A 91734-nucleotide genomic window follows, 5' to 3' on the forward strand; every position below is an offset into this window, starting at 1 on the left:
GGTCGTGGATGACGTACTGGACGTTGGGCTGGGCGCTGAGACGGTGGAGGGTGGAGGCGTCGTCTTCGGTGGAGGCGGACTGGACGGCGGCGATGCCGAGGTGTTCGTTGCGTCGGGTGAGATGGGCTCCGGCAGAGGCGATGCGGGATTCGGCGTCGCCAGGGATGGCGGCGTTGCGGTAGAGGACGAGGTAGCGGTGCGGGGCGATGGTGTTGGTGTCGAGCTGGGCGTTCGCCAGGGGTGCGGCGGCGAGGAGTAGAGCTGCGGCGAGAGTGCGGGCGTGGCTGGAGGTGAGATGGGTGGGAGCGAGATGGAGGAAGTTGCTACGAACGGACACGGCTGCACCTCATGTTGCACTGAGGTATGCATCGGCATTGCAAGAATTTGCATTAGACACGGGAGATTTCTGTGCTATTACTTTGGGGAACGCGTGGGGATGTGGTTTGAATGTTCTGCCGCTGCGGAGTGCATTGACCCTTCTCGATCGCACATGCTCTAATTGCCGCCTTTGTGAAGCTAGCCGGGAAATTGTCGTCTAAACCGCTGTCCAGTTTTTATCGAGGGAGACTGTTGCATGCATGAGCTGAGCTTTTTGGCTGTTGCCGTACAGGAGCAGGTTGCGGTTGCGCCTGCATATGCTGGGAACGATGATGGCCGGATGTATCTGTGGATCGCGCTGCTGGTGGGGGTGCTGGCGCTGGTGGCGGCGCTTCTGCTGGCGCGAGCGGTGATTGCATCGGATACGGGAACGCCGGAGATGCGGGCGATCTCGGATGCGATTCGAGAGGGTGCCGAGGCGTTTCTGAGCAGGCAGTACAAGACGATCGGCGCGATTGCGGTGGTGCTGGCGCTGGTGGTGTTCTTTGGGTACAGGATGTCGCCGCGGACGGAGCCGTATGCGCTGAAGACGGTGATCAGTTTCCTGGTGGGTGCGGTGTGCTCGGGGCTGGCGGGATTTACGGGGATGTACTGCTCGATCCGGGCGAATATACGGACGGCTTCGGCGGCGCGGACGAGTCTGAATAAAGCGCTGCAGATGGCGCTGCGAGGCGGGGCGGTGACGGGGTTGGTGGTGGTGGCGCTCTCGCTGCTTGGCGTGGGGTCGCTGTTCTTGTTCTTTGGTGGGCTGGAGAATCCGCAGGCGGTACCTTACCAGCTGGTTGGGTTTGGGTTTGGGGCTTCACTGGTGGCGCTGTTCGCGCAGCTTGGCGGAGGGATCTATACGAAGGCTGCGGATGTAGGCGCGGATCTTGTGGGCAAGGTGGAGGCGGGGATTCCAGAGGACGATCCGCGAAATCCTGCTGTGATTGCGGACTTGGTGGGCGATAACGTCGGCGACTGCGCGGGGCGTGGCGCGGACATCTTCGAGTCGACGGCGGCGGAGAACGTGGGCGCGATGATTCTGGGCGCGGCGCTGTATCCGGTGTTTGGCGTGAAGGGGATTTTGTTTCCGCTGATTGTGCTGGCGATCAATTTGATTGCGAGCGTTGTGGGTGTGTTTGTGGTGAGCACGCGCGAGGATCAGGATCCGATGGACGCGCTGAATAAGGGTTTCTACGTTACGTCGGGGCTTGCGCTGATTGGATTTGCGGGCGCGGTGTATACGATGTTGAATGGGCCGAATGTGCGGCCGCTGTGGCTGCTTGGGTGCGGCGTGATCGGGTTGATTACGTCATTCCTGTTTGTGTGGATTACGGAGTACTACACGGAGGCGCGGTATCGGCCGGTGCAGTCGATTGTGACGGCTTCGCTGACGGGACCGGCGACGAATATTATCAGCGGGCTGGCGGTGGGGATGGAGACGCCGGCGATGCCGGTGATTGCGATCTCTGCTGCGCTGCTGCTGAGCTACTACTTCGGCGTGCAGGGACTGGCTGGAGTGGCGGGAGTCAGCGACTACGCGAAGGGGATCTACGGCACGGCAATTGCGACGATGGGGATGCTGAGCTGCGCGGCTTACATTCTGGCGATGGATACGTTTGGGCCGATTACGGATAATGCGGGCGGGATCATCGAGATGTCAAACCAGCCGGATTCTATTCGCGAGCGGACGGACAAGCTGGATTCGGCGGGCAATACGACGAAGGCGTTGACGAAAGGATATGCGGTTGGATCGGCTTCGCTGGCTGCGTTTTTGTTGTTCTCGGCGTATCTCGAAGAGATCAAGGTGATTGTGACGGCGAAGGTGGCGGCGGCTGGCGGGTATATGCCGGTGGGCTGGAGCTTCACGAATATCAACCTGGCGCAGGTGCCGGTGTTTGTGGGCGCGCTGCTGGGCGCTACGCTGACGTTTCTATTTAGTTCGATGGCGATCAAGGCGGTGGGACGGACGGCGCAGATGGTGGTGCAGGATGTGCGCAATCAGTTCAAGGAGAATCCGGGGATCATGCTGGGGACTTCGAAGCCGGACTATGCGCGGTGCGTGAATATTGTGACGGGCGCTGCACTGAAAGAGATGGTGTTGCCGGGAGTGCTGGTGGTTGGCCTGCCGGTGGTGGTGGGTCTGATCTTCCGCCACTTCAGCGCGAGCTACCAGGCGACGACGTTGGTCTATGCTCCGGGTTCGGTGCTGCCTGTTCCGGCGATTAGCGGCGTGCCGGTTAATCTGGCGGGCGCTGAGGCTGTGGCGGGATTGCTGATGGTGGGAACGATTGCAGGCGTGCTGCTGGCGATGTTGATGAACAACGGCGGTGGCGCGTGGGACAACGCGAAGAAGTTTATCGAGACGGGGCAGTACGGCGGGAAGAAGTCGGAGGCGCACAAGGCGGCGGTGGTGGGCGATACGGTGGGCGACCCGTTCAAGGATACAGCGGGGCCGAGTCTGCATGTGCTGATCAAGCTGCTGGCTACGATTACGTTGGTGCTTGCGCCTTTGTTTGTTTGAGTTGTGCGTAGCGATAAAGATGGGTGGCCTTCGGGTTGCCCATTTTCTTGGATTCGGGTAGGACGGATGCGCGGCGAGAGGAGTCAAGTACGGGTGCTTGCCGGTACAATCTTGTCTGCGGTTCGTATAGGACAGCGGTCTGGTTGTTGGTTGATGTAGCAGGTGGATGTATTTGATGTAGAGGATAGGTGCAATGGCAAGACAGTCTGGAACCAGTGTGCAGGAGAGCAGGAAGACAGCGGCGGGCGTGGCGGAGAGTCTGCTGTCGCGTGAGCAGTTGGTGGAGTTCTATCGCTTGATGTACGTGTCGCGGCGGACGGACGATCGAGAGATCGTTTTGAAGCGGCAGCAGAAGATCTTCTTTCAGATCTCCTGTGCGGGACATGAGGCTCTACTGGTGGCGGCCGGAATGGCGCTGAAGCCGGGATACGACTGGTTCTTTCCCTACTATCGCGACCGTGCGTTGTGTCTGGCGCTGGGTAATACGGTAGAGGAGCAGCTGCTGCAGGCGGTGGGTGCGGCGGACGATCCGGCCAGCGGCGGGCGGCAGATGCCTTCGCACTGGTCGAGCAAGAAGTTGAATATCGTTTCGCCGTCTTCTTCGACGGCGACGCAGTGCCTGCATGCGGTTGGGTGCGCGGAGGCGGGAAGATTTTTCACGAAGCATCCTGAGGCGGCGAAGAAGCATGAGGGAGACTATCGTGCGTTCAAGGATGTGACGTTTCATGGCGACGAGGTGGTGTATGTGTCGATCGGTGAGGGTTCGACGAGTCAAGGGGAGTTCTGGGAGTCGTTGAATACGGCTTCGAATGGGAAGCTGCCGGTGCTGTATGTGGTCGAGGACAACGGGTATGCGATCTCGACGCCGGTGGAGGTGAATACGCCGGGGGGAAATATCTCGAAGCTGGTGGCGAACTTTCCGAACTTCCACTTTGCCGAGGTTGATGGAACCGATCCGATTGCGAGTTATAAGGCGATGGTGGAGGCGGTGGCGTACTGCCGTTCGGGCAAGGGACCGGCGCTGGTGCATGGACACGTGATTCGGCCTTACTCGCACTCGCTGAGCGATGATGAGCGGGCTTACCGGTCGGTGGAGGAGTTGGAGGCGGATGCTGCGCGAGACCCGATCTCAAGGATGCAGATGTGGCTGCTGCGCGAAGGGATTCTGGATGCGGATGCGATCAACCGGTTGGAGCGGCAGGTAGACGAAGAGGTGCAGCGGGCGGCGGATCGCGCGGTGATGGCGGCGCTGCCGACGGTGGCTTCGATTACGAAGCATGTGTACTCGGAGGATCTGAGTTCGCAGGATGCACGGTTTGCGACGGAGCCGAAGGCTACTGCGGATGCGACGGAGCGGACGATGGCGGACCTGATCAATAGCTGCCTGAAGGACGAGATGCGGCGGGATGAGCGGGTGGTGGTGTTTGGCGAGGATGTGGCCGATGCGACTCGGGATGGTGCGCTGCGCGCGGGCAAGGTGAAGGGCAAGGGTGGTGTGTTTAAGCTGACGGCCGGGTTGCAGACGGAGTTTGGCAGTGAGCGGTGCTGGAACTCGCCGTTGGCGGAGGCGAATATTACGGGACGCGCGATTGGGATGGCGATGCGCGGGATGAAGCCGGTGGTGGAGATTCAGTTCTTCGACTACATTTGGCCAGCGATGCACCAGATGCGGAACGAGCTGTCGCTGATGCGGTGGCGGTCGAATGGGGAGTTTAACTGCCCGGTGGTGATGCGGGTTCCGATCGGTGGTTATCTGACGGGTGGGTCGATCTATCACTCGCAATCTGGCGAGAGTATTTTTACGCATACGCCGGGAGTGCGGGTGGTGATGCCGTCGAATGCGCTGGATGCGCTGGGGTTGTTGCGGACGGCGATTCGGTGTGACGATCCGGTTTTATTTTTGGAGCATAAGAGGCTGTATCGCGAGACGTTTGGACGGGCGGCTTATCCGGGGCCGGACTACTGCATTCCGTTTGGGAAGGCAAAGATTGTGCGGCCGGGGAAGGATCTGACGGTGCTGACGTATGGTGCGGTAGTGCCGCGGGCGCTGCAGGCGGCGCAGAAGCTGCATCGCGAGACGGGTGTGGATGTGGAGCTGATCGATCTGCGGAGTCTTACGCCGTATGACTGGGAGGCGATTGCGGAGAGCGTGAGGAAGACCAGCCGCGTGATTGTGGCACATGAGGACATGCTGAGCTGGGGGTATGGCGCGGAGATCGCGGCTCGGATCGGCGATGAGCTGTTTCATGATCTGGACGCTCCGGTGCGCAGGGTGGCGGCGATGGATACGTTTGTGGCGTATCAACCGCTGTTGGAGGATGCGATTCTGCCGCAGCCTGAGGATCTCTATCGGGCGATGCAGGAGTTGGCGGCGTTTTAGGGAGCTGCGAAACTCTTTCGCAACTGCTTCGGCGATACGGGGTTTGTGAGTGCAGACGCTTTTGTCTGGCGCTGGCGGCTGTGCGTCGCCGGGTCTGGATTGGCGGAGGGTGTCATGCGATTCATGCGCGGATTCGTTGAGGTTTCGAGGTTTTCTGCACGGGCTTTGATGGCGGGTGTCCTGTGTGTGTTGATGGTGGAGCAGCCGTTGGTGGCGGCTGCTTCGGTGAAGAAGCCGCGGGGGGCGTCGGGGCAGATTCAAGGCGACGAGCGGGTGTTGCATGTGCTGAACCGGTTTACCTTTGGGCCGAGGCCGGGAGATGTGGCGGCGGTGCAGGCGATGGGGGTGCAGCGGTGGTTCGAGGAGCAGTTGAATCCTGCGAGCATCGATGATTCGGCGCTGGATGCGCGGCTGGAGATGTTTCCGGCGATGAAGATGGATCAGGCGAAGCTGATTGAGCGGTATCCGAGCCCGCAGTTGATACGACAGACGGTTGCAAAGAAACTGCCGCTGCCGACGGACCCGGTGGAGCATGCGATCTATGCGGATGAGATTGGATTTTATGAGGCGCAAAAGGCCAAGCAGGTGGCGTTGAAGCTTGCGGCGGCGGATGACGGTAAGGGCGGCGGGGATGCGATGTCGATGGGTGTCAAGGGAGCGAAGAGTGGTGCGGCGCTGCCGGGGGATGGTGTTGATCCGGCGGTGCCGGCGATGGCGACGCATGAGGAGCAGTTCTATACGGGACTGGAGGCGGTGAAGGTGATCAACCTGCCGCCGAACGAGAGATTCAACCGGATACTGGGGATGTCGCCTGCGGAGCTGACGGGATTTCGCAAGGGTTTGAGTGGGAGCGAACAGACTGCGGCGGCGGAGGGCTTGTCTCCGATACAGCGTGAGACGTTGGCTGCGCTGCAGGGTTCGCCGAGGATGGTGGGTGCGGAGCTATTGGAGTCGCGGATGCTGCGGGACATCTATAGCGAACGGCAGCTGGAAGCGGTGATGACGGACTTCTGGCTGAACCACTTTAATGTGTATGTGAAGAAGAATCAGGACGAGCCTTATCTGCTGCCCGCGTATGAGCGGGAGGTGATTCGTCCGAGGGCTTTGGGGAGGTTTGAAGATCTATTGGTGGCTACGGCGCAGAGTCCAGCGATGCTGATGTATCTGGATAACTGGCAAAGCATTGGGCCGGATTCGCTGGCGGCGCAGAACAAGGGGAGAAATCCGAATGCGAAGCCTGCGGCGAAGGATAAAGGGTTGAATGAGAACTACGCTCGCGAGCTGATGGAGCTGCACACGCTGGGGGTGCAGTGCGAGGTGAGTGCGGATCATCCGGTGCGTGCATTGAATAAGGCTTGTGGAAAGGGATATACGCAGCAGGACGTGACCGAGGTGGCGAAGGTGCTGACGGGATGGACGATCGATCAGCCGTATCACACGGGAGCGTACCGGTTTGAAGAGCGCAGGCATGAGCCGGGGGATAAGAGGGTTCTGGGCAAGACGATTCGCGAGGGTGGCGAGGCTGAGGGGCTGGAGGTGTTGCATATGCTGGCGACCAGCCCGGCTACGGCGAGGTTTATTTCGACTGAGCTTGCGGTGCGGTTTGTGAGCGATGCGCCTCCTCCGAAGCTGGTGGACAGGATGACGAAGGCGTTTTTGTCGAGCGGCGGAGATATGAAGACGGTGCTGAGGTCGATGTTCAAGGCGCCGGAGTTCTGGTCGCCGGAGGTGTATCGCGCGAAGGTGAAGACGCCGGAGGAGTTTGTGGTCTCGGCGGTTCGGGCGAGCGGGGCGGAGGTGACGTCGGCGGTTCCACTGTTTCAGGCTCTGGATAAGCTGGGGATGCCGCTGTATGGGATGCAGACGCCGAATGGGTACAGTTGGATGGCGGGGGCGTGGGTGAATACGGGGGATCTGGTGAACCGGATGAACTTTGCGTTGAGTTTGAGCGGCAACCGGATTCCTAAGGTGGAGGCGGATTGGGGCCGGGTGTTGGCGGGGGCTGGCGCATCGGGTGCGGATGGCCCGGATGCGTTGGCGGCGGCGAAGGAGAAGCGGCTGGAGATGGTGTTGGTGGGACAGCCGGTGAGTGAGCAGACGCGGAGTACGGTGCTGGCGGAGTTTGGCAAGGAGGGCGTGCAGCAACAGGCGGAGAAGAACTTCTCTGTTCGCACGCGGGATGTGGAGCCTATGGCGCAGGTGCTGAATGCGGCGGCTCCGCAACGGATGGCGAAGGGTCCGCAGGATCGGGAGGCTGCGGTGATGGCGGGGTTGTTGCTGGGGTCACCGGAGTTTCAGCGTCGGTAGTTTTCTCCGAATAAGGAGCTATTGACAACTTCTCGGGGGCAATCGCGTTAGTACAGGTAGATAGGGAACCGTGAAACGCAACGGGAGTGGTTGCGGGAGGTTGATGTGGCGAACCGGATGAGTATGGCCGATCAGAGTGACTGGGGATGCTATCTTCATGGACGCGACGCACTGCGGCGTGGGGTTACGCGACGTGGGTTCATGAAGGGAGGGGCACTGGCGCTCATCGGGACGTCTGCGATTCCGGCGTTTCTGTCGCGGAGTGTGTTGGCGGAGGTGACGACGGCTGCGGCGAGCAAGAAGAGGCTGGTGGTGCTGTTTCAGCGGGGGGCGGCGGATGGATTGAACGTGGTGGTTCCGTATAGAGAGCCAAGCTACTACGCCATGCGGCCTTCGATTGCGATTCAACAAAAAGATGTTTTGGATCTGGATGGATTTTTCGGATTGCATCCGGCGATGGCTTCGTTCAAGCCGCTGTATGACCAGGGACATCTTGCGATTATTCCGGCGGCGGGTTCGCCTGATACGACGCGTTCGCACTTTGACGCGCAGGACTATATGGAGAGTGGAACGCCTGGGGTGAAGGCGACGACGGATGGGTGGTTGAACAGAGCGTTGCAGGCTGAGTTGGTGGGACGGCCTTCGGCATTTCGTGCGGTGGCGCTGGGGCCGCAGGTTCCGCGAACGCTGCAGGGGAGAGTGCCGGCGATCGCGGTGAATAATCTCGTAGATTTTTCTGTGGGAGGTAAGGGGCCGCAGAGTTCGCCGATCAGCAATGCGTTTCAGGCGATGTATGACGAGAGCTCGGATGCGATGCTGCATGGGACCGGGCAGGAGACGTTTGAAGCGGTGAAGATGTTGAAGGCTACGGATCCGGCGCACTATCAGCCTGCCGCGGGAGTGGTTTATCCGAATGGGCCGTTTGGCAATAGTTTGAAGCAGGTGGCGCAGTTGATGAAGGCGAACCTGGGCGTGGAGGCGGCGTTCTCGGATATCGGTGGGTGGGATACGCACGAGAATCAGGGAGGGGTGAATGGCCAGCTTGCGAATCGGCTGAAGGAGTTCTCGGATTCGATTGCGTCGTTCTGGAGGGACATGGGAGACGAGGCGGAGAGTGTGACGCTGGTGACGATGTCGGAGTTTGGAAGGACGGCACGGCAGAACGGGACCGGGGGAACAGATCATGGTCATGCGAATGTGATGTTCGTGCTGGGCGGCGGAGTGAAGGGTGGGAGGGTGTATGGCAGATGGCCGGGGTTGGCGGAGGAGCAGTTGAACGAGGGGCGGGATCTTGCGGTGACGACGGACTTTCGCAATGTGTTGGGAGAAGCAGCTACGAAGACGCTGGGGCTTAAGAATCTTGCGACTGTTTTTCCTGGTGCGCGACTGAGCCGGAGCGAGTTTTTGAATTTCAGCTAGTAACGACGGCGTGGAGAGGTTTAAATGTCACGGGATTGTCTCAATATTGTTTATGGAATGTAAAAACGATCAATCTACGAAATAGTGGAAAAAAGCGGACAACTTTCTAATCGGATTCGCGTCTTATTGAATGTACCAACCAATAGCTGGACTAGCAGTTCCCACAGTCCCGGCTTCAAATATCCGCACCAAAAGATTTCCCCACCAAAACGTAAGGCCCCCACGGTATCGGGGGCCTTCACTCCTTCTGGCGACATTATTCTGTTTGATTTATGAGAAGCCGATCTTGCGGTCGAGCGAGAGTGAGCCTGCGCCGTAGAAGAGGAGCATGAGAGCGATGGCGGCGAGGGCGAGGATGTAGGTGTAGATGCCGAAGCCCTGGTGAATGCCTACGGTGGCGAAGGCGACGAGCATGTTGATGGCTACGAGGACAGCGGCGAGTCGAGTGAAGAGCCCGAGGATGAGGAAGGCTCCGCCGATGAGTTCGGTGAAGGCGGAGACGTAGCCTAGCCAGTAGGGAAGACCGAGCGAGACGACGTAGTGCGCGTGGTGATGCAGCGCGCCGTTTGGAACTACTTTTTGGTATCCGTGGATGGCCATGGATACGCCGAGCACAAGACGCATGAGGAACGCGCCAAAGGGTTGCAGGCTGTTGAGCCACTTGGTCATAGAGTTTCCTTCAGTGAGGGTATCGCGTGGGATGTGGGGTGCGGGCGATCTTTGGAGGATCTTAGGGTGCGGGTGCCGGAGTAGGTACGAGGGTTTGGAGGAGGTACTGGTCGAGGAAGCGAGAGACGCTCTGGTTGTAGATGGGATCGGATGGAGTGGGGAGCTCGACGGTGAGTTTAGGGTCGGCTGCGGTCTGGAAGCCGGGATCTGGAGATGCGGATCGGGAGAGAAGGAGTTTCGGGGTGTGCAAGGTGGAGAGGGGATCGAGGAGTGGGAAGCGTTCGTGGAAGAGAAGGCGGACGGGGATGAGTTGGGAGCGTGGGTCGCGCTGGGCGGTGGGTAGGAGATCGGCTCGGGGGGTGTCGAGGATGAGAGCGGGGATGGTGGGGTGGGTGGCGGCGAGGCTGGTGGCGAGAGAGGCGCCGATGTCGGTTCCGTAGGGGATGATCTGCTGGGCGGGGATGGCGCGGGAGTTGGTGAGGTACTGCCAGGCGGAGTCGACGTCGTGAGTCATGGCCTGTTGGCTGGGACGGGCTGCGGCGCTTTGGCCGTAGCCGCGATAGTCGAAGGCGAAGACGTTGATGCCGAGGTTGTGGAGGCTGGCGAGGGTGGGGATGGAGTTGACGAGGGAGCCGTCGGAGCGGGGGAGGAAGAGGATGGTGGCGCGAGCGTAGCGGCCTTCCGGTGCGGAGGGAATCCACCAGCCGGTGAGCTGCGGGATGGCGGTCTCGTCGGGGCCGAAGCGGATGAGTTCGTAGGGGATGCCGGCGATGGACGACGGGCTGGACGAGGTACGGGTTGGGTGCAGGACGAGCTGCCACTGGCCTTGGTAGAAGAGCAAGCAGAAGGTGAGGTAGCCGCAGATAAGGGCCGCGAAGATGGTGAGCGCGATGCCTTTGAGAAGCCAGATGGGGCTGACGACCTCTGGTGTGTGGGATTGGGGTGGAGGGCGTCTGGTTGGATTCTTCGTGGGGCGGGGCATGGGGCAGGCTTCTGTATCGACTTTAGCATCCGACGGGCTTAGAAGCTCTAAGATGAGAGACGTGGAGGTTTTCTGTGGCGGAGTGGGTGAGGTTGTGCGGGTTAGCGGAGGTTCCGGCGCCGGGCAGGGTGATGGAGGCCGAGGTGGATGGGGTTCAGGTGTGCGTGGCGAATGTGAATGGAGTGTTATCGGCGCTGGACAATATCTGTCCGCACCGGCAGGGACCGTTGGGGCAGGGATGGGTGGAGGGTGAAGCGGTGATCTGTCCGTGGCACTCGTGGGCGTTCAATGTAAAGACAGGACTGGCGGAGTTTCCCGCGCATGAGCGCGTGGAGGTATTTCCGCTGCGTGTTGAGGGTGAGGACGTATTGGTGGATATCGAGTAACGGGGAGGAATCAAGTCGGGAACATCGTGCAGGCTGAGGAAAAATACCTGGCAAGATGCGGAAGCAGGTGGGTTACGCTGCATCTAACAACACAGATCTACTCGATAGGGTAGCTGGTTTAAGGGGCCATTTATATGAAGCTACGTACGTTGTTTCTTGCTGCTGTTGCATTCGTGGTTCTGGCTGGTTCGGTTGTGCCGGCAAACGCCCAGAATCATCATCACCGTCGTCATCACCATCATCATCACAACTAAACTTTGAAAGAAGGTTGAGAGAGACTCGGCGATTGCGCCGGGTCTTTTTTGTGCGCGACGGGATTTGGTCCGCCGTCAGCGTGCTGTAACGGTAATACTGATAGAATCGATTAAATGTCCCTATCCCATTGAATGCAAGCAACTTACTTGATTTCATTATGCATGATTTTATGCAGAAATGGCAGAAGTTGCCTAAAAAGCAGGTCAGTTCTGCAAATCTTCAGCAAAATTCCAGAGCGCGCTTTGAACGTCGGTCTCCCCAGCAAAGCCTATGTTCCGTGACACAACATACCCACCGCCAGCAATGGCACAGCCACAACCGTAGCCGACACCCGCCGCAATCGCCGCTACGTCGAAAACCCTGAAAGCATCGCGTAGCCTGTTCCTACCATTTGCTGCACGCTCTCCGGCACCTCCTGCATATACTCAGCTGATGCCGTTCCGGTTTCCAGACCTACGGCTTTGCCGATCACGAAGGCGACGGATTAGGCCTCTGTCTCGCGCACAACCCTACATAATCTGCTGCTGCGGCGTCGTTGCTTCGGTAAGCGTCGCGGTGCGCCGCTCGGCCTTGTGCAACATCTCGTTGGCAAGTAATGGAATATCATAGCCTTAGGATCGAAAACTCCTCGGCCCCGGACTGACCGGGGAGGATGGCGAGTCGTCCGCCGTAGCGCATGCCAGGTGCGGGGGCGATATTCTCGGTAGAGACGAGCTGGATGCCGTAGACGGTTAGGTAGAAGACACCACCAATTTCGGCAAAATCGTTAGTGCCGCAGCCCACGCTAAGTTCAGCTAGGCGCAAAGTTCTCTTATTAAATGAGAGTATTCAGATCGAATGCGGTCCCGCTCCGATAGCCCACTCGTATCGGAGACAAATCTGTGATCCACTTCTCAATCGCCTTCGGAGTTGTTCGGAAGAGCGACGGCCTACTACTTAACCATCCTGGTTGAACGTTAGTAATGGCTCCAACATCTCCGAGGTCGATGCCGATCGTCACGGCGACTCGAGATTGCCTGGGTGGAACTTCGGTGATGAGGTGGTACGCTCGTTTCTTCATGGAAGACGGTCTCTTCCTCCGAAAGGCGTTCTTCACTGCAGCTCTGCGTGCGGCAGACGCCATGCTTTTCGGTAAGCGTCTGCCGCAGAGTGGAAAGCAACCACTACCTAAAACAATATTTTGACCGCAATTTGAGTATTGAATGGTTCGCCAGGCCCAATTCCTGGAGAGCCGTTGGCGTCGCCGATAGTATCGCTGACTTTGACGAAGGAGCTTGAGCCAAACGTGCCTCCGGGCTGCGCATAATTGTTGCGGTTGTAGAGGTTGAACATCTCAGCTCGAAGCTGGAGCGTCGCTCTCTCCCAGATCTTCGTGTTCTTGAAAACGGAGAGATCGATGTCCCCATAGCCCGGCCCGAAGACCTGGTTCCGCCGTAGGTTGCCGAAGGTTCCCGGAGCAGGGGTCGCGAATGCTGCAGGATTGATCCACTGGATGCCGCTGGAAACGATGGAGTGAGAGACTCCCGCGTTCGGATTTCCGACGAAATTGGGGCGCTGATACTTCTCTCCTGTGCCGCTGTTATCACTGGAGGTGGCGATGTTGAATGGAAGGCCACCGTGGAAGGATAGTGCTCCATTCACCTGCCAGCCGGAGGAGAGCCAGTCTGGGCCTCGTCCCAGGCGGGGAAGGTTGTAAAAGACCGCGCCGTTAAAATTATTTCGCGTGTCATAGTCGCTGTTGCCGTAGTCGCCCTTCAGGTTTGTGCTGTCCTGCGGGAGACGGCTGCGATAGACCGTCATATCATCCAGGCTATGGCTCCAGGTATAGTTCAATACTGTCGAAAGACCGTGGTAGCCGCTTGTTCGCACCGTAGCTTGCAATGAGTTGTAATTGCCGTTTCCGTTGCTCTCGACCTGGTTGATAACTCCGTAGTTTGGGTATTGGCTGTAATAAGGACGCGTGCTCTGCACTGGGGTTGTTGAGCCAGCATTAAGTGGAGTCTGGTTGATATCCGCCAGGGTGATCTGTTTGCGGCTCTCGTTTCCGATATAACTTACCGACAAGACTGCCCTGGAGCCCAGGCTCTGCTCTACGCCGAACTGGTAGTTGTAGGTGTACGGAGTCCTGAACTTCGGATCGACCGAGAAGATGCCGACCACGTTTGCGGCCCCGGTGTTGAAGATGGGCTGCCCACTGACGATTGTGTAACCGGAAGGGGTGAAGGTCTGCACAGGACTGGTTCCTGCGGGATTGCCTTCAAAGCCATTCGGACCGCCGTTACTGGGGCGATTGTCAAAGAACGGACTGAGGCTGGATGCGTCGTAATAGACTCCAAACGAGCCGCGAACAACGAGACCTCCGTTCTCGCGTGGCTGAAAAGAAAGGCCGAAACGCGGACCGAAATTGTTCCGGTCCTGGGGGTACAGATTGCTAAGCCCATTGCCTTGCACCACAAGGCCCGTCGTTGAACCTGGTATGAACGTCGGCAAATTCTTGTCCCCGTTGTGCAACGGGCCGACGTAGTCATAGCGGAGACCGTAATTGACATTCAGGCGCCTCGTTACCTGCCAAGCGTCCTGGGCAAACAAATCATAGCTATTCACATAAATCATGCGCTCGGCATCGCCGCTGGCAAACGAGGACGTATCGACCTCTCCGGCGAGGAAGTCAGCCAGCGCTCTGACTGTCGAGCCATAAGCATTTGGGTTGACCAAATAACCTTTATGGTTGACGCCCTGCGAACCATCGAAGTTGAACGATCCCAGAGCATTGCGGAAATAGAACTCGTCCAGCTGAGCCTTCCGATACTCTCCACCGAATCGAAACTGGTGTTTGCCTACATCGTAGGAAACAGCATCGGTGATATGTCCGGTCACATCATTGCGCCCTTCCGGAGGTGTTTCGCCCGTCCCATCAAATCCGGAGATATTGATGCTTGGCGCGCCGGTGGCAGTCGCTTCAGTATTCAAACCCAGAGCGATCACATTGAAGCTGGTATTGAAGTCGTGGAAGGCCTGGTTATAAGAGCTGACGCCCAGCAGCACTTGGTTGACCAGCTTCGGACTAAAGATTCGGTTGTATACCACGGAGTAGTTCTGAACGTGGATCGGAGCTACTTCATAGAAGTTTTTCAGATTCGATCCGACAGGCGCCGTCTGGTTGCCCTGTCCGATGGCTCAGCGAGCGGACAGGGTATTGCGATCATTGAAGCTGTGATCCAGCTTCACCACGCCGTTGTTGCTGTATCCGGTCTCCGGATCGGGGCTGATGTAGTTGTTTGCCGCAGCTGGTCCAGTTAATGCGGATGCAGGGTACAACGTCGCAATCAGAGCTGTCGAGACAGGGTTTACTGGGATGTTATTTGCGGCCAGCAGGTTTAATGCCTGAGCCTGATAAGCCGTGGAAGGTTCAGTGGCTAAACCCGACAGCGCGATGGTGAACTGCTGCCGCTCGAACGCGGTGAAGAAAAAGGTTTTGTTCCGAAAGATTGGTCCACCAAGTGAATAGCCGAAATTCTCGTTACGTAGCTCGCGTTTTGGAACAAATACCGGACTCGCTGCCAGCGCCTCATTGCGATTGAAGTAGTAAGCACTCCCGTGTAGCTGGTTCGTTCCCGATTTGATAATCAGGTTCGCAGTTGCACCGGGGTTACGTCCCGTTTCGGCGTTCGATTGCGTCTGCAGCGAAAACTGGTCGATTGCGTCGATCGGCATCATCGTTCCAGCGATGCCACCGATGCCGCTTTGGTTGATGGCAGAGTTGTTAGCCCAGAGGTCGTTGTTGTCCGTCCCATCGATCTGCCAATTAGTCTGATTCGAGCGCGCTCCATTGACTGAGCCGAGTACTCCTGAATAACCGCCAAATCCGGGAATGAAACCTACGATCTTCTTGAAGTCCCGCGAATCGAGAGGAAGGTCCTGGAGTGACTTACCGGCTATGACCGCGTTCTGCACACTGGACGCCGTATCGAGAGAAAGCGCAGACGCGGACACTTCCACCGTCGTATTTACCGATGAGACCGACAGTTTCAGTGGAAGGGCGAGGATCACTCCTGCATTTACCGTCACACCATTAACGACAAGCGTCTGAAAGCCCGTAGCTTCAACCCGTATGGTGTAAGTGCCTAACGGCAGGTCCTGAAACCCGTATTCACCGGCCCCGGACGATACGGTTTGATGAGTCAGGCCCGTATCATCCGCAGTTGCCCTCACTTCAACGTTCGGTACGGCAGCCCCGGCGATGTCTGCGACGGAGCCACTGATGCCTCCGCGAAAGGTCTGCGCCGTCGAGTTGAACGGCCAGAGACTGATGATGCCTAGAAGGATTAGAAAACGTCCAGTGAATCGACGAATGTTCAACATGACAGATGACCTCGAGAAAAATCAAACTGGAAATTTGTCCATTTGTTTAGTTCATGCTCGCGCCGCAACCGACAAGATCAGTCGTTGCATCGACAGCGTTTCGGCCATGGGAGGATCTGAACTGGATAGGCACAGAAAAAGTCCACGACCGTACGGTTCGGGCGGGCTTGTTTCTGCGTATGGAAGTCTAGTGGGGCGAGTCTACCAGACCAATTTAGATCGCAGAAAAAGACAACTCATGCCTGCCAGAGACCTGGGACGGGCGACAACAGCGAGCGCTGTTCGTGAGTATCTTCTGCATATTCGGAATGGTAAAGGCCATGCAGTAGTTCTGCAAGTCAATCCGCTAAGGTGTGTGCTACTGGTCATGTATTTTCAGTAGCCTTCGGCCTTACCAAATCTGGGGCGCTGATCATCAACCCCATCGGCATATGAGTTTTCGGATCTGTCAGACTACTCGATCAGATTCGTTCTGCTTGGCTGAGACGACTCTTCAATCAAATCCGGAATTGTAGTGACTGCAGCATGGTCCTTGAATGGTGGCGAAGGTAGTGGAGCAAGCTTTTCGTACCCACGCCGGGGTGCCAGGACCGAGATGTGGGCATCGCCAGATTCACCTCAAAGACAGGTGTTCAACAGATGCCATTCATCTATTTGACCCTAGACCCGGGGCTGCGAGTCAAACTTAATCGGCCCAGCGGAAGGGAAGCGCGAGGTCGACGATGCGCCCATGACGATACGCCATATTGATGGAATGCTCTTTGTTGAGCCATTGTGATTCGTTAATCTTTTGAGGCAGGAGATCGTTCGAATCCCATTGCGTCGAATAGTGCGCTTAGATTCTGCTAACCTACGCAAGAAGTCATCGATAACGAAACGAAAAGGAGCTAGGCATGGCGTACAGGGATCTTCGCGAGTACCTCAAGAGACTGGAGGTTAAAGGATTGCTCTGTCACGTTCAAGCCGAAGTTGATAAAGACTGGGAACTGAGCGCTGTCTGTCGTCATACGTTTCGTTCGATCCCTCAGGAACGTCGACCCGCTCTAATGTTCGACAAGATTAAAGGCAGCACAATTCCTTTGGTCGTTGGCATTCTGGGGGGATCTCGAGAGATTTATGCGACCGCTCTCGACACAACCATCGATGGGATATGGGATGTATGGGAACGCAGCAAAACTCCGATCGCTCCGCGCATCGTGGAATCGGGTCCTTGCCAGGAGGTCGTGTATATGGGCGAGGATGCTGATCTTGAGATGTTTCCCACCCCGATATGGACGGTGGGACAAGATCCGGGCCCGTACCATACATCCCCTTTTGTCATCACACGCGACCCAGAAACGGGAGTGCCGAATATGGGCACCTACCGGGTGCAAGTGAAGACCGCGAAGCGGGCCGGAATCATGATCGGTCCGAACCGGCACATGAACTTCCATATCGACAAGAACGAGGCAGCCGGCAAGGATACGGAAGTTGCCATCGTCCTGGGGACTGATCCAGTTGTGGGTTTGACCTCCGTGAGTCCGTTTCCGTACGGCGTGGACGAATTGTCCGCAGCCGGTGGCATTCGGGGCGAGGCTGTCGATGTTGTGAAGTGCAAGACCGTAGATCTTCTTGTACCGGCTACGGCGGAGATCGTGATTGAGGGAAAGATTCGATGTGGTGTGCGTGAAGCGGAGGGGCCATTTGGAGAATACGCAGGATACATGGGCACGGGAGGGAACAACCCTTTGTTCGAGGTCACCTGTATTACGCATCGCAAAGATCCGATCTATCAGGCCTTTTTGAGCCAGATGCCGCCGAGCGAATCCTCTTGCATCAAGAGCCTGGGGCGGGAGATGGAGATCCGCAGGCATCTGAGGAATCATCTTGCATTACCGATTAGAGATGTTCATTTAACAGAGAGTAGTGGGGCTGCGGGCCGGTTGATTATTTCTCTCAAGAAGCAGAACCGATTTCAGCCTCTCAAAGCAATTCTGGGCGCTTGGTCTCTTGGATTTGCCATCGGCAAGACCACAATCGTTGTGGATGACGATATCGATATTCGTGATTCGTTCTGGGTGGAATGGGCGTTGGCGTTTCGCATGCAGCCTGCCGAGGATATTCACATTCAGAAAAATACCGATCCGATCACGCTCGATCCCTCGCAACCCTTGCGGGACGGAAAGTCAGTTTCGCCTTATCAGCAGGTCAGCTCTCGCGTTGGTATTGATGCCACTCGCAAGCACCCCTATCCTGCTCTGGCGGTTCCTCCCACGAAGGACCTGAACAAGGTGGCAGAACAATGGGAACACTATGGGATCAAAGGCGTAAAGCTTCCTTGAGATAGTGCCGCATATGACCCGATGTTGCGCGCTGCTTCGGCATCGTTGTAAAAAGGAACAAGAACGTATGCCCTCAAGGAATTCCAATACGCTGGCTTTCCGTTCCGCCAACTGTCCTTGTTGTTGGTGTCGATAGATATTCCTTCCCTTCTTATCAGGTTCCAAGGCCCGTTCCAGGGCGAATTTTCCAACAAGCTCAAATGACACAGGCAAGCATACCCATATGTCGAATAATCGTCGTTCCCCCGCTTCGCTCTTCTCTATGGTCTCCAGAAGAAGCTTTCTTGGACAGGCAGCAGCTCTTTTGGCGATGTCTGCGTTGCCCGCGTCACTTTTTGCCGAAGAAGTCGTGAAGGTTGAGCAACCGAACGCTGGTAGCGCCGGTGCCGTGTGGAAGCCTCTCATTGAAAAGGCAGCGGCTCAGACAAAAGGAATCGTGCGACCGCAGTGGATCGGAGGAGATCCTGGGTTATCCCAGGTGCAGTTACTTGCTGGCGCGATTGATGTAGGATTCTTTGGTCCTATCGGCGCAGTGGAGACGGACCTCCGCGGAAATGACGTCGTCATCTTCGCCCCTGGTCTCATCAATCATGGCTCCTGGATCGTGAAAGGCGACAGTTCCTTTAGAACGCCCGAAGATCTCAAGAACAAGCGGATAGCGACTCAACCGGAGACAAGCGAGACATACCGCCAGGCTCGGTTGGCTGCAAGTCTGAACGGACTCGACCTAAGGCGCGACTTCCAGGTGATCTTCGGCCCGCCTACAGCAAATCTCGCGTTATTCGAGCGAGGTGACGTCGACGCGGTAATTACGATCGAGCCTATCTCTTCCCGTTTGATCGCGAAAGGCGCAAGAGAGATTGCACGAGTTCGTGATCAATGGAAGAAGGGAACTGGCGACGATCGGCCTTTATTCCTTGGAGGGCAGGGGGGACGCCGAGAATGGTTTGATCAGAACCGCTCAACAGCACGAGAGTTGGCCGGTTTATATATCGAAGCCAACAAGCAGATTAAAGCCAATCCGAAATTGATCGCAGATTTGCATCAGGTATTGGGGCTCAGGGATGATGATCGAGCGACGATAGACCTGCTGGTTAAGAGATTGCCCGAGATCTATTCAGGAGAGTGGAGCCCGGCAGTTGCGAACGTTGCAAACAAAGTCGTCGATGTAGCCGTGACCAGTGGAATCCTGAAAGGAAAGCCGGCGAGGCCGATCTGTGAAATCGCCTAGACCGGTCATTTCTACTAAACCTACGTACAAGGGAACCGTGAACGCTAGTAAGGGCGCTGCCCCAGAACGTCCTTCACTGCTTCGTTCGTGGCAAAGGTATCTTCGCGCGTCGCTCCTGCCACCCGCTCTTTTTTTGCTGGGACTGGCCTTGCTTTGGGCATTGATGGCGCGCATGATGCACACTACGCTGATGCCTTCGTTGCGCGAAATCGCTCTCGAAATGAAGCGCATTATCGTCAATGAGGACGCCCTCGGTCATATCGGCCTCACCCTCGAACGTATCGTGCTCGGCTGTGCGCTCGCATTCCTCATCTCGCTCGCCGTGGGTATTCCGGCTGGACGCAATCGCTGGCTGGAGGCATTTTTCAGACCCGGCATTGTGTTGGGATTAACCATCCCAGGGTTGGTTTGGGCCCTTCTTTGTGTCATCTGGTTCGGAGTGAACTGGAAGTCGCCTGTCGTGGCGTTGGCACTCGGAGTTAGCCCCGCGCTGACGGTCAATGCAATCCAGGGAGTTCGTGCGGTGGACTACTCCCTGATTGAGATGGCACACGTGTTCCGGTTATCGCCAACGGCACGTTTGCGCCATTTATGGTTTCCGGCGATGGCGCCGTTTCTGCTAAGCGGTGTGCGCACAGGACTATCTCTGGCCTGGAAGGTCATCGTACTGGTAGAGATTTTTGGTATGTCCAGCGGCGTTGGATACGAATTAAATCAGGAATTCAGTTCGCAAAATGTCGCAGGCGTGCTTGCCTGGACAGTGATTTTCGGGGGCGTCATGGGCGTCATCGAGTATGGACTAATACAGGGGATCGAGCGCAACATCACGCGTTGGCGGAGGAGGGCTACGGTATGAATAGCCCGCTGTCGTTCGTCCATGTCTCCAAATCGTTTTCCTCGCCGACGGGAGAACTGCGGATGGTGCTCGATGATTTTTCGTTTGAGCTGAAGAGTGGCGAACTGGTCGCGGTAGTGGGTCCTTCCGGCATAGGAAAGACGACGCTTTTACATCTGGCAGCCGGTCTGGATCGTCCCGACAGCGGCAGTGTTGTACTCGATCCATCTTCATCCGATAGTGCGGTGGGAATGGTCTTTCAACAACCTCGTCTGCTCGAATGGCGTGACGTCAAGACCAATCTTCGCCTTGCGACGGATGCTGCAGGCATTCCGGCGGAGGCGGGATTGGACATGTTGCATGCCGTGCAGATGTCCGACCACGCTGACGCATACCCATTGTCGCTCTCCGGCGGAGAACGGCAACGTATTGCACTTGCGAGAGCCTTCGCCATTCGGCCAGAGCTGCTGTTGATGGATGAGCCGTTCAGCGCACTCGACGAACTAACTAGCCGCAAATTGCAGTTGCTCGTTCAGAAATTATGGCTGGAGCGTCGTTCAAGCGGACTGATCATTACCCACGACACCTTTGAAGCGGCTTTTCTCGCAGACCGTGTCGTTGTGCTGAAGGGCAAACCTTGCTCCATCGATTCGATCATCGATATACCCATTACGCGTCCTCGTATGACGGATGACGTGAGGATCTTCAATTACCACATCCAGATCCTGGACGCTTTGATAGGGGCTGACGCAATTAAGCGTTAAGGTCGTTCGTGTTGACATCTTGTATGTCGATCGACCATACTTTTGATCAAAGACTATGAGCCAACGCGATTCCATCACGCTCCTCGAGTGTTGTACGCTTCGCTGTTGTTGTCGCTAGTCTTCCCCTCCTAAGACGGCCTTCTCCCAGCTTCCGGTTCGTCGCATTCCCTTTTTCAAAAAACAGATGCCGGCCTTCTCTTCGAGATCAAAGGGGAAGGCTGTAGCTCAGGAATGATAAGACCAGATGAGATTACGCAATGTCGTATTGAGTGGGGCAAAGATCCTTTCACGGTACGTGGGGATGGCTCTGCTCCTTGCTGTATTCATCCCAGCCAATTCTATCTTCGCGCAAATTTCAACCGGTGCGTTATCCGGCACTGTGTATGACCAGTCTAGCCGCGGCGTTGTCAGTGCTTCAGTCACTGTCAAAAACCTCGGAACCGGTCTCACGCGGAACGTCGTTACCAGAGATGACGGATCGTATCTCGTTGCTGAGTTGCCGGTCGGCAGCTACAGCATCACGATCGGTAGTCCAGGTTTTGCGACAGCGAGCATTCAGAATATCGTCATCACGGTGGCTCGGCAGTCGGTACAGGATGTTTCTCTGGCCGTAGGTTCGGCTACGGAATCAGTGGTTGTGAATAGCGAAGAGCAGCTCACAGATACAACCAACCCGTCTCTTGGTGGGTTTGTATCACCCGAAAAGATGGAGGATATCCCCCTCAATGGCCGTAACTTTGTCGATCTGGCGTTCCTGCAGCCAGGTATCAACAAAAACACCAATCTTGCTCCCCAAGGTGGAACAACGGGAGAGTGGTTCAGTTCCAATGGATTACCCGATCGCTCGAACAACCAGTTGTTGGATGGAGCTTCCGTTGTCAGTATCCAGGGAGGCGCAGGCTCTTCGATCCTCAGCACGTCTCTCGGTGTCGATGGCATTCAAGAGTTTCGCGTGATCAATGGCTTCGCGGGTGCTGAGTATGGTGGGGTTCTAGGCGCACAGCTCGTGATGGTCAGCAAAGGGGGGACGAACGCGTTTCACGGCGATGCTTACGATTTCGTTCGCAATGACGCGTTGGATGCGAAAAGCCCCTTGTTGCTTTCGACCCAACCGAAACAATCGTTCCAAAGGAACCAGTTTGGTGGCGCCTTGGGTGGACCGATTGTGAAAAATCGGTTATTTACCGAAACCGTGCTGGAAGTGCTGTTGGCCACCCAACCTCAAACGGGCAGCTCCGTGTCCTTCGACGCTGGCTGCGTCGCTCAGGCAGGCGCTCAATTGACTAACGCGCAATGCTCGCAGCTTAAGCTGCCGAGTTCGACCCCCAGCATAACGGTAAACCCAGTGTCGGCCCTGCTGCTTCCCGCACTTCGGCCCCCTGCGGGAACGAACGGGTTACAGTACTCCGGTTCAAATTTTTCCTATTCGTTCCCCTTGCCACAGCAGGAGTTCTACGGCCAAGAACGTGTGGACTACACGCTGGGCGCGAACGATACCGCTTTCGCGCGGTTCACGTCGGATCACGCTACGGTTCCTGTGCTGAACAGCTTCCCCTACTTTTATTACGACATTCTTAGCAAGGGAAACATTGGTACCATCTCGGAGACACATATTTTCTCGCCGAAGCTACTCAGCACTGTTGGATTTTCGTATACGGGGATCGACGTAAGCGCCACATGCACGGCCCAAATTCCGGGAGGCTACGAACTGGTTGCCGGCGCAGGCATGGGATCGATCAGCATCGCGGGGAGCGCCAGTTTCGGTCCGTGCAGCTCCGACACTCGTTCTCGAAAACTTCTCTACAGCCTGCGCGATGACTTGGTCTATGACCGCGGGATAAATTCCGTCAAGTTCGGTGTACTTTACGTTCGCGATGTCCCGACCATCTCATCGCCGCAAAATGCACGAGGCAGTTTTACCTTTCCGAGCCTGGCCGATTTTGTTCAGGGCAACTCTAATGGGTATACCTTTCACACCGCTGGACCACGCTACTATCCCGCTTTCCGGCAGAACGAATTTGGTTTCTACGCGCAGGACGATATCAAGCTGACTCGTCGATTAGTGCTGAACGTGGGCCTGCGCTATGAACCATGGACCATGCCAACGGAACGGAATGGCCAATCCGCTTTTATTAACAATGACCCTCTCGTTGATCCCAATGGAACATTTCAGATTGGCCCGCTGATCGCCAGTAACCCAGCGCTCACCAACTTCGGTCCTCGCATAGGACTGGCATGGGATATCTTTGGAAGCGGAAAGACGGCTCTTCGTGCAGGCTACAATCGCCTCTACGACTTGGAGCCGCTGAACAGTACCTATAACAACTATTCAGTCGGTACTCCGCCCTTCTCTGGTGCATTCTCAACATCGAATGTCGCGCAAGCAACCTATACCTATCGGCAGGGCCTGCCGATCGCGGGTGTTTCGAATGCGACCGAGACAGGTTTACTGCCGTTTCCAACTCCCGCCAATGCCTGGAGCAACTATGGCATAGCGCTGTATGCCCAGCCAGTGGGACACAACATTAAGCAGCCCACAGCCGATATCTGGACCCTTTCGGTACAGCAACAGCTTCCACTTCGATCGGTGCTGACGCTTTCCTATGTGGGTGATCGCGGTACTCATCTGATTCAAAGTCTCGATATCAACCCGAATGTTAGACAGGTTGTGAATGGACAAGACTACTGGCCTTCTGGAGCGACAAGAATCAACAAGCAGTACACCTCCATCAATCAGAACGGGACAACCGGAGACTCGAACTATAACGCGTTTGAGGCGAATGTTAACTACAGCGCCTCTCCAAAGCTGCAGTATCAGATGGCTTATACCTGGTCTAGAGCCATCGACAATGTACAGGGAGTCGTAGGGGCCGAAAGCGCTGCATCACCTCTTGAGCCTGCAGACTCCTACAATACGAGACTCGATCGAGGTCCCGCTATTTTTGATGCGACCCAGAACCTCCACGTCAATGCGATCTATCATTTGCCAGACATTAAGGGACACGGCGGCATCGTACGAACGTTTACCAATGGCTGGTGGGTATCTCCAATTCTTGCTGTACAAAGCGGGCTTCCATTTACACCAACGATTGCTATCAACAACTCGCGTTCCGGTGTGGGCAATAACGGCAGCGGTGGAGTGGATCGTCCGTCTTACGTAACTTCGGCTAATCTTGCAGCAGCCTTGTTGGTGGATCCAAACGCCACGGTATATCGGAAGTCCTCGGTCATTCAGCATTCCCGGACCCAATATTTCAACCCACACATGTTCACCGTTGGGCCCGCAGGATATTTAGGAACCGCGGGGCGCGATTCTCTCCGTGGCCCCGGATTGCTCGATCTCGACTTTGCAGTCAACAAAGATACTCCCCTTCGTTTTTTAGGGGAAAAGGGAGCGCTTGAATTGCGCGCGGAGATTTTCAACGTACCGAATCATGTGAACTACGGAGAACCGAATGGCTCCGTCTGGAGCTCGGCTACCGCGATCAATCCAAATGCAGGGCTCATCACCAGTTTGATCAATCCAACGCAAAGCTCATGGCGCGACGTTCAACTCGCGGTAAAGGTTCTGTTCTGAAGATAAAGATGGCAATGTTCGTTGGCTAGATGAAGACTGAATTGATGGGACGTGCTTCCACCTGTGTAGATCGAAAGGATTGGTTCATGCTTCGCATTGTCGGTAAAACCGGGTTACTACGAAATATTCTTGTTGTCGCACTTTGTGCCGGATCTATCGGCTCGGCACAAAGACGGTCTCGCACCGATGTGCCGCAAGGCGCCGAGGACGATCAGACGGCCTGCCACAAACTCATTGGCACGCCCAATCTGACTATCCTGTCCGCGGAGATTGTGCCCGCGGCGAAGCCTTTGCCTGCGTATTGCCAGGTCTACGGTTTGATTGCACCGGCAATTCATTGGCAGGCTCAGTTGCCTCTCGGAACTGCCTGGAACGGCCGCTTACTGAACATTGGTAATGGAGGCAAGGCGGGTAACTTTGGATTTGCCTACAATCGCTTGGCTGCGGGCTACGCTGTCGTCAGCAACAATACCGGCCATGACAACGGGGCGGAGCCAAATTCAACCTTCGCCTTCAATAATAAGCAGGAATTCTTCGACTATGCCTATCGAGCGATTCATGTCACGGCGAACGCATCGAAGACGCTGGTGCAGACGTTCTACGGGAGACCGCAGAAGTATGCCTACTTCGAAGGTTGCTCCACGGGGGGACGCCAAGGGATGCTGGAAGCCCAAAGATTTCCATCCGACTTTGATGGGATTGTGATTGGTTCGCCGGCCATCGACTTCACGAAGCTGAATGTTGCGCATATCTGGACAGAGAAGCATCTCCTGGAAAACAATAGCGCTGGAAATCTCGCATTTGATATCGACGGAGACGGAAGTTTCAAAAGCTTAACCAAGCTCAATATCCTTCGTGAGGCCGTGTTGGCGAAGTGTGACGCCAAGGATGGAATCAAAGACGGCGTTGTCGATGACCCCCGTGCCTGCGACTTCAAACCTGCTGTGGACCTGAAGGCGTATGCCTGCCCGAATGACAAGAACGCCGACGGGTGCTTTACCCAGGCCCAGCTTGAGACCATCGAGACCATTTATAATGGGCCCCACGACTCGAAGGGGAAGCAAATCTTCTTTGGACCATCCTTTGGGTCCGAGGTGCAATGGCCGCTGAATGTCATCCCCTGGGGAGGAAATCATTTCCTGCCGACGAATCTCGCCTATGAGATCGATCATGCAAACTTTCTGATCTATGAGGACTCCCCTGGATTGACCGCTGAGAACATTCGCGATCTTTCCTACAAACCGGATAAACACGGCGTATTTCCAGAGTATGCGTGGTGGGAGTTCAACTTCGATGATGCAACCAATGGCAAGGCCGCTTTTGTCGAACGCTATCTGGACGCGGTCGATCCCGACCTCACCCGTTATTTGAAAGACAAGAAAGGGAAGCTGCTCATCTATCAGGGTTGGAGCGACGGCGATGCGCTTCCGGAGAGCATCGTCCACTACTATCAGGATATGGTGAAGACCACCTTCAATGGCTCCTACGAGGAGGCCCAAAAGGACACTCGGTTATTTATGATGCCTGGAATGGGCCATTGCGGTGGCGGGCCAGGCCCAAATGAGTGGGACAAATTGCCTGTCCTGACGAAGTGGGTGGAGGAAGGGCAGGCGCCGGATTCGATTGTGGCGGTCCATCGTAGCAACGTTCGTGACGATGCTCATCCTGGGGCGGTCACGAATGAGCGAAAGCTATGCCCATTTCCGCTACACGCCGTTTATACCGGACCAGCAGGCGGCCAGAACGATCCAGCGAATTGGAAAGAACAGAACTTCGCTTGTAGGGAAAAGTAATGACCGACGCGGTACCGAGTGGACAGTCTCCCATCACTGATGCGATCGATCATCTGGTGATCGACGCAGGGGAGCAGATAGATTTAGCTGAATCGACATACCGTCGCCTGGGATTTCACCTAACCCCCCGGGGACGGCATTCCATTGGCTCGGTCAATCACCTTGCTGTCTTCGACGGACCTTATCTGGAGCTCCTGGGTTTTGAGCCGGGTTCTCCATCGGCCCGATCCGACGTGAAGGGCTTTCCAGCAGGCCTGAACGGGTTGGTGTTTCAACCTCTTCATCCCAACGAGATCTATCACCAGTTGCTCGAACGGGGAGTGGATGCGCTTCTCCCCTCGGACCTGTCGCGGCCGGTGGCCACTGAGAGCGGTGAGCGAACTGCGGCGTTTCAAGTCGTTCGTCTGGCTCCGGGAAGCTCTGGCTTCGGACGGCTGTACTTCTGTCATCACCTCACGCCGGAGTTAGTGTGGGTTCCGGATCGGCCGTCCCATGCCAATGGAGCGACGCGGATATCGAGGGTGCGAGTTATTGCAGAGGACATCGATACGACGCAACACCCACTACAGGAAATTGCGGCCGAGCATCTCGTCCAGGATTCTGAAGCGGCAACGATGGTCTACCAGGTTGGAGGATGCAAGATCGAGATGATGGACGATGCGCGGGTTCCAGCTTATCTGGTACCAATTCTTCCGCACGCTGCGGGGAGAAGCGCCTACATGGCGGTGCTTACGTTCCGCGTTGCCGATCTCGGAAGCGCCGAAGCCCATCTCAAGGCGAACGGCATTGCGACGATTGCCACGGCCGATCGCGTTTTGGTATCAGCCCATGAGGCATTGAATGTTGGAATCGAATTTGAAGCAGGAAGCTGAAAATGGTTGAGAAGGAAGTTCGTCGGGCGTTATCCGGGAATTTAGGCGATGCACTTTGGAGCGAAGGTGCTGGAAACAGCCCTGCTTTGATCGACCTTGGCGCAGGACCAGATCCAGTTGTTTATTCCTACGATCAAATGCATCATCTTCGCCGTGCGATCGCGAGAGGTCTCTACGCACAAGGATTGACGCGTGGAGATCGCATCGCGATCCTATCGGCCAATCGGACGGAATATCTCGCGGTGTATCTCGGCGCAATGACGGCCGGCCTGATCCCGGTGCCCATCAATATCAAGTTCCCGCGCAGCACGGTAGACTACATTCTGAAGGATTCAGGGGCGAAGATGCTCTTCGTCGACCAGGCACGTGATACGCCGGAAGTCCGCAACCTTCCGACGATCGTCTTCGACGAGGCTGCCGGTAGCGACAGCTCGTTCTCTACCTTTCTGGATCATGGCGCGTTTGGTACCGTCGAGCCTCTGCACGGAGAGACCGCACTCCTTCTCTATACCTCAGGATCGACCGGTATTCCCAAGGGAGTAGAGCTTTCTCATCAGAGCCATCTTTGGGTACTTCAAAAGCGCATACGGTCTTCCTCCTCACCGCGGCTACGTACGCTGGTTGCGGCCCCGCTTTATCACATGAATGCTCTCGCTACCGCGCATGCTGCTCTTGCCCAAGGGGATTCGGTCGTCTTGCTGCCGGGCTTTGACGCACAACATTACGTAGACGCCATTGGCCGATACAGTTGCAATGCTCTGACCGCGGTGCCAACGATGTTCTCCATGATTCTCAAGCGACAGGATTTGCTGGATGAGGCAGATCTTTCCTCGGTGCGCATGATCCGCATGGGGTCGGCTCCTGTCTCTCCGTCACTGTTTCGTTCGCTGCGTGACCTGTTTCCCGAAGCCACGATTCTCAACGTGTACGGTACGACCGAGGCTGGTCCGATTGTCTTTGGCGACCATCCTCACGGTCTCGCGCGCCCTCCGTTATCGCTGGGCTACGCTCATCCCGAAGTGGAGTTGCGGATTGAGGGTAACTCCGAGGGTGAGGCTCAAGGCGTACTTGAGATCCGGTCTCCAGCGCTCATGACCGGCTACTACGATCAACCCGAGCTTACCCGCAAGGTCTTTACGGAGGATGGATTTTATCGAACGGGGGATATCTTCCGTCGCGATCCTGAGGGCTTTTATTTCTATGTGGGACGGGCGGATGACATGTTTTCCTGTGGTGCGGAAAATATCTATCCGGGCGAGGTCGAGAAGACGCTCTCCGAGCACCCCGCGGTGCAGGAGGTTGCCGTTGTTCCGGTTCCCGATGAGATCAAGGGCGCAAAGCCGGTTGCGTTTATTGTCCTGCGCCAGGGCAAGGTCACCTCGGAACAAGATCTGAAGCAGTTCGCACTATTGCACGCGCCTGCCTATCAGCATCCGCGGCGCATCTGGTTTGTCCCGGAGCTTCCGTTGGCCGGAACAAATAAGATAGACAAACAGGCTCTACTAACGACAGCAATGGCCCATATCAACAACGAACGAGGAGAATAGAGTGAGAGCAATGGTGCTCCGCGAGCATGGCGGACCAGAGAAGCTAGTTTTTGAAGAGAACTTTCCCAATCCGAAGGCAGGAGAAGGCGAAGTCGTCCTTCGGGTGAGAGCCACATCCCTGAACTATCACGACATCTTCACACGTCGCGGCATGCCGGGGATCAAGGTTCCATTTCCGGCCATCATGGGGCTCGATGTAGCAGGCGAGATTATCGAGGTAGGAGATACTCTTTCGGGGGAGTGGAAGGTGGGGGATCGAGTCCTCGTCGATCCTATTAACCGAGTCGAGGGAGGTCTTGTTGGCGAGACGATCCACGGCGGTCTCGCTGAACTTTGCCGAGTCAAAGCGCACCAACTCATTCGACTTCCCGATGCAATCTCCTTCGAGGCTGCGGCCGCACTGCCCTGTGCCTACGGAACCGCGCTTCGTATGATGTACACGATTGGAGAGGTCGGAGCCGGCGATCGCGTGCTGATTCTGGGTGCGAGCGGTGGCGTAGGAGTTTCCTGTCTGCAACTCGCAAAGCTGGCGGGTGCCGAGGTCATTGCGTGCGGGGGGACCGAAGAGAAACTGGCCAAACTGCAGGAATTAGGCGCGGATCAGGTGATCAACTATCTCGAAGTCGATTTTGTCAAAGAAGTGTATCGTCTCTATGGAAAGCCAAACCGCCGCGCTGGAGACGCCAAACTTGGTGTTGATATCGCTGTGAACTATACAGGTGGAGACACTTGGGTCAAAACGCTGCGTACTCTGCGAGTCGGCGGCAAGCTCCTGACATGCGGAGCGACCGCAGGATTTGATCCTCAGGAAGATCTCCGCTTTATCTGGACCTTCGAGCTCAAAATCCTTGGCTCCAACAGTTGGGCGAGAACGGACATCGAGAGGTTACTGGAGCTTGTACAGCAGGGTGAACTGAAGGTCGTTATCGATCGGACGTATCCGCTGGAGGAGACAAATAGTGCCCTCCAGTTAATAGAGGACCGCGAAGTCTTCGGGAAGGTGATTGTTACCCCATGAGTTCGACGATACTCAGTATGCCTGAACTTCAGGAAAAGTTATCCGCCTCATCATTCAACAGTTTTCTCGGGCTGGTCGTGGAGGAAGCAAGTCCGGAGCAGCAAAGAATTACGGTACGCGTTAAACTCCGCCCCGAACTCGAACGCGGTCGGGATACCGGTCAGTGGCACGGAGGAGTCATTGCCGCTTTGATCGATATCGTCGGGGACTATGCGTTAGTCATGTTGCTTGGGCGTCCCCTCCCAACGATTAACTTCCGCGTCGATTATCTGAGGCCAGCAATCAACACGTCCTTGAAGGTGGTTGCCCAGGTAATACGAGCTGGTAAGAGTATTGGCGTTGTGGATGTCAATGTACTCAATGAGGCAGGCGAGTTGGTGGCCGTTGGACGCGCTAACTATTCCACCCTGAGTTGAGTGAAACCAGATGAGCGATAGAACGGACCCAAAGCGAGCGAACCATGGAGTTTAGAAGTACCGATACGCAGGCGCGATCCATGGTGGTCTCGCGCACCGGAGTTGTTGCTACCGAAAGCCCTCTAGCCGCTCAGGCCGGGGCCATGATTCTAGCTGAAGGGGGCAGTGCTGTTGATGCGGCGATCGCTGCCAATGCAGTGATGGGGCTCGTTGCACCGCATAGCAATGGTCTAGGCGGAGATATGTTTGCGATCGTCTATGAGGCAGCCAGCGGCCGATATATAGGCCTAAACGCGAGTGGATGGTCTCCCCAGTCGCTCACAATCGAGAAGATTCGATCACTCAGGGTAAAGGAGATGCCCCGTAAAGGCATTCACAGCGTGAGCGTGCCTGGAGTCGTCGATGGCTGGGCAATGCTGGCACAGCGGTTTGGAAAGCTGGGTCTCCGAAAGTTGCTGAAACCAACGATCAAACTCTGTGAAGAGGGGTTCGCGGTCGCCGAGCGGTCGGCGTCTCGGTGGAAGGATTTCGCTCCTGAGCTTACCGGTTACGGCCGTGAGATCTTCCTAAGAGACGGCAGATCGCCCTCAGTCGGAGAGGTTGTGAGCAATCATGAGCTGGCGTGGAGCCTACAGCAGATAGCGGAACAGGGGCGCGACGCCTTTTATCAAGGGGAGATTGCGCAACGCATCCTCGCGCTATCGAACGAGCTTGACGGCACACTCAGTGCCGAGGATCTCTCCTTATACCAAAGCCACTGGGTGGAGCCGATCGAAACGACCTACCGCGGGTGGAGAGTGCTGGAACTGCCGCCTAATGGAGCGGGAATTGCCGCCCTTCTCATGCTCAACATCATGGAGCAGTTTCCGATCCCGGAGTATGGTGCATCCTCGTATGAGGCTCTTCATGTCATGATTGAAGCCAAGAAACTTGCCTATGCGGACATGCTTCGATACGTCTGTGACTTCGATGTACAGGAATTTCCTTGTGAGTTTTTACTCTCTAAGGATTATGCGAAAAAGCGGTCCAGCCTAATCCGACCAGGGCAGGTCCTGCAGGCGGCCGAGCCTGGCCAGCCCTTGTCGCGAGAGGGCGATACCATCTATGTCAGCGCATCTGATCGAGACGGAAATGTAGTTTCACTGATTCAAAGTAATTTCATGGCATTTGGTTCCGGCCTAGTCGCACCCGGGACTGGGTTCGTTCTTCAGAATCGAGGGCACTTATTTAGCCTCGATCCGTCGCATCCCAATGCACTTGCTGGTCGCAAACGCCCCCTGCACACAATCATTCCTGCCTTTCTCCTCAAAGATGAGATGCGAATTGCATTCGGCATTCAGGGAGGCTGGAATCAGGCGCAAGCTCACGCGCAGTTCGTCTCAAACGTCGTCGATCATGGCATGAACGTGCAAGCTGCTATGGAAGCCCCTCGCTTTACAAAGCTGAGCTTCGCCGGGGTAGATGTACAACTGGAGGCGAGAGTTCCCGCGACTGTTGTCGCCAATCTTGTGGGACTTGGCCATGATGTACGCATGGACGTGCCTTACTCAGAAAACATGGGCGGAGGACAAGCCGTCCTTCACGAGAGCGGTACAGGTGTAAGTTATGGGGCTTCGGATCCGCGAAAAGATGGCAGCGCCGTTCCAGCCCCATAAGAGGTCTGCGATCAGGAGAGCGGTTCGAAATAAACCTGCTCCACTAGATGATGCCAAGTCGAGAGCTTCCAGATCTTGTATCAGATCTTCGGGGTCTCGAAGGCGGAAGCAGGTTCTCAGGCGCGCAGTCTCTCCTGGAAGACATTGCGTCTATCGTCGTTTTTTGACCTCAGATGATTCTGGATGGCTAACTGGTGAATTGATCAACGCAAGCGGTGGTTCCTTGATCAGAATTTTCTATGAGTCGCCTTCTCAGAGGTTTGGAGGGAGCAGTTCAAAGAGCGGAGGTCTTTCTTCTGGGATATCAACCGGGCGGATTATGCCCGCGCAAGCGACAGTACCTCGACAATCAACAACGAATGTTATTCGAAGTTAGCTTACTTGTTCAGTCCATACGGGAATTCAGATCGCCGATATGATCTGGCAGCCAAGACCATCAGGGAATATTCCTCAAATAATTCTCCTTTTCTCGGCGGTTTCATGTCGCTCTTGTTTGCGCTATGACGTCAGTTAGGCTATCGTGATGGTGACGCGATGTTGACGAAGATTCCAACGCGGCTCTCCCTTTGTTGTCCTTGTCTGGACTAACGCCTAAATTTCTGCGCGCATTTTCATGCGAGGCAGGTAGACACGTCCAATCCCATACATACTCCCCTCGGCGCCGTCTGGCTGAGGCTTCCGGATTCGAGGAGCAAAATGCGGTCTATCATTTCCGTTACGGCCGGTTCATCCGTTCGCCCGCGTCTCCTCGCGTGTTGTCCCCGCTAGCTCCTTCCCTCACTTGATTCGGAAGCAGAAAAGCGGGGCCGCTGGCCCCTTTCAGATAAGGGGAATTCGGATGTCCACCAGGTTTCATAGTCATTTGTTGAAAATTACCCGGCGCGCGTTCTTACAGACCGGTGCAGTGAGTGCGATCGCCAGTTCTTCTCTGCATTCCTGGGGAGAAGCATCTGCTCCAAGAGCATCGGTCGCCAATTCCAACGGAGATTTCTTCAATGGCGCGATTGAAGCAGCGCGCTGGATTCGTTCCGCCGAGAAAGAATCTGCTCAAGGCAAGTATTGGCTGCCTGAGCCCGACCATCCGGAAAAGGCCGTTACGGTCTCTCCGATTAATGGCATCTACAGTGGAGCTGCAGGCGTCGTCTTGTTTTTCCTTCAGTTGACTAAAGCAACGGGGGATCCTTCTTTCCTGGGTGACGCGAGAAGAGGTGCCGACTTTCTGGTTGCGACCTGGCAAGAGTCACCCGCGAAAGAGCTTCTGCCCGGAACGGGTTTGTCTTTCTATACAGGCCGCGCGGGCGTCGCATTTGTTCTCGCTGAAACCTGGAAATCAACAGGAGAAGCAAAATATCGCAATGCCGCTCTCGCAGCGACGCAGTCGATCGCAGCTCAGGCAAAGCCAGCCGGGAATGGAGTCGCATGGTCTACGTCACCGGGTATCATCGCGGATGGCAGTGTGATCCTCTACCTGTTATACGCGGCTCGTACTTTCAACGATGAACAATACCGTGCTCTCGCTACCAAAGCGGGAGCATACCTCCTGGAACTCGGCGTACCACGAACAGAAGGCGGCGTGAGTTGGAAGGGCGCGCCAATGACCGCTCTTGGACTCTCAGAGGATACCTACTTCCCTAATTTTGAATTGGGGACAGCTGGAGTAGCATTCGTCCTAGCTCGCCTCTATGAAGAGACGGGAAACTCCAGTTTCCTTGATGCAGCCAAGCAGGGAGCTCTTCATCTGCAGAAGATTGCGACCATCCGCGGAAGAGGTGCTCTAATTCCTTACCGCTATCCGGATCTTACCGATATCTACTACCTGGGATTTTGCCATGGTCCTGCGGGTAGTGCGCGACTGTTCTATCAGCTCTACAAGCTAACGAAAGAAGACTCCTACCTTGATTGGACGGAGAATCTGGCTCGGGGTGTTATAGACAGCGGTATTCCGGCAAACCAGACGCCAGGTTTTTGGAATGTTGTTTGCCAATGCTGTGGTTCTGCGGGTCTAACAGACTTCTTTCTGGGGCTCTGGGCGGCTACGGGCAAGACCGAATACTATGCCTTCGCAAATCACTTAGCCGGGCAGGCACTCAGCCATCAGACGAACTTCGATGACAAAGGCTACCGCTGGTATCAGGCCTGGACTCGAGTGAAGCCATGGGACGTCTCTGCTGAGACCGGATATTCGATCGGCGCAGCCGGTGTCGGATCTGCTTTACTTCATTCGTCGCTCGCCCAAAAGGGGAAGTACGAAGCGATCTTATTTCCAGATAATCCCTTTCCTGCAACTCGCACTGAGACTGCCAGGAATGCGGCGCACGAGGTTGACTTCAACGACTTGTCACAGTTTCCACCATAGATGTTTTGAGCAGCATCTCGTCAACGAACCACCAACAAGTGACTTCAAAGGAGAACTAAATTGAAATCTGCAAATCGATTCTTCCGTACCCTCGTCGCGGTAGCCGCATTAGCATTTATCTCGATTGGGGCTCATGCCGCGACCATTAACCTCAAAGCCGATCTGAAAGCCTCGTCTGAGGTTCCGGCAAAGGACAGCTCCGGCACGGGCACTTTGACCGGCACTCTCGACACTGACACCAACGAATTCAAGTACCACGTTGAGTTCAGTGGGCTGACCGGTCCGGTGACAGCGGCACACTTTCACGGACCAGCAGCAGAGGGTGCTAATGCAAAGCCACAGCTTCCGATCAAGGTCAGCCCGATCGCAAGTCCTCTAGAGGGAAAAGCAACCCTCACTCCGGAACAGGAGAAAGATCTCACAGACGGCAAATGGTATTTCAACCTTCACACCTCTGCCAATCCTGGCGGGGAGATCCGCGGTCAGGTTGTGAAATCTGAGTAATGCCACTGGGAGCGGTGTGTTGGCAGCTTGCTTCCTCACGCCGCTTCACGGTCTCGAAGATAGGTTCTGTTGGCTTTCTTTTAGGGCAAGATATTGCCAGTCGTGGGCCTTAGTTCCCAAGTTTTCAACTGACGCGTGTCGTCTGCGGAAGTTCCTATAGTGAAGGACGCCAACCATAAACCTCGCAACAAACTGCGCCGAATTGTAATTCGGAAAGGAATGGCATGAATGTACGTCACGCTACGGCCCTTATCCTGAGCTTCTGTTTCTTCGAGGTTGCCTTAGGAGCTGCATCCCAAAGCCCTGGTGGCCCGGAGACGATAGGCGGACCGGTTCATGTGGCGTCGGCGCCCCATCCAAAACCGACCAATCTTAAGGTATTACCGAAAGACATGTCGGGAGATGACGTCGACAAGCTGATGCATCGTTACCAACAATATCTGGGCGTGCCGTGCGGATATTGCCATGAGGAAAACCCGCAGACCAAAGAAATCGATTATGCTTCCGACGAGAATCCACTTAAAGAGACGGCACGGTTCATGATTTCGATGACCTCCGATATCAATAATAAGTATCTTGCCCAGCTTGGAGATCGTCGATATGCCGAGCCGCTCACTTGCGGCAATTGCCATCGAGGGCAGCTTCAACCCCCGCCGTTTGAACTGAAGACTCAGCAATGAGCCCAGCGATATAGAAACGCGAAACATTATTCGGGAGGCAATAGGTATGAAATTCCGTCAGATTAAGCTCGGCCTTTTCCCTGCGTTGTTCCTTTGTGGCATGTGCCTTGCACAAGGCCCGATTCAACCCGTGCAATGGTCGAGCGCAGCATCTCCGAAAGGCCCGCTGAAGCCCGGAAACAAGATTGCGATCGAGCTATCGGCCGAGATTCAGGATGGCTGGCACGTCTACGGTTTCACCCAGGTCGCCGAGGGACCTACACCGCTACGCGTTTCGCTCGATGAGAATGGTACGGCCCAGGCAGTCGGCCCAGCAACAGGATCCGCGCCAGTGAAGAAGCATGATGCCAGCTTCAATCTCGATACCGAAGGCTATAGCCATTTGTTCTCCATCCATCTGCCGGTGCAGGTAAAGCAGCAAGCCAGTAAGGGCGATCAGTCCATTCCCGTAAGTGTTCGTTTTCAGGCATGCAATGATCGAATATGTTTGCCCCCGAGAACAGTTCACCTCACGGTCCCCGTGGAGGTTCTACCCGGGACATGAAGACTCCAGGTTTTCCCTCCGCATCGTTGACCGGCTCCGAGCTGGAATCTTGAAGCGGTGCAGATACCGCAGCTGTACTATACTGAAATCGAAAGTGACGTTCGATCCGATGCGAATCGCTGACAGAACATTCCGAATGTATATGGCCATGCGTGCCCCAGGCGGCATAAGGCCAGCATTGGAATGTGAGTAGCTCGCAAGACACCTTCCTTCTCTGAGCAGCCGTCTGGGGCCAATCGCCCAATCAGCAGACGTGTCTTTTCATGCCCCAAAAACCAGAGGAGGAGTCTTGTCCGATCTATCAACATTGCAGCCTTCGACCCTAGCGATCCATGGCAATCGTGTCCGCGAGAACGAGTCGAATTCCATTCTTTTCCCAATCCATCAGACGGCAACCTACGTTCATGAATCCGTGGGCACGACAAAAGGTTACGGCTATACGCGCGGCGGAAATCCAACAGTGAATGCTCTTGAGCAGGCCATTGCCGCTCTCGAGGGCACTCCGGCGGTACTTTGCTTCCGCTCCGGAATGGCAGCCATTAGCACGCTTTGTCTGGCGCTACTCAAAGCCGGCGACCATGTCATCCTGTCAGACGTAATTTATGGCGGTACGGTTCGTCTCTTTGAGCAGATTCTAGGAAACTTTGACATTGAATACTCGTTTGTCGACACCTCGAACCTCGACGAAGTCGAGCTGGCAATTCGACCGAACTCGAGATTGATCTTCATTGAGACGCCAGCCAATCCAACTATGAAACTGGCCGACATTCGAGGTCTTGCTGAGATCGCGCACAAGCGGGAAAATCTGCTGCTTGGGGTCGACAACACCTTTCTCACCCCTCTACTGCAAAACTCTCTTGAACTAGGTGCCGACATCTCCATGTTGTCGACGACGAAGTATATCGACGGACACAACGCCACCATCGGAGGTTCGCTCGCAACTCACGACGTCACGCTTACCGAGCGTCTTCGGATTGTTCGTAAGACGCTCGGAACGATTCAGGCACCGTTTGATGCATGGCTTACTCTTCAAGGCTTGAAGACGCTTCCTGCACGGCTTGAGCTACATTGCCGCGGCGCGTTGCGCATTGCCGAATGGCTCGAAGCTCACCCGAGCGTGTCCAGAGTCTACTATCCTGGCTTGGATTCATTTCCCCAGCGGGCACTGGCAGAACAACAGCAGAAAGCCTTTGGCGGCATGATGGCATTCGAACTCCGCGCCAGTACAGAGCAGTCCTTGAGCTTTATCAACGCGCTCAGACTATGCACGTGTGCGGAGAGCCTGGGCAGCGTGGAGACGCTGATCACGAATCCTGCGACTGCATCGCATTGTGACATCCCTCTGGAAGCGCGAGAACGCTTGGGTATATCGGAGCGGCTGATTCGCCTCTCCATTGGCTTAGAAGCTCCAGAGGATCTGATTCGAGACTTCGGGCAGGCGCTCCATCAGGTTTTTGGAGGTGCACGATGAAGTTTGCCACGCGGCTCGTCAGTTTTGATGTTTCTCCGGCCGACCCTCACCGGCCGATGAGTACCCCGATCTATCAGACAGCCACCTTCGAGCAGCTTCAGGCCGATAGTTTCGGCGAGTACGACTACTCGCGCAGCGGAAATCCAACGCGTAAAGTGCTGGAAGATCAGATAGCCGCTCTTGAAGACGGCATTCGCGGTTTCTGTTTTTCCAGTGGAATGTCCGCCATCGCTACTGTGACGCATCTCCTCAAGGCCGGGGATGAGATTCTCGCAGACTGGGATCTCTATGGAGGGGTAAGCCGGCTCTTTGGAAAAGTGTTGAACCGTTCCGGGATAGGAATCCGCTATGTGGACGCATCGGATCCCGATAGCGTCGCTCGACAGGTCACGCCTGCCACACGCCTGATCTATGTGGAATCGCCCACGAATCCCTTCCTGCGTGTGATCGATCTGCGAGCAATCGCTGCAGTGGCTCGTGAACATGGAGCTCTGTTCTGTGTCGATAACAGCACCATGTCTCCATACCTGCAGAATCCGTTGACGTTGGGAGCCGATATCGTGCTTCATTCCGCTACTAAGTTCCTGTGCGGGCACAGCGATGTTACTGCCGGAACAATCGTGGTGAAGGACCAGAATCTGGCGGATGAAATCTATTTTCTGCAAAACGCGGAAGGCACTGCCCTAGGCCCCTTCGATTGCTTCTTGTTGCTAAGGGGTTTGAAGACACTCAAGCTTCGCGTCGATACGCAGCAACGAAACGCAGAAGTGATTGCAGAGTTTCTCTCGCTTCATCCGAAGGTGTCGTCGGTTTATTATCCTGGATTATCCACACATCGTGACTTTAGCGTACAGCAGGCGCAGGCAAGAGGCGGTGGCGCGGTACTCAGCTTCACTGTAAATTCGCACCGCTCGGCAAAACAAATCGCGGAGAGCAGCAAGTTGTTTTGTATCTCCGTCAGTTTTGGAAGTGTAAATTCGACGATCAGCATTCCATTGAATATGTCACACGCGAGTGTTCCCATTGAGCTGCGCGCGTCAAGAGCGCTTCCGGATAATCTGCTCAGGCTCTCCGTAGGAATTGAAGACCATGAAGATCTGATACAGGATTTGAGTGGCCAGCTCGAGGTAATCTAAGCAGTTTGGTAAGGATGGTTGACAATGCGATTGAAAATCGTTCAGGTCGGTGAACCTGTATTACGCGCTCCGTCACAGGAGCTTTCGAAGGATCAGATTCTGAGTCCGAAGATCCAGAATCTGATCGAGTACATGAGGGAGACGGTCCGTGACGCTCCCGGTGTCGGGCTCGCCGCACCGCAGATCGGCGAGTCCTTACGTCTGGCGGTGATCGAAGATAAGGCAGACTATCAGAAGTCGCTCACTCAGGATGAACTGAAAGACCGCGAGAGGCGCGAGGTCCCCTTTCACATCATCGTGAATCCGGTGATCGAGTTACTCACTGAACCGACCGTGACCTTCTTCGAGGGCTGTCTGAGCCTGCCGGGGTTTACAGCTCTGGTATCGAGAGCGAAGGCGGTTCGCGTGCATTGTCTCGACCATCGAGGGGAATCCCGGATCATCGAGGCTTCCGGATGGTACGCACGCATTCTGCAACATGAGATCGATCACCTCAATGGCGCTCTTTATATCGATCGGATGCAAACACGGAGTTTTTCTTCCCTGGAGAACTACACGCGGCACTGGAAGGACAAACATCGAACGGAATAGCAGGGTGATCATACGAATCTTATCTTGACCTTAGATCAACGATCAGCTATGTTCCCATACATGGTGCTTCACTTTATCTACGCATGTCGCTGTTGTTCTCCCTCCTCCGGGGAGTAGGTGGCGGCTTAGAGCCTGTTGTCAGAAGCATAAATCTACCTATGGCTTTTGGCATCTGGTGCACCCACTCCTCATCCTCGTACTCCTGGCCCTTTGGCGGATTCAGACGACAGCGCTGTTTCCAACCACGCAGGTAAGCCGACGGTTGAGTTGAGATGCCCTATACACCCATTCCACATCGGTATTGTTGTCCGTTCTCATAAAAACTGAGTGCGGAGATTGAGACCACGCGCAAGTGAACCGGCCTGGTTTGAGCCTGCCAGCTCCATCCCCGCCCTCTCATCCCCATACATCCAGCGTGCTCACGAAGCTCTTTTTACTTGATCACTTCATAGTGATTCGCTGTCTGTCGAATGAGAGTCAGACAGAGTATTCGAGCCGCTGGCTTTGCGCCGAAGGCTGTGGGGGACTTCTATGCTTTCAAGTCCAATTGCATTTGAGAACGGGGATAAAAGATGAATCGCATTTCGAATGAGCCCACGATCCGTGTGGCTCTGGTAATACCAGTTCTAGCTATTCTGGGGATAATCACTCCATTTCTTTTGGCGCAGACGAACTACGGCAGCGTTCGAGGCCGTGTGACGGATGTTCAGGGTGAAGTTATCTCGGCAACTGACATCTCGCTGATAAATACCGGAACAGAACTTGTACGTTCTACTCGTACCAACGACTCTGGAGATTACTTCTTTACCGCAGTTGATCCCGGTACTTATACCGTCACGATATCGAGGGCCGGATTTAAGAAGGTTGAACAAAAGGGAGTCATCATTGCGCTTGGCGCAACAGTGACGGTCGATGAAAAGCTTGAGATCGGAACTGTCGGAGAGACGATCAACGTCTCTGCCGCCGAGCCTCTCATCGACACCGCGACTGCATCCGGAGGGCAGGTGTTTTCTGAGCGACAGGTGCAGGATCTTCCCAACCTCGGACGAAACCCATTCATCATGGACAAGCTGGATAATAATGTCACTCCGGTGGGCGATCCTCGCTTCGTGCGTTTTGAGGATCAAAATGGCACGGCCTCGGTCTCGGTCTCGGGGGCTCCAATTGGAGCTAACAGTTATGTTGTCGATGGAATCCCGATCTCGACTTCGACCGGTGGAGTAACGTTTGTTCCTTCCATCGAAGCCACTTCCAACGTAAGGGTGCAGGCGAATACGTATGACGCGGAATTGGGCCGTACTGGCGGAGGGGTCTTCAACACATCGCTCAAGTCCGGCAGTGACACTTATCACGGCGTACTTTTCGGACTGACTCGGCAGACACCTTGGGCGGCCAATACCTGGTTCAACAACCGCAATGGGTATACAGACAGCTCAGGCGTTGCTCATCCGGCTCCTACTCCGCGGCCCGACTTCACGACTTACCAATATGCGGGCGCGTTCGGCGGACCGCTACCCTTCAGCAACAAAATCAAATATCTGAAGAACACTTTCTTCTGGGTGACAGAAGAGGGATATCGGCAGGCGCAGCCCTACGTGAGTTCAACGACTCAATACTATGTTCCGACAGCCGCGGAACGTGCGGGCGACTTCAGCGCCGATACAGGATTTACCCTTTATGATCCGACCCAACCTTTCGTCAACGGTCAGCGAACTGCCGTGCTGACTGGGACGGTCAACGGTGTCAGCAAAGCAAACGTAATTCCCGCGAACTACATTAATCCGATCGGAAGATCTATCGTGAATACCTTTCCACTTCCAAGCACGAGTCAGACCTACGACGGTAGCCATGCGAACTATTTTGGGTCGGACGACTTCAAGACCCGCGGCGATGAATATGTCGGCAAGTTGGACCACACGTTTGCTCCATGGTGGTCTGCGGCGGCGTCCTACGTACACCTCGCAACTCAGGAACCGGGAGGCGACATCCTTCATACCTTCGCAGCCAGCGATGGCGTGTTGACGCGCTACATTGATGCGACTGCTGTCAACAACGTTTTGACCCTCAATCCAACTACTGTGCTGACCGCAGGATACGGTTTCAACCGCTATTACTCGACCACACCGCAATACAGCAACGGCTTCGATCAGACGAGCGGGTTTGGTGGGACGGGCTTTCCGGCGGGTTATGTAAACCAGCTGCAGTCGAAGACCTTTCCGACGATTACGCTTTCCGGTGTGACACAGGCAGCATCCCTTGGCGCGGCTAATAGCGGGCCGACAATCCAGACATCGAAAAACTTCGTTGTTGGTCTCACTAAGACAATCGGCAGGCAAAACGTGAAGACTGGTTATGTCTTTCGCAGCCTCACATCATTCTCCTCACCTGAGACTGCGGGGAACGGCTCGTTCACTTTCAACGGTCAATACACCAGTCAGACCGGAGCAGCGATATCGAATGGACCAAATGCCATCGCTGACTTGCTTCTAGGTTTGCCCTCTATTGCGAGTGCTCAGATCAACGCTGTGGGCCTCAACATGAATGAGCACTATCACGCCGTCTATGTTCAGGACGATGTGCGCGTAAACCAGAAGCTAACGGCAAACCTGGGTATTCGGTACGAGTATGAACAGGGACAGGATGAATCTCACAATCGCTACACAGTAGGCTTCGATCCAAATGTCGCCTACACGTTTCCGGGGGCAAATGGGAATACTGCCGCGCATGGCGCTCTCGCCTTCGCCGGTTTGAACGGCTACTCGAAACATTCAGGAGACCCGAGTCACACGAAGTTGGCGCCGCGTGTGGGAGTCAGCTATGAGGTCCAGCCGAGCACGGTTGTGCGGGCGGGTTTCGGCGTGTTCTATGCGGCAATTGGACTTACAGCAGCTCCGACTGGATTCACTCAGACCACAAGCTACGCACCCGGGAATGCAACAGGCCCTGCCGCAGTTGGTTCAAGTGCATACCTATCGAATCCCTTCAATGAGCAACTTCTTGCGCCCACCAGCACATCGCTTGGACCTTTGACCGGGGTCGGCGGTTCAGTGTCGGTTCCCAGCTTTGGCCTGCGTTATCCACTCGTAGAACAATATTCGGCTGACATCGAACAACAGCTTCCGGATGGAATTGTTCTTAAGATCGGGTATGTGGGGGCGCACGCCCGTAACTTTCCCGACCCGGTCAATATCAACCAGATCCCTGACAACGTCCTGGCTTCCTATGCAGGCGGCGCGACGAACCTCTCGGCGAAGGTCCCAAATCCTTATTACTCGAAGACCGTCGGCGGCTATCCCTCGACACCGTTTGGGACCATTGCACAACCGACTGTGGCTCGGGGCCAAACGCTGTTGCCCTTCCCACAGTTCCAGGCAGTGACAGTAACTGAGAGCGTTGGACGCAGCCAGTACAACGCCCTCGACCTAAAGATTCAGAAGAGCTTCCATAGAGGAGTGACGGCTCTCATCGCCTACACCTGGTCGTCGAACTGGGACAATCTTTATGGATCTCCGGTCGCAGGTTTGAACACGCTCAATCCTAACCCCAATTCGAGTTCTCCCGGACCACAGGACAACTACAACACGAACGCCGAGTACGCGCGGGCAACCAACGATATGCCGAACCGGTTCACGGCGGCAGTCTCCTATGATCTACCCATAGGCCGCGGAAGATCGATTCTTGGAAACACCAACAGATGGGTCGATGCATTGATCGGTGGATGGCAGATCAACGATGAAACGATCATTGAGAATGGAGGGCCATTGCCGGTTGTTCAGACTAATCTGAGCGCAGGAGCTTTTGGGACGACCGGAGTCGGTGGAACCAATCAGCGCCCGAATCTCGTCCCCGGGGTCAGTCCTTGCTATTCGGGCCGACCACAAAGCCGTCTCGGAGGATCGAGTGGGCTTAGACCCTATCTTAATCTGAACGCCTTCACTCCGGCGCTCCCATATACCTATGGCAATGCTCCTCGCACACTGAATTGCTATGGCCCAGGCTTTAACAACTCAGATCTATCGATCAACAAAAGCTTCAAGGTGACGGAGAAGGCTAACTTTCAGGTTCGTGCTGAAGCTCTCAACGCCTTCAACACTCCGGAGTTCGGTCAGCCCGGCAACATTCTGACCTTCAGCAACAGCGGCATTACATCGGCGACCTATACGCCTGCTGCAAGTAATGCTACAACCGGTGCAGTGACGACTCAGCTGGGGTTCTCGCGAATCGTTCAACTGGGCGGACGTCTCACATTCTGATGATGGAACAACATCCATGACTTGCAAATTACGCGGCACGTCTGCGGAGCGACTCATGAGTCAACCGAAACCTTGAACCAGAGTTTTATGTTTGACAAAAGGACTATCTATGCGTACATTCGCTGCTATGGCATCCGTTCCCAGAACGTATTGTTGTTCGTCAGACATTGCTGCTGGCGAATGGGATTTGTGTATGCCTCTAACTGCTATGTGATCGTTAACGGTCCATACGGTTGTCGGTAACCCGCTTGCCAGCTCTGCTGGAGCGGGTTTTTTGTTGGGACAACCGATTGCGAGATCGGCATCCGTCTTGAGGCCTGCCAGATGAGTTTAGATGGTGCGGGCTTCGTCCTTTTTTGGACTTTGAGCCCTCGCCTCAGCGCATGGGATGGTTCAAAGCCGTGAAATCTTCAAATTCAATTAGGCCAGGGATAGATTTTCCTGATTCTCCTCTTCAGCCTTTGCTCGGTTCTGATCAGCGATCGCAAGCGGGAGCGATGAATACGCAACCCGCCGTGCCGACGGTGACTCGTCGTCCTGGAACCGTTTCAATGTTGATTGCGGCAGCCGCGATTGCATCCATTGGATGGATTGTCCTCCGCGCGCATGCACAGATCGCCGTGCGGAATCAGGGTTATGTCCCTTATAGCGATGCGCCGATCAACTATCGATCCGAAGACCTGAGCGATCCCGTGGCCAAACTGCAACACCTGCTCGATCGGGGAAAAGCAACGTTGCAGTACGAACCCGAATACGGTTATCTCAAGTCCGTGCTGGGATTACTGAAGGTGCCCGTTGATTCGCAGACACTCGTCTTCTCGAAGACAAGCTTCCAATACAAGAAGATCTCTCCAGACCATCCGCGAGCTCTCTACTTTAACGACGATGTCTATATCGGAAAGGTCCACGAAGGGAAGGCCATTGAGGTCGTTTCCTTTGATCCAATGCAAGGCGCGATCTTCTACTTGCTCGATGAACGCAAGGTAGACCATCCGACCTTCCAGCGAGCAGAGTTGGACTGCACGCAATGCCATATCGCCGCCGGTACGCGCGGCGTGCCTGGCGTACTGTTGAGGTCCATCTATCCCACGACCACAGGGACACAAGCCCCGAGCAGCAAGTCGTTCATTACTGACCAGGAAAGCCCACTGAAAGATCGATGGGGTGGATGGTACGTCACGGGCGACGCGGGTAGCCAGCCACATATGGGCAATGCAGTCGTGGAGGATCAGCAATCGACCGCAGATGCGCAGCAGGATGAGGTCAAAAGACTGATCTCTCTTTCGAGACCCTTTGATGCTTCAGCCTATCTGACATCTGACAGCGACATTGTCGCGCATCTGGTGCTCGCTCATCAGACGCAAATGCACAACCTGATTACGCTCACGAACTATAAGACCAGGCTGGCACTCTATGCGGCGGCCAACCGCAACAAGAGTGCGGGTCTGCCAGCGGACACGCCGCTATCGGAGAGCGATAGGCAACAATTTGAGCGACCAGCGGAGCAGTTATTGCATTATCTGCTTTTCATAAATGAAGCCCCGCTGTCCGTCTCAAATGCACAAAGCATCGACAAAACTTCGGCCTTTGCGAAGGAGTTTGCTTTACGAGGAATACGGGACCGCAAAGGCCGATCTCTTCGGGACTTCGACCTCCGGACACGGACATTCCGGTACCCGTGCAGTTACCTCATCTATTCGGACTCCTTCGACTCTTTGCCCGAGCCAGCCAAAGGCTATGTGTACCACCGCCTGCTCGAAATTTTGACCGGAGAAGATAAAAGTGCAGATTTTGTCAGCCTGTCAGACGAGGATCGTCACGCGATCCTGGAAATTCTGCTAGCGACCAAGGCTGGTCTGCCCGAGGAATGGAGGGAGTATGCGAAATCCAACCACATGCACATTCATCTAGCACAGACACATTCTCGCCAGAGCCGGCAAGGATAAGCAGTTCACCTGGAATCAAATCAGAAAGGAACCACGCAATGAGAGCATTATCAAGAAGTGCAGGTTTTGCAGTTCTGCTTTCGAGTCTTGGCGCGTCGATAGCCGTCGCGCAAACCACTAATGCGGTAGATTCCCTCGATGGCCGCTGGGACGCCAGTCTCACCAGCCACGGAACAGTCATTCCATTCCGGCTGGATATCGCCGGATCGGGTCCTACTCTGAAAGGCGTCTTCTATGATGGCTTCAAGCCTTACGACGGCACCACCAGCGCGACATTTCAGGACGGCAAACTGGTCCTGAATGTCGAGCACTACCTTACGACGATCACCGCAACTCTGAAGGACGGTCAACTCGTTGGCAACGTCGTGTCACAGTCGCGTGGACCTGCGGCTGAATATGCATTTCAGGCTGCGCGCCATGTAGATGTCAAGAGCGCGGCTGTCAACGTGCCCTCCATCGCGGGATCATGGATCATTCCCTTGGATAGCCCATCGGCCAAAGGCGAGAAGGCGTTCCGGTTTATCGTGCAACAGAATGGAGCGGATGTCGCTGCCTCGATCCTCCGGGTTGACGGAGACACCGGGGCGTACAGCGGTACTTATAAAGAAGGGAAGTGGGTTCTCAGCCATTTCGATGGATCACGTCCGGGCGTGATCGAGGTGTCTCAAGCGAAGGACGGAACTCTCGAGATCATTCAGGCCAGCGCGCGGCCTCGCACCGTAGCGGCTCAGGAAGGCGCCAATGCAGGAGCCTATCAGACGACGAGCGCTACAGCCACAAGTAAGGCGTATGTTCAGGACACAGCCGACAGCCGTTATGCCAGCAAGCTGGTTGCTTACCGGGCGGACGTGGCGCAAGCCAAGGGACTTCCACAACCTGAGAACTATGAGACACACACTACTGCTCGCGATCCGAATGAGAAGTTTGCTTTCAACTTCCCGGACGTAAACGGGAAGCTGGTTTCGAACGACGATCCTCGCTTCAAGGGCAAAGTGGTCCTCGCGATCGTGACCGGTACATGGTGCCCAAACTGCCACGACGAAGCGCAGTACCTCGTAGAGTTGGACAAGAAGTATCGCGATAAGGGTCTGGCCATCGTCGCTTTGGACTTCGAGGAGCCGGAGCAGCAGGGAAGCCTGGAGCGCGAACGTGCTTTCGTGAAGCAGTACGGGGTGCAGTACACGTACCTCATCGCCGGAGCGCCTTCCGACATGTGGGAGAAAGTGCCGCAGTTGGTCAACCTCAATACATGGCCTGCAACTATCTTCGTTGGACGGGACGGTCTCGTAAAGGGAGTTCACTCCGGATTCGCTTCACCCGCGAGTGCTGAGTTCAACAAAGAGCTGCAGCAGGAGTTCACTGCAAAGATCGAGCAGCTTCTCGCACAGAATGCTGGTCAGAGCGTGGCCACAGCAACGACAGCGCCGGTCAAGCCTGGGCAATGAGGTGCAAATCACCAGAACGGAGGCTCGGACCACAACCCATCAGGACTCAATCCTGATAGGTTGTGGTTTGAATCAGTTGAATATTCACGCACTGTTCGGCGCTTCGTAAGCAGAGCAGACACATAAATAACAATTTTGCGTTTCCCTGATCGACCTTCGTGTGTGCGAGCACATCGATAGTCTGTCGCCGTCGGAAAGGACCCTGGATTTAAGTGAACTTCGAAATAAAGCGTGGGTTATGCGTGAGCATTTTTCTTGGTATGCTTCTCGGCACGCCACACGGCGTAGTCGGACAGATAGGGTCAACAGCGCCCGAGGTCGACAAGATTTGCGTTGTCCATTTCGACAAAAATCCGAGACGTCCGGCCCGGGTAGAAGAGAGTGCTCTTTCGTGCCTTGACGAGGCTGCAAAGAGACTCAAAGGCAGACCCGATCTCAAGTTAGTGCTGGTGGGGGTTGCAGACCTGGTAAAGGATTACGCGGCCGACAAGAATGGCAAGATGCGTGAAACCGAGGACAAGACCGGCTATGATGTTCGCCTCGAAGATTTGGCAGCCTATAGGGCGCTCAACACCAAGTGGTATCTGACGCGATGGTACGGGATCGAGCCGGCCCGAATCCTCCCAACAACCGACGAATCAATTCAGGGTCAGGACGTAACGTTCTATCTTGTGCCCGGAGCGGCGGACTTCAACCACAATTATCTTGGCACCACCAAGACGAACGAAAAGCCATGCACCATCAAACCGTGCTATTCCCCTGATGAAGAAACTCTAACGGCTCAGCCACGCTCCCGCATCGCACGACAAGGGAGCAACTAAGTCAAAGGTACTGCTTTCTAGAGCAGACCGATAGCGCGGCCTGCCACCCCTACCCCAAGCCAAAGGGTAAGAGAGATAACGGCCGTTGCGCGCGACCACAGAGTTGGTGTCCCCGTATCTGTTTTCAACAGCGCACGGCGATGCAGTGTGAAGTAGAAAGCAACTGCCGCCGCAAGCAGAGCCATCTTCCAGCGAAATGCGGGACTGTAGTAGCACTTGAGCGCTTCTTCAGAGAGCAAACCAATTCCAGACAGAATCATGACGACAAGACTTCCGAGAAGGATGCGACTGAGATCGCGGCTGATGACGCGAGCCGATTCGCGCTTGAGGATGATGCCGAGGAGACGGAGATCGACGATGAGAACAACCCCTCCGAGGAGGGCGAGCGCCAGCAGATGAAAGGTCTCGACGATGGCAAAACCCCACTTCGAATTTTGCATGAGATGGCCAAGGCCCGAATGAGCAAGAGTCGTGAACCATAAGAGTGGGGACATACACTATGTGCCTTTCGATTCGATTCGATTAAAAATAAGCGATCGCGCGACCGGCGATGATGACGCCGCTCCAGAGAGTAAGAGAGGCAATGGCCGCCGTTCGCGCACGCCAGGGCGCAATCGCCAGGGTCTCCCATTCGTGGACGCGCCGGTAGATCGTCGTATGAAAGATGAGTGGGTTGATGCCGACCAGCGCGAGTAGGATCAGCTTGGCGCGGAAGGCAGGATTTGAATAGTTCTTTGCTGCCTCCGCCCAGAAGAGCAAAAAACCACTTGCGAACATTACTGCGAAGCCGGACCAGGTGAGAGGAAAGAGAGCCCGCGCGATCCGGGTAATGGGAATGGGGCGCAGCACGAGACCAAGCATACGGAGATCAAGCAACGCGATGGTCCCAAAAAGCAGTGTGATGCCCAGAACATGAACCGACTCGATAATTGAGAAGGCATAGTCGGATTCACGGATGGCCGTTCCGATACGAGAGTCATAAAAGATCTGGCAGACATGTTGGAGCAGTGGCATCGTGAGTGTTCTCTTTGCGGCGTCAGAATCTACTTACTTCGTTGTCGGCATTCCCGTGCCGGGGAGATTCCCTTTATCGGTTCCGTTGTCACCGGGGCCGCCGTCGCCGGGGCTGCCACCATATACCGTGCGGCCATCGGGAAAGGTGACGCGTCTCGCGTCGATCAGATGGGAGCCATCTTTCGCACGATACCCATCGACGACAATAGTGTCACCGATCTTCAGATCGCCCTTCTTCCATCCGCGGCGGCTCAGAGCCCCCGGGCCCGCGCCTTCGCAGCCCCAGTTTGTCGTAACTCCTTTTGTGTCGGTGACATCGAGATAGAAGTAGGAATGTGGGTTGGTCCACTCAACGCTGGTGATTTTACCGACTAGTCGGACCGGCTTATTTCCGTCGAACTCGGCGGCGAAGGAGTGGTGGGCGTAGGCCGGTATTGACCCGAGTGCGAGGGCGCCTGCGAGCAGCAGCGCAAATCTGATCTTCATGTCAGCTCCTGTGATTTGTACGGATAGAAAAGATGAGCGGAAAAGAAAACCGCTCCGAGACAGGGAGCGGGCCTTGTGTAATTCTGCTGATGGAGATCTAAGCCTGCGACACGCTGTGGGGTAGTGTCGGGTCGATTCCATTCATGGCTTCATACGCTGGGCTACCGTCCACTCAAGAGAGGAGTGAGTAGCAACAACACAGCAATGCCTGAATGTCAGCCATGTGTGAACTGTAAGTTCCACTGCCTGCCATGTCAAGAGAGTTATTCTTGACCTCGTGGCGGCCTTAGGTCTATCTTATGCGAATGCCGAGCGATTCAATGTTCTATGGTTCGCGTTGTTGTTGTACTCGCCCTTCGCGCTGAGTGCAACCGGCGAACGTCTGCCCTGAAGGGTTCAGACATCCGGCTATCTTCCCACAAACAATCTGGCTAGACGCGTACTGCTGCTCCTGTTGTGAGAGCAGTATGCCGTTTAGATTTGAACTCGGACAGGCATGTTGGCGAGATTTGCAGCTACTGCCGAGTTTCTTTCGAGAGGAGGTCTTCGTTGAAGACTCAGTTTCATCTTCGTCACTATGCATTGGGAACGCTATCCTTCATATTCCTTGCAGGATCACTCGCAGCGCAGGAACCAGCGAAAAAAACAGTCGATGCGACGGGCAGAGAGAACTCTCCGTTTTCGCGGAACGAAGCGGACTTGCCGAAAGGACCGGCTCCTCGTCTAGCGGAGCATCCCGATCTGTCGGGCTATTGGATTCCGTCTCGCAAGGATAAGCCTGTCGGAAACCTGGGCAAAGATATACCAGGCTATAAGCTGCCATTTACGGCGGCAGGCGAAGCAGCGCGGAAATACAATGTGGAACATACGATTGATCCAGAGGCTCTCTGCGTTGTTGGTGGATTACCGCGGCATAACGCGAGCGGACTCCCGTTCCAATTGCTGCAGGGCGCTGACCACGCTGTTTTCTTGTACTGGTATACGACTTACCGGCTCGTGCCGTTCGACGGACGAAAACACTCGGAGGATCCCGATCCTTCATTCTTCGGCGAAGAGCTCGGATCATGGGACGGCGATACATTTGTCATCGATTCGGTCGCCTTCAAGGAAAAGCGCACATGGGCGGATGAGAATGCGAATCCGCACAGTGACCAACAGCATGTCGTCGAACGTTGGACGCGTCCCGACATCGGGCATCTTCATGTAGACATGGTTGTAACCGACCCTAAGTTCTACACGGAGCCAATTCACTATCAACGTACATGGTTATTGGGCAAGCCCGGTGATGAGGTTCGTGAATACTCGTGCTCCGAGGACAATGTGGATGCGCCGCATCTCGGTCCTGGACCGGGCCCCATAGGGTCAGATGGGCAGCGCGGATATGAAAAGCTCACTCCATTACCTCCGCCACCATCGAAGGAGCACCCAGCAGTGACTTCAATTCCGAATTGATTGTAGGGGCCGCACGGCGCCTGAAGCATTCGCTCTCCAGGCAAGGACGACTTCAGGTGCCAGAGAAGCAATATTTTCTATGGCTCGGGCCTTCACCGCAGAGTGCAGCACCCGCACGGGCGGCTTCGGTTACATGGAACGTAGGGAAATCACCCGCAAGAGGTTCACTCTAAGTATGCCGGTGCCTGCCCCGCCATCGTTGATACAGGATGTGAACCGGAATTCCGCACAGGATGACTCCGACTCCGCCGAGCGCATTGATCGGCTGGTCTTCGATCGAGAAGACTGTAAGCACAATGGCGGCCGCAATAAAGAGAACCGGAACGACCGGATAGCCAGGAACACTAAAGGGACGCTTCCTGGAGGCATCTCGGCGGCGGAAGACGAAGATCGTGCTTGCGGTCAGTCCATAGGCAAGCCACTCGGAGAAGATGGCCAATGAGAACAGAGCCTGAAACCTGCCGACGAATAGCAGCAGAAGCGAAGCGATTGTAGACTGCAGGATGAGCGCGGTCGAAGGCGTGCCGAAGCGGGGATGCACATGAGCCAGCCTCTCGAAGATGAGACCGTCGCGAGCGGCGGCAAACGGGATGCGTGCGCCCTAGAGAGCTGAGCCGACGAAGGAAGCGGCGATGCTGACCGCCATACCGATCGAGACGAGCAGTGAGCCGTATCCGCCCGCAACGACTCGCATCGCATCAATCGCTGGACGGTCCGCGGTCGCTATGGCAGACGCCGGCAAAATATATTGGATCGCGGCGTTCGTAAGCATATAGAGCATGCCGACGATCGCTACCCCGCCGATCAGAGCGATCGGCAGACTACGTTGCGGATTCTTGACCTCGCCTGCCAACTGACTGACATCGTTCCAGCCGTTGTACGCCCAGAGCGCCGCAACCAGCGCTACCATGAACCCGGAAAATCCAGGCCGTGCGTTTGGAAAACCGGTTTGAAAGTTATGCCAGGAGCCATGGCCGCCGACACCAAAGAAGCAGGACCCCACGATCGTTAGGATTAGCAATCCTTTGAGCCATGTGAGAGAAAGTTGCACGTTCGCGGATTCCAGTGCGCTGCGGACGTTGAGAGCAGTGATGAGCCACGTTATTGCAATAGCAATCAGCTGCCCCCACTGCAGATGGGCAATCGCGAACTCGGTAAAGAAGCCGAACCGCGGAAAGGCCTAGGAAGCCTTGCTTGGCGGCACAATAGGCAGACCTGCCGCGCGCCATGCATGAAATCCACCAATCAAATCCGTCGCGCGCCAGAGTCCAAGATTCTGCAGGGCTACGGCCGCTAGGCTTGAGGTATAGCCTTCGGAGCAGAACACGATTACCTGGATGTCATGATCGGTGGCAACCGGCAGCCGCGCGCTGGATGTCGGGTCGAACCGCCACTCGAGCACGTTACGCTCGACGATCAACGCGTCTGGAATGCAACCCTCAATTGCACGCTGGCCCTCCGGACGAATATCGACAAGTATCGCTCCTGTTTTGGTCACCGCATCATAGGTCTCATCCGGGGATAGCCGGTGCAGTCGGGCGCGTGCCGCTGAAAGCATCTGCTCAATGCTCAAGATACCGGCCTGGTTTGCAGGTTTCCGCCTCTGCGCGTTCCACTCCTGAGCGAGCGTCTCAGCCCGCTCAGACGCTCGTTCGCGCGAGACCAATCGACTTCCATCCAGCTCGTATTCGTTCATCTCGCTGAGCGGAGGCGAATATGCGTGAATGCTAATGGCCGGCGCGAAAGAGGCGTTACGGACGTCATGCGCGTAATTGGGACCGAATGCGCGCGGCTTACCCGGATGTATCGCAAGGGTGCGCTCACCATGACGGTGCTCCTCAAGAGCCCCGGTCGCTACGACGAAAGCTCCGGAGGACGCCCCGTGGTCATGAAAGCCGGTGGATTGTCCTGGCAGCCAGCTGATCACCCAAATGTCGTGGTTCGGACCTTGATATAGGCGCTCATACCAGCGATGTTCGACGCGCAGCCGCACCCGATCCATCCATCCATTCGACATTGCAAACAAGGAAACGATGTTGGCGAGTTCCTCAGGCGTTCTCGATACCTCACCGGGCTGGCTTTTCGCTGATGTGAATGTGCTTCTGGCGTCACGTACGAGTCGTTCCTCTGTTCCGAGTTGCATAGATCCTCTCCAGATCTGAACCGTCGCAAACAAGCCCAGGCATGAATGCCAGCTTGTTGACGGATACACTTAATAAACTAGGGAGTGTTTTAGATGAGCTTTGGAGAAGGCGTTCTAGGAAGATCTGAGAATGTCGCAGCTCACCCAACGAGGGGCAGGTCGCAGCGACAACAATGAAGCAGGGAAAACGCCATAAATTGACGCTAGCATGACCTGAAGAATCGGGTCAATGTTTGAGCATCTGCCAAGGCAGCATGCCTGTGAGCACAATTAGGTCTGTGCATGGCCTTCAATATGGATGAGACTGCTCGCTTCGACGGAAGTTACGGAACAGTACCAGGTGGTGAGCTGTGATCCAGAGTATTTCTGGCAAACAAATGGCGGCGAGAGCTAAGCCTCTCGCCACCATGGTTGAAGCCGCTGCTTTAGAAGACGTAGCGTGCCGAGAAGAGTCCTGAACGCGGACCGGCGAAGCTGCGCGCCGTCGTGCTCGAAATCTGGCTGACGCCCTGTCCCGGGAAGGTGTTGGTAGGAGGAACCGAGATGTCCACGTTGGGATCGCCAAAGTTCGGGTGGTTCAGAACGTTGGTGAAGCTCAGGCGGAACTCCAGATGCTGCTCACGATAAACGGGGAAGGACTTGAACAGAGCAGCGTTGAGGGTCTCTGAGCCGGGGCCTACGATGGTGCCGAAGGCTCCGCTGCCGAAGGTGCCGGCGGCGGGGACCGCGAACGCGGCCGGATTGAACCAGTTGAAGATGCTACGGTTGCCAATGGGAGTTAAGGACTTCAGCACGCGGTTGGGAACGTTGGTTCCGAAGACGGGACTGGTGTTCGACTGGCTGAGACCGTCGTATGTGGGCGTCAGGAAGTCACCGGAGACTGCGAGGAAGGTTCCGCTAAGCTTCCAGCCGCCGAGCATGCGCGCCAGCAGCGAGTTGTTGTTGAGGACGAAGCCGTCTTTGCCAATGGGTATCTGATATACGGACGTGGCCGTGAAGTCGAGACGCGGTGTGTACTTCGCGTTTGCCTTCTGGCGGGAGAGGTTGCCGGTTTGCTCAGCCGTAACGCCACCGTCCAAACCGTTCGCATCGAGGTCGTCGTCATCGGTGAGGTTTTTGGCCCAGGTGAACGAGACGTCGAAGCTCAGACCGTGCTGATAGTTGTGCGTTACCTCGGTTGAGAGCGCATTGTAGTTCTCATAACCACCGTTCTGGAACTCATAAACTGAGAAGAACAGCGGGTACGGGCTTTTGGCTTGATTGAAAGGTGCGGTGCTGGGTGCAACCTGGCTGATGTTGTTGACATAGCCGAGCTTCACTGCGCGGGTACCAATGTAGGAGAGGCGGAGACCGGTATTGAAGCCGAGGTTCTGCTCGACCGTCACGTTGAACTGTTGCACGTATGGGTTGCGGAAGTTTGGGTCGGTGTACGTCGTGCTGACGTTGCCGGCGAGGCTTCCCTGAGCCGAGGTGTTGATGGGGTTCTGGAAGTTGATCAGCGGCTGGTTGTTCGTAAATGCGTTGGTATAGGCAACGTTCACGCCGAACGGGCCGTTGTAGTTATAGCTGAAGTTCGAGGCGCTAATCTCGTCGTTGAAGATGCCGTAGCCGCCGCGAACAACCGTCTTGTCGTTATCGAACGGCCGCCACGCAAAGCCGACCCGGGGATAGGCGGCGAGCTTGAATCCATAACGGAACGAACGGCTGGGTACGCCTGCGGTCTGCGCTGATTCAATCGGAATCTCGGATGGGAAGACAGGGTTGATGTTCGCCTGGGCAATGGCAATGCTGGGTACAACGATGGCACCTGTCCTGGGGTCGAACGACGCGACAATATCGTTCTTGTCGACTGGGGGACTGTCGTACTCGTAACGCACGCCGAGGAAGAGCGTGAGATTCCTGCGCACCTTCCAGTCATCCTGGACAAAGGAGTTCAGATACCAGTAACGCGCGTACTCGGGAGTGCGCGTGTAGGTGTAGGACGTCGATCCTGGAAGACCCAACAGGAAATCCGCATAAGCGTTGCCGGTGAACTGGGCGGTGTAGGAGAAGGAACCGAAGGTTGGGTTGAAGTAGGAATCGCCCTCCATGGGACGGAACTCTACGCCGGCCTTGATGGAGTGTTTGCCACGCTCGTAGGTCAGTTGGTCGATGTACTGGAAGGTCTCCTCTGTTGGCTGGCTCTCCGCAAGTTGAGAGGGCGATGTGTAGCCGGAGACCGACAGCGTAGGAATGCCGGTGAAGGAGTTGGAGACGACAGGAAAGCCGTTGATACCGAGGGCCGAGATCAGAGGCTGCCCCTGGAGGGCCCCGCCGTAGTGATTCTCGGTGTGGGTGAGTCCGAACTTTGCCACGTTGACCATGTGAGGAGTGATAATCCAGGTGTCTTCCATGACGCCCTGCCAGGTGTGACGTTTCTGCTGACGGTAGCCGGTAATACTCGGCGGAAGGCCGCTGTCGAGCACCTCGGGAGAGGATCGGATATAACCGACGCGTGCAAACAAAGTGTTTTTAGGAGAAAGGTTGTAGTCGACACGCCCGTAGAAGCGATTTGTGTATACGTTCTGCGGGTAGGGGCCAAGTGCAGACTGTCCGAGAATCGACGTCGGGTAGAAGAGATTCTGCCAATACTGTGACGCCTTACTGATCAGCGCCGGATCGATGTGATTGTATTGACCGTTGTAGTTGAACGGTGCGCCGCCTGCGTAGGGATTCGTGATCGGAGTGGGCAGGGAACTGAAGTCACCGGACTCAAAGGCCGCCGTGGGCAGCGAAGGATTGATGGAGATCGGCGTGTTCTCTCGCAGCAGCTCTGCCGACAGGAAATAGAAGAGTTTGTCGTGGATGATCGGAGCACCGAGGTTGGCACCGAAGTCATTCTGGCTGAAGGAACCAACCTTGCCGGCGGCGAAGTAGCCGGGTGCCTGCAGTGCGTCGGTGCCGTAGTTCTCGAACACATCACCGTGATAGGCGTTGGTACCGGACTTGGTGATCATACTGATGTTGAATAGCTGACCCATCTCGGCCTTGTTGTTGACGGCCGAGTACTCGACCTCTTGCACCATACCGAAGGGAGGCAGCGAGGGACCGACCATGTTGCCGTAGAGCGCCGAATTCGAGCTGATACCGTCAACGTTGTAGTAAGCCTCACTGCCGCGTGAGCCGTACATCGACCAGTCGAACAAAGTGCCGGCCTGCGAACCACCCGGAAGCAGCGTCGTGTAAAAGAGCAGGCCACTGTCACCGGTGCTGTCGGAGGTGCCCAGCAGGTTCGAGGAGGTGTCGTTCAGGGCCTCGGAGGTGACGGTGCTGGCGATCGAGGGCATTTCCAGGTTAACGACCGGGGCGCCGGACGTGACCGTAACGGAGGTATTGGCTCCGGCGACGGCAAGGTGACCGTCGATGCGAAGCGTTTGCTGTGCAGTTAGGTTGATGGCATTGTTCTGGAGCTCCGAGAAGCCGGGAGCGTCGATCTTCACGCTATAGGTGCCCGGGTTCAGATCTGCCACAACGTAATTGCCGGAACCGTCGGTCGTTACCGTTCGGGTAAAGTGTGTTCCCACGTCGGTCACGATGACCGTCGCGTTCGGTACCAGAGCGCCGTCGGTTGCCGTTACCGTGCCGGTAATGTTGCCTTTTGTGCCTTGTCCGAAGACAGTACCCAGGGAACAACAGGTCAACACAAACGCAAAGAGGCAGAGTCTCCCCCATGTATGACAAAAGCGCATGGGAGTTCTGAATGGAGAATGGCTGATTCCTGGTGCGGACTCGACTGTCATTGGGGTACGTCCTCCGTAAAGATGTCTTGATGACTTAATGGAATAAGGTAATCTGGATATACGAGCCTGGTATATCTTTTTATTTCGAATGATTACTTTTATTGAATTATTAGGCGACAATAGCTTTGAAAGCTAACCATGTCAAGCAAAAATGAACACAAAAAGAATCTTTACGTAAGAAGTCGGCCGTTGATTCCATTTCCGCATTGCCAACATGCCAGAGCTGAGTACTCCCGACCTCGTTTGTCGGAGATTGCGGCTGGATAGGGCGGACAAGGTGGGAATGAAGGCTCTTTGGTCGGAGGGCGATCAGAACGGTATTTGTTTCAGCGAGGTATGGAGACGCGTGGTCGGCGGTTCTCAAAGGACTGCTCTACCTCTTCAAGGGTTTTGCCTTTTGTTTCCGGCAGAAAGAAGATGATGGCGAGGAAGTAGAGGACAGTGAAGCCGGCGAAGAGAAGGAAGATCCAGGTGTAGCCATATTTACTGACGACGGGAAGAAACAGCACGGCCAGTGTGGTCGAGACGAACTGATTGAGCACCAACGCGACGCTCATGCCGACTGAGCGGATTCGGGTCGGCATCAGCTCGGAGAGTGCAAGCCATACGCACACACCGGGGCCTGCGGCATAAAAGGCGACGAAGATAAAGAGCGCCAAGGCGACGATGTATCCATGGCCGGGCGACGGAATACGACCCATGCGGGCTCGTTCGATCTTTAGTGGCGCTGTCTTTGCCTGATCGAAGTCAGCGAAGGGATTCTGGAAGAATGCCTTCACGGAGTTCTCGGGGATGCTTGCTGCGCGTGTAATACGGATTGCTGCGGCGCTCGGATCATCAGAGCGCATATAAGTGGTTTCGCTGGTGAAGCCCGCGTAGGAGTAGATGATCGCGAACGAAGCGTGCGCGGCCAGGGCGCGGTCGTCACTGTAGCCGCTTGCGGTGAGTAGCTTTCCAGCCTCTTCCTGATTGAACTTCAGCGAAAGCGTTTCGTTATCCTGAACCAGTCCCTGCACGGCGGGGCCACATTCGAGATCGTTACGTTCTACCTGGTGAAAGAGCAGTGCGCATGCAATCAGGGAGAGCATGACTCCGCCGGTGCCAAGCGTCAGTAGAAAGCGCCGCCCTTTGCGATCGACCAGAGTGATTCCGACAATCGTCATGAGAAAGTTGACCGACGTGAACAGGACGTAGCCCCAGTGCGCGCCTAGATCCGTGAGGCCGCTCTGCAGCAGGATGCTGGTGTTGTAGCCGATGATCGAGTTTATGCCGGTAGCTGTGTTGCAGGCGAGGATGACGCATGCGAGCAGGAACGGCACAACGTATTTGCGACGCAGCAACGAGCCTGCACCCTTGTGTGAGACATCGGGCTGCGTTCTAACTGCTCCCATCTCTGCGAGTTCGAGGGCTGCAGCTTCGGGAGTGCGTGAGCGCAGCAGCGACGTCAACGCCTCTTGGGTGCGGCCGCGACGATACAGCCAGCGTGGGGATTCCGTCACGAATAAACTGCCGAAGGCAAAGAGCAAACCGGGCGGAAGCGACATCCAAAAGATGCGTCGCCAGGCGTTGTTCTGAACAGCGAAGAGAGCGTCTGCGTTTCCGGTCGCGGCGACCGCCTGCACGCGATAGCTGTAGTACATGCCGATAAGCGCGGCTATGACGATGCCAAAGGTCAGCAGCCATTGAAAGATTCCTGTGCCTTTGCCTCGCGACTGCGATACAAGACACTCGGCCAGGTATAGCGGTACGACGACTCCGATGAAGCCTCCGCTGATGCCCTGCAATAGCCGGCCGACCAATAGCACCGTGTAGCCGTGCGAGAGTGCGATGAGAGGAATACTGATGACGAATACGAGACCGCTTACGACCATCATTGGCTTTCTGCCGAACCCGTCTGAGAGCACTCCGGCAAAGATGGTAGAGATGACGCTGCCAAGCAGGACCGCTGCAACGATGACCGAGAGCTGCCCGGCACTCAGACGCGAGGTCGCTTCAAGATAGGGCAGCGCGCCCCCGATGATGCCTACGTCCACGCCATACAGCAGGCCGCCGAGACCAGCAACACACAACAAAAGAAGGTTGTAACTGCGACGATTCGAGGCGGTATGGTTTGGGTTTGGGATCATGAAGCAACGTGTCCTAAGGGCAGAGTCTCTCTGTTGCGCAGTCGCGCGAAGATAAGCGCGATCATTTCAGTGAAGCTGTGGGAGAAGTCGCAGAGCGTTTTCACGGTACACCTTGCGCAGCACGTCGTCGGGCAGGTAGAGGCCATAAATATTCCAGCGTCCTTGGCGCGAGGCGTGCGTAGGATAGTCAAAGTACTCGTCGTCGGTTTCCAGGAAGCGATAGTAGAGACGATACATGTCGACCTCGGGAACCAGATCCGCTCCAAAGAGGATACGGTCAGCATAGCGAAGAAAGAACCTTCGCGCCGAGTAGGGCTGGCGTCCTAGCTCCGAGGCCCGTGCGCTTATGTCGACCATGACGTTGGGACAGTCGTCGAGCATCGCTGAGACGCGTGCAAGATCTTCACTGTTCTCCGCGATATGGGCTCCGACGAATGTTGTCCTGGGATGCCGTCGAAAGACACAATCGCGCTGCTTGAGGAGCTCGTCCTTGCTGTATTGTGCGCCGAAGAAGCTCCAGTCGGGGTGGGCTGCCAGCTCCTCGTAACGCTCATTGTGAGCATCGATCGGCAGGAAAAAGGCCTCAGGGTCGCCGATATGCACCATGGCAGGTATGCCGAGCTCGCCAAGACGATCGAAGATAGGCGCCAGCCGCTCGTCATCCACGCTGATCAGTTCGCCGCTTGCATCGCGCACCGTAAGGCCGAGGTCCTTCCAGAACTTGAAGCCTACGATGCCGTGCTGCACGAGGCGATCAATGCGCTCCATGCTCAGCTTGATGAAGCTGGAAAAGTTCATTGCATCGGCGCCCTGCCAATCCATCCATCCGATTGTTGAAAAGCGCCGTGCATCGGCCTTCCGATAGCGCTCGATCATCTCGATGGCCTCATCGCCCACCTTCATCGTGATGTTGGCGATGTGCTCGATCCCGCAGGCATCCATGATCTTCAGAATCTCCTGCGGGTCCTGTGCGTCCAGATGATTGTGGTAGTCGATTACAGGGAACCGCGGTTTCGTGATTTCGTGCATGACTGAGTGCAACATGGTGCGCGGATGGAAATCGCTGACTGGAAGCGTCACCGCAGCTTTGGCCGAGACCATTGCTATAAATTTGTCCTGTGCATCCTGTTCAGCCATTGCTCTCCTCTTACCCTACCCCCCTAGATGGGGGGGATTGGTATCGATGCGAAGATGGGTTGTGAGCCTCTTTAAAACATTCTGTCGAATTGCATGGATTATAAAACGAAATATATAGGAATTTCCATTATGTTTCGTTTTATTATCTTATTGCCAAGATGTCTCGATATTTAAGGTGCTCACATGAATCGCTACTGGCTGCTCGTTTCTACGCTCTTGTCTTTTCCACTTGTTTCTTCTGTCTTCGGAATTGCACAGAGTGCCGCAGTGCAGGCCGAAGCATTGCGTGTGCATGTGAATGTTCGCGATAAGCATTTCGTTGGTTGGACAATTCGCGACACGATCTCGGGAAGAGAGATTGTGATGAAGGATGCCTTCACGTTGGTGTTGAAGGATCATGGCGAACTGCATTCGTCTGAGATGCAGGTTCAGCCGTTGAACGACACGAGCAGCGTCATCGATTCGCATCGTGCGCTGAGCAGCTCGCAGCTTGCCACCGCGGAGACAAAGCGGTGCTGGCAATTTCACGGTGGGGAGTATGACGTAGATGCGGACTGGTGCGTGGTGACTCGGCCAGGATCGGATTATGTACGCTCGCTCATTCGTGTCACGGCTGCCAAATCAGACCTGCCAGTCGCGGAGGTTCGGCTGCTTGAGTTCAGAGATGCGGGCGCGCATGTCGAAGGCAATGTCCACGGATCGCCTGTGGTGGATGCCAACTTCTTCTTTGGCTTTGAGCACCCGCTTTCGACAAGCAACGTTAGTGACGGACTGGTGAAGGTGGGACTCTTGCGCGAACTTTCTTTGCGCGCTGGTCAGTCGATCACGTATTCGGCCGTGTTGGGAGCGGCGCAGCCGGGACAGCTGAGGCGAGAGTTTCTGGCTTATCTAGAAAACGAGCGTCCGCGCAGGTATGAACCCTTTCTGCACTATAACTCGTGGTTCGATCTCGGTTATCAGAATCGCTTCGATGAGAAGAGCGCTCTGGATCGCGTGAATGCCTTCGGGCAGCAACTCGTCGTCGACCGAAACGTCAAGCTGGACTCGTATCTCTTCGATGACGGCTGGGATGATCCGAACGCGCTGTGGGGTTTCAACCCCGGTTTTCCCAATGGCTTTACGAAGACCAGTGAGGCGGCTGCAAAGTACAAGGCGGGCATCGGCGTGTGGCTATCGCCGTGGGGAGGGTATGACGAGCAGAAGAAGGAACGCGTCGCATACGGTACGGCGCATGGCTACGAGATCATGAACGAAGGCTACGCCCTCTCTGGGACGAAGTACTACGAGCGCTTTGAGCAGACCTGCTTCGACATGGTCGACCGCTACCACGTCAATCAGTTCAAGTTCGATGGAACCGGCAATGCGAACCGTGTCTTTCCTGGCAGTGACTTTGACAGCGACTTCGACGCTGCGATCCACCTGATTGAGCGGCTGCGGAAGAAGGAGCCCTCTATCTTTATCAACCTCACTACCGGCACAACTGCCTCGCCCTTCTGGCTTTTTTATGCGGACTCAATCTGGCGTGGTGGGGAGGACCATGACTTTTCTGGTGTCGGAAGTGCGCGTCAGCGCTGGATTACCTATCGCGACGCGCAGACGTATAAGAATATCGTCGAACGGGGACCGCTGTTCCCGTTGAATTCACTCATGCTTCACGGAATCATCTATGCAAAGCAGGCGAAGGATCTGATGAACGATCCCAGGCATGAGTTCGCCGATGAGGTACATTCGTACTTCGGCAGTGGCACGCAGCTACAGGAGATGTACATTACGCCGGATCTGCTGACCACCGCGGACTGGGACATGCTCGCAGACAGTGCACGTTGGAGCCGCGCTCATGCTGAGACGCTGAAGGATACGCACTGGATCGGCGGCGATCCGGACAAGTTGGAGATTTATGGCTGGGCTGCATGGAGCCCGAAACTTAGTCTGATTACGCTACGCAATCCTTCCGGCAAGCCGCAAAAGTACATGCTGGATCTTGCGAAGGTGCTGGAGTTGAAGCGTAATGCGCCAGAGCGATACAACGTGCATGGCGTATGGAATGACGTAAAGGACTGGCAACCGGAGGTCGTGCGCCCCGAGCTGCGTGACCGGCTCATAGCGGTTGAGCTGACGCCGTTTGAGGTCCTTACGTTGGAGGCGACACCTGCTCATTAAGAAGGCATGGCCCAATCCGGTTTAAACGAGAGTCAGGCTGATGCCGGCGGCCTGCAAGGCCTTTGCGGTCTCCGCCGGCAGATCGTTGTCGGTGATAACGTGATGGATCGCTGTGGCTTCGACGATACGGGAAAGGCTGCGGCGGTTGAACTTTGTGGAATCGCACACGGCAACTACCATCGATGAGGCTTTGACCATTGCGCGGTTTACACGGGACTCCATCAAATTCGGTGTCGTCAGGCCTACCTCGAGATCGAAGCCATCGACACCGAGGAAGAGAATATCTGCGTGCATGTCCTGCAGCATGTCCTCAGCTAGCGGTCCTACGAGCGAGAATGAGTTCTTGCGCAGTGAGCCACCGGTCAGCAGCACCTCGAAGTCAGTACCGCTGAGTTCGCCTGCGATGTTAACGGCGTTGGTGATGATGGTGAGTCGAGAAAACCGTTTCAGCGCGCGTGCAATCGCTGTCGTCGTCGTTCCTGAGTCGAGCAATACGCACTGTCCCTCCTGCACGAGGTTCGCTGCAGCAGTGGCGATGCGCAGTTTTTCCTGAGAATGTCGTCCTTCTTTTTCCTGAAGGGATGGGTCGGACAGGGCACCGTTGCCAGGCAAAACTGCACCGCCATGGGTACGCTGCAGCACGCCACGGCTTTGCAGAAGATCCAGGTCCTTACGAATTGTGATGCGCGAGATGCCGATTGATTCGGAGAGTTCTTCGACCAGTACCCTGCCGTTTTTTTGGGCTAGTCCGAGAATGTATTGCCGCCGCTCTTCGATCAGCATCTGAGAGCTGCGGTCGACGCCGGGCAGCTCGGAGAAGTCCTTGGAGACACTAGGTAACGTATTTTTTTTCACTGGCATTGATCCGGTTTCTCTCTCTCGGAACAATAACACGCCGGCCTTATCTGATTGCAAATAGAAAGTCGATGCGAAAGTAAACGATGCTTCGATTTGCTAGACTGGGCGGCAGGCCGCAGCATAGTTGCGCAGCACGTCGCGAATGCGATCGACGATCAGGGATGCGGGGTCGGCGGAGATCTTGCCTTCGCGCATACGCAGATACTGCGCTGGAAGGTATCGGCTCAGCATGCTTTCGGGTATGGTGGTCGCGGCTAGGTTGCTGATCAGTTGGTCCACGGCCTTGTTGACCTCGGGCTTTGCCCAGTAATAGCGGACTCGGTCGCTGTAGCTGTAGCGGCGCAAGAGCGCTTGATGTGCGGCAGAGCCGGTGTAGTAGGGAAGCCAGTTTTCGGGTTCGCGCAGCATGGCTGTTTCCAGCACCATGCTTAGTTTGGAGCGACGAGGCTCCTCGACGAGCTGCGCCTCAATGTCCTCGAGTGCATCGAGCGCCTCGCGCATCGCAAAGGTCAGGCCAGGGCCCACCTTGAGGATGGCGAAGCCGTCGCGTACAAGTGCCGTGTATGCGTCGGGCAGTTGGTAGTCCGTAGAATGGGCCTCAAAGACGATTGGCTCTGGTTGAGCACGCAACCAGGCACTCAATTGTGCGGCCTTAGCGGGCTCGTAGTCGATAACAGCATCGTGGTCAAACTCAACCCCAGGCTGCACGACAAGTGCGATGACTCGATCCCAGACACCTGGCACTTGCTGCTCGAAGATGCGTTTGTGAACCGCAAGTGTTTGTGCAGCCGCCTCGGTCGAAGTCGCCGCCAGCTCATGTACGGCATGAGTGGCTCCTCCGGGGACGGGCACTTCTGTTCCAATCACGTAGATGGGACTGTCGCCGCTGACGTAAGCGGCCTCAGCTACGCGACATAGGCGTGCTGCACGCTCGGCGACGATCTCGTCCGAAGGATGCGTCGCATCATCGGCGCAGGCCATACTGGCGTCGAGGTGGATCTTGGTATAACCGGCAGCAACGTACTCAGCAACCATCGTTTCGGCGCGCGTCATGGCCTCAGCCGCTGGCATACTGCGCCAGGGATTGGGGCCGAGGTGATCTCCGCCCAGTATCAGACGGGAATGATCGAGACCTGCTTCTGCCGCGTGCTTCAGCACAAACGAGCGGAAGTCCGCAGGACGCATCCCGGTGTATCCGCCGAACTGATTGACCTGGTTGCTCGTCGCCTCGATCAGGAGCAGGGATCCATCCTCCACTGCTTGTTCGGCTGCTGCTCGAACGACCCACGGATGTGCCGAACAGACAGAGTAGATGCCAGTCGGAATACCACGATGTTGCTGCAGGAGATGCTGATGGAGACGATGCGACATGATGAGCGTGCCTCAGTAGATCTGGAACTTCTGCACTACGCGTTTGATGACGCCGGCGGGGCTGGGTGCGTCAGGCTTGAGCTGATGAGCGACGGAGCTATAGAGGCCCAGTAGCTGCCCAAAGATCACGTCGAGCACAGGACGATACTCATCCTCGATCTCTGCGTCTATCTCAAGCGAAAGGTAGCGATCGCAGTCGCCGCCAAGAGTTGACTTGAAAGATGCAGGGCCGACGGCGATACGCTCTGCTACGACATGCTTGCTGCCGATTTCACGCAGCAGATCGCGCGCGTACAGCCCGCGAGTATGGTCACCCGATACAAAACAAACGAGGAGTGTCTCGCGATCCAGCGCCGCCATTGGGCCATGACGCAGGCCGAGCACCGTCTCGGACATGGTTTTGACCTGGCCAGCGGTCATCTCGAGTACCTTCAGCGCGGACTCCTTTGCAACGCTTGCAAGGGCTCCGCTGCCGAGAAAGCAGACACGTGCGAAGTTCCGGGCTGCGAGCTCCTCAGCCAATGCAGCCGCCTGCGTAAGAAGATGATCTCCGGCCTGGGCCAATCGTTCGAGCACGGGCTCGTACTCCGCGAGCGACCAGGCATGTGCGAGACACTGACCGAGAACGATCATGTTGGTAAAGGAGCTGGTCATCGCCAGGCTGCGGTCGTTGACCACGTCGTCCAGGACGACAACGCTGGCGCGTTCGACCCCTTCGCAGAGCTCGGCCATACGAGCGCCTTCGTTGCAGGTAACAACCAGGTGTGCGATTTCGGGATAGCGTTCGAGCGCTTGCTCTAATACGGCGACGCCCTCCGGAGAATCGCCCGAGCGTGAGAAGGAGATCCAGAGGTAACGTCGTCCTGGGATGACATATTCCTCCATGTTGGGCAGCAGATCTGTGCTCGCTACGGCGGAGACCTCACAGCCCCACTTCGTGCGCAGAACAAAGGTCAGTGCCTGCGAGATATAGTCCGAAGTCCCTGCGCCAATTAGAATGACAGACGGCCGATTCTCAAGCGATGCCCGCACGCCAACAGTGTCGAGAAAAACAACAATGCGAGCCTGATGCTGCTTGAATATCTGAAGCGTCCTCTTCCAGGTCGCCGGCTGTTGGGCTATTTCGGCTGGTGTGTATAGCAGGCCGCGCTTTGTCTTTTCTTGTAACGGAAGATCAAGAATACCGGACAGAGTAGTTTGCATTTGGAAAAGACCTCGTACCAATTTTTATCAAAATATGCATAAACGTAATAAAAAGTAAGTAATAATAATCATTATATGCACGCAATAATTTATAAGGCAATAAAAAGGTAGATAACAATGCAACCTCTGTCCCCTGCGAATGCAAAGCCGTTTGACATTATTCTGGTTGGCGAAACAAATCTTGACCTTATCCTGTACGGCTTGCCAGAGGAGATGCCGGTGGAGCGTGAGACGCTGGGCACGGACTTTGATGTTACGCTCGGGGGCTCGTCTTCGATTCTGGCGCACAATCTGCAGATTCTGGGTACACGAGTGGGCTTTGTCTCAGAGGTTGGAGAAGATACGTTTGGGACAACTGCACTTGAGTATCTTGGACGAGCGGGAGTGGATCTGACGCAGGTGCGCCTTAAAAAGGGGGCGAAGACAGGCGTTACAATCCTTCTGCCTCATGGCCGACGCCGTCACATCCTGACGTATCAGGGAGTCATGTCAGATTTGACGGTTGACGGTCTGGACATGGACTACCTGAAGTCCGGAAGGCACTTCCATCTCTCATCGTTATTTTTGCAGACGGGCCTCCACCGTGGTCTGCCTCAGATGTTTGATACGCTCAGATCCTCAGGGATGACAATCTCGCTCGATACCAATGACGATCCTTCCGGTCTGTGGCGTGGTGTGCTGGACGAGCTTCTGGACAGGATTGATATCTTGTTGCCGAATGAAGATGAACTGCTGCAGATCGCTGATGCGAGAACTCTGGAAGCTGCGCTGGACAAGCTCTCGGAACGTGTGCCAATGATTGTCGTCAAGTGCGGATCGCGCGGTGCGGTAGTGCAGCGCGGCCGTCAAAGAGACTGGGTAGAACCTCGCAAAGTGGAGCCTGTGGACACAATCGGCGCAGGGGACAGCTTCAATGCAGGATTTCTCAATGCATGGCTATCTGGGGATGACGCTCTACGTGCGGCGGCAATGGGCAATCGGACCGGTGCGCTCTCCACATTGCGTCCTGGTGGCATTGCTGCCCACTGCGATGCAGAGCTTCGTGAAAGCCTTCTATATGGCAACTGAGAAATCTCCTCTTCGGAGCCCAATTCCTCGGTGTGCGTCCTACTGTTTCCTGAGCACCGCAACGCCATAGAGAGGCAATTCAATGCGTTGAACAGACTCGTCCGTCAAAATATTGCTCATTACAACGGGCAGAGCGACGGTTTGGCTCCGCTCAGATGTGTTTTCGAGTATGAATATCTCGCGATCCTTCGCGACTCGACGATACACCTCGACACCTTCCGGCGTCGCGAAGATGTCCGGCTTGGCCCCGCTCTCGCTCACCATCCACTGTATGGCTCGCTTCATCCCGGCTTCCTCCGGCCACGCGCCGATATAGGTGATCGATCCATTGCCGACCTTGCGAGTGACAACGGCTGGTTGACCATCGAGCCAGGAGTTCGGTGCGCGGTAGCGCATCAAAACCTGGACATCATTGGCCAGGGTTGTAAGTTGTTCTGCGAATAACTGCGCCTTTGAGCTATCCCATGCTCCCGAGATCTCCACCGGATGATTCAGGGACATGTACTGCTCCACGCGAGCGCCAAGCAAAGAGGCGAGCGGGCCGGGCTGGCGCTGCGGCCAGCGAGAATTCTCTTCGTCCTTCATTCCGGAGCGCTGCCCGAGCACAAGGTGACCGCCCTGTCTGACGTATCGTGCAAGGTTGTCGGCCTCTGACTGGGTCATCACATTGAGACCAGGAGCGATCACGAGCTTGTACTTCGAAAGATCGCGGTCGGGCGGAATGATATCGATCGTGTATCCGAGCTTATGAAGGGGATTGTAGTAGCTTCTAAGCTCATCAATGGCGTCGTATGCAGGGTTCATCTTTTGCCAGTTGATCGCCCATCGGCTGGGATACGAGTCCACAATCGCAATGCTCGCCTCTACTGAAGTTCCCTGAAGAGCCGGGCCTGCTTTCTCGAATTCCTGACCAACCTGGGAGTATTCGGCATAGATCGGGTCAGGCTTTCCGTCTACATCGACGATCGCTCCATGATTCTGCTCGCCACCGTTCAGGGCGTCGCGCCACTGCCAGTAGCTGATCAGATCCGCACCGTGTCCGATGTAACTCCAGATGGCCATCCGCATTTCGCCTTTGTCCAGCATCGCGCTTGCGTTACCGCCTCCACGCGGGCCAGCAGTCGACTCCAGCACCCAGTAGTTCTTGCCGTTCAAGCCTCGCATCAGATCATGTGGTAACCCATTGCGGACGGAGTCGAATCGCCCCTCCACCTGAGGGTTGTCCCATCCGATGATGTCCAGATCCTGTGCGACGGTGTAGTGGTCGTACAGGTCGTACCATCCCATCATGTTTGTGGTGATCTTCTGTGCTGGCAAAGCATTCTTGCGGATAGCATCGATCTGGACCTTTTGGTAGGCACGTAAAGATTCACTGATAAAGCGTTTTGAGGCCAGCCAAAGACCGGGGCTGTTGTCTCCCGTGCCATTTACCAACGCGATCTGATTCCACGCGGAGTAGGTCTGATTGTTATACGCCGTGGTCCAGACCCGGTTCAGGTTCTCAACCCTGCCATAGCGATGTTCGAGCCAAGCCTGAAACTGCGCCTGCGTCTCTGCATCGAACGATTGTTTGGAGTACTCATTATCGATCTGCCAGCCGATGACGTAACGATTATGGCCGAAGCGCTGAGAGAGGCGCTCGTCTACCGCACGGACGAAACCGCGATACCGATCGCTGTTCCAGTTGTAATGATTGCGGGTCGATCCGGTGTATAACTTGCCCGTCTCATCCGTGACCATGATGTCAGGATATTTTGTCGCCATCCAGACGGGCGGAGCTCCGCTGGGCGTTCCCAGAATCACGGATAGGCCGTGCTTTCCCGCAAGATTAACCGCTCGCTCCAGCCAGTCGAGATCGTACTTTCCTTCCTGCGGCTCAAGAGCGCTCCACGCAAACTCACCGACGCGAACGACATGCATATGGGCTTTTTGCATAAGATCGAGATCGGCATCCCAACGTGATTCCGGCCACTGCTCGGGATACCACGCGGCACCCAGCATCAGCGCAGGTGGTGGGAGCGTTTCGCTTTGTTTGGTCTGCGGATTGGCGATGCCGGAGAGACCCAGCACGATCGCCGGAAGACATTTAAGACCCCTGATAAATCCGGCTCTGTGAGACCTGAAAAGCGGTGTTTGAGTCGAAGGCATCGATGTCCCTTTCCATCTGAAGCAGATCAAGCAAGAAGCTGATAAAGCGTTAAGGCAAAGTGTCTGCGCGGATCAATTACGGACCGAAACTGTGCTTTTCAAATGAATGTTGGCAGAGGAAGACCCAACCTTGAGCTCTATCTTGGTCGCTTCCAGCTCGAGCTTCTTGTGGTCATCATTCCAATACGCGAGGTCGTCCGGGGCGATCAGTACATGAACCGTCTTTGTCTCTCCCGGTAGCAGACTGACACGCTGAAATCCGATGAGCTCTTCTGTTGGTCGCGCCACCCTGGAACGCGGAAAGCTGGCATAGATTTGTGCTACCTCATCGCCCGCACGCGCACCGGTATTTTTGAGTTCAAAGCTTACGTCCAGAGAGGAACCGGATGAAACTGTCTTCGAGCTTAGTTTGAGATGAGAGTAGACGAAGGTGGTGTAGCTCAGGCCAAAGCCAAATGGGTAAAGCGGCCTGGACTTGAAATACATGTACGTTTCGCCATGCGTAATGTCGTAATCGAAAACCTGAGGCAGTTGTTCGAGAGAACTGGGCCACGTCTGCGTCAAATGGCCGGCCGGGTTGTAGTCGCCAAAGAGGACGTCTGCAAGCGCGTGTCCCTCTTCATCGCTGCTGTGAACCAATTGCACGATCGCTGGTAGATGCTGCTGCGACCAGTTGATTGCATACGGGAAGCTTGAAATCAGGACCAGAACTGTGTGAGGGTTTGCCGCATAGATCTCTTTCGCGAGTGGTTCCTGCGCCAGGTCGAGTGCTTTGCGGTCCTGACCTTCGACACCTTCGTCCGGGGGGCAATGTCCTGCAATCTGATTGGGTGCCGCATTGCACGTCGAATGATTGCCAAGAATGACGATGGCAACATCCGCCTTGCGCGCTAGTTCGGCAGCGGCGGCCGAATCCTGGCCGGTTGCAAGGCTAACCGTTACATCTTTGCCTAGTCTTTCCCGAATACCGGCGAATGGGCTTACCGAGTAGGGCGGAAGGCCGCTGTAGAAGCCGAAAAGAACCTGGTCGGCGTAGGGACCGATCACAGCAACGCTCTTCAATCTCCTGGGGTCGAGAGGCAGCGTCTGTGCGTCGTTTTTCAGCAGCACGATGGATTCGTCGGTGATCTTGCGATCAAGGGCCTTGTGGTCGGCTGAATCCCAAGGCTCGCGAGAAGAAGCAGCATCCTTTCCGATGCTGGCGTAGGGAACCATGGATTCGGGATCGAGCTGCCCGAGATGGATCATCACGCGAAAGACTCCACGCAGGTTCTCATCAAGATCACCTTCGGTGATCAGATGATTCTTGAGAGCAGCAACGATTGGCTCGTTCCAGTGATCGAGATATTGATTGATGCCCGCATGAATCGTTGCGGCCGCCGCTTGATCGAGACTCGGGAAATCATGGAAGCGTGTGACGAGGTTGGTGAGAGCGCCGCGGTCCGTGCAGATAATGCCATCCAGTCCCCAATTATGCTCCACGACGGACCTGAGCGTTGGGCTGATGGTCATGGGAGTATGATTCCACGCGTTGTAAGCAGCCATCATGGACTCCGCTCCGCCCTGTTGAATCCCCATGCGAAACGGGCGGGAGTAGTACTCGTGGAAGAGGCGATCATTGAAGTCCGAAGAAGATCCAAATCGTCCGTCTTCGTTGCTGTTGGCAAGGAAATGCTTCATCAGCGAGGCTGCCTGCCAGTAATGCGGGTCGGGCCCCTGCAGGCCCTTGACGAACGCAACCGTCATCGTTCCCACCAGATATGGATCTTCCCCATAGGACTCCCCGTTCCGGCCCCAACGTGGGTCTCGACTCAGGTCTGCATTCGGGCCACGGACAACCAAGCCGCCTACAATTCTGGGTGTGCGCATGCCTGCATAAGTGGAATTCTGCGCCGCGTAACGTGCCTCGTACCCTTCGGCTGCTGCGACTCGTCGAAGCAAATCGGGATCCCAGCTTTGACCCATGCCCTTCGCCTCAGGGAATTGAGTGGTCGGGACGGGCTTGTTGATGGTTCCGGCCCATCCTCCGTGGCCGCCTAATGCTACTCCGCTTAAGCCCTCGATGTGGCCGCTGCCCTTAACGCCGAGCCGCGGAACACTCGGGTCGATTCCGAGGCAGAAGACCTTCTCCTCAAGCGTCATGCGGGAGAGCAAATCCGTGATTCGAACTTCCGCCGAGAGCGCGGGATCCTGGAATGGATATTGAGAGCTACTCTGCGCCTGGGATATCTGACTGCCACACAACAGCGCGGCAAGACCAACGACCCAATATGTCGTCTCTCGTCCTGCCATCCTTAGCGTTCGAGGTTTCTTTGCCACTTTGCAATGCCTTTCGTTTCTGATGATGCCAACTTTGCTAGAAAGAGTACTTGGCAGATAACTGGAAGAAGCGCGAGTCTGGAGTCAGATTCTGGCCCTTGCGATGTGCAGTAATCAATCCGCCGCCTGTTCCAATGCCGCTACTACTCGGAATCGCGTAAGAGGGCGTATTAGCCACGTTGAATCCGTCAACGCGAAGCTCAAGGTATTGCTCCCTCAAAGTGACAAAGCGTTTGAATACCGAGGCATCCAGCCGTTGGAATCCCGGTCCGTAAACCTGGTCGCTCCTGCTTCCCAGAAAGAGCAGGGCCTGCGCCTCGTTCGTCACATACGTGGGGTATGCGTATCCAGCAGCAGGGACATAAGGATTGCCGTTGTTCTTCGCGAAGGGCGTGATCTCCGAAGCGGGTAGGGGATTGGCAAAGGCGCACGGGTTATACCAGTGTGTCTTGTTCCGCACCGATGTCGGGCAGGTGATGCTGGGATTGGTCGCGTTGGGTGTTCCACCTTGGGCGAAAGGGTTGCCGATCAGTATCGCGTTTTGGCTGCCACCGACGTCGTTGGTCTGGTTGGCGGTGCCGACGGTGAAGGGATTTCCGGACTGAAGCTGGTAGGTGAGATTCACAGCCCAACCTCCGAAGAACGTATCTACGACGCGCGAGTCGTTGCCGAGGTGAGATTCTCCGCGTCCGAATGGCAGCTTGTAGTAGCCATTGAACGTGAACCGGTGGCGCGTATCCGAATCGGTATTCGTCATCTCCTGCCGCATCGGGATGATATTGATGTCCCGGTAATTGCCAATGCCACCGCCGAGAGGGTCGGCAGCATCGTCCAGTGCGTGGGACCAGGTGTAGGTCGACCGGAAGGACACTCCGTGCGAGAACCGCTTCTCCAGTTGAGCCTGCAGGCTGTTATATTCGGAAATTCCTCCATAGATCAGATTGGTCGAGCCCCCGAATGAGGGGAAGGGGAGGAAGGCCTGAGTCGTGCCGGAAGGCAGCAGAGCAGCCGTCGAGTTGCTGTTGACGCCGGCCGGCAGGTGCCGCGCCGAGGTGCCCACATAGCTGATGGTGGCCACGAGGTCGTTGGTAAAGGCCTCCTGAAAAGCCAGGTTGTAATCCATCGCATAGGTCGTCTTCAGATTGGGACTCTGACCCACCAGCGTCGGCGTCGCGAAGTAGCTATTGAGTCCGTTCGCAATGGCATCCGAGAAACCTGATTCCAGCGTGTAGCCGTTGTTGGCGCAGTTGGTCGATCCGGTGTTGCAGGCCGGTGCAGGGAAGTTGTCGGTGAAGACGAACGGATAGTTTGTGCCGATGTTATCCGCAGCTCCTGCCTGCTGCTGGCCTTGATAGAAGAGGCCAAAGCCGCCGCGGACGACGGTCTTGGGATCGAGACTGTAGGCGAACCCAACGCGTGGCGCGAAGTTGGTGTTTCTTTGCTGTGTCAGGCGTTCATTCGAATCATATTGCAGGGTAATGTGATTCGCCGCTAATTCGGTAAGGAACGCCGGATTGATGGTGAGTTTGCCTTGGTCCCTGGCCGGAAGCAGATAGTTGCCGGTTCCAGTGCTGATGCCTACGCTGGTGGCATAAAAGTTGGCCTGCTGGCCGGCCATTTCCTTGTAGGGCTGGAAGTAGTCGTAACGAAGTCCGAGATTCAGCGTGAGGTTCTTTGTGACCTTCCAGTCATCCTGGATGTAGCCGGCGAGATCGTTCTGCGCATTGTTGAAAGCGCCGGAGGGTCCGATAGAGCCGGTCTCCATGTTGTCGGTAAGGAAGTCCGCGATTCCGCTGCCAGTATTTGCGACGTTGGGTTTGCCCGTCATCGAGCCATTGTAGGTATATTGCGGGTGGGAAGACGGAGGTTCGAGGGTGTCGGAGCGGATGCTCTGGAGCGCGAAGCCGAGCCTCAAAGAATGATTGCCGAGTGTCCATGAGACGTTATCCAGAACCTGGTAGCTGTCAGCCCATTCTTCCTCGGGGCGGTAGGCGTGCGCGCCGAAGCCGAAGATGCCTCCACCGCCACTGATGGTTGTGGTGGGAAGGCCGCCGTTGTCAGGAAAAGCCGTTCCGGAAGGTACTCCCCCCAGGCCCAGCGCGGCGGCATCGGACGTATTGAAGCCTGGATTTAATGTGTCATAGTGGCCGAAGTTGAAAGCGAAGCGGAACTCATTGACGACCGTTGGGCTGAAGATGTGGGTCTCGCTCAGCACGAAGTTGTTGCCGTAGTTCACCTGCACGCCGCTGACGTTGGTTGCGCCCTCGCCGCCGCCGCCATCTAGGATGGGACCGAGAGGCGCCTGGAAGTTGCCGATCTGGTTCAGATAGCTGAAGCGCACAAAAGCCTGATCTGCCGAGCTGATGTTCCAGTCTAGGCGCGTGTCCCATTGAAAGGTATTGTCTGGCTGCTTCAGGACGTAGGAGTAGTTGTCATACGCGACGCCATAAACACTCTGGTTCGGCATTGGATACAGATTTAGGATCTTTTGTGCGACCGAGTTTATCTGCCCCGGGCAGAGTATGTTCTGACCAGTTGGGTTGTTCGTGGTTGCCAGGGCAGGGCACGTTAGCAGCGTCTGGTTGTGATGCGGCTCATACAGAGTCTGCGCAACGGTCGCGTTAAAGTTCGATGGCATCAGCAGCTCGCTAAAGTTGCCCTGGCGCTCCAACGCGGTAGGAACAGTAATTGGGGATTGGGATTGTTGAATCACAATACGGTTTGCCTGCACGTCGCCAAAAAAGAACAGGTGGTTCTTAATGAGGGGCAAGCCGAGCGTCGCCCCGAACAGATTCTCGCGATACTCAGGATCGGGAAGTTGTGCGGAGGCGTCCCAGTCACGAGCATCCAGAACGTTGTTGCGCCAGTACTCCCAGACAGAACCATGAACCTGGTTGGTTCCGGATTTGATGCTGGCGTTGACGACCGCACCTGCAGAATGGCCATACTCGGCGCTGTAGTTCGAAGTAGACACTTTGAATTCAGCTAAGGCATCGGGCGGCGGATTGATCGAATAGCTGGTCTGGCTGAGATAGTCCTGGGTTACAGCATTGTTATCCACGCCATCGAGCACGAAGTTGTTTTGCTCGGGGCGCATACCATTGGCATCGAAATCGCCGGTACCCGCACCCCGTCCGGACCTCGAGGGTGCGGCCCCCGCCGTGAGTTGGATGAGGTACATGGTGTTACGGCCGTTGAGTGGGGTATTGTTGATTTCTTCTGTGCTGAGAACCGTCCCTACGGAGCTGTCCTGCGATTGAAGTAGTGGGGGCGCCGTCGTGACCGTCACCGTTTCACTCGCTGAGCCGGGCTTTAGCTGCGGAGAAAAATTGACGCGTTCGCCGAGCGAGACCCTGACGTTTGTCTGGATCTGTGTTTCAAATCCCGGCGCCGACGAAGTGACTGTGTAGAGTCCAATCTTGACCGGAGAGAAGTTGAAGACGCCAACCTTGTCGGCGGTCGTGGTCAACTTGAAACTTGTCGCCGGATCTTCGATCGATACCGTAGCGTTGGAAATCGCTCTTCCGCTGGTGTCCTGCACGGTGCCGGTGACAGCTCCCTGGTCAAGAAACTGGGCATAGGCAGAGGGAAGGGCGATCAAGAGTAAGACGACAATCCATTTGACTCGCCGGAAAATCTCAGTCTTTGCCGCTCGCTGTGTATGGGGTTTCATTCTTGCTCTCCGATGAGCTTTCTACTCAATCTGTGTGTCAGGCCTGCCTGGAAGATGTTGACCACTATTGGGTGTCGTAGCCGTTGGGCACTCAGCTTGTCGAACATAGTGGGGGCACTGTTGAAACCGATCTGCTGCTCATGTATCAGTGGCAGCCGCGCAAAATTGCGTGGCTAGCTTATGCTGATGAGCGTTCGGGTGCAGAACTCTAAAAATGCGCTTCCAATTACACCGCTCCGTTTAGGAAGAAAACTCTGGAGGGTATGGCGGAGCTTGATTTTAGAGGGAGCAAAGGATGTCAGATAGACATCGACAGGAAGGAGAACATACAAGGGGCAGGCCAAAGACACAGGAGTGACGCTCGCACTTCGAGCTCAGACTGTCTCTTCTACCGCTCCATGTCCTCATATGGGCTTACGTTAGCGTAAACGGAAAAGAAATGCAACCAACTTCTGGAACGGCTTCGTTCGGGATTAGCTCTGCGACAGCGGCCGTCGCACCAGAAAGGCGTCCAGATTCGCACGCATGATGAGGTAAGGATCAAGACGAATCGGTTGCGCAGGTCGCTGTCCCTGGCTTAGGTAGTGATGGAGGACGCGGTAAGCCGTGGCTCCTTGTTGTCGCGGCCGCTGATAGAGTGTACCTGCAACGCGGTTGCTGCGGATATGTGGAAGAAGCTGCTTCAGCAGATCCGTTGTTAGCACCATCGTCTTTCCGAGCATCTTCGAGTCCTTCAGGGCTTTCAACACCGCGATCGAGTTTCCCGTCGAAATGTAGCAGGCGGTTAAATCGGGATGCGCGCGCAGTAGTTCAATCGACTTCTCATAGGCCTCCTCGACGTTGTCGTGCGCCTCAATCGCTGGAAGCAGGTCGAGCGACGGAAAGAATTGCTGGATCGTAGATTGGAAGGATTCCACCTTCTGTCGGTGGTTCGTGACCGTGGTGTCGCCGGTCACAATGGCTATGGGACCGGTATTCGCGGATAGACGTCCAACCAATTCGCCGGCGAGAGATCCGCTCACAAACGGGTCGATCGTAACTGTGGCGACCGTATCGACTCCAGGAATGTCTGTTCCCACGCAGACGATAGGAACTCCCAGTTGAATCAAATGTCTAAGCCGCTCCTTGACTTCGGTGTCTGCGGTAGAACTGATGATCATTCCATCTAGTCCAGACTTGATAGCCCTGTCCAGCGCCGCCATCTCGCCGCTTCCCAAGCCGGGGAAGTGGAAGTATTCCAGGTTGACGACCGATTTTCCCAGAGCAGCATGCTCCTCCTCGATCCCGACACGAACTTCTTCGTGGAACGGGGTAACGCCACGAGGCAGGTTGACTGCAATGCGAAGCCTCCGCTTGGAGGAAAGGACGCTTGCAACGAGGTCTGGGTGATATCCCATCCTGCGAGCGGCCTTGAGGACCTTCTCCCGGGTCGCTGCGCTGATCTCAGGACGATTGTTCAGCGCGCGATCAACCGTACCCATCGATAGCTCAAGCGCCTGCGCCAGATCTTTGATGCGAACTTTGGAGGGGTCTTTAGGAACCATCTTCGACACGGGTTTTAGCAGATCCTTTAGAGGTTTATAGCGACTGCGTTATTATAAGCAGCCACATCCTAAATCAGTTCGTTCAGGAGTGACCGTTGATGACGCCGCGTAATGAGGTTTGAAAAACCTTTCCGTTTACGCTAACGTAATGACCATGGCCACGATGACTCGCGACAAACAGTGCAAGATGCCGGATCGTATACGGCGCGCACGCGTGGCACACAGGAGCGGTTCCCTCTGTTTTCGATGTCAGTCGGCATCCTGTCGATAATTATCTCGAATTTCCCTGGCTGCATGATGTGGCGCTATCCACTGGTGGAGCGATGAATTCCCGCTTTGACCACCAAGACGCAAGAGCGCAAAACTGGAGACTCTCACATGAAAATATGTTGGTTTATCCCTACGACTGGGGATGGGCGTTATCTCGGTGCTCCCCAGCAGTCGAGGCTTACGGACTATAGCTATCTGCGGCAGATTGCTCAGGCCGCAGACGAGCTTGGATACTATGCGGTGCTGCTTCCAACCGGTAACTCTTGCGAAGACGCCTGGGTAGTCGCCTCTTCCATCATGCCGAGTACCAGGCAGTTGAAGTTTCTGGTGGCCGTAAGGCCTGGCATTATGTCCCCCACCTTAGCCGCACGAATGACGGCTACCTTTGATCGGCTCTCTTCAGGTCGGGTTCTTGTCAATGTCGTTACGGGCGGTGATCCGCAGGAGGCTGCAGCCGATGGTGTATTTCTCTCTCACGATGAACGCTACGAGGTAACAGGAGAGTTCCTGGAGATTTGGCGCACAATCATGTCGGGAGAAACCTTCAGCCATGAGGGAAAGCACCTTCACGTGGAAAATGCGCGCGTGTATTATCCGGCAACCCAAACTCCTCATCCGCCGCTCTATATCGGCGGTTCATCGGATGCGGCCATGGAGATTGCAGCGAAACACATTGATGTCTATCTCACGTGGGGCGAACCCCCGGCTCTCGTCGCTGAAAAGATTGCGCGGGTACGCAAACTGGCGGAGGCTGCAGGCCGCACGGTAAGATTTGGAATCCGGTTGCACGTCATCGTAAGAGAAACCGCGGATGAAGCATGGCAGGCAGCAAATGACCTGATTCGGTATGTTGATGCCGAAACCATCGAACGTGCGCATAAAGGTCTTGCGAAGTTTGACTCCGAAGGCCAACGACGTATGGCATCTCTTGTGCAGGGCAATCGATCTAACCTGGAGGTTAGCCCAAACCTCTGGGCAGGCATCGGCTTGGTCCGCAGCGGTGCCGGCACGGCGCTGGTTGGTGACCCATCCGTCGTCGCGCAGCGCATGCTCGAATACGCGGATCTGGGAATTGAGACGTTTATTCTTTCTGGATATCCGCATCTCGAAGAGGCGTATCGCGTGGCAGAGTTACTCTTTCCCTTGCTGCCTCTTGATCATACGGACTCAGGCTCACAGAAAGCTCAAGTTCGCGCAGCGGATAACTTTGTAGGAAACGAGTTTCGGCCGATTAAATAATCAGTGACTAGCAGGATGCGGATTGGTGGCCACTATTTCAGAAGTTGTTGAGGGAAAACACGACGAAGCAACGCCCCAAACGGGTGGCCGTCTTTCACGTGCGCGGTGGATTGTGCTCACCCTCCTGCTTGCCATTACCATCATCAATTTCATTGACCGTCAGACAGTCTCAGTCCTCGCACCGGTGCTTCGACAGATGCTGCATCTGTCGAACGAACAATACGGGCGAATCGTTGCCGCCTTCCAGTTCGGTATGATGTCCGGCGAGTTGCCGATGGGCTGGTTCATGGACCGCTGGGGAGTACGTTTTGGTCTCGCGGGTGCGGTGTTGTGGTGGTCGATTGCTACGGGAACTCAGTCTCTCACCCATTCGGGCGTTCAACTGGGCATTACCCGTTTCTGGATGGGTACAGGAGAATGTGGCAACTATTCAGGGGGCGTGAAGGCCATCTACCGGCTCTTCGCGTCGGGCGAGCGGACGCTAGCCATCGGCATTTTCAATAGCGGAAGCATGTTAGGAGCAACACTCGCTCCGCCGTTGATCGTTTATCTGGCGCAACACTATGGCTTTCGTACCGCCTTTCTTGTCCCGGCGTCGCTCGGATTACTCTGGATCCCGTTCTGGTTGTTCATTTATCGGGATGCCCGCTCGACCGCGGACGAGAGTTCGCAAGCGACGTCGTTGCGGACACTCCTGGGACAGTCTTCTTCCTGGGCAGTCATGCTGTGCCGATTCTTCATAGGACCAGTCATACAGTTTTACTGGTATTGGATTCCCAGCTATCTGTATAGCGCGCGCCATCTAACGCTTACTCAGATTGGCTTCCTCGGTTGGATTCCATTCCTGCTGGGAGATACCGGCGGTATTGCCGGAGGATGGGCGGCCGGTGCTCTCCTGCGCCGTGGAGTGGGGATTTACAACGTTCGCCGGATCACCATGTACCTCAGTGCGGCCTTTTGTTTATGCAGTCTGGCCGTTCCCTACCTCACCAGCACGACAGCAGCTTTTCTTGCTATCGGCGTCGCAGTGATGGCAGACAATTTTCTTTCGGCGAACATGTACGGAGCCATTACGGACCTGTTTCCCGATCATACGGTGGGCCGAGCGACCGGACTTACCGGCGTTGCTGGAGGACTCAGCGGATTGCTCTTTCCGCTGCTTACCGGATATCTCGTCGACCGCACATCCTACACCCCGGTTTTTATCCTGGTCGCGTTTATGCCTCTCGTCGGCACTGCTTTGCTCTTTATAGTGGGAAAGCGATATCGAAGCCCGCAGGTCTATGCGCGGTAGAAGCAAGTTTCAGATCGACCGTATTACTTGTTCATATAAAAGGGTCTAAGGTTGGAGGATACAACCGCATGCAAAATGTCCATGAGTTCAAAGACCAGTTGCAAATCCTTTCCGTTTACGCTAACGTAAACCACGATGCAGACATGGATTGGCAAGACAGACGACGTGACCTCAGAATCTGAGCGTCGTACGTGTGCCTATACCCTGTCCTTGGAGTGTTTCTCCTCCTGTCGATGTTTATCTGACATCCTCTACTCCTTCTAAAAAAATCGAGCTCCGCCTGTGCTTGCCTGAGTTTCTTCTTCGCATGTAGTGCTGTGCTTGATGCTGCGCGAGGAGCCCGAGGCAGAGACGGATCATCACTCGCAGCACTCGTTCGGTCGGAACCAAATCCAGGTTTCCTGGACAGACGAATTCAGTCCATCTCATAAAAAGGTCGGCATGCACTCATGCGATTTGATCGAACTCTAGTAACTTTCCTTAGCTTAATGTTCTTTCTTACCCTGCACGCGCCGCTACTTTGCGGTCAGGGAACCGCCGCTCAAATCAGTGGAATCGCTACCGACGCACCTGGAGCGTCGATCCCCGGAGCTACCGTGCTCATCGTGAGCCAAGGTGCTGGTGCGAGACGCGAGGTCACTACAAATCAGACGGGAGCATTCATCGCATACGAGATGGAGCCTGGTCACTATCGAATTACCGTGACGGCAGCGGGGTTTGAAACCGTCGACTCGAACGTTTTGACACTTACGATCGGTCAGAAAAGCACCTTCAACGTCGCATTGAAAGTGGGGGGAAGTAAGCAGACAGTGTCGATCACGTCTGCTGGCGAACAGCTCAACACGACTTCGGCCGAGATCAGCTCTGTTGTGGATGAAAATACAATCAGAGAGCTGCCATTGAATGGACGAGATCCCTCCACTCTCGTATTCCTATCGCCTGGCGTCACCAATGTGATGAATACAAGTATCGGGGAGCGTCAGGCCGGCACATCGATTCCGACACAGACAGGCGCGTCTGCAGGGGGCGGGCGGCAGGGAAGCACTTACTATCTGCTCGACGGTGTTTCCAACATCGACACCTATGAGCTGCTTGCGGCTCCTTTCCCCAATGCCGACGCGACCCAGGAGTTCACGAGCTACCTTCCGGGAAATGATCAGACGCATGCACTGGGCTAAGCCTTTCCTGCCCTCCACGATGGCTACGATGTCAAACATAGTAATGGCCAAACCAATCCCATAGCCATATCGTTATTCGGTCCCTAGGTGATCTCAGTGCTTTTTTCTAAGCCGACGCGCTACGATTGAGTGGCTTCATCGGAGAGAAGTTTTAAAGATCTGCCGCCGACAATTACCTTTTCGCCCATTACCATCTTGACGAAAGGACTATCCGTGTTTTCTGTATCTACTACCTGGCTCCAGCGGGAGCCTCCCAGTGGTGGCGGCAGCGTAAACTCGACGCCTTCGTGAGAGGCATTGACGAGTAAGAGAAAGCTATCGTCAGTGACCGGGTGACCTTCTTCGTTCGTCACCTGCAAGGTTTGACCATTGAGGAATAGAGCAATAGAACGACTCCATCCGGCATTCCAGACGTCATCCCCGACCTGATTGCCATCCGGGTTGTACCATGCGATGTCTTGAACGATCGTGCTCCCACTTTTCGACCTGATCTCACGATCCTGGAAAAACTTGCGTCTATGCAGATTGGGATGCGACAGCCTCAGGTGGATGAGCTGACTCGTAAAGTCGCCGAGTCGCTTACGGGAGTCGTCGAGGTCCCAGTCGAACCAGGTGAGCTCATTATCCTGGCAATAGCAATTATTATTTCCGCGCTGGGATCTGGCGACTTCATCGCCACCGGCAATCATAGGAACTCCCTGCGAAAGAATCAGCGTGGCGAGGAAGTTTCGAATCTGACGTTCTCTTAGATTGTTGATTTCCGGGTCGTCCGTCGGCCCCTCAAAGCCCATATTCCAGGAGTCATTGTCGTTGGTGCCGTCCTTGTTGTCATCGTGATTAGCATCATTATGCTTTTCGTTATAGCTAACTAGATCACAGAGAGTAAAGCCATCATGCGCCGTAACGAAGTTGATGCTGGCGTATGGCTTCCGCCCATCGAACTGATAGAGGTCGCTTGAGCCCGTCAATCGATTTGCGAAGTCCGATAATTGCCCCTCATCGCCTTTCCAAAAGCGACGAATGGTATCACGATAAATTCCGTTCCATTCCGCCCACAGAACAGGGAACTGACCCACCTGATAGCCTCCGTCACCGACGTCCCATGGTTCAGCAATCAGCTTCACATCCGCCAGGGTGGGGTCCTGATGGATCGTATCGAAGAAGGATGAAAGACGGCTGACGTCATGAAGTTCACGAGCAAGGGTTGCGGCTAGATCGAAGCGGAATCCGTCAACGTGCATTTCGGTAACCAATACCGAAGTGAATCCATTAGCATTTTCAATACTTGAGGATTTCGTACATTTAGCGTATTCCCGGTGCCGGTGTAATCCATGTAATGCCGCGGGTCTCCCTCAACCGTGCGATAGTAGGTCCTATTGCAAACCCCCTTCCAGCTCAGCATCGGGCCCATATGATTGCCTTCACAGGTGTGGTTATATACAACGTCGAGGATTACCTCAATCCCCGCAGCATGAAGAGCCTTAACCATCTCCTTGAACTCACGGACCTGTCCTCCCCGGTCGCCGGAAGAACTGTACCGTGACATTGGGGCAAAGTATCCTAATGTGTTGTATCCCCAATAGTCGCTCAATCCTTTATCGAGGAGATGTCCTTCATCGATGAAATGGTGAATGGGGAGCAGCTCTACCGCTGTGATACCAAGCTTCTTGAAATAGTTGATGCTGGATTCGTGCGCCAGGCCGGCGTAGGTCCCTCGGAGCTTTTCCGGTACCATCGGGTTCCGTATGCTGAAACCTTTGACGTGGACTTCATAAATGACCGAGTCGACCAACGGTATCTCAGGAGCGCAATCACCTCCCCAATCGAATTCATTGTCGATCACCACGCTCTTCGGGACGCTCATTGCACTGTCTCGCTCGTCCAGCCGTGCGTCATCTCCTGACTCAAGATCGTAGGGGAAGATAGGGGCCTTCCAGTCGACGCTCCCTGAGATAGCTTTCGCGTATGGATCTACCAAAAGTTTATTGTGGTTGAAACGGTGACCTTTGTCGGGTTCCCATGGCCCATGGATGCGGTATCCATAAACCTGTCCCGGTTTGATATCACGGACGAGACCGTGCCATACATAGGCCGAACGTTCACGGAGAGCGATGGAATCGGTCTCTTTGCCATCGGAGTCGAACAGGCATAGCTCCACCCGGGTCGCATCTTGTGAAAAAATCGCAAAATTAGTGCCCTTCTTATGCACGGTCGCCCCTAAGGGGTACGGCCTTCCTGGGAGAAGAATGCGATCTTCTTTGTGCAAGCTTGCAGACTCTGCTGTCTGGAACGCTTCAAGAACCGTCATTTAATTAATCTCCTCAAAAGACCAGCGGATCGACCATGGTCGCATCTGACGTCCAATTTGTTCGGGACCTTCCTGCCAAACGGACTGACCGCTCACCTCAGGAAACCCGTCTGTCGTGTTGTCGGAAAGATTCGCGGCGAGCATCAGTTGTCGATCCTGGCTACTATTCCAAAAACGCACCACAACCGCACCGATTCCGAGCACTTCATACATCCCGGCGTCACCACCCATCTGGGCGACATGCGGGATGATCTGATCTCTTCGGACTTTTAGAATTCTTGTATACCAATCGAGCCATTGCGAGTGCACATTCTCTTCAATCTGTTGCCAATCGAGTTTGGCGACATTAAAGGTCTCGATCGATTGCGGATCAGGTATTCGCTCTCGTTGCTCTTGATCCCGAAATTCGGGGAAACTCGCAAACTCTTCTCGGCGTCCTTTTTTGACCAACTCGCCGAGTTCGCCCTCGAAGTCACAGAAGAAGGGAAAAGGCTGCGAACTCCCCCATTCTTCCCCCATAAACAACATGGGAGTTTGTGGGAGGAGCAGGTAGATTGCCGCAATGGCGCGGACGGCTTCCTGGGAAGCGATTGCGTTAATGCGTTCGCCGAAAGCTCGGTTGCCGATTTGGTCATGATTCTGAATGAATGCTACGAATGCCCCCGGCGGCAGTTCGGCAGAGGGCTCTCCCCGGGCCGAGTTCCTGGCGTGCATAATCTCGCCCTGGAAGGCGAAGCCCTCCGCGAGCGCACGTCCCAGTTTCTCAGTATCGTCTTTGTAGTCAGCATAATAACCATTCGTTTCGAGGGTGGCGGCCGTATGCAGTACGTGATGCAAATCATCGTTCCATTGCGCCGTGTAAGCGACAGGACTACCTCCTTCGCCGCGCCTCAAAAGACCCACCCGGTTATCTTCGTTCTCAAGAATAAGATGAACCGGACGTGGCCCAACGGCATTCCGAACACGTTCCGCCAGTTCATTGAGAAGGTGTTTTGGGCTGTCATCCTTAATTGCATGCACGGCATCGAGCCGCAATCCATCTAAATGAAACTCTTCGATCCAATAGAGCGCGTTATGAATCACAAATTCGCGGACAAATTCACTTCCACTGCTGTCGTAGTTCACAGCGTCCCCCCACGGTGTTTTGTGGTGATCCGTGAAGACCTGGGGTGCATATTTGGGAATGAAATTACCATCGGGGCCGAAGTGGTTGTAGACCACATCGAGAATCACCATCAGCCCTCGCAAGTGGGCCTGCTCGATGAACCATTTAAAATCTTCGGGACGTCCATAAGATGAGTCTGGGGCATAGAGCAGAACGCCATCGTAACCCCAGTTTCGCTTACCGGGAAAGTCCGCCACGGGCATTACTTCGATAGCGGTCACCCCGAGCGAGACGAGGTGGTCGAGTTTTCTGACCGCAGCGACGAACGTACCCTCTTGAGTGAAGGCACCCACATGCAGTTCATAGACAATGGCTTCAGACCAGGGTCGATTGTGCCAAGTTGAGTCGTTCCACTTGAATTCAGTCGGATCGATAACTTCACTTGGACCATGTAGGTCAGCTGGCTGGAACCGCGAGGCAGGGTCAGGAACGAGAGTCCCATCTGCGAGCGCAAAGCGATATCTCGTACCTGATCGTGCTTTTTCTGTAATGGTTTCATGCCATCCACCGGGAAGGGGTTGCAGTGCTATCGGCTCCGCGAGATCCTCAATCCTCAAGGCCATCGAGGTTACAGAGGGTGCCCAAATGCGAAATCGAACTGATCCATCACTTCGTATTTCAGCGCCATATTCCATGGCGTGGCATCTTGTCAGAGACTTCAGAGCAGACAGGGCATCTCCCCGTCCGTAAGAAGATATGGTGGACATTCCAGCGACCTCTTCTTATCTCTCTTGTTCAGTTCCCTAAAGACGGAGACCCGAGCTGCGGGCTTACTTTGGTTCAGGGTCTATATATAAGTTGAAAAATGTCCGGAAATCGTTGCATGATCGCCCACATTGATTTGCGCTCCACGTATCGGTCATGTAGCCGACAGAATAGAAGTGCTCATCATGGATTCAAGATCCTGGCGGCATCACGGCGTGTGCACAGTATCTTAGGGCGAGGACGAGAACGAAACAGACAAAGCTGGAGGGGATAACGTCGAGGTTACAACGCTTTCATCGCCAACCGCGGAGTGAAACTTGATCGTCGGAGATATTTTGTTTTCACGTGATCAATGAATAGAGACCTTATGGATGCCGGGCGAGAGCCGGACACTCATATCGTCAATCCGATAGATGAGCGGCCTTGATCGTACAACGATGTCTAAGCGAATGGCCTCATATCTACGAGCACGACCGCACGTACATCTCCCCGAGGTTCCCCATGGGTCTCCTTACACCAAACGATTTCAAGAGTCTTCGTGCGCTTTACACTGCGCAGCTACGTTATCTTCTCTCGACAGAAAACCAGATAGTTAAGGGCCTTCCCAAAATGATTGAGCATGCGGATGATTCCCAACTCCAGCAGGCGTTCCAATCCCACCTTCAGGAGACTGAAGTTCACGTTTCCCGCCTCGAACAGTTGATTGCCGAAGTGAACGAGAATGATGTGGACGATAAGAAAGATGCGATAATCCTCGCGATTATTGGTTCTGGAGAGAACATCACGAAGGAATCCGATGCTGGGGCAATCCGGGACGCTGGACTCATTGCGACCGCTCAAAAGATCGAGCACTACGAGATCGCGTCCTATGGCAGTGCCCGAGACTGGGCCATCCAGTTGGGGCTTACAGAGCATGCAGCGCTCTTGCAAAAAACTCTGGACGAAGAAAAGCATACCGACAACCTGCTCACGCAGCTCTCGCAACGGGCCAATTCCGAGGCTGTAGCCGCAGCGTAGTTTCTGTCCATATAAACCCATATATCGACCGGCCTGGGTCAAGAGGGCCGGTCGTTCGTTGTTTGTCCTTGACATATGTTGGAGGCATACGTTGGAAGCATCCATTCGAGCAATCCTGTTCTATGTATTTCTGGTCCTGGTGGTCCGAATCGTGGGCCGGCGCCCAGGGAAACAGATAACACCTTTCGAGTTTGTTCTCGTTTTCTTTATGGGTGGGCTGGCGCTCACGGCCATGGTGGGTGATGACGCGTCGCTCACTAACGCGTTCCTCCAAATCCTGACCATTGCCTTCGTCCACTTTCTCATTGCAACTGCGAGAACCAAATCTAACGTGCTTGCACGTTTGCTCGATGGAACACCTCTGATCCTTCTCGATAATGGCCAGTGGCGTTCACGCACCCTCAGCAAAATGCGCATTCAGGATGACGATGTGATGGCGCAGGCCCGCGATCAGGGCATCGCGACTTTAGACAGGATAGAGATCGCGATTCTGGAGCGGAATGGGCAGATCAGCATTATCGAGGGATCAAAATGAGCGAAGTTGCATTTCAAAAAACAGTCGGAGATTCTGTCCCGAAAATCAACGACGAAGTTGCGGTCGGCGAAGACCTAGATTTTCAGCGGAAGTGGTGGAAGTTCGAAAGTGTCATGTGGTGGATCATTGCGCTGCTGCTCCTGCTGAACTTCGCAGGGGTTTTTGGGCGGGGCCCCGTCGCGCACGCCAAGCTTGCGAATGATGCAATGCTGGTTAAATACGAACGGGTTGAGCGCACGGGAACTCCATCGATTTTGGAAGTTCAGTTCAAACCGAACACGTTAGGCAGAGGACAGGTGAAGCTGCACGTTAGCCAGAGCATAGTCGATGGGTTGGGTACACAGAGAGTGATTCCGTCCCCGTCCGACACCGCTATTGGTCGTGGCGGGTTGACGTATACGTTCTCTGCTGAGCAGGCACCGGGCTCTGTGCAGTTTGCCTTGCAGCCCTCCAGACCCGGCATCTTTGAGTTCACGTTACAGGTTCCCGGATCCTCGCCCCTTTCTGCAAAAGTCGTTGTAATGCCCTAGGCCAAAGAACGATAACCCACATCTTGTCGAGAAACCTATGTTAACGATGATCTACGCAATAGCAGGCTACTTCTTTCTCATGGTAACGGTAAGACTGCTTACACGACGACCTGGAGCGCAGATGACGATGTTTGAATTCGTTATCGTTTTTCTGGTCGGGGGAGTCGTCATTCTCGCAACGACACACGGTGATCGTTCCATTACCAACTGCGCGATGGCAATTCTCACGGTTGGGTTGTTACACAATTTCGTGGCATGGCTCAAAGCTCGTTCCTCCAGAGTTGGAGCACTCGTAGATGGCACGCCCCTTGTCCTTCTTAAAGATGGTGCCTGGGTCGACGAGGTGATGAGAGGGATGAAGATGGCACCTGAAGACATCATGGCAGCGGCGCGGATGAAAGGAATCAATTCGATATTCGATGTGAAGTACGCCATTCTTGAGCGGAACGGAACAATCAGCATCATCAAAGCAAAGAAGGACATCGCATGAACGAGTTAAGCCAAGAGCGAGATATTGAAACGAATATCCCCGAGCGAATGGATCAACTGCCATGGTCCCGGTGGCACGTCCGTATCATTACAGCTCTTGGCACCTCGTGGCTTCTGGACGGTCTCGAAGTTACACTGGTCGGTTCGCTCTCGGGCATTTTGGAAAGCAAGAATGGCCTTTCCCTGACAAATCCTCAAGTCACTGCCGCAGCGACAGTCTATCTTGCAGGGGCCGTCTGTGGTGCTCTGTTCTTCGGCCATTTAACCGACCGCCTTGGACGAAAGAAACTCTTTCTCGTCACTCTCGCGACTTACTCGGTGGCGACAATATGCACTGCGCTATCAATGAACTTCCTGTTCTTCGCATTTTGCCGGTTCTTCACGGGACTTGGAATTGGCGGCGAGTACGCTGCCATCAATTCTGCGGTCGACGAGTTGATTCCAGGGAAAGTACGTGGAACCGTCGACCTCTTCGTCAATGCGACCTTCTGGGTTGGGGCCACGGTTGGCTCGATAGCGGCCTTTATCCTTCTAGGTGGTCACGGGCTTCCTCTCGATAGGAGTTGGCGTTATGCCTTTGGCATCGGAGGTGCCCTTGGTCTTGGTGTTCTTCTACTTAGACTCAAGGTGCCTGAAAGTCCCCGTTGGCTTATGCTGCGCGGCAAGGAAGAAGACGCAGATCGAGTTGTTGATTCCATTGAGGCCGAAGTCAAAAAGAGCGGCAAGCAGATAATTGCGCCGACAGCCGAGAAACTCAAACTCAGAACCCGGGATCACACCCCTCTCAAAGAAATCTTTGCCAACATGCTGGGGGAGAACAGAGCTCGCTCCTTTCTTGGTTTGGCTCTCATGGTGGGCCAGTCGTTTTTCTTCAATGCGGTGTTCTTTACGTACGCGCTCATTGGGAAGAGGTTCTATCATCTGAGCGACGAGAAACTCCCCCTTCAGCTCCTTCCATTCGCGGTAGCCAGCTTCCTCGGGCCAGTGCTCCTGGGAAGACTGTTCGACACTGTAGGTCGAAAGCCCATGATTACTGCAACCTACGGAATCGCTGGACTAATGCTGGCTGTCGTATGTTACCCGTTCGCGCATGGCATGATCGGCCTCAAAGGGCTGGGCATATGCTTCACCCTGATCTTCTTCGTTGCGTCCTCAGCGGCTAGTGCGGCCTATCTGACGGTGAGTGAAATCTTTCCTCTCGAAATGAGAGCCTTCGCGATAGCTGTCTTCTATGCGATCGGCACGTTAATCGGGGGTGTGGGTGCTCCATTGCTGTTTGGTGAACTTATCGCGACAGGATCGAAAGCCCATGTGGCTGAAGGATGGGCTTTAGGCGCAATATTGATGATATTCGCAGCCACCATGGAAGGGTGGATTGGCGTAGAGGCAGCAGGCCAATCTCTGGAATCGGTATCGAAACCTCTTCAGAGCCGGTAGTCCCAGGCGGCCAGACGATTCAATTTGGAATCGTATTGCTGAGATAGATCCGCAATCTGACAGGAGATCCAATCATGACCGCAACTCTCGTTGAACCCCGCGACCCACGTGAACGCTTCGCCAAGCCACCCTTCCCACAGGGCAAGCAGGCCGGCTCTGGCAGTTCGAATCAACTCGATCCCCCCGCAGATTATGGGGAATCCACGTACCAGGGACACGATCGTCTCACCGGACGCTCTGCGCTGATCACTGGCGCAGACAGTGGCATCGGACGGGCCGTCGCGCTCTGCTTCGCGAAAGAAGGAGCAGACATTCTCTTTTCATTTTTAGACGGTGATCGTGACGAACAAAAGGATGCCGATGAGACTGTCAGGCTCGTTCGGAATATTGGACGAAAGGCCATCGCTATTGCGGGGGACATTCGTCAGAAATCGTTTTGTACGAAGCTTGTTCAGGAAACCGTGAGTAAGTTCGGTCGTCTGGATATCCTGGTAAACAACGCTGCGTTCCAACAAACCTACAAAGAACTTGCGGATATCTCCGAAGAAGAGTTCGACAGGACCTATCGCACGAATGTCTACGGGACTTTTTTCCTTACGCAAGCAGCTCTCCCCGTGATGAAGCCTGGCGGCGTGATCCTGAACAGTTGTTCCATTGAATCATTCGTGCCGAAAGACGAACTTGCTCCCTACGCGTCCACCAAGGCTGCTCTGGTCAGCCTTACCAAGAGCTTCTCGAAGCTATGTATGGAACATGGGGTTCGAGTAAATGGCGTTGCCCCTGGGCCCGTGTGGACTCCCCTGATTCCTGCGACTATGCCTGTGGAAGAGGTCAGGACCTTTGGTGAAAATACACTCATGAAGCGACCTGCCCAGCCGGTTGAACAGGCCGCAATCTTTGTGTTTCTGGCGTCAGATGACGCAAGCTACATCACCGGGGAGATATACGGCGCGAGTGGCGGCAAAACGCCATTTTAACGCCCTTCATCCGCGTCATCAACTGTGTGTTGGATGATGACGAGGGTGCCATTACTCGCGGCAACGGCGGATACCATTAGCTTTCTATGAGCTGCGTCTTTGCACGGCGGCAAGATCTGGAACAGCACGTAGCGCTCTTCATCGGTCCTGAACGGAGGATGGGGTTGACCCGACAGTGGTACCCAAAGTTAGTGCGCTTAGGCGGGCAGCTTTAGGCTCTTGTCATTCAGGGCTTTGAGAACGCTGGAATCGACCAGATACCTGATCATCGCACCGCAGGCGAGACACTCTGTTTCCTGCAGATCACCAGCTTCCATCTCATCCGCAATCGATGAGGATCGTAGGCACTCTGGGCAGGTAACAACGATATATTCCGCATCCTTCCGCGGAATCCACAGTGGAGCTCTATCGGCCTTGCCAATGTGTGGTCGTATCGGAGAATCCGCGATCAACTCTTTCATCTTCGCATTGAGCTGGTCCGGGGTGTATGCGCCTTTTTGAAAGAAGTGATCTACCAGTAGCCCGAGGGGCATCGTCGCAAGGAGGAACTCGCCGCTTATCCCGATGGTCGGAAGATGAGGAAACCTGCGACGGACGATGGAAAGCAGTTCGAATCCGGACATATTCGGCATTCTCAGATCGGAGATGATCATGTCCGGCAAGACTTCCCTAAGTATCTTCAGAGCTACAAATCCGTCTTCTGCAGTGCGGACGGAAAATCCGAAACTCCGAACGATAGCCGCGCATGTCTGTAAAACAATGGGATCGTCATCGACGATGAGGACGCGGCATTTGAAAAGGCGGCTTGTATCCATTTGGACTTACCTATGTGTTTCTTGGTGAACTCCGAGCCTGCGAACGCCCTTAACCGTCGGAACGTCGAAAACTCTTTCAGCTGGCGCCATTACAACTGCGAAGGTTGTCTAAGGGAATGCTACTCTTTTCAGTCGGAACGAGCCGAGGATCGACGATTAAAGGTCAGGAATGGCGGTTTCTATTTGGAGCCTCATGGGCAAAGTAATCCTGAAAATCGTACCGTTTCTGCGTGGAAGGAGCTGCGTCGAGCTCGAAGGGTACCTGAGTCACGCTCATACGTCCTTTACAGAACATTACCCCACGTCGACAGCAAACAGCTTTGCCAGTCTGAAGTTCCGTTTAGCCGCATCCCTGGGAGGAGAACCAATGACTTGCAAAACGAGAGTGTGCGATCACCGAAGCTTGTTGAGCCGACCAAGAGGCTGTGGTTTACCGCCATTATGGCTGGCCACCACCACCACCTGCGCCATAGATATTGCCTGTGGTATAGCTGGCATCGTTGGCTGCCAACTGAACGTAAATACTGGCAAGTTCTGCTGGTTGACCCGCACGGCGTAACGGGTAAGTCTCACCGAAGTGAATCAGGTGATCCTGAGTCGCTCCTCCTGAGACCTGAAGCGGTGTCCAGATTGGGCCAGGCGCAACTCCGTTCACGCGAATTCCCTTGGGGCCAAGCTGTTTCGCTAACGACTTGACGTAGTTCATGGTCGCAGCCTTTGTTTGGGCATAGTCGTATAGGTTGCCCGCGGGATCGTAGGCCTGCTCGGAGGTTGTGGCGATGATGCACGAACCTGGCAGCATGTGCGGGAGTGCTGCTCTGATGATCCAGAACGGAGCGTAGATGTTAGTCTTCATCGTTGAATCGAAGGCTTCTGTCGTAAGTTGCAGGATATCTTCGCACTGTTGCTGGCGACCAGCGTTCGAGACGATGACGTCGAGGCCATCGAGTGCGCCGATGGCCTTGGTCACCAGTTCTTTACAGTAGCTCTCCTCGCGTAGATCACCCGGAATGGGAATGGCTTTGCGGCCTTCAGCTTTGATCAGTTGAATGACTTCGCGAGCGTCAGATTCCTCGGTAGGGTAATAGCTGATGACGACATCGGCGCCTTCACGCGCGTAGGCGATAGCGGCTGCGCGTCCCATGCCAGAGTCCCCGCCCGTGATGAGCGCTTTGCGCCCCGTGAGCCGACCTGAGCCTTTATAGCTTGTCTCACCATGGTCAGGACGCGGATTCATCTTACCGGCGAGACCAGGCCACGGTTGCGACTGGCCCGGGTAGGGTGGCTTTGGATACTTGGACGTCGGGTCCACAAATGGTGCAGCAGTATTGCCACTCGTCGTTTGAGCCTGGGCTCCGGGTACCGCTGCTGAGAGGGCCGCGCCGGCAACACCCGCTCCCAGACGAGTGACAAGATCGCGACGCGAAATCGGGGATTCGGAACTCATTTCAATATCTCCATAAAACCAGGTGAACGTGAACAGCCTAATGCCAGAAGAGTGATGCTTAAGCCGCGGTCTCTGCCCACGGATCGATCACGATCTTCGTCACATTTTCTTTCTTGTCTCGCCATACCTTGTACATCTCCGGCGCCTGGTCCAACGTGATGCGATGGGAGATGATGTAACTGGGATCGATCTGCCCCATTTCGATTCGTTCGAGCAAAGGCTTCATATAGTTATGCATGTTGGTTTGGCCCATCTTCATGGTGATGCCTTTACCAAACGCGGCGCCGAACGGCACTTTATCGAGAAGCCCCCCATAGACTCCGGGCACCGATAGCGTACCGCCCTTGCGGACAGCTTGGATAGCCTGCCGTAGTACGCTCGGCCGATCTGTCTCCATCATGAGTGCAACCTTCACCGTGTCATAGGT

The 91734-nt window shown here is 55.3% G+C and carries 64 protein-coding genes and 3 pseudogenes; 39 read left to right on the forward strand and 28 right to left on the reverse strand.

Annotated elements, in window-relative coordinates; all coding sequences use genetic code 11:
* Positions 1-337: pseudogene (locus tag GSQ82_RS09070) on the reverse strand (serine protease); the annotation flags it as partial.
* Between the two features lie 237 nt (positions 338-574).
* Here GSQ82_RS09070 and GSQ82_RS09075 point away from each other — a divergent pair.
* From GSQ82_RS09075 to GSQ82_RS09090, 4 genes are all read left to right on the forward strand, one after another.
* Positions 575-2884: a sodium-translocating pyrophosphatase gene (locus tag GSQ82_RS09075; RefSeq protein WP_254061529.1), complete on the forward strand. Its 2310-nt coding sequence runs from the start codon at positions 575-577 to the stop codon at positions 2882-2884.
* A gap of 193 nt (positions 2885-3077) precedes the next feature.
* Complete coding sequence (locus GSQ82_RS09080; RefSeq protein WP_158791946.1) at positions 3078-5264, forward strand: thiamine pyrophosphate-dependent enzyme; 2187 nt, start codon at positions 3078-3080, stop codon at positions 5262-5264.
* A gap of 114 nt (positions 5265-5378) precedes the next feature.
* A complete protein-coding gene (locus tag GSQ82_RS09085) occupies positions 5379-7571 on the forward strand; it encodes a DUF1800 domain-containing protein (RefSeq protein ID WP_254061530.1) in 2193 nt (730 codons plus the stop codon).
* A 105-nt stretch (positions 7572-7676) separates the two neighbouring features.
* Positions 7677-8990 (forward strand): DUF1501 domain-containing protein, encoded by a 1314-nt coding sequence (locus tag GSQ82_RS09090; protein ID WP_254061531.1) that lies wholly within the window; start codon positions 7677-7679, stop codon positions 8988-8990.
* Between the two features lie 270 nt (positions 8991-9260).
* Here the strand turns inward: GSQ82_RS09090 and GSQ82_RS09095 are convergent, their stop codons facing one another.
* Together GSQ82_RS09095 and GSQ82_RS09100 are read right to left on the reverse strand one after the other, a co-directional pair.
* Positions 9261-9659 (reverse strand): DoxX family protein, encoded by a 399-nt coding sequence (locus tag GSQ82_RS09095; RefSeq protein WP_158791947.1) that lies wholly within the window; start codon positions 9657-9659, stop codon positions 9261-9263.
* 61 nt (positions 9660-9720) lie between these two features.
* Positions 9721-10641 carry an alpha/beta hydrolase gene (locus GSQ82_RS09100; protein ID WP_158791948.1) on the reverse strand — a complete coding sequence of 307 codons (921 nt, stop codon included), beginning with the start codon at positions 10639-10641 and terminating at the stop codon, positions 9721-9723.
* 74 nt (positions 10642-10715) lie between these two features.
* Here GSQ82_RS09100 and GSQ82_RS09105 point away from each other — a divergent pair, with 74 nt between their 5' ends.
* Positions 10716-11027 carry a Rieske 2Fe-2S domain-containing protein gene (locus GSQ82_RS09105; RefSeq protein ID WP_158791949.1) on the forward strand — a complete coding sequence of 104 codons (312 nt, stop codon included), beginning with the start codon at positions 10716-10718 and terminating at the stop codon, positions 11025-11027.
* 858 nt (positions 11028-11885) lie between these two features.
* Here GSQ82_RS09105 and GSQ82_RS25675 read toward each other — a convergent pair.
* From GSQ82_RS25675 to GSQ82_RS09125, 4 genes are all read right to left on the reverse strand, one after another.
* Complete coding sequence (locus GSQ82_RS25675; protein ID WP_371417184.1) at positions 11886-12086, reverse strand: hypothetical protein; 201 nt, start codon at positions 12084-12086, stop codon at positions 11886-11888.
* Between the two features lie 10 nt (positions 12087-12096).
* Positions 12097-12342 carry a hypothetical protein gene (locus GSQ82_RS09115; protein ID WP_158791950.1) on the reverse strand — a complete coding sequence of 82 codons (246 nt, stop codon included), beginning with the start codon at positions 12340-12342 and terminating at the stop codon, positions 12097-12099.
* 107 nt (positions 12343-12449) lie between these two features.
* Positions 12450-14369 carry a TonB-dependent receptor gene (locus GSQ82_RS09120; protein WP_158791951.1) on the reverse strand — a complete coding sequence of 640 codons (1920 nt, stop codon included), beginning with the start codon at positions 14367-14369 and terminating at the stop codon, positions 12450-12452.
* Between the two features lie 90 nt (positions 14370-14459).
* Positions 14460-15644 carry a carboxypeptidase-like regulatory domain-containing protein gene (locus GSQ82_RS09125; protein ID WP_158791952.1) on the reverse strand — a complete coding sequence of 395 codons (1185 nt, stop codon included), beginning with the start codon at positions 15642-15644 and terminating at the stop codon, positions 14460-14462.
* Positions 15645-16537: 893 nt separating this feature from the next.
* Here GSQ82_RS09125 and GSQ82_RS09130 point away from each other — a divergent pair.
* The 22 genes from GSQ82_RS09130 to GSQ82_RS09235 all read left to right on the forward strand — a co-directional run bounded on the left by GSQ82_RS09130 (position 16538) and on the right by GSQ82_RS09235 (position 47420).
* Complete coding sequence (locus GSQ82_RS09130) at positions 16538-17965, forward strand: UbiD family decarboxylase (RefSeq protein WP_158791953.1); 1428 nt, start codon at positions 16538-16540, stop codon at positions 17963-17965.
* A 310-nt stretch (positions 17966-18275) separates the two neighbouring features.
* Complete coding sequence (locus GSQ82_RS09135; protein WP_158791954.1) at positions 18276-19196, forward strand: ABC transporter substrate-binding protein; 921 nt, start codon at positions 18276-18278, stop codon at positions 19194-19196.
* 172 nt (positions 19197-19368) lie between these two features.
* Positions 19369-20052 carry an ABC transporter permease gene (locus GSQ82_RS09140; protein ID WP_216847051.1) on the forward strand — a complete coding sequence of 228 codons (684 nt, stop codon included), beginning with the start codon at positions 19369-19371 and terminating at the stop codon, positions 20050-20052.
* 62 nt (positions 20053-20114) lie between these two features.
* Positions 20115-20795 carry an ABC transporter ATP-binding protein gene (locus GSQ82_RS09145; RefSeq protein ID WP_216847052.1) on the forward strand — a complete coding sequence of 227 codons (681 nt, stop codon included), beginning with the start codon at positions 20115-20117 and terminating at the stop codon, positions 20793-20795.
* A 244-nt stretch (positions 20796-21039) separates the two neighbouring features.
* A complete protein-coding gene (locus tag GSQ82_RS09150) occupies positions 21040-24372 on the forward strand; it encodes a TonB-dependent receptor (RefSeq protein ID WP_158791956.1) in 3333 nt (1110 codons plus the stop codon).
* Between the two features lie 86 nt (positions 24373-24458).
* Positions 24459-26165 (forward strand): tannase/feruloyl esterase family alpha/beta hydrolase, encoded by a 1707-nt coding sequence (locus GSQ82_RS09155; RefSeq protein ID WP_158791957.1) that lies wholly within the window; start codon positions 24459-24461, stop codon positions 26163-26165.
* On the forward strand, positions 26165-27037 hold the full coding sequence (locus GSQ82_RS09160; RefSeq protein WP_158791958.1) for a VOC family protein: 873 nt from the start codon (positions 26165-26167) through the stop codon (positions 27035-27037). The genes GSQ82_RS09155 and GSQ82_RS09160 overlap by 1 nt, the downstream gene beginning before the upstream one ends.
* Before the next feature lie 2 nt (positions 27038-27039).
* On the forward strand, positions 27040-28584 hold the full coding sequence (locus GSQ82_RS09165) for a class I adenylate-forming enzyme family protein (protein ID WP_158791959.1): 1545 nt from the start codon (positions 27040-27042) through the stop codon (positions 28582-28584).
* A gap of 10 nt (positions 28585-28594) precedes the next feature.
* Complete coding sequence (locus GSQ82_RS09170) at positions 28595-29602, forward strand: zinc-binding dehydrogenase (protein WP_254061567.1); 1008 nt, start codon at positions 28595-28597, stop codon at positions 29600-29602.
* Between the two features lie 17 nt (positions 29603-29619).
* Positions 29620-30018, forward strand: coding sequence for a PaaI family thioesterase (locus tag GSQ82_RS09175; RefSeq protein ID WP_158791961.1), 399 nt, complete (start codon positions 29620-29622; stop codon positions 30016-30018).
* Positions 30019-30098: 80 nt separating this feature from the next.
* Positions 30099-31673, forward strand: coding sequence for a gamma-glutamyltransferase (gene ggt, locus GSQ82_RS09180; RefSeq protein WP_256370075.1), 1575 nt, complete (start codon positions 30099-30101; stop codon positions 31671-31673).
* Between the two features lie 838 nt (positions 31674-32511).
* Positions 32512-34029, forward strand: a complete 1518-nt coding sequence (locus GSQ82_RS09185; RefSeq protein WP_158791963.1) for a lanthionine synthetase LanC family protein — start codon at positions 32512-32514, stop codon at positions 34027-34029.
* 60 nt (positions 34030-34089) lie between these two features.
* Positions 34090-34533: a CHRD domain-containing protein gene (locus GSQ82_RS09190; protein WP_158791964.1), complete on the forward strand. Its 444-nt coding sequence runs from the start codon at positions 34090-34092 to the stop codon at positions 34531-34533.
* A 224-nt stretch (positions 34534-34757) separates the two neighbouring features.
* Positions 34758-35213, forward strand: coding sequence for a c-type cytochrome (locus tag GSQ82_RS09195; RefSeq protein ID WP_158791965.1), 456 nt, complete (start codon positions 34758-34760; stop codon positions 35211-35213).
* Between the two features lie 46 nt (positions 35214-35259).
* Positions 35260-35757 carry a protein-disulfide reductase DsbD domain-containing protein gene (locus tag GSQ82_RS09200; RefSeq protein WP_158791966.1) on the forward strand — a complete coding sequence of 166 codons (498 nt, stop codon included), beginning with the start codon at positions 35260-35262 and terminating at the stop codon, positions 35755-35757.
* Between the two features lie 253 nt (positions 35758-36010).
* A complete protein-coding gene (locus tag GSQ82_RS09205) occupies positions 36011-37228 on the forward strand; it encodes a PLP-dependent aspartate aminotransferase family protein (RefSeq protein WP_254061532.1) in 1218 nt (405 codons plus the stop codon).
* Complete coding sequence (locus GSQ82_RS09210) at positions 37225-38364, forward strand: PLP-dependent aspartate aminotransferase family protein (RefSeq protein WP_158791967.1); 1140 nt, start codon at positions 37225-37227, stop codon at positions 38362-38364. The genes GSQ82_RS09205 and GSQ82_RS09210 overlap by 4 nt, the downstream gene beginning before the upstream one ends.
* A 24-nt stretch (positions 38365-38388) precedes the next feature.
* Positions 38389-38955 (forward strand): peptide deformylase, encoded by a 567-nt coding sequence (def, locus tag GSQ82_RS09215; protein ID WP_158791968.1) that lies wholly within the window; start codon positions 38389-38391, stop codon positions 38953-38955.
* A gap of 572 nt (positions 38956-39527) precedes the next feature.
* Positions 39528-43208 (forward strand): carboxypeptidase-like regulatory domain-containing protein, encoded by a 3681-nt coding sequence (locus tag GSQ82_RS09220; protein ID WP_158791969.1) that lies wholly within the window; start codon positions 39528-39530, stop codon positions 43206-43208.
* A gap of 497 nt (positions 43209-43705) precedes the next feature.
* The gene (locus GSQ82_RS09225) at positions 43706-45154 is read left to right on the forward strand and encodes a hypothetical protein (protein WP_158791970.1); all 1449 of its coding nucleotides are present in this window, start codon (positions 43706-43708) and stop codon (positions 45152-45154) included.
* Positions 45155-45192: 38 nt separating this feature from the next.
* Entirely contained in the window at positions 45193-46599 is a 1407-nt protein-coding gene (locus GSQ82_RS09230; RefSeq protein ID WP_158791971.1) for a TlpA disulfide reductase family protein, read from the forward strand.
* Between the two features lie 242 nt (positions 46600-46841).
* The gene (locus GSQ82_RS09235; RefSeq protein ID WP_158791972.1) at positions 46842-47420 is read left to right on the forward strand and encodes a hypothetical protein; all 579 of its coding nucleotides are present in this window, start codon (positions 46842-46844) and stop codon (positions 47418-47420) included.
* Between the two features lie 17 nt (positions 47421-47437).
* On the opposite strand, the gene GSQ82_RS09240 is transcribed toward GSQ82_RS09235, so the two are convergent.
* From GSQ82_RS09240 to GSQ82_RS09250, 3 genes are all read right to left on the reverse strand, one after another.
* Entirely contained in the window at positions 47438-47860 is a 423-nt protein-coding gene (locus GSQ82_RS09240) for a DUF6644 family protein (protein WP_158791973.1), read from the reverse strand.
* A gap of 82 nt (positions 47861-47942) precedes the next feature.
* Positions 47943-48434 (reverse strand): DUF6644 family protein, encoded by a 492-nt coding sequence (locus GSQ82_RS09245; protein ID WP_158791974.1) that lies wholly within the window; start codon positions 48432-48434, stop codon positions 47943-47945.
* Between the two features lie 33 nt (positions 48435-48467).
* A complete protein-coding gene (locus GSQ82_RS09250; protein WP_158791975.1) occupies positions 48468-48920 on the reverse strand; it encodes a DUF6152 family protein in 453 nt (150 codons plus the stop codon).
* Positions 48921-49469: 549 nt separating this feature from the next.
* Here GSQ82_RS09250 and GSQ82_RS09255 point away from each other — a divergent pair.
* Positions 49470-50372, forward strand: a complete 903-nt coding sequence (locus tag GSQ82_RS09255) for a hypothetical protein (protein WP_158791976.1) — start codon at positions 49470-49472, stop codon at positions 50370-50372.
* Between the two features lie 169 nt (positions 50373-50541).
* Here GSQ82_RS09255 and GSQ82_RS09260 read toward each other — a convergent pair.
* From GSQ82_RS09260 to GSQ82_RS09280, 5 genes and pseudogenes are all read right to left on the reverse strand, one after another.
* Positions 50542-51516 (reverse strand): annotated as a pseudogene (locus GSQ82_RS09260) (APC family permease).
* Between the two features lie 36 nt (positions 51517-51552).
* A complete protein-coding gene (locus GSQ82_RS09265) occupies positions 51553-52515 on the reverse strand; it encodes a rhodanese-like domain-containing protein (RefSeq protein ID WP_158791977.1) in 963 nt (320 codons plus the stop codon).
* Positions 52516-52940: 425 nt separating this feature from the next.
* Positions 52941-56195 carry a carboxypeptidase-like regulatory domain-containing protein gene (locus GSQ82_RS09270; RefSeq protein WP_158791978.1) on the reverse strand — a complete coding sequence of 1085 codons (3255 nt, stop codon included), beginning with the start codon at positions 56193-56195 and terminating at the stop codon, positions 52941-52943.
* Positions 56196-56620: 425 nt separating this feature from the next.
* Complete coding sequence (locus tag GSQ82_RS09275; RefSeq protein WP_158791979.1) at positions 56621-58420, reverse strand: MFS transporter; 1800 nt, start codon at positions 58418-58420, stop codon at positions 56621-56623.
* Between the two features lie 66 nt (positions 58421-58486).
* Positions 58487-59557, reverse strand: a complete 1071-nt coding sequence (locus GSQ82_RS09280) for an amidohydrolase family protein (RefSeq protein ID WP_158791980.1) — start codon at positions 59555-59557, stop codon at positions 58487-58489.
* Between the two features lie 183 nt (positions 59558-59740).
* Between GSQ82_RS09280 and GSQ82_RS09285 the strand changes: the two genes are divergently transcribed.
* A complete protein-coding gene (locus GSQ82_RS09285) occupies positions 59741-61717 on the forward strand; it encodes an enterotoxin (protein ID WP_158791981.1) in 1977 nt (658 codons plus the stop codon).
* A gap of 21 nt (positions 61718-61738) precedes the next feature.
* Here the strand turns inward: GSQ82_RS09285 and agaR are convergent, their stop codons facing one another.
* The 3 genes from agaR to GSQ82_RS09300 form a co-directional block, all read right to left on the reverse strand.
* Complete coding sequence (agaR, locus tag GSQ82_RS09290; RefSeq protein ID WP_158792217.1) at positions 61739-62500, reverse strand: transcriptional repressor AgaR; 762 nt, start codon at positions 62498-62500, stop codon at positions 61739-61741.
* A 171-nt stretch (positions 62501-62671) separates the two neighbouring features.
* Positions 62672-63946 carry a D-tagatose-bisphosphate aldolase, class II, non-catalytic subunit gene (locus GSQ82_RS09295; protein ID WP_158791982.1) on the reverse strand — a complete coding sequence of 425 codons (1275 nt, stop codon included), beginning with the start codon at positions 63944-63946 and terminating at the stop codon, positions 62672-62674.
* Positions 63947-63958: 12 nt separating this feature from the next.
* Complete coding sequence (locus GSQ82_RS09300) at positions 63959-65149, reverse strand: SIS domain-containing protein (protein ID WP_158791983.1); 1191 nt, start codon at positions 65147-65149, stop codon at positions 63959-63961.
* A 117-nt stretch (positions 65150-65266) separates the two neighbouring features.
* Between GSQ82_RS09300 and GSQ82_RS09305 the strand changes: the two genes are divergently transcribed.
* Positions 65267-66217, forward strand: coding sequence for a carbohydrate kinase family protein (locus GSQ82_RS09305; RefSeq protein WP_158791984.1), 951 nt, complete (start codon positions 65267-65269; stop codon positions 66215-66217).
* Between the two features lie 39 nt (positions 66218-66256).
* On the opposite strand, the gene GSQ82_RS09310 is transcribed toward GSQ82_RS09305, so the two are convergent.
* The 4 genes from GSQ82_RS09310 to GSQ82_RS09325 all read right to left on the reverse strand — a co-directional run bounded on the left by GSQ82_RS09310 (position 66257) and on the right by GSQ82_RS09325 (position 75901).
* Positions 66257-68287, reverse strand: coding sequence for a beta-galactosidase (locus tag GSQ82_RS09310; protein WP_158791985.1), 2031 nt, complete (start codon positions 68285-68287; stop codon positions 66257-66259).
* A 150-nt stretch (positions 68288-68437) separates the two neighbouring features.
* Complete coding sequence (locus GSQ82_RS09315; RefSeq protein ID WP_158792218.1) at positions 68438-70657, reverse strand: glycoside hydrolase family 3 C-terminal domain-containing protein; 2220 nt, start codon at positions 70655-70657, stop codon at positions 68438-68440.
* 64 nt (positions 70658-70721) lie between these two features.
* Positions 70722-74357, reverse strand: coding sequence for a carboxypeptidase-like regulatory domain-containing protein (locus GSQ82_RS09320; RefSeq protein WP_158791986.1), 3636 nt, complete (start codon positions 74355-74357; stop codon positions 70722-70724).
* Between the two features lie 473 nt (positions 74358-74830).
* Entirely contained in the window at positions 74831-75901 is a 1071-nt protein-coding gene (locus GSQ82_RS09325) for a LacI family DNA-binding transcriptional regulator (protein WP_254061569.1), read from the reverse strand.
* Positions 75902-76279: 378 nt separating this feature from the next.
* Between GSQ82_RS09325 and ssuD the strand changes: the two genes are divergently transcribed.
* From ssuD to GSQ82_RS09340, 3 genes are all read left to right on the forward strand, one after another.
* A complete protein-coding gene (gene ssuD / locus GSQ82_RS09330; protein ID WP_158791988.1) occupies positions 76280-77410 on the forward strand; it encodes an FMNH2-dependent alkanesulfonate monooxygenase in 1131 nt (376 codons plus the stop codon).
* Between the two features lie 25 nt (positions 77411-77435).
* On the forward strand, positions 77436-78704 hold the full coding sequence (locus GSQ82_RS09335) for an MFS transporter (RefSeq protein WP_158791989.1): 1269 nt from the start codon (positions 77436-77438) through the stop codon (positions 78702-78704).
* A gap of 488 nt (positions 78705-79192) precedes the next feature.
* Positions 79193-79882, forward strand: a complete 690-nt coding sequence (locus GSQ82_RS09340; protein WP_158791990.1) for a carboxypeptidase-like regulatory domain-containing protein — start codon at positions 79193-79195, stop codon at positions 79880-79882.
* A gap of 119 nt (positions 79883-80001) precedes the next feature.
* Here the strand turns inward: GSQ82_RS09340 and GSQ82_RS25055 are convergent, their stop codons facing one another.
* The 3 genes from GSQ82_RS25055 to treZ are packed head-to-tail and all read right to left on the reverse strand — an operon-like array spanning position 80002 to position 83990.
* Positions 80002-81135 carry a hypothetical protein gene (locus tag GSQ82_RS25055; RefSeq protein WP_254061533.1) on the reverse strand — a complete coding sequence of 378 codons (1134 nt, stop codon included), beginning with the start codon at positions 81133-81135 and terminating at the stop codon, positions 80002-80004.
* Complete coding sequence (locus GSQ82_RS25060) at positions 81093-82190, reverse strand: glycogen-debranching protein (protein ID WP_254061534.1); 1098 nt, start codon at positions 82188-82190, stop codon at positions 81093-81095. Before GSQ82_RS25060 ends, GSQ82_RS25055 begins: the two co-directional genes overlap by 43 nt.
* Positions 82191-83990, reverse strand: coding sequence for a malto-oligosyltrehalose trehalohydrolase (gene treZ, locus GSQ82_RS09350; RefSeq protein WP_158791991.1), 1800 nt, complete (start codon positions 83988-83990; stop codon positions 82191-82193).
* Between the two features lie 571 nt (positions 83991-84561).
* On the opposite strand from treZ, the gene GSQ82_RS09355 reads away from it, so the two are divergent.
* The 6 genes from GSQ82_RS09355 (at position 84562) to GSQ82_RS09380 (ending at position 89045) form a co-directional block, all read left to right on the forward strand.
* On the forward strand, positions 84562-85077 hold the full coding sequence (locus tag GSQ82_RS09355) for a ferritin-like domain-containing protein (protein ID WP_158791992.1): 516 nt from the start codon (positions 84562-84564) through the stop codon (positions 85075-85077).
* Between the two features lie 91 nt (positions 85078-85168).
* Positions 85169-85612, forward strand: coding sequence for a DUF421 domain-containing protein (locus tag GSQ82_RS09360; protein ID WP_158791993.1), 444 nt, complete (start codon positions 85169-85171; stop codon positions 85610-85612).
* A complete protein-coding gene (locus GSQ82_RS09365) occupies positions 85609-86142 on the forward strand; it encodes a hypothetical protein (RefSeq protein ID WP_158791994.1) in 534 nt (177 codons plus the stop codon). The genes GSQ82_RS09360 and GSQ82_RS09365 overlap by 4 nt, the downstream gene beginning before the upstream one ends.
* Positions 86143-86263: 121 nt before the next feature.
* Positions 86264-86632 carry a DUF421 domain-containing protein gene (locus GSQ82_RS09370; RefSeq protein WP_254061535.1) on the forward strand — a complete coding sequence of 123 codons (369 nt, stop codon included), beginning with the start codon at positions 86264-86266 and terminating at the stop codon, positions 86630-86632.
* Entirely contained in the window at positions 86629-88068 is a 1440-nt protein-coding gene (locus GSQ82_RS09375; RefSeq protein WP_158791996.1) for an MFS transporter, read from the forward strand. The genes GSQ82_RS09370 and GSQ82_RS09375 overlap by 4 nt, the downstream gene beginning before the upstream one ends.
* 74 nt (positions 88069-88142) lie before the next feature.
* A complete protein-coding gene (locus GSQ82_RS09380; RefSeq protein ID WP_174243059.1) occupies positions 88143-89045 on the forward strand; it encodes an SDR family oxidoreductase in 903 nt (300 codons plus the stop codon).
* A gap of 197 nt (positions 89046-89242) precedes the next feature.
* Here GSQ82_RS09380 and GSQ82_RS09385 read toward each other — a convergent pair whose 3' ends face one another.
* From GSQ82_RS09385 to GSQ82_RS09395, 3 genes and pseudogenes are all read right to left on the reverse strand, one after another.
* Positions 89243-89860, reverse strand: a complete 618-nt coding sequence (locus GSQ82_RS09385; protein ID WP_158791997.1) for a response regulator — start codon at positions 89858-89860, stop codon at positions 89243-89245.
* Between the two features lie 439 nt (positions 89861-90299).
* The gene (locus tag GSQ82_RS09390; RefSeq protein WP_158791998.1) at positions 90300-91307 is read right to left on the reverse strand and encodes an SDR family oxidoreductase; all 1008 of its coding nucleotides are present in this window, start codon (positions 91305-91307) and stop codon (positions 90300-90302) included.
* Positions 91308-91365: 58 nt separating this feature from the next.
* Positions 91366-91734: pseudogene (locus tag GSQ82_RS09395) on the reverse strand (glutathione-dependent formaldehyde dehydrogenase); the annotation flags it as partial.

The organism is Granulicella sp. L60 (assembly GCF_009765825.1).
Lineage (GTDB): Bacteria > Acidobacteriota > Terriglobia > Terriglobales > Acidobacteriaceae > Edaphobacter.

Excerpts from the sequence above, each read along its gene's own strand:
- GSQ82_RS09075 (WP_254061529.1), top strand. The coding sequence starts at position 575 with ATGCATGAGCTGAGCTTTTTGGCTGTTGCCGTACAGGAGCAGGTTGCG.
- GSQ82_RS09080 (WP_158791946.1), top strand. The coding sequence starts at position 3,078 with ATGGCAAGACAGTCTGGAACCAGTGTGCAGGAGAGCAGGAAGACAGCG.
- GSQ82_RS09085 (WP_254061530.1), top strand. The coding sequence starts at position 5,379 with ATGCGATTCATGCGCGGATTCGTTGAGGTTTCGAGGTTTTCTGCACGG.
- GSQ82_RS09095 (WP_158791947.1), bottom strand. The coding sequence starts at position 9,659 with ATGACCAAGTGGCTCAACAGCCTGCAACCCTTTGGCGCGTTCCTCATG.
- GSQ82_RS09100 (WP_158791948.1), bottom strand. The coding sequence starts at position 10,641 with ATGCCCCGCCCCACGAAGAATCCAACCAGACGCCCTCCACCCCAATCC.
- GSQ82_RS09115 (WP_158791950.1), bottom strand. The coding sequence starts at position 12,342 with ATGAAGAAACGAGCGTACCACCTCATCACCGAAGTTCCACCCAGGCAA.
- GSQ82_RS09125 (WP_158791952.1), bottom strand. The coding sequence starts at position 15,644 with ATGTTGAACATTCGTCGATTCACTGGACGTTTTCTAATCCTTCTAGGC.
- GSQ82_RS09130 (WP_158791953.1), top strand. The coding sequence starts at position 16,538 with ATGGCGTACAGGGATCTTCGCGAGTACCTCAAGAGACTGGAGGTTAAA.
- GSQ82_RS09135 (WP_158791954.1), top strand. The coding sequence starts at position 18,276 with ATGTCTGCGTTGCCCGCGTCACTTTTTGCCGAAGAAGTCGTGAAGGTT.
- GSQ82_RS09140 (WP_216847051.1), top strand. The coding sequence starts at position 19,369 with ATGATGCACACTACGCTGATGCCTTCGTTGCGCGAAATCGCTCTCGAA.
- GSQ82_RS09145 (WP_216847052.1), top strand. The coding sequence starts at position 20,115 with ATGGTGCTCGATGATTTTTCGTTTGAGCTGAAGAGTGGCGAACTGGTC.
- GSQ82_RS09150 (WP_158791956.1), top strand. The coding sequence starts at position 21,040 with ATGAGATTACGCAATGTCGTATTGAGTGGGGCAAAGATCCTTTCACGG.
- GSQ82_RS09155 (WP_158791957.1), top strand. The coding sequence starts at position 24,459 with ATGCTTCGCATTGTCGGTAAAACCGGGTTACTACGAAATATTCTTGTT.
- GSQ82_RS09160 (WP_158791958.1), top strand. The coding sequence starts at position 26,165 with ATGACCGACGCGGTACCGAGTGGACAGTCTCCCATCACTGATGCGATC.
- GSQ82_RS09165 (WP_158791959.1), top strand. The coding sequence starts at position 27,040 with ATGGTTGAGAAGGAAGTTCGTCGGGCGTTATCCGGGAATTTAGGCGAT.
- GSQ82_RS09170 (WP_254061567.1), top strand. The coding sequence starts at position 28,595 with ATGGTGCTCCGCGAGCATGGCGGACCAGAGAAGCTAGTTTTTGAAGAG.
- GSQ82_RS09175 (WP_158791961.1), top strand. The coding sequence starts at position 29,620 with ATGCCTGAACTTCAGGAAAAGTTATCCGCCTCATCATTCAACAGTTTT.
- ggt (WP_256370075.1), top strand. The coding sequence starts at position 30,099 with ATGGTGGTCTCGCGCACCGGAGTTGTTGCTACCGAAAGCCCTCTAGCC.
- GSQ82_RS09185 (WP_158791963.1), top strand. The coding sequence starts at position 32,512 with ATGTCCACCAGGTTTCATAGTCATTTGTTGAAAATTACCCGGCGCGCG.
- GSQ82_RS09195 (WP_158791965.1), top strand. The coding sequence starts at position 34,758 with ATGAATGTACGTCACGCTACGGCCCTTATCCTGAGCTTCTGTTTCTTC.
- GSQ82_RS09200 (WP_158791966.1), top strand. The coding sequence starts at position 35,260 with ATGAAATTCCGTCAGATTAAGCTCGGCCTTTTCCCTGCGTTGTTCCTT.
- GSQ82_RS09210 (WP_158791967.1), top strand. The coding sequence starts at position 37,225 with ATGAAGTTTGCCACGCGGCTCGTCAGTTTTGATGTTTCTCCGGCCGAC.
- def (WP_158791968.1), top strand. The coding sequence starts at position 38,389 with ATGCGATTGAAAATCGTTCAGGTCGGTGAACCTGTATTACGCGCTCCG.
- GSQ82_RS09220 (WP_158791969.1), top strand. The coding sequence starts at position 39,528 with ATGAATCGCATTTCGAATGAGCCCACGATCCGTGTGGCTCTGGTAATA.
- GSQ82_RS09225 (WP_158791970.1), top strand. The coding sequence starts at position 43,706 with ATGAATACGCAACCCGCCGTGCCGACGGTGACTCGTCGTCCTGGAACC.
- GSQ82_RS09230 (WP_158791971.1), top strand. The coding sequence starts at position 45,193 with ATGAGAGCATTATCAAGAAGTGCAGGTTTTGCAGTTCTGCTTTCGAGT.
- GSQ82_RS09240 (WP_158791973.1), bottom strand. The coding sequence starts at position 47,860 with ATGCAAAATTCGAAGTGGGGTTTTGCCATCGTCGAGACCTTTCATCTG.
- GSQ82_RS09245 (WP_158791974.1), bottom strand. The coding sequence starts at position 48,434 with ATGCCACTGCTCCAACATGTCTGCCAGATCTTTTATGACTCTCGTATC.
- GSQ82_RS09250 (WP_158791975.1), bottom strand. The coding sequence starts at position 48,920 with ATGAAGATCAGATTTGCGCTGCTGCTCGCAGGCGCCCTCGCACTCGGG.
- GSQ82_RS09265 (WP_158791977.1), bottom strand. The coding sequence starts at position 52,515 with ATGCAACTCGGAACAGAGGAACGACTCGTACGTGACGCCAGAAGCACA.
- GSQ82_RS09275 (WP_158791979.1), bottom strand. The coding sequence starts at position 58,420 with ATGATCCCAAACCCAAACCATACCGCCTCGAATCGTCGCAGTTACAAC.
- GSQ82_RS09280 (WP_158791980.1), bottom strand. The coding sequence starts at position 59,557 with ATGGCTGAACAGGATGCACAGGACAAATTTATAGCAATGGTCTCGGCC.
- GSQ82_RS09285 (WP_158791981.1), top strand. The coding sequence starts at position 59,741 with ATGAATCGCTACTGGCTGCTCGTTTCTACGCTCTTGTCTTTTCCACTT.
- agaR (WP_158792217.1), bottom strand. The coding sequence starts at position 62,500 with ATGCTGATCGAAGAGCGGCGGCAATACATTCTCGGACTAGCCCAAAAA.
- GSQ82_RS09295 (WP_158791982.1), bottom strand. The coding sequence starts at position 63,946 with ATGTCGCATCGTCTCCATCAGCATCTCCTGCAGCAACATCGTGGTATT.
- GSQ82_RS09300 (WP_158791983.1), bottom strand. The coding sequence starts at position 65,149 with ATGCAAACTACTCTGTCCGGTATTCTTGATCTTCCGTTACAAGAAAAG.
- GSQ82_RS09305 (WP_158791984.1), top strand. The coding sequence starts at position 65,267 with ATGCAACCTCTGTCCCCTGCGAATGCAAAGCCGTTTGACATTATTCTG.
- GSQ82_RS09315 (WP_158792218.1), bottom strand. The coding sequence starts at position 70,657 with ATGGCAGGACGAGAGACGACATATTGGGTCGTTGGTCTTGCCGCGCTG.
- GSQ82_RS09320 (WP_158791986.1), bottom strand. The coding sequence starts at position 74,357 with ATGAAACCCCATACACAGCGAGCGGCAAAGACTGAGATTTTCCGGCGA.
- GSQ82_RS09325 (WP_254061569.1), bottom strand. The coding sequence starts at position 75,901 with ATGGTTCCTAAAGACCCCTCCAAAGTTCGCATCAAAGATCTGGCGCAG.
- ssuD (WP_158791988.1), top strand. The coding sequence starts at position 76,280 with ATGAAAATATGTTGGTTTATCCCTACGACTGGGGATGGGCGTTATCTC.
- GSQ82_RS09340 (WP_158791990.1), top strand. The coding sequence starts at position 79,193 with ATGTTCTTTCTTACCCTGCACGCGCCGCTACTTTGCGGTCAGGGAACC.
- GSQ82_RS25060 (WP_254061534.1), bottom strand. The coding sequence starts at position 82,190 with ATGACGGTTCTTGAAGCGTTCCAGACAGCAGAGTCTGCAAGCTTGCAC.
- treZ (WP_158791991.1), bottom strand. The coding sequence starts at position 83,990 with ATGGAATATGGCGCTGAAATACGAAGTGATGGATCAGTTCGATTTCGC.
- GSQ82_RS09355 (WP_158791992.1), top strand. The coding sequence starts at position 84,562 with ATGGGTCTCCTTACACCAAACGATTTCAAGAGTCTTCGTGCGCTTTAC.
- GSQ82_RS09365 (WP_158791994.1), top strand. The coding sequence starts at position 85,609 with ATGAGCGAAGTTGCATTTCAAAAAACAGTCGGAGATTCTGTCCCGAAA.
- GSQ82_RS09370 (WP_254061535.1), top strand. The coding sequence starts at position 86,264 with ATGACGATGTTTGAATTCGTTATCGTTTTTCTGGTCGGGGGAGTCGTC.
- GSQ82_RS09375 (WP_158791996.1), top strand. The coding sequence starts at position 86,629 with ATGAACGAGTTAAGCCAAGAGCGAGATATTGAAACGAATATCCCCGAG.
- GSQ82_RS09380 (WP_174243059.1), top strand. The coding sequence starts at position 88,143 with ATGACCGCAACTCTCGTTGAACCCCGCGACCCACGTGAACGCTTCGCC.
- GSQ82_RS09385 (WP_158791997.1), bottom strand. The coding sequence starts at position 89,860 with ATGGATACAAGCCGCCTTTTCAAATGCCGCGTCCTCATCGTCGATGAC.
- GSQ82_RS09390 (WP_158791998.1), bottom strand. The coding sequence starts at position 91,307 with ATGAGTTCCGAATCCCCGATTTCGCGTCGCGATCTTGTCACTCGTCTG.